Source organism: Nocardioides sp. NPDC000445 (genome assembly GCF_040300245.1).
Lineage (GTDB): Bacteria > Actinomycetota > Actinomycetes > Propionibacteriales > Nocardioidaceae > Nocardioides.
This window is the reverse complement of the sequence record NZ_JBEPDH010000009.1, coordinates 1-111,513: the sequence shown is the minus strand read 5'-3', so window position 1 is coordinate 111,513 and position 111,513 is coordinate 1. Positions and strand designations below refer to the sequence as shown.

General features: G+C 70.0%; 109 protein-coding genes (1 of these 109 only partly in view). 46 read left to right on the top strand and 63 right to left on the bottom strand.

All coding sequences use genetic code 11. The features are described from left to right. Positions 1-247, bottom strand: partial view of a TIGR03857 family LLM class F420-dependent oxidoreductase gene (locus ABT304_RS14140; RefSeq protein WP_246321488.1) — the 5' end (the start) only. The gene continues 836 nt to the left of window position 1, outside the view; 247 of the gene's 1,083 nt are visible here — the first part of the coding sequence; its start codon is at positions 245-247; its stop codon lies beyond the left edge, outside the window. Positions 248-334: 87 nt separating this feature from the next. Between ABT304_RS14140 and ABT304_RS14135 the strand changes: the two genes are divergently transcribed. From ABT304_RS14135 to ABT304_RS14115, 5 genes are all read left to right on the top strand, one after another. Then, positions 335-1,459, top strand: a complete 1,125-nt coding sequence (locus ABT304_RS14135) for a phosphotransferase family protein (protein ID WP_350716025.1) — start codon at positions 335-337, stop codon at positions 1,457-1,459. Continuing rightward, positions 1,459-1,908, top strand: a complete 450-nt coding sequence (locus ABT304_RS14130; protein WP_179658635.1) for an FAS1-like dehydratase domain-containing protein — start codon at positions 1,459-1,461, stop codon at positions 1,906-1,908. Before ABT304_RS14135 ends, ABT304_RS14130 begins: the two co-directional genes overlap by 1 nt. Then, entirely contained in the window at positions 1,905-2,339 is a 435-nt protein-coding gene (locus ABT304_RS14125; protein ID WP_350716024.1) for a MaoC/PaaZ C-terminal domain-containing protein, read from the top strand. Before ABT304_RS14130 ends, ABT304_RS14125 begins: the two co-directional genes overlap by 4 nt. A 99-nt stretch (positions 2,340-2,438) precedes the next feature. Then, positions 2,439-3,767: a TetR/AcrR family transcriptional regulator gene (locus ABT304_RS14120; protein WP_350716022.1), complete on the top strand. Its 1,329-nt coding sequence runs from the start codon at positions 2,439-2,441 to the stop codon at positions 3,765-3,767. 145 nt (positions 3,768-3,912) lie between these two features. Further along, positions 3,913-4,683, top strand: a complete 771-nt coding sequence (locus ABT304_RS14115) for an SDR family NAD(P)-dependent oxidoreductase (RefSeq protein ID WP_179658638.1) — start codon at positions 3,913-3,915, stop codon at positions 4,681-4,683. A 75-nt stretch (positions 4,684-4,758) separates the two neighbouring features. Here the strand turns inward: ABT304_RS14115 and ABT304_RS14110 are convergent, their stop codons facing one another. The 3 genes from ABT304_RS14110 to ABT304_RS14100 form a co-directional block, all read right to left on the bottom strand. After that, positions 4,759-5,952 carry a CaiB/BaiF CoA transferase family protein gene (locus ABT304_RS14110; RefSeq protein ID WP_350716021.1) on the bottom strand — a complete coding sequence of 398 codons (1,194 nt, stop codon included), beginning with the start codon at positions 5,950-5,952 and terminating at the stop codon, positions 4,759-4,761. Continuing rightward, positions 5,949-8,099 (bottom strand): acyl-CoA dehydrogenase family protein, encoded by a 2,151-nt coding sequence (locus ABT304_RS14105; RefSeq protein WP_350716019.1) that lies wholly within the window; start codon positions 8,097-8,099, stop codon positions 5,949-5,951. The genes ABT304_RS14110 and ABT304_RS14105 overlap by 4 nt, the downstream gene beginning before the upstream one ends. 64 nt (positions 8,100-8,163) lie before the next feature. Beyond that, entirely contained in the window at positions 8,164-9,027 is an 864-nt protein-coding gene (locus ABT304_RS14100; RefSeq protein WP_179658640.1) for an aldolase/citrate lyase family protein, read from the bottom strand. Positions 9,028-9,257: 230 nt separating this feature from the next. On the opposite strand from ABT304_RS14100, the gene ABT304_RS14095 reads away from it, so the two are divergent. Beyond that, positions 9,258-9,563, top strand: coding sequence for a hypothetical protein (locus ABT304_RS14095; protein WP_179658641.1), 306 nt, complete (start codon positions 9,258-9,260; stop codon positions 9,561-9,563). A 17-nt stretch (positions 9,564-9,580) separates the two neighbouring features. Then, positions 9,581-10,393: a crotonase/enoyl-CoA hydratase family protein gene (locus ABT304_RS14090; RefSeq protein ID WP_179658642.1), complete on the top strand. Its 813-nt coding sequence runs from the start codon at positions 9,581-9,583 to the stop codon at positions 10,391-10,393. Between the two features lie 60 nt (positions 10,394-10,453). Here ABT304_RS14090 and ABT304_RS14085 read toward each other — a convergent pair whose 3' ends face one another. Then, the gene (locus ABT304_RS14085; RefSeq protein ID WP_350716017.1) at positions 10,454-11,605 is read right to left on the bottom strand and encodes an acyl-CoA dehydrogenase family protein; all 1,152 of its coding nucleotides are present in this window, start codon (positions 11,603-11,605) and stop codon (positions 10,454-10,456) included. A gap of 135 nt (positions 11,606-11,740) precedes the next feature. On the opposite strand from ABT304_RS14085, the gene ABT304_RS14080 reads away from it, so the two are divergent. From ABT304_RS14080 to ABT304_RS14065, 4 genes are all read left to right on the top strand, one after another. Further along, complete coding sequence (locus tag ABT304_RS14080) at positions 11,741-12,736, top strand: MaoC family dehydratase (RefSeq protein WP_350716015.1); 996 nt, start codon at positions 11,741-11,743, stop codon at positions 12,734-12,736. Between the two features lie 251 nt (positions 12,737-12,987). Further along, positions 12,988-14,253 (top strand): ABC transporter substrate-binding protein, encoded by a 1,266-nt coding sequence (locus ABT304_RS14075; RefSeq protein WP_179658645.1) that lies wholly within the window; start codon positions 12,988-12,990, stop codon positions 14,251-14,253. Between the two features lie 176 nt (positions 14,254-14,429). Beyond that, on the top strand, positions 14,430-15,350 hold the full coding sequence (locus ABT304_RS14070; protein WP_218860875.1) for a 3-carboxyethylcatechol 2,3-dioxygenase: 921 nt from the start codon (positions 14,430-14,432) through the stop codon (positions 15,348-15,350). Continuing rightward, positions 15,347-16,882, top strand: a complete 1,536-nt coding sequence (locus ABT304_RS14065) for an FAD-dependent oxidoreductase (protein ID WP_179658646.1) — start codon at positions 15,347-15,349, stop codon at positions 16,880-16,882. The genes ABT304_RS14070 and ABT304_RS14065 overlap by 4 nt, the downstream gene beginning before the upstream one ends. A gap of 63 nt (positions 16,883-16,945) precedes the next feature. On the opposite strand, the gene ABT304_RS14060 is transcribed toward ABT304_RS14065, so the two are convergent. The 17 genes from ABT304_RS14060 to ABT304_RS13980 form a co-directional block, all read right to left on the bottom strand. Beyond that, the gene (locus ABT304_RS14060; RefSeq protein ID WP_350716012.1) at positions 16,946-17,701 is read right to left on the bottom strand and encodes an SDR family NAD(P)-dependent oxidoreductase; all 756 of its coding nucleotides are present in this window, start codon (positions 17,699-17,701) and stop codon (positions 16,946-16,948) included. A gap of 46 nt (positions 17,702-17,747) precedes the next feature. After that, positions 17,748-18,494: an ABC transporter ATP-binding protein gene (locus ABT304_RS14055; RefSeq protein ID WP_179658648.1), complete on the bottom strand. Its 747-nt coding sequence runs from the start codon at positions 18,492-18,494 to the stop codon at positions 17,748-17,750. Further along, on the bottom strand, positions 18,491-21,253 hold the full coding sequence (locus tag ABT304_RS14050) for a branched-chain amino acid ABC transporter permease/ATP-binding protein (protein WP_179658649.1): 2,763 nt from the start codon (positions 21,251-21,253) through the stop codon (positions 18,491-18,493). Before ABT304_RS14050 ends, ABT304_RS14055 begins: the two co-directional genes overlap by 4 nt. 215 nt (positions 21,254-21,468) lie before the next feature. After that, on the bottom strand, positions 21,469-22,383 hold the full coding sequence (locus tag ABT304_RS14045; protein ID WP_350716010.1) for an LLM class F420-dependent oxidoreductase: 915 nt from the start codon (positions 22,381-22,383) through the stop codon (positions 21,469-21,471). A 25-nt stretch (positions 22,384-22,408) separates the two neighbouring features. Beyond that, complete coding sequence (locus tag ABT304_RS14040) at positions 22,409-23,584, bottom strand: acyl-CoA dehydrogenase family protein (protein WP_350716008.1); 1,176 nt, start codon at positions 23,582-23,584, stop codon at positions 22,409-22,411. Continuing rightward, a complete protein-coding gene (locus ABT304_RS14035; protein WP_179658652.1) occupies positions 23,584-24,168 on the bottom strand; it encodes a flavin reductase family protein in 585 nt (194 codons plus the stop codon). The genes ABT304_RS14040 and ABT304_RS14035 overlap by 1 nt, the downstream gene beginning before the upstream one ends. 4 nt (positions 24,169-24,172) lie before the next feature. Continuing rightward, positions 24,173-25,090 (bottom strand): alpha/beta fold hydrolase, encoded by a 918-nt coding sequence (locus ABT304_RS14030; protein WP_350716006.1) that lies wholly within the window; start codon positions 25,088-25,090, stop codon positions 24,173-24,175. A 5-nt stretch (positions 25,091-25,095) separates the two neighbouring features. Continuing rightward, positions 25,096-26,301 carry a thiolase family protein gene (locus ABT304_RS14025; protein ID WP_350716005.1) on the bottom strand — a complete coding sequence of 402 codons (1,206 nt, stop codon included), beginning with the start codon at positions 26,299-26,301 and terminating at the stop codon, positions 25,096-25,098. Between the two features lie 25 nt (positions 26,302-26,326). Further along, entirely contained in the window at positions 26,327-27,814 is a 1,488-nt protein-coding gene (locus tag ABT304_RS14020) for an aldehyde dehydrogenase (protein ID WP_350716003.1), read from the bottom strand. Positions 27,815-27,842: 28 nt separating this feature from the next. Beyond that, positions 27,843-28,625, bottom strand: a complete 783-nt coding sequence (locus ABT304_RS14015; protein WP_350716001.1) for an enoyl-CoA hydratase/isomerase family protein — start codon at positions 28,623-28,625, stop codon at positions 27,843-27,845. Next, positions 28,622-30,235 (bottom strand): class I adenylate-forming enzyme family protein, encoded by a 1,614-nt coding sequence (locus ABT304_RS14010; protein ID WP_350715999.1) that lies wholly within the window; start codon positions 30,233-30,235, stop codon positions 28,622-28,624. Before ABT304_RS14010 ends, ABT304_RS14015 begins: the two co-directional genes overlap by 4 nt. Further along, complete coding sequence (locus tag ABT304_RS14005) at positions 30,232-31,785, bottom strand: class I adenylate-forming enzyme family protein (RefSeq protein ID WP_350715997.1); 1,554 nt, start codon at positions 31,783-31,785, stop codon at positions 30,232-30,234. The genes ABT304_RS14010 and ABT304_RS14005 overlap by 4 nt, the downstream gene beginning before the upstream one ends. Before the next feature lie 30 nt (positions 31,786-31,815). Beyond that, entirely contained in the window at positions 31,816-32,349 is a 534-nt protein-coding gene (locus tag ABT304_RS14000) for an aromatic-ring-hydroxylating dioxygenase subunit beta (protein ID WP_179658658.1), read from the bottom strand. Further along, on the bottom strand, positions 32,346-33,647 hold the full coding sequence (locus ABT304_RS13995) for an aromatic ring-hydroxylating oxygenase subunit alpha (RefSeq protein WP_350715995.1): 1,302 nt from the start codon (positions 33,645-33,647) through the stop codon (positions 32,346-32,348). The genes ABT304_RS14000 and ABT304_RS13995 overlap by 4 nt, the downstream gene beginning before the upstream one ends. Further along, a complete protein-coding gene (locus ABT304_RS13990; protein WP_350715993.1) occupies positions 33,644-34,087 on the bottom strand; it encodes a Zn-ribbon domain-containing OB-fold protein in 444 nt (147 codons plus the stop codon). Before ABT304_RS13990 ends, ABT304_RS13995 begins: the two co-directional genes overlap by 4 nt. Then, on the bottom strand, positions 34,084-35,241 hold the full coding sequence (locus ABT304_RS13985) for a thiolase family protein (RefSeq protein ID WP_350715991.1): 1,158 nt from the start codon (positions 35,239-35,241) through the stop codon (positions 34,084-34,086). The genes ABT304_RS13990 and ABT304_RS13985 overlap by 4 nt, the downstream gene beginning before the upstream one ends. Next, positions 35,238-35,522, bottom strand: a complete 285-nt coding sequence (locus tag ABT304_RS13980; protein ID WP_350715989.1) for a hypothetical protein — start codon at positions 35,520-35,522, stop codon at positions 35,238-35,240. The genes ABT304_RS13985 and ABT304_RS13980 overlap by 4 nt, the downstream gene beginning before the upstream one ends. Positions 35,523-35,772: 250 nt before the next feature. On the opposite strand from ABT304_RS13980, the gene ABT304_RS13975 reads away from it, so the two are divergent. From ABT304_RS13975 to ABT304_RS13935, 9 genes are all read left to right on the top strand, one after another. Next, positions 35,773-36,687 carry an alpha/beta fold hydrolase gene (locus ABT304_RS13975; protein ID WP_350715987.1) on the top strand — a complete coding sequence of 305 codons (915 nt, stop codon included), beginning with the start codon at positions 35,773-35,775 and terminating at the stop codon, positions 36,685-36,687. Next, a complete protein-coding gene (gene hpaH, locus ABT304_RS13970; RefSeq protein ID WP_343051618.1) occupies positions 36,684-37,511 on the top strand; it encodes a 2-oxo-hept-4-ene-1,7-dioate hydratase in 828 nt (275 codons plus the stop codon). Before ABT304_RS13975 ends, hpaH begins: the two co-directional genes overlap by 4 nt. Beyond that, positions 37,508-38,263 carry an aldolase/citrate lyase family protein gene (locus tag ABT304_RS13965; RefSeq protein WP_350715985.1) on the top strand — a complete coding sequence of 252 codons (756 nt, stop codon included), beginning with the start codon at positions 37,508-37,510 and terminating at the stop codon, positions 38,261-38,263. The genes hpaH and ABT304_RS13965 overlap by 4 nt, the downstream gene beginning before the upstream one ends. A gap of 88 nt (positions 38,264-38,351) precedes the next feature. Next, positions 38,352-39,524, top strand: coding sequence for an acyl-CoA dehydrogenase family protein (locus tag ABT304_RS13960; protein ID WP_350715984.1), 1,173 nt, complete (start codon positions 38,352-38,354; stop codon positions 39,522-39,524). 24 nt (positions 39,525-39,548) lie between these two features. After that, positions 39,549-40,577 carry an acyl-CoA dehydrogenase family protein gene (locus ABT304_RS13955; RefSeq protein ID WP_350715983.1) on the top strand — a complete coding sequence of 343 codons (1,029 nt, stop codon included), beginning with the start codon at positions 39,549-39,551 and terminating at the stop codon, positions 40,575-40,577. Beyond that, positions 40,574-41,725, top strand: a complete 1,152-nt coding sequence (locus ABT304_RS13950) for an acetyl-CoA acetyltransferase (RefSeq protein WP_350715981.1) — start codon at positions 40,574-40,576, stop codon at positions 41,723-41,725. Before ABT304_RS13955 ends, ABT304_RS13950 begins: the two co-directional genes overlap by 4 nt. After that, positions 41,722-43,278, top strand: a complete 1,557-nt coding sequence (locus ABT304_RS13945; RefSeq protein WP_350715980.1) for a class I adenylate-forming enzyme family protein — start codon at positions 41,722-41,724, stop codon at positions 43,276-43,278. Before ABT304_RS13950 ends, ABT304_RS13945 begins: the two co-directional genes overlap by 4 nt. A 5-nt stretch (positions 43,279-43,283) precedes the next feature. Continuing rightward, entirely contained in the window at positions 43,284-43,478 is a 195-nt protein-coding gene (locus ABT304_RS13940) for a ferredoxin (protein ID WP_350715978.1), read from the top strand. Positions 43,479-43,490: 12 nt separating this feature from the next. Next, a complete protein-coding gene (locus ABT304_RS13935) occupies positions 43,491-44,393 on the top strand; it encodes an LLM class flavin-dependent oxidoreductase (RefSeq protein WP_350715976.1) in 903 nt (300 codons plus the stop codon). Here ABT304_RS13935 and ABT304_RS13930 read toward each other — a convergent pair. The 5 genes from ABT304_RS13930 to ABT304_RS13910 are packed head-to-tail and all read right to left on the bottom strand — an operon-like array spanning position 44,385 to position 49,544. Further along, positions 44,385-46,034, bottom strand: a complete 1,650-nt coding sequence (locus ABT304_RS13930; protein WP_350715975.1) for a bifunctional 3-(3-hydroxy-phenyl)propionate/3-hydroxycinnamic acid hydroxylase — start codon at positions 46,032-46,034, stop codon at positions 44,385-44,387. The two genes, ABT304_RS13935 and ABT304_RS13930, sit on opposite strands and share 9 nt — an antisense overlap. Before the next feature lie 31 nt (positions 46,035-46,065). After that, entirely contained in the window at positions 46,066-46,989 is a 924-nt protein-coding gene (locus ABT304_RS13925) for an SDR family NAD(P)-dependent oxidoreductase (protein ID WP_350715973.1), read from the bottom strand. A gap of 37 nt (positions 46,990-47,026) precedes the next feature. Next, a complete protein-coding gene (locus ABT304_RS13920) occupies positions 47,027-47,446 on the bottom strand; it encodes a Zn-ribbon domain-containing OB-fold protein (protein ID WP_179658671.1) in 420 nt (139 codons plus the stop codon). Between the two features lie 10 nt (positions 47,447-47,456). Continuing rightward, positions 47,457-48,287 (bottom strand): enoyl-CoA hydratase/isomerase family protein, encoded by an 831-nt coding sequence (locus ABT304_RS13915; protein WP_350715971.1) that lies wholly within the window; start codon positions 48,285-48,287, stop codon positions 47,457-47,459. A gap of 9 nt (positions 48,288-48,296) precedes the next feature. After that, a complete protein-coding gene (locus ABT304_RS13910) occupies positions 48,297-49,544 on the bottom strand; it encodes a cytochrome P450 (protein ID WP_350715969.1) in 1,248 nt (415 codons plus the stop codon). A gap of 209 nt (positions 49,545-49,753) precedes the next feature. Between ABT304_RS13910 and ABT304_RS13905 the strand changes: the two genes are divergently transcribed. The 3 genes from ABT304_RS13905 (at position 49,754) to ABT304_RS13895 (ending at position 52,973) form a co-directional block, all read left to right on the top strand. Further along, positions 49,754-50,368 (top strand): cysteine hydrolase family protein, encoded by a 615-nt coding sequence (locus ABT304_RS13905; RefSeq protein WP_350715967.1) that lies wholly within the window; start codon positions 49,754-49,756, stop codon positions 50,366-50,368. A 228-nt stretch (positions 50,369-50,596) separates the two neighbouring features. Continuing rightward, positions 50,597-52,081, top strand: a complete 1,485-nt coding sequence (locus ABT304_RS13900) for an aldehyde dehydrogenase family protein (protein WP_350715965.1) — start codon at positions 50,597-50,599, stop codon at positions 52,079-52,081. 28 nt (positions 52,082-52,109) lie between these two features. Further along, entirely contained in the window at positions 52,110-52,973 is an 864-nt protein-coding gene (locus tag ABT304_RS13895; RefSeq protein WP_350715964.1) for a mycofactocin-coupled SDR family oxidoreductase, read from the top strand. Between the two features lie 64 nt (positions 52,974-53,037). Here the strand turns inward: ABT304_RS13895 and ABT304_RS13890 are convergent, their stop codons facing one another. Continuing rightward, positions 53,038-55,131 (bottom strand): PKD domain-containing protein, encoded by a 2,094-nt coding sequence (locus ABT304_RS13890; protein WP_350715962.1) that lies wholly within the window; start codon positions 55,129-55,131, stop codon positions 53,038-53,040. A gap of 434 nt (positions 55,132-55,565) precedes the next feature. On the opposite strand from ABT304_RS13890, the gene ABT304_RS13885 reads away from it, so the two are divergent. Next, complete coding sequence (locus ABT304_RS13885) at positions 55,566-56,141, top strand: TetR/AcrR family transcriptional regulator (protein ID WP_350715960.1); 576 nt, start codon at positions 55,566-55,568, stop codon at positions 56,139-56,141. A gap of 22 nt (positions 56,142-56,163) precedes the next feature. Here ABT304_RS13885 and ABT304_RS13880 read toward each other — a convergent pair whose 3' ends face one another. The 5 genes from ABT304_RS13880 to ABT304_RS13860 all read right to left on the bottom strand — a co-directional run bounded on the left by ABT304_RS13880 (position 56,164) and on the right by ABT304_RS13860 (position 60,137). Next, complete coding sequence (locus tag ABT304_RS13880) at positions 56,164-56,955, bottom strand: SDR family oxidoreductase (protein WP_179658677.1); 792 nt, start codon at positions 56,953-56,955, stop codon at positions 56,164-56,166. A gap of 51 nt (positions 56,956-57,006) precedes the next feature. Further along, positions 57,007-57,246 carry a hypothetical protein gene (locus tag ABT304_RS13875; RefSeq protein ID WP_350715959.1) on the bottom strand — a complete coding sequence of 80 codons (240 nt, stop codon included), beginning with the start codon at positions 57,244-57,246 and terminating at the stop codon, positions 57,007-57,009. Positions 57,247-57,257: 11 nt separating this feature from the next. After that, entirely contained in the window at positions 57,258-58,481 is a 1,224-nt protein-coding gene (locus ABT304_RS13870; RefSeq protein ID WP_350715957.1) for an amidohydrolase family protein, read from the bottom strand. A gap of 223 nt (positions 58,482-58,704) precedes the next feature. Next, positions 58,705-59,484 carry an SDR family NAD(P)-dependent oxidoreductase gene (locus ABT304_RS13865; protein ID WP_350715956.1) on the bottom strand — a complete coding sequence of 260 codons (780 nt, stop codon included), beginning with the start codon at positions 59,482-59,484 and terminating at the stop codon, positions 58,705-58,707. Between the two features lie 29 nt (positions 59,485-59,513). Further along, complete coding sequence (locus tag ABT304_RS13860; RefSeq protein WP_350715954.1) at positions 59,514-60,137, bottom strand: TetR/AcrR family transcriptional regulator; 624 nt, start codon at positions 60,135-60,137, stop codon at positions 59,514-59,516. Between the two features lie 63 nt (positions 60,138-60,200). On the opposite strand from ABT304_RS13860, the gene ABT304_RS13855 reads away from it, so the two are divergent. Continuing rightward, on the top strand, positions 60,201-61,010 hold the full coding sequence (locus ABT304_RS13855; RefSeq protein ID WP_350715953.1) for an SDR family NAD(P)-dependent oxidoreductase: 810 nt from the start codon (positions 60,201-60,203) through the stop codon (positions 61,008-61,010). Positions 61,011-61,060: 50 nt separating this feature from the next. Here the strand turns inward: ABT304_RS13855 and ABT304_RS13850 are convergent, their stop codons facing one another. Next, positions 61,061-62,341 (bottom strand): acyl-CoA dehydrogenase family protein, encoded by a 1,281-nt coding sequence (locus ABT304_RS13850; protein ID WP_350715951.1) that lies wholly within the window; start codon positions 62,339-62,341, stop codon positions 61,061-61,063. Between the two features lie 15 nt (positions 62,342-62,356). Beyond that, positions 62,357-63,370 carry a phosphotransferase family protein gene (locus tag ABT304_RS13845; protein ID WP_350715949.1) on the bottom strand — a complete coding sequence of 338 codons (1,014 nt, stop codon included), beginning with the start codon at positions 63,368-63,370 and terminating at the stop codon, positions 62,357-62,359. A gap of 71 nt (positions 63,371-63,441) precedes the next feature. On the opposite strand from ABT304_RS13845, the gene ABT304_RS13840 reads away from it, so the two are divergent. Beyond that, entirely contained in the window at positions 63,442-64,461 is a 1,020-nt protein-coding gene (locus tag ABT304_RS13840) for an NADPH:quinone oxidoreductase family protein (protein WP_350715947.1), read from the top strand. A gap of 52 nt (positions 64,462-64,513) precedes the next feature. Here the strand turns inward: ABT304_RS13840 and ABT304_RS13835 are convergent, their stop codons facing one another. Together ABT304_RS13835 and ABT304_RS13830 are read right to left on the bottom strand one after the other, a co-directional pair. Beyond that, the gene (locus ABT304_RS13835) at positions 64,514-65,695 is read right to left on the bottom strand and encodes a thiolase family protein (protein ID WP_350715945.1); all 1,182 of its coding nucleotides are present in this window, start codon (positions 65,693-65,695) and stop codon (positions 64,514-64,516) included. Next, positions 65,692-66,105 carry a Zn-ribbon domain-containing OB-fold protein gene (locus ABT304_RS13830; protein WP_246321493.1) on the bottom strand — a complete coding sequence of 138 codons (414 nt, stop codon included), beginning with the start codon at positions 66,103-66,105 and terminating at the stop codon, positions 65,692-65,694. Before ABT304_RS13830 ends, ABT304_RS13835 begins: the two co-directional genes overlap by 4 nt. 203 nt (positions 66,106-66,308) lie before the next feature. Here ABT304_RS13830 and ABT304_RS13825 point away from each other — a divergent pair, with 203 nt between their 5' ends. After that, positions 66,309-67,511, top strand: coding sequence for a CaiB/BaiF CoA transferase family protein (locus ABT304_RS13825; RefSeq protein ID WP_350715943.1), 1,203 nt, complete (start codon positions 66,309-66,311; stop codon positions 67,509-67,511). A 44-nt stretch (positions 67,512-67,555) separates the two neighbouring features. On the opposite strand, the gene ABT304_RS13820 is transcribed toward ABT304_RS13825, so the two are convergent. After that, a complete protein-coding gene (locus ABT304_RS13820; protein WP_350715941.1) occupies positions 67,556-68,794 on the bottom strand; it encodes an amidohydrolase family protein in 1,239 nt (412 codons plus the stop codon). 258 nt (positions 68,795-69,052) lie between these two features. Between ABT304_RS13820 and ABT304_RS13815 the strand changes: the two genes are divergently transcribed. Then, a complete protein-coding gene (locus ABT304_RS13815) occupies positions 69,053-70,954 on the top strand; it encodes a CocE/NonD family hydrolase (protein WP_350715940.1) in 1,902 nt (633 codons plus the stop codon). A 27-nt stretch (positions 70,955-70,981) separates the two neighbouring features. Here the strand turns inward: ABT304_RS13815 and ABT304_RS13810 are convergent, their stop codons facing one another. The 4 genes from ABT304_RS13810 to ABT304_RS13795 form a co-directional block, all read right to left on the bottom strand. Continuing rightward, positions 70,982-72,130 (bottom strand): thiolase family protein, encoded by a 1,149-nt coding sequence (locus ABT304_RS13810; protein WP_179658686.1) that lies wholly within the window; start codon positions 72,128-72,130, stop codon positions 70,982-70,984. Beyond that, on the bottom strand, positions 72,123-72,575 hold the full coding sequence (locus ABT304_RS13805) for a Zn-ribbon domain-containing OB-fold protein (protein ID WP_350715938.1): 453 nt from the start codon (positions 72,573-72,575) through the stop codon (positions 72,123-72,125). Before ABT304_RS13805 ends, ABT304_RS13810 begins: the two co-directional genes overlap by 8 nt. A 101-nt stretch (positions 72,576-72,676) precedes the next feature. Further along, positions 72,677-73,588 (bottom strand): VOC family protein, encoded by a 912-nt coding sequence (locus tag ABT304_RS13800; protein ID WP_350715936.1) that lies wholly within the window; start codon positions 73,586-73,588, stop codon positions 72,677-72,679. 140 nt (positions 73,589-73,728) lie between these two features. Next, a complete protein-coding gene (locus tag ABT304_RS13795) occupies positions 73,729-74,904 on the bottom strand; it encodes an amidohydrolase family protein (protein ID WP_350715934.1) in 1,176 nt (391 codons plus the stop codon). A gap of 95 nt (positions 74,905-74,999) precedes the next feature. On the opposite strand from ABT304_RS13795, the gene ABT304_RS13790 reads away from it, so the two are divergent. Continuing rightward, positions 75,000-75,281: a hypothetical protein gene (locus tag ABT304_RS13790; protein WP_350715933.1), complete on the top strand. Its 282-nt coding sequence runs from the start codon at positions 75,000-75,002 to the stop codon at positions 75,279-75,281. A gap of 68 nt (positions 75,282-75,349) precedes the next feature. On the opposite strand, the gene ABT304_RS13785 is transcribed toward ABT304_RS13790, so the two are convergent. Then, on the bottom strand, positions 75,350-75,964 hold the full coding sequence (locus tag ABT304_RS13785) for a nuclear transport factor 2 family protein (protein WP_350715931.1): 615 nt from the start codon (positions 75,962-75,964) through the stop codon (positions 75,350-75,352). Between the two features lie 138 nt (positions 75,965-76,102). Between ABT304_RS13785 and ABT304_RS13780 the strand changes: the two genes are divergently transcribed. Continuing rightward, on the top strand, positions 76,103-76,945 hold the full coding sequence (locus ABT304_RS13780; RefSeq protein ID WP_350715930.1) for an acyl-CoA thioesterase: 843 nt from the start codon (positions 76,103-76,105) through the stop codon (positions 76,943-76,945). An 8-nt stretch (positions 76,946-76,953) separates the two neighbouring features. On the opposite strand, the gene ABT304_RS13775 is transcribed toward ABT304_RS13780, so the two are convergent. From ABT304_RS13775 to ABT304_RS13765, 3 genes are read right to left on the bottom strand one after another with little or no spacing between them, the layout of a single operon-like run. Then, positions 76,954-78,036 (bottom strand): Gfo/Idh/MocA family protein, encoded by a 1,083-nt coding sequence (locus ABT304_RS13775; protein WP_350715928.1) that lies wholly within the window; start codon positions 78,034-78,036, stop codon positions 76,954-76,956. 22 nt (positions 78,037-78,058) lie between these two features. Further along, positions 78,059-79,249 (bottom strand): thiolase family protein, encoded by a 1,191-nt coding sequence (locus ABT304_RS13770; RefSeq protein WP_350715926.1) that lies wholly within the window; start codon positions 79,247-79,249, stop codon positions 78,059-78,061. Further along, positions 79,246-79,737, bottom strand: a complete 492-nt coding sequence (locus tag ABT304_RS13765) for a Zn-ribbon domain-containing OB-fold protein (protein WP_350715924.1) — start codon at positions 79,735-79,737, stop codon at positions 79,246-79,248. Before ABT304_RS13765 ends, ABT304_RS13770 begins: the two co-directional genes overlap by 4 nt. 231 nt (positions 79,738-79,968) lie before the next feature. Here ABT304_RS13765 and ABT304_RS13760 point away from each other — a divergent pair, with 231 nt between their 5' ends. After that, positions 79,969-80,595 (top strand): TetR/AcrR family transcriptional regulator, encoded by a 627-nt coding sequence (locus ABT304_RS13760; protein ID WP_350715923.1) that lies wholly within the window; start codon positions 79,969-79,971, stop codon positions 80,593-80,595. Here the strand turns inward: ABT304_RS13760 and ABT304_RS13755 are convergent. Continuing rightward, complete coding sequence (locus ABT304_RS13755; RefSeq protein WP_350715921.1) at positions 80,585-82,150, bottom strand: class I adenylate-forming enzyme family protein; 1,566 nt, start codon at positions 82,148-82,150, stop codon at positions 80,585-80,587. The genes ABT304_RS13760 and ABT304_RS13755 overlap by 11 nt on opposite strands. Before the next feature lie 178 nt (positions 82,151-82,328). Between ABT304_RS13755 and ABT304_RS13750 the strand changes: the two genes are divergently transcribed. From ABT304_RS13750 to ABT304_RS13730, 5 genes are read left to right on the top strand one after another with little or no spacing between them, the layout of a single operon-like run. Next, the gene (locus tag ABT304_RS13750) at positions 82,329-83,126 is read left to right on the top strand and encodes an enoyl-CoA hydratase/isomerase family protein (RefSeq protein ID WP_350715920.1); all 798 of its coding nucleotides are present in this window, start codon (positions 82,329-82,331) and stop codon (positions 83,124-83,126) included. Beyond that, positions 83,123-84,307, top strand: coding sequence for an acyl-CoA dehydrogenase family protein (locus ABT304_RS13745; protein ID WP_350715918.1), 1,185 nt, complete (start codon positions 83,123-83,125; stop codon positions 84,305-84,307). Before ABT304_RS13750 ends, ABT304_RS13745 begins: the two co-directional genes overlap by 4 nt. After that, positions 84,304-85,215: an acyl-CoA dehydrogenase family protein gene (locus ABT304_RS13740; protein WP_350715916.1), complete on the top strand. Its 912-nt coding sequence runs from the start codon at positions 84,304-84,306 to the stop codon at positions 85,213-85,215. Before ABT304_RS13745 ends, ABT304_RS13740 begins: the two co-directional genes overlap by 4 nt. Before the next feature lie 28 nt (positions 85,216-85,243). Continuing rightward, positions 85,244-86,470 carry an acyl-CoA dehydrogenase family protein gene (locus tag ABT304_RS13735; protein WP_350715914.1) on the top strand — a complete coding sequence of 409 codons (1,227 nt, stop codon included), beginning with the start codon at positions 85,244-85,246 and terminating at the stop codon, positions 86,468-86,470. Then, entirely contained in the window at positions 86,467-87,597 is a 1,131-nt protein-coding gene (locus ABT304_RS13730) for an acyl-CoA dehydrogenase family protein (protein ID WP_350715913.1), read from the top strand. The genes ABT304_RS13735 and ABT304_RS13730 overlap by 4 nt, the downstream gene beginning before the upstream one ends. 11 nt (positions 87,598-87,608) lie before the next feature. Here the strand turns inward: ABT304_RS13730 and ABT304_RS13725 are convergent, their stop codons facing one another. From ABT304_RS13725 to ABT304_RS13700, 6 genes are read right to left on the bottom strand one after another with little or no spacing between them, the layout of a single operon-like run. Further along, positions 87,609-88,445 (bottom strand): enoyl-CoA hydratase-related protein, encoded by an 837-nt coding sequence (locus tag ABT304_RS13725; RefSeq protein ID WP_350715911.1) that lies wholly within the window; start codon positions 88,443-88,445, stop codon positions 87,609-87,611. Positions 88,446-88,467: 22 nt separating this feature from the next. Beyond that, positions 88,468-89,565 carry an acyl-CoA dehydrogenase family protein gene (locus tag ABT304_RS13720; RefSeq protein ID WP_350715909.1) on the bottom strand — a complete coding sequence of 366 codons (1,098 nt, stop codon included), beginning with the start codon at positions 89,563-89,565 and terminating at the stop codon, positions 88,468-88,470. 3 nt (positions 89,566-89,568) lie between these two features. Further along, the gene (locus ABT304_RS13715; protein ID WP_350715908.1) at positions 89,569-90,795 is read right to left on the bottom strand and encodes an acyl-CoA dehydrogenase family protein; all 1,227 of its coding nucleotides are present in this window, start codon (positions 90,793-90,795) and stop codon (positions 89,569-89,571) included. Next, a complete protein-coding gene (locus tag ABT304_RS13710) occupies positions 90,792-91,838 on the bottom strand; it encodes an acyl-CoA dehydrogenase family protein (RefSeq protein WP_350715907.1) in 1,047 nt (348 codons plus the stop codon). Before ABT304_RS13710 ends, ABT304_RS13715 begins: the two co-directional genes overlap by 4 nt. Then, positions 91,835-92,977 carry an acyl-CoA dehydrogenase family protein gene (locus ABT304_RS13705; protein WP_350715905.1) on the bottom strand — a complete coding sequence of 381 codons (1,143 nt, stop codon included), beginning with the start codon at positions 92,975-92,977 and terminating at the stop codon, positions 91,835-91,837. The genes ABT304_RS13710 and ABT304_RS13705 overlap by 4 nt, the downstream gene beginning before the upstream one ends. A gap of 31 nt (positions 92,978-93,008) precedes the next feature. Beyond that, positions 93,009-94,226, bottom strand: a complete 1,218-nt coding sequence (locus tag ABT304_RS13700; RefSeq protein WP_350715904.1) for a CaiB/BaiF CoA transferase family protein — start codon at positions 94,224-94,226, stop codon at positions 93,009-93,011. Between the two features lie 173 nt (positions 94,227-94,399). Here ABT304_RS13700 and ABT304_RS13695 point away from each other — a divergent pair, with 173 nt between their 5' ends. Genes ABT304_RS13695 through ABT304_RS13680 form a run of 4 tightly spaced genes read left to right on the top strand, consistent with a single transcriptional unit; the run spans position 94,400 to position 97,988 of the window. Next, positions 94,400-95,173 (top strand): enoyl-CoA hydratase-related protein, encoded by a 774-nt coding sequence (locus ABT304_RS13695; RefSeq protein ID WP_350715902.1) that lies wholly within the window; start codon positions 94,400-94,402, stop codon positions 95,171-95,173. Next, positions 95,174-96,391: a CaiB/BaiF CoA transferase family protein gene (locus ABT304_RS13690; protein ID WP_350715900.1), complete on the top strand. Its 1,218-nt coding sequence runs from the start codon at positions 95,174-95,176 to the stop codon at positions 96,389-96,391. Further along, complete coding sequence (locus ABT304_RS13685) at positions 96,388-97,563, top strand: thiolase domain-containing protein (protein WP_350715898.1); 1,176 nt, start codon at positions 96,388-96,390, stop codon at positions 97,561-97,563. Before ABT304_RS13690 ends, ABT304_RS13685 begins: the two co-directional genes overlap by 4 nt. After that, positions 97,560-97,988: a Zn-ribbon domain-containing OB-fold protein gene (locus ABT304_RS13680; RefSeq protein WP_350715896.1), complete on the top strand. Its 429-nt coding sequence runs from the start codon at positions 97,560-97,562 to the stop codon at positions 97,986-97,988. Before ABT304_RS13685 ends, ABT304_RS13680 begins: the two co-directional genes overlap by 4 nt. Positions 97,989-97,999: 11 nt before the next feature. On the opposite strand, the gene ABT304_RS13675 is transcribed toward ABT304_RS13680, so the two are convergent. Continuing rightward, positions 98,000-98,650 carry a TetR/AcrR family transcriptional regulator gene (locus tag ABT304_RS13675; RefSeq protein ID WP_350715894.1) on the bottom strand — a complete coding sequence of 217 codons (651 nt, stop codon included), beginning with the start codon at positions 98,648-98,650 and terminating at the stop codon, positions 98,000-98,002. Between the two features lie 114 nt (positions 98,651-98,764). Here ABT304_RS13675 and ABT304_RS13670 point away from each other — a divergent pair, with 114 nt between their 5' ends. The 4 genes from ABT304_RS13670 to ABT304_RS13655 are packed head-to-tail and all read left to right on the top strand — an operon-like array spanning position 98,765 to position 102,637. Next, positions 98,765-98,959 carry a ferredoxin gene (locus ABT304_RS13670; protein ID WP_179658712.1) on the top strand — a complete coding sequence of 65 codons (195 nt, stop codon included), beginning with the start codon at positions 98,765-98,767 and terminating at the stop codon, positions 98,957-98,959. Further along, on the top strand, positions 98,956-100,155 hold the full coding sequence (locus ABT304_RS13665; protein ID WP_350715892.1) for an NAD(P)/FAD-dependent oxidoreductase: 1,200 nt from the start codon (positions 98,956-98,958) through the stop codon (positions 100,153-100,155). Before ABT304_RS13670 ends, ABT304_RS13665 begins: the two co-directional genes overlap by 4 nt. Continuing rightward, positions 100,152-101,426, top strand: a complete 1,275-nt coding sequence (locus ABT304_RS13660; protein WP_350715890.1) for an NAD(P)-binding domain-containing protein — start codon at positions 100,152-100,154, stop codon at positions 101,424-101,426. The genes ABT304_RS13665 and ABT304_RS13660 overlap by 4 nt, the downstream gene beginning before the upstream one ends. Next, positions 101,423-102,637: a cytochrome P450 gene (locus tag ABT304_RS13655; protein WP_350715888.1), complete on the top strand. Its 1,215-nt coding sequence runs from the start codon at positions 101,423-101,425 to the stop codon at positions 102,635-102,637. Before ABT304_RS13660 ends, ABT304_RS13655 begins: the two co-directional genes overlap by 4 nt. A 67-nt stretch (positions 102,638-102,704) precedes the next feature. On the opposite strand, the gene ABT304_RS13650 is transcribed toward ABT304_RS13655, so the two are convergent. The 8 genes from ABT304_RS13650 to mftA are packed head-to-tail and all read right to left on the bottom strand — an operon-like array spanning position 102,705 to position 109,256. Then, positions 102,705-103,469: an SDR family NAD(P)-dependent oxidoreductase gene (locus ABT304_RS13650; RefSeq protein WP_350715886.1), complete on the bottom strand. Its 765-nt coding sequence runs from the start codon at positions 103,467-103,469 to the stop codon at positions 102,705-102,707. Next, positions 103,460-104,923, bottom strand: coding sequence for a mycofactocin biosynthesis glycosyltransferase MftF (mftF, locus tag ABT304_RS13645; RefSeq protein ID WP_350715884.1), 1,464 nt, complete (start codon positions 104,921-104,923; stop codon positions 103,460-103,462). Before mftF ends, ABT304_RS13650 begins: the two co-directional genes overlap by 10 nt. Next, positions 104,920-105,711 (bottom strand): mycofactocin-coupled SDR family oxidoreductase, encoded by a 792-nt coding sequence (locus tag ABT304_RS13640; protein ID WP_350715882.1) that lies wholly within the window; start codon positions 105,709-105,711, stop codon positions 104,920-104,922. Before ABT304_RS13640 ends, mftF begins: the two co-directional genes overlap by 4 nt. Further along, the gene (mftE, locus tag ABT304_RS13635) at positions 105,708-106,379 is read right to left on the bottom strand and encodes a mycofactocin biosynthesis peptidyl-dipeptidase MftE (protein WP_350715880.1); all 672 of its coding nucleotides are present in this window, start codon (positions 106,377-106,379) and stop codon (positions 105,708-105,710) included. The genes ABT304_RS13640 and mftE overlap by 4 nt, the downstream gene beginning before the upstream one ends. Then, complete coding sequence (gene mftD, locus ABT304_RS13630; protein WP_350715878.1) at positions 106,376-107,614, bottom strand: pre-mycofactocin synthase MftD; 1,239 nt, start codon at positions 107,612-107,614, stop codon at positions 106,376-106,378. Before mftD ends, mftE begins: the two co-directional genes overlap by 4 nt. 25 nt (positions 107,615-107,639) lie before the next feature. Then, positions 107,640-108,851 (bottom strand): mycofactocin radical SAM maturase, encoded by a 1,212-nt coding sequence (gene mftC, locus ABT304_RS13625; RefSeq protein WP_350715876.1) that lies wholly within the window; start codon positions 108,849-108,851, stop codon positions 107,640-107,642. A 10-nt stretch (positions 108,852-108,861) separates the two neighbouring features. Further along, a complete protein-coding gene (gene mftB / locus ABT304_RS13620) occupies positions 108,862-109,131 on the bottom strand; it encodes a mycofactocin biosynthesis chaperone MftB (RefSeq protein ID WP_350715874.1) in 270 nt (89 codons plus the stop codon). 26 nt (positions 109,132-109,157) lie between these two features. Further along, positions 109,158-109,256 (bottom strand): mycofactocin precursor MftA, encoded by a 99-nt coding sequence (gene mftA, locus ABT304_RS13615; RefSeq protein WP_179658722.1) that lies wholly within the window; start codon positions 109,254-109,256, stop codon positions 109,158-109,160. A gap of 153 nt (positions 109,257-109,409) precedes the next feature. Between mftA and mftR the strand changes: the two genes are divergently transcribed. Next, a complete protein-coding gene (mftR, locus tag ABT304_RS13610; RefSeq protein ID WP_179658723.1) occupies positions 109,410-110,021 on the top strand; it encodes a mycofactocin system transcriptional regulator MftR in 612 nt (203 codons plus the stop codon). Between the two features lie 308 nt (positions 110,022-110,329). Here the strand turns inward: mftR and ABT304_RS13605 are convergent, their stop codons facing one another. Next, positions 110,330-111,001, bottom strand: a complete 672-nt coding sequence (locus ABT304_RS13605; protein ID WP_160022120.1) for a TetR/AcrR family transcriptional regulator — start codon at positions 110,999-111,001, stop codon at positions 110,330-110,332. Positions 111,002-111,088: 87 nt separating this feature from the next. On the opposite strand from ABT304_RS13605, the gene ABT304_RS13600 reads away from it, so the two are divergent. Beyond that, a partial coding sequence (locus ABT304_RS13600) for a carboxyl transferase domain-containing protein (protein WP_350715871.1) occupies positions 111,089-111,513 on the top strand: 425 nt, incomplete at its 3' end.

Below are 111,513 nucleotides of genomic sequence, written 5' to 3'. Positions count from 1 at the left end.
CGATGCGGATGCGGTCGGTGGCCTGACTGAATGCGCCGGCCAGCACGCCGAAGTCCTTGGTGCCCCAGCGCTCGCTGAGCCACAGCGTCTCCAACCCGAGGCGCTCGGCCGCCTGTGCCTGTTCGATGCCGAGGGTCGGGTCGGAGACGCGGCCCGGTAGGGCGTACGCACCCAGAGGCACCGTGGCCGGAGCGCTGCCGACGTCGCGTGCATGGGCCCTCGACGCCCTGTTCATTTGCTCTGTCATGACGCTATTCTGACAGTGATGGTCAATTATGACCACTGAGGTCGGTCCAGATCGAGACCGGCGCAGCGCCTGCGAGGAGGAGTCGAGATGGCCGGTCCGAGCGACCGAGAGACACGGGAGAGCGACCTTCACGAGCGCCTGCTCGCCTGGCTGCCCGAGCGCCTGGCGCCGGCTGGGCACGAGGACTTCATGCTCTCCTCCCTCACCGCGCCCGATGCCGGATACTCGGGCATGACGGCGTTCTTCACCGCGTCCTGGACCGCCGACGGGCACGAGGCCCGGCACGATCTGGTGCTGCGGATGCAGAGCCAGGTCCACCAGGTCTTCGTGGCGCCCGACGCGATCAGGCAGGCCGAGGTGATGCGCCGGCTCGGCCGCCATCCGGGTGTGACGACCCCCGAGGTGGTACTCACCGAGCCGGACCCGGCCGTACTGGGGGCGCCGTTCTACCTGATGCGCCGCGTCGACGGCCGGGTCCCTTCCGACGTACCCAGCTGGCACAAGCGTGGCTGGACGACCGAGCTCACCGAGGCCGAGCGGGCGCTGTTCTACGACAACGCCCTGAGGTCGCTGGTCGCGGTGCACGCCGTCAACGCGGCCGAGGACCTCTCATTCCTGCGGGGACCCGAGGCCCCCGCCGACAGGACGGCCCTCCAGCGCTACCTCGACGACCTGCTCGCCTGGCACGCCTGGTGCGCCGACGACCTCGCCGTCGGGGCCGACCTGATCCAACGCGCCCTCGACGTCCTGGTGACGACCTGCCCGACCACGAGCGCCGAGGGCGTCGTCTGGGGTGATGCCCGCGTCGGCAACATCTGCTTCGCCGAGGATCTCTCCGTCGCCGCGCTCTTCGACTGGGAGGGTGCCACCACCGGACCGCCGGACATCGACGTCGGCTGGTGGCTGATGTTCGAGCGCTACCTGTGCGAGTCCCTCGGCTTCGCCCGCCAGCCCGGCACGCCCGATGACGCCGAGATCCTGCGACGCTACAAGGAGCTCGGCGGGAAGCTCACCGGCGACATCGGCTACTACCGCCTCCTCGCCGCGGTGGTGATGAGTCTGATCACCAATCGGCTCGCCACCCTGCTCATCGCAGACGGCCTCGACGAGGCCACCGCGCGCAGCTACCCCGCAACCGCCCTGGCGCTCGTCGAGGACTACCTCACCGAGCGCACCAGCACCGAGCACACCACCACAAGGAGCACCACCTGATGACGACAGCCACCCCCGAGGCCTCGCCGGTCGGCGCAGTCGGAACCCCGTTCGAGGTGCATGTCGAGCGCGGCAAGATCCGCGAGTTCGCCGCCGCGATGCAGTCCGACAGCGCCGCCTACCAGGGACCGGACGCGATCGTGCCGCCCACGTTCCTCACCACCGCGACCACCTGGGCGCCGCCGGGAAGCCGGGTCGTGGTCGGGTTCGACCGTCGCCGCCTGCTCCACGGCGAGCAGGAGTACCTCTACCACGGACCGCTCCCCCGCGCCGGCGACACCCTGGTCGCCCAGGAGCGGGTCGCCGACCGCTACACCAAGCCCGGAAAGCGGGGTGGGGAGATGAGCTTCGCCGTGGTGGTCACCGAGTTCCGTACGCCGGCCGGCGACCTGGTCGCCGAGGCACGCGCCACCTTCATCCAGACCGCCCCCAAGGGAGACCCCTCGTGACCGAGCAGACCATCGCCCTCGTCCCCGGCACCACCGCGACACCGCGCGAGTTCGGGCCGCTGACCCGTCAGATGTTCGTCCGCTACTCCGGCGCTTCGGGCGACCTCAACCCGATGCACTACGACGACACCATGGCCCGCGCGGCCGGCAACCCGTCGGTCTTCTCCCAGGGCATGCATCAATCAGCCCTGCTCGCGACCTTCGCCACCGACTGGCTGGGCCCCGCGAACGTACACCGCTTCCAGGTGCGCTTCCGGGAGCAGGTGTGGCCCGACGACGTGCTGACCTGCTCCGGCCGGATCGACCAGGTCAGCGAGCAGGAGGACGGGAGCCGGCTGGTCACCGTGTCGCTCAACTGTACCCGTCAGACCGGTGCGGTGGCGATCAGCGGGTCCGCCGACTTCCTGGTTCCCGCGCCGCAGGCATCCTGACCGCCCGACGACTGCGAACGGAGGCGGACACACGTCATGACACAGCCGAAGCACGGCGTGCCACCACACGGAAGCGCCCAGGCCCTACACTGGTCACCTATGTCAGATAACACGATCGTCCGCCGGTCCAGCTATGGCCCGTCCAGCCCCGAGGTGGGCCGACGCGGTGCTGACACACGCCGAAAGATCGTCGATGTCTCGTTGCGCCTCTTCGCGGAACAGGGGTTCTTCAACACCTCGGTCGACGCGATCGCCAAGGGTGCCGGAGTCTCGCGTGCGACGCTCTACCAGTACTTCCCGGGCAAGGACGAGATCTTCGTCGAGCTCCTCAACGAGTGCGGCGCCGCGTTGATCCGCGTCGCCCGCCGGATCGGCCAGCTCGGCCCGACCGAGATCGGTCTCGACAACCTGCACTGGTGGCTCGGCGAGTGGAGCTGGGTCTTCGAGAAGTACCGGACGATGTTCGTGCAGTGGGCGGTGGTGGCCTCCGTCGACACCGAGGTCGGTCCCGAAGTCATGGGCTTCATCACCAAGTACAACAAGCGACTCGCAGAGCGACTCGAGGACGCCGAGGTCGACGGCATCGATCCGGTGACCGCCGCAACTGTCGTGAGCGCCCTGGTCCACCGACTCAACCTCTACATCCACACCGATCGGGTCTACGACGCCGATCCCGATCTCCTGATCTCGAACCTGTCGCTGTTCCTCCAGCTGCTGGTCTTCCCACAGTCGTCTGACACGGTCCTCGGGAGTCTGGCCCATCGCACCGTCGGGTCGGAGCCCATCGAGTCCCCTCCCGCGCCCAAGACCGCTGGGATCTCCGTCGAGGAGCGCACCGAAGCACTGAGCAAGCGCGCAGCGGCGACGGTACGCAGCCTTGTCGACGCAGGTGCGGCGCAGTTCACGAGCAAGGGGTACTTCCGCACGAGCGTGGACGACATCGTCGCCGACGCCGGCTTCGCCCGCGGCACGTTCTACAAGTACTTCAGCGAGAAGCAGGACCTGTTGCTCGCCGTGACCGTCGAATCCGCCGGCCGAGCGCTCGAGCTGGCGGACCGCATGCGCGGCCTCGACCTCGGTGCAGACGATGACACCGAGCTTCGCACGTGGTTGAGCGACTTCATGGCCTACCTGGGCAAGTACAGCGGCTCCATCGACGTCTGGACCGAGCAGACCACCGACGACGAGCTGATCGCGGCTATCGGCGCACACGCCCAGGCTTCGATGGATCTCGCCCTCGAAGCCGCGCTGACCTCGGCACAGCGGACCTATCCGTTCGATCCGGTGGCCGGCGCGCTGATCCTGCGCGCCCTGATCACCCGGCTGCCTGAGGCACTCCGGGAGATGGCGCCCGACGCCACCGACGACCAGATCATCGAACTGCTGGTCGCGTGCATCAGACGCGGCTTCTTCAGCCACACGATCTGACACCTCGATCCGCCCCGCCGCCCACGGAAAAGCGCCGTCTTCCGTTGGAATTCTCGCTACCTCTTGATTCGATCTGACGTTTGTGTCATCTTTGCGAGGTCGGTGGTTCCCTGACCGACGCAGGCTCTCGAGAGGAAGTTGGACAATGGACATCAGTCAGGCATCGGCCATCGTCACGGGAGGCGCAGGTGGTCTGGGAGAGGCCACGGTGCGCAAGCTCGCCAGCCTCGGGACGGCGGTCGTGATCGCCGATCTCAACGATGAGGCCGGCAAGTCGCTCGCCGCCGAGGTCGGCGGCAACGTGACGTACGTCCGCACCGACGTGCTCGACGAGGCGAGCGTCAACGAGGCCCTGGCCGCGGCGGCCGATCTCGCCCCCTTGCGCGTCGTCGTCAACGCCCACGGCGGCGGAGCCGGCGCCTCACGCGTCGTCGGACGCGACGGCTCGCCCGCGCCGATGGACCAGTTCCAGTGGTACATCAACCTGTTCCTCAACGGCACCTTCAACGTGCTGCGCCTGGGCGCGGCCGCGATGGCCAAGAACGAGCCCGACGAGGGCGGCTGCCGCGGGGTCGTGGTGAACACCGCCAGCATCGCCGCCTTCGAGGGGCAGATCGGCCAGACCGCCTACTCCGCCGCCAAGGGCGGCGTCGTCGGCCTCACCGTCCCCGCGGCACGCGACCTGTCCAAGCTCGGCATCCGGGTGATGGCGATCGCGCCGGGCACGTTCTTCACGCCCGCCTTCAAGATGGAGCGCGACGAGGCCGAGAAGTTCTGGGGCTCCGCCGTGCCGTTCCCGAACCGGATGGGCAGCCCCTCGGAGTACGCCGCCCTGGTCGCGCACATCGCCGAGAACGACTACCTCAACGGCGAAGTCATCCGCATCGACGGAGCGCTGCGCTTCCAGCCCAAGTAGGCCGGGGTACAACCCCGTACGACAACGAGCGGGCGCCCGGCCGACCGGCCGGGCGCCCGCTCTTTTCGACGCCGCTCAGATGATCGCAGCGGCCCGGAGCGCCTCGACCTCGGCCGGCGTACGACCCAGGGCGGCCAAGATGGCCTCGCTGTGCTCCCCGACCGCAGGCACCGGGTCCATCCGCGGCTCGATCCCGGCCAGGGACGCGGGCGGCACCAGCGCCTCGGCGGGTCCCCCCGGAGTGGCCACCTCGCGCCAGCGCTTCCGCTCGGCGAGCACAGGGTGCGCCCAGAGCTCGGCCATGGTGTTCATCCGAGCGTTGGCGATGCCGGCGGCTTCCAGCCGGGCTGCGAGCTCGGCGCTGGTGAACCCGGTGACCCCTTCGGCGATGATCGGCTCCAGCTCGTCGCGGTGCGCGACCCGGTCGGGGTTGCGAGCGAAGCGCGGGTCGGCGACCAGGTCGGGCCGTTCGAGCACCTCCTCGCACAGCCGTACCCACTCGCGGTGGTTCTGCACGGCGAGCAGGACGGCCTCACCGTCACCGGCGACGAACGGGCCGTACGGCGCGATCGTGGCGTGCCGGGCGCCGGTCCGCAGCGGACTCGTACCGCCGTAGCGGGTGTAGTAGGCCGGTGAGCCCATCCACTCGGCAAGCGCCTCGAACAGCGAGACCGAGACCGGGCGGACCCGGCCGGTGGTCGCCCGGGTGAAGAGCGCGGCCAGGATTCCGGAGTACGCGAACGAGCCGGCGGCGATGTCGGCCACCGAGATCCCCGCCTTGGCGACCTCGTCCTCCGAGCCGGTGACCGACAGCAGCCCGGCCTCGGCCTGCACGAGGAGGTCGTACGCCTTCCGGTTCTGCCACGGGCCGTCGGCGCCGTAGCCGGAGATGTCGCACACGATCAGGCGCGGGTGGGACTCGGCGAGCGCGGCCGCGCCGAGGCCCATCCGGGCGCTGGCGCCGGGACCGAGGTTCTGTACCAGGACGTCGGCCTCGGTCAGCAGCTCCCACAGGATCTGCATCCCCTGGGGGGTCTTCAGGTCGAGCGTGAGCGACTCCTTGGAGCGGTTCAACCAGACGAAGTAGCTGGACTCACCGTGCACCGTGTCGTCGTAGCCGCGCGCGAAGTCGCCGGTGCCGGGCCGCTCGATCTTGATCACCCGGGCGCCCAGGTCGGCGAGCTGCCGGGTGGCGTACGGCGCCGCCACCGCCTGCTCCAGGCTGACCACGGTGATGCCGTCGAGGGGAAGGTCCGACACGGTGCTCACCGCGCCAGCGGATCGCGCGGCAGCCCGAGCAGCCGCTCCGCGATCGTGTTGCGCATGATCTCCGACGTGCCGCCGGCGATGGTCAGACAGCGCGCGAACAGGTAAGGGTCGCTCACCTCCGGCCGGTGCCCGGTGACCGCCGCGGTGCCGGCGAGCACCATGCCGAGGTTGGTGATCCGCTGAGAGTGCTCGGCCTTGAGCAGCTTGGTGATGTTGGCCTCCGGCCCCGGACGGCCGCCGGCCAGAGCCCGGCTAGCGAGGCGCATATTGAGCAGCTTCAGCGTGTACGCCTCCAGCAGCACCGCACCGACCTCGTGCTCGGCGTACGCCGGCTGGCCGGGACCCTCGTCGAGCAGCTCGAGCAGCTGGGTGGGCCCGAAGGAGATCGATCCGCTGCCGCCGCCGATGGAGACGCGCTCGTTGCCCAGGGTGGCCCGGGCCACCTTCCAGCCCTGCCCCTCCCCGCCGACGACGTCGGCGTCGGGCACGAAGACGTCATCGAAGAAGACCTCGTTGAAGAGCGCGTCGCCGGTCAGCTCGCGCAGCGGTCGGATCTCCACACCGGGGTGGCCCATGTCGATCGCCATCATCGTGACGCCGGCATGCTTGCCGGCGCTGGAGTCGGTACGCACCGTGGCCAGGCCCCACTGGCACGATGCCGCGGTGCTGGTCCAGACCTTCTGCCCGGTGACCAGCCAGCCACCCTCGACCCGCTTGCCGACGGTGCGCACCGCGGCCGCGTCCGAGCCGGCGTCGGGCTCGCTGAAGAGCTGGCACCAGTCCGAGCGTCCCCGAAGCACGTCGTCGATCCAGCGCGACTGCTGGTCCTCGGTGCCCTCCTGGGAGATGGTCAGGCTGATCCAGCCCGAGATTCCGGTGTCGGGGAGCTCGACGCCGGTGAACTCCTCCTCGATGACGAGCTGCTCGACCACGCCAGCGCCGCGTCCCCACGGCGCGCGCCAGTGCGGCACCAGGTAACCGCTGTCGACGAGGAAGTCACGACGCTCGGACTCCGGCAGGCTCTGTAGCCGGGCGACCGCCTCCCGGGCCTCGGCGCGGTAGGTCTCGGACTCCTCGGGAAGCTCGAACGAGGCGCCATGGGCGGTGCCCCCGCGGTAGCCCTCGACGACGTCGCGCAGCGGGTCGCGGCCGTCGCGCAGCAGCGCGGCGACGGTCTCGGCGCGACGCAGGTAGAGGTGGGAGTCGTGCTCCCAGGTGAACCCGATGCCGCCGTGAAGCTGGATGTTCAGCCGCGCGGTCTGCACCTGGGCACGGGCGGCGTGCGCCGCGGCGACCGCGGCTGCGAACCAGGCGTCGTCCAGGTCGGTGGAGCGGGCCGCGTCCCAGGCCGCTGCGACGGCCTGCTCGGCGTCGACCAGCATGTTGGCGAGGTGGTGCTTGACCGCCTGGAAGGTGCCGATCGGGCGGCCGAACTGCTCGCGCACCTTGGCATAGGCGGTGGCCTCCTCGACACAGGCGTTGATGCTGCCGACGGCCTCGGCGGAGGCGAGGATCCGGAATGCGGTCACCGCACGGCGGGCTGCGCCGATCAGAACCCGTTCGCGCGGCACCGCGACCGACCCGGCGGTCACCGTGCCGATGCCGCGCGTGCTGTCCAAGGCGTCGTCGGGACTGACCTCCAGGCCCGGCGCGGACACGTCGAGCACGACGACGTCGTCACCGACGACGAGCGCCACCAGGTCCGCAGTGGGTGCGCCGAGTACGGCGCGACTCTCGCCCGTCAGGGTGCCGTCGGCGCTCAGGCTGAGCCCGGTGGCGAGACCGACGGCCCCGACCTGGCTACCGTCGGCGAGGCCGGGCAGGAGGTCGGTGCGTACGTCCTCCTCGGCCGAGGCCGCGATGATCGCCGAGCACACGACGGTCGGCAGGAACGGACCGGGTGCCAGCTCGTGACCGAAGCACTCCAGGACGACGGCCAGCTCGGCCAGGCCATAGCCGGACCCGCCATGGGCCTCGTCGAGATGCAGGCCGAGCCACCCCAGGTCCGCGACCGCCTTCCAAGACTCGGGCAGAGCTGCCGGCGACTCGAGCGTGGCCCGCGCGGCGGCGCGTGCCTCGGAGCGCTGCAGGTAGGAGCTCGCCACCTCGGCGAGCGCTTCGTGATCCTCAGTGATCGCCAAAGCCATGGCACTCACCTTTCATCGATGGGGCGACGGGAGGCCGCCGCAGTGGTTGGGGTCGGGCAACGGTTCAGGTGGTCGACGGGCGGCGGGCGAGGACGCGGCGCGCCTGGCGGGCGACGGCCTCGTCGATCATGCGGCCCTCGGCGTCGAGTGCGACCCCGGAACCGGCGTCCTCGAGTCGGCGCAGGATGTCGGCCGCCTCGCGGGCCTGCTCGGCGCTGGGGCTGAAGACCTGCTCGACGAGCGGAATCTGGTCGGGGTGGATACAGGCTCGGCCGAAGAACCCGAGGCGGCGCAGGGCGCGCGTCGAGGCGGTGAACCCGGCGAGGTCCCGGAAGTTGGCCGATACCGGCGCCACCGGGCTGGTGATCCCGGCAGCGCTGCAGGCGACGACGACCTGGCTGCGTGCGAAGAGCAGTTCGGTCTCGTCCGGACCGGGCTCGAGGCCGAGATCCGCGGCGAGGTCGATCTCGCCCAGATGCAGGGTCGTCACACGCGGCCCGTGAGCGATGTCGACGGCGTTGGCCAGCCCGAGCCCGGACTCGATCAGCGGCGCGACGGCGGTGCGGCCGCGGGCCAGGCCACGCTCGGCCTCCGCGGCCGTCAGCAGCTCGTCGAGCCGGTCCAGCTCCTCGCGGGAGCAGGTCTTGGCCGGGATCACGCCGCTGAGGCCGGCACCGACAACGGCCTCGAGGTCGGCTTCGAGACGCTCGTCGGCATTGAGGCGTACCCAGGCCAGCGGCGCGGCCGGTCCCGACGGTCGCGGGCGTGAGAGATGCTCTGCGACGTACTGTCGGGCGGCGGCCTTGTCACGCGGCGCCACCGCGTCCTCGAGATCGAAGATCACCGCACCGGAGCCCACCGCCTGCTCGGCCTTGTGGAACCGCTCGGGCTTGCTCCCCGGCACGTAGAGATGGCTGGTCGCACTCACGGCTCCCCCTCGAGGTCGGTTGGCACAGGCTCGGCTCCTCAGCTAGGCGCTACGGTTGTGACGCCGATAACAGCGTATATGACCATCGCTGTCAGATTCTACTCCTAAGCTGGGGTGGATCTTCGCGCGATTCCACCACTGCAGACATAGACAGAGCGTCAGACGTGCGATTACAGTCGAGCCAGTTCAATGCCACACGCGTAAGCAATAGCAGCCATGGAGGACGTCCGATGCTGAAGACCGGTGCACGCCTGCGAAGCCAGGTCTGCGATACCCAGATGATCGTCGTACGGGCCGACGCCACCGACGGCACGCTCACCTGCGGGGGATCCCCGGTGATCGAGCTCACCTCGACACCCGATCCCGGCCTGACGCTGGCGGCCGACGCCGCCGACGGCACCGCGATCGGCAAGAGGTACGTCGACGGGGCCGGCACGATCGAGGTGCTGGTGACCAAGCCCGGCACGGGCTCGCTCGCCCTCGACGGCGAGGCCCTGACGATCAAGAGCGCCAAGCCGCTCCCCTCCAGCGACTGATCCGGAGGGACTCGACGATGACGACGACCACACCCGAGACCACGTCGCCCGCGGCCCTGACCGAGGTGCGCGACGGCATCATGATCATCACTCTCAACCGGCCGGAGGCACGCAACGCCGTCAACGAGGAGATGTGCCTCGTGGTCGGCGACGCCCTGACGCAGGCCGAGCACGACCCGGCCGTCCGGGTCGTTGTGCTCACCGGAGCGGGCGACAAGGCGTTCTGCGCCGGGGCCGACCTCAAGGCGCTCAGCCGCGGCGAGCGGATCATCCCCGAGGGCCGCGAGGCCTGGGGTCTGGCCGGCTATGTCGGCCACGCGATCAGCAAGCCGACGATCGCAGCCGTCAACGGTCCCGCCCTCGGCGGCGGCACCGAGCTGGTGCTGGCCAGCGACCTCACCGTCTCGGCCGAGACCGCCTCCTTCGGCCTGCCGGAGGTCAAGCGCGGCCTGATCGCCGGCGCCGGCGGCGCCTTCCGGCTCATCGAGAAGCTGCCGCAGGCCGTCGCGATGGAGCTGCTGCTGACCGGCGACCCGATCAGCGCCCAGCAGGCCCTCGATCTCCATCTGATCAACCGGGTCGTCCCCGCCGACCAGGTCCTCGCCGCCGCGCTGGAGCTGGCCACGACCATCGCCGGCAACGCTCCGCTGGCAGTGCAGGCGCATAAGCAGATCGCCCTGCGGCAGACGCCTGAGGGCGAGCGGCCCGGCGAACAGGCGGGCTGGGAGGCCACCAGCCGGCTGCTGCCGATGATCGCCTTCTCCGAGGACGCCAAAGAGGGCCCACGCGCCTTCGCCGAGAAGCGCCCGCCGGTGTGGCAGGGCCGCTGAGATCCCCCACTGCGGGGTGAGCCTGACCGGATGGTCGGCTCACCCCGCGTGTCTTTCCCGTCAGAGCCCGCCGCGTGCCACAAGCTGGCTGGCGATCACGTTGCGCTGGATCTCGTTGGTGCCCTCCCCCACGATCATGAGCGGCGCGTCGCGGAAGTAGCGCTCGACGTCGTACTCGGTCGAGTAGCCGTAGCCGCCGTGGATCCTGACCGCGGTGAGGGCGATCTCCATCGCCACCTCCGAGGCGAACAGCTTCGCCATTCCGGCCTCCATGTCGCAGCGCTCCCCCGCGTCCGCGCGCTCCGCGGCGTATCGGGTGAGCTGGCGGGCGGCGGTCAGCTTGGTCGCCATGTCGGCGAGGTAGTTGCCGATCGACTGGTGCTGGTGGATCGGCTTGCCGAAAGTCTGGCGCTGCTGGGCGTAGGCCAAGGAGTCCTCGAGGGCCGCCGCAGCGACGCCGAGTGCACGGGAGGCGACCTGGATACGACCGGTCTCCAGGCCCTTCATCATCTGGCCGAAGCCCTTGCCCTCGGTCCCGCCGAGCACGGCGGTGGCCGGGATCCGGTAGCCGTCGAAGGAGAGCTCGCACGACTCCACGCCCTTGTAGCCGAGCTTGGGGAGATCGCGCGAGACGACCAACCCGGGCCCGTGCTCGACCAGGACGATCGAGATGCCCCGGTGACGCGGTGTCGCCTGCGGGTCGGTCTTGCACAGCAGCGCGATCAGCCCGGAACGGCGCGCGTTGCTGATCCAGGTCTTGGCGCCGCTGATCACCAGGTCGTCACCGTCGCGACGGGCGGTCGTCGTCATCGCCTGGAGGTCGGATCCCCCGCCCGGCTCGGTCAGCGCCATCGTGGCGCGCATCTCGCCGGTCGCCATCGGCGGGAGGTAGCGCTGCTTCTGCTCCTCGGTGCCGAACAGGCCGATCAGCTTGGCGACGACAGTGTGCCCGCCCATCGCGCCGGCCAGGCTCATCCAGCCCCGGGCGAGCTCCTCGGTGACCTGGACGTAGCACGGTGTCGACACCGGACCGCCGCCGTACTCCTCGCCGATCGCCAGCCCGAAGATCCCGATCTGCTTCATCTGATCGATCCACTTCTCTGGATACTCGTTGGCATGCTCGACCTCGCGAACCGTCGGCTTCACCTCACGGTTGACGAAGTCGCGCACTGTCTGCACCAGATAGGACTCTTCCGGACTGAGATTGCTCATGGCTCGATCGTGAATGATCTGACACTTGTGGTCAAGCCTTTCTGGCGCAACGATGGGTATATCCAAGAGAGATGTGACATTCATGTCACCAGAAACCGGGCCTGGCGACGACGCCGGCCGCGTGAAAGGCACCTGATGTCGAGATCCGTGGGCGGACCCTACTTCGACGAGCTCACCGTGGGCATGACCTTCGAGACCGCGCCGGCGGTGACACTGACCGACGGGCTCGCCGCCGGCCACCGGGCGATCCTCGGTGACAGGCTGCGCCTTCCCCTGGACCACGAGCTCTCCCGTGCGGTCACCGGATCCACCAGCCCGGTCGCCAGCCCGAGCCTGGTCTGGGACCTCGCGATCGGGCAGTCGACACTGGCCACGCACCACGTCAAGGCGAACCTCTTCTACCGCGGTCTGCGGTTCCACCGCTTCCCCCACCTCGGCGACACCCTGGCAACCCGGACCGAGGTGGTCGGCCTGCGCGAGAACACGCCGAAGCCAGACCGGGCGCCGACCGGGCTCGCCGCGCTGCGCATGACGACGACCGATCAGCGCGGCGCGACAGTGCTCGACTTCCACCGCTGCGCCATGCTGCCCCTGAGCCCCGCCCCCGCCGCGGGCAGGCGCATCCACGACCAGGACCTCGCCGATATCGGGGTCGCCGACGGGACCGATGCATGGCTCGCCCCCGACGGCTGGGACCTGGCGGAGTTCCGCGCACGCGTCCCCAGCCCCCGCACCGCCGGCGAGCTCGTCGGAGAGTCGTTCACCACATCGGGCGACGTCGTCTCCTCGGCACCCGAGCTGGCCCGGCTGACCCTGAACATCGCCGCCGTCCACCACGACGAGCGGGTCGGCGGGTCACGGCTTGTGTACGGCGGGCACACCATCGGACTCGCCCTCGCGCAGCTCACCCGGGCGCTGCCAAACCTGGTCACAGTGCTCGGCTGGAAGTCCTGCGACCACACCGGCCCGGTCCACGAGGGCGACACCGTGACCAGCCGGATCGAGGTGCTCTCCTCGACGGCACTCACGCAGGGCACAGCCGTTGGACTGCGCTCGGTCGTCACGGCACACGCGCCCGGCGGCGATGCCCGCGAGGTGCTCGACTGGCGCTACACGGCCCTCGTCGCCTGACCACGCAGGGGCACGCCCGCTCGCGCTTACCTGACAGGCGCGTCTACCTCACGTCCATCGCCTCCACGAGCTACGCACCTCGGTCGCGGCAGGAGCGCACGGGCGTCGACCTGCCAGAAATGGAAAAGTTCGGGGCCGTGGCCCAGCACCTCTTGCGATGTGACATACGTCATGCCAAGATCACTCCAGACCCTGATCTGACATGTATGTTCAGTTTCATTCGTGGGTCGAGTCCTCCCTAGGAGATTCCAATGCACGTTTCCAGATCCGGCCTCCGCCGATCCTTGGCCCTCACGCTCCCGGTCGCCCTCGCACTGACGATCACCGCGTGCGGGTCGAGCGACAGCACCGGCGAAGCGAGCTCGGCAGCCTTCGACACAGCAGCCCTCGGGACCCCCAACAAGGCGACCGGCTCCCCCGTCACCATCGGCGTCATCAGCGAAGGCAAGGGCCAGGCCGTCGACCAGAGCGACGAGTTCCGCGGCGCCCAGGCAGCCGCGGCGTACGCCAATGAGTATCTCGGCGGGATCGGCGGTCACAAGGTCGAGGTCAAGGTGTGCGAGGTGCGTCAGGACCCCGCGATGGCCACCGACTGCGCCAACCAGATGGTGACCGCGGGCGTCTCCGCCGTCGTCGAGGGCACCTTGGCGGAGGTCGACCAGACGATCGAGGTCCTCACCCCTGCCGGGATCCCGATCATCGCCGCGAGCGGAAGCACCAAGGCAGCGCTGACCACGCCGGGCTACTTCTCGTTGTTCAACAGCCTCTCCTACTTCGGCGTCCCGGCCGCCGACGGCAAGGAGCAAGGCGTCTCCAAGGCCGTCATGGTCGTCGTCGGCGTCCCCGGCGCCGAGGGTCCGGCCCGCGACGTCGGCACGCTTCTCTACAAGAACGCCGGCATCGACCTCGAGGTCTCCGCGATCCCGCCCGGCACCGCGGACATGACGCCGCAGATCACCGCGGCCAGCGCCGACGAGCCGGGCCTCTACCACGTCTTCGGCAACGAGAGCTTCTGCACGCCGGCGATTCAGGCCATCAAGGCCGTCGACCCCGACGCCGCCATCACGGCGATCGCCCAGTGCCTCTCGGCCGCGGGCGCCAAGTCCATCCCCGGCGGCTACGAGGGCGTCCACGTGGTGACCACCTCGGACCTCGACCCGGAAGCCGAGGACACCAAGCTCTTCCAGGCAGTCGTCGGCAAGTACGGCGACGGCGCGAAGGAGTCGGTCATCACCGGCTCGGGCTACTCGCCGATGCTGGGAATGATCAATGCGCTCAACGCCGCCAAGATCACCGACGTGAGCGCCAAGGGCGTCACCGCCGCCATGAAGTCGGCGCCCGCGACGAACTACCCGCTGGGTGCCGGCGCGACCTTCACCTGCGACGGCAAGCAGATGCCGATCTCGCCGAACGTGTGCAGCTCCGACGGCATCATCGCCTCAGCGACGGCTGACGGGAAGCTCGAGGACTACCAGCTGGTCCCCTCCGACCCGGAGCTCTACAGCCCCGCGAGCTGACCCCGCCGACCGCCCGTCGCCCGTCGCCCGCACTCCACCGGGCGGCGGGCGGTCCGCATTCCACCCGGGAGTAGATCTATAGTGACTCTACTGTCAGATTTCCTGTAGAGTAGGTCACATCTACCCCGTCCAACGCACTGTATGACTTGGCGCGAACGTCAGAAGGAGTACGACCAATGCCTAGAAGACCGGCCAGCGACACGATGGTCGTCTGCGCTTCCCACAGCCCGGGGATGCTCCGTGACGCCACCGAGGAGCACGGTGCGCACTTCCGGGCCGGCATCGACGAGGCCCGGCGCCGGGTGACGGCCTTCGAGCCCGATCTCGTTGTCTTCTTCGGCAGCGACCACCGGCGCGCGTTCGTGGACAGCGTCCCGGCGGTCGCATTGATGCTGGCCGCCGACGGCCTCGGCGACCTCGGCTCGCCGACGGGCTCCTACGACGTGCCGGCCGAGATCGCCGAGCCGCTCGCCGCCTCGCTGCTCGCCCAGGGCTTCGACGTCACCGTCGTGCGCAAGGTCGCCCTCGACCACGGGTTCGGGCAGACGTACGGCCATCTGATCGGCGACCTGCCGACGGTGCCGGTCATCCCCATCTACCTCAACTGCGCCACTCCCCCGCTGGCCTCGCCCGGTCGCGCCTACGCGCTGGGCCGGCAGGTGGGCGAAGAGCTCTCCGGTCTCGGCAAGCGCGTGCTGTACGTCGGCTCCGGGGGTCTCTCGCACTCACCGCCCAGCCTGGAGGCGGCCGCGGCCGGACTCTCCGACGAGGAGCGCCTCGCGGTCAACGAGGCCGGTCGCGCCGCGGCCCGGGAGAAGATCGTGCCCGACTGGGACCAGGCGTTCCTCGCCCGCATCGCGGAGGACCCCGAGAGCCTGGCGACATTCACCGACGCCGACATCATCCCCGCCGGCGTCGGCGCGCATGAGGTACGTACCTGGATCGCCGCCGTCGCCGCCGGGGCGACACCCATGGAGACCGTCGCCTACGAGCCGGTCCCCGAGTGGATCACCGGGATGGGGGTCGCCACGACCCCGACCGGCGCCACCTCCGCTCCCCTTCCCTCCCCGTCCCAGATCGAACAGGTTCAGCCATGACGCACGTGATCACCGGAAGCTGCTGCAACGACGCGGCCTGCGTACCCGTCTGCCCCGTCAACTGCATCCACCCGGCCCCGGGCGAGCCCGACTTCGGCACCGCCGAGATGCTCTACATCGACGACGCCAGCTGCATCGACTGCGGTGCCTGCGTCGACGTCTGTCCGGTCAGCGCGATCACCGCCGACTACGACCTGGACCCGATCGACGAGCCCTTCCTCGCCCTGAACTCCGCCTGGTTCGCGGCTCCCGAGCGGTCCTCGTACGCCCCTCCCCCGCGCGAGCCCGTCCTCACCGCCACGCGTCCCGGGCCGCTCAAGGTGGCCGTTGTCGGCACGGGTCCGACCGGCGGCTACGTCACCGAGTCTCTCCTGGGCGTCCGCGGGGTCAAGGCCGAGGTGACCGTCATCGACAGGCTTCTCACCCCGGGTGGCCTGGTGAGGTACGGCGTCGCCCCTGACCATCTGGCCACCAAGGACGCCGGGACCTCGATCGAGAAGGTGCTCAAAGCACCCGGGGTGTCAGTGCGGCTCGGCGTCGACGTCGGCGTCGACGTGACCCTGGAGGAGCTTGCCGCGAGCCACCACGCCGTCGTGGTCGCGACCGGTGCCTCCGAGGGCCGCAAGCTCGCCATTCCCGGCGAGGACCTGCCGGGTTCCCACTCCGCGGTCGACTTCGTCGGCTGGTACAACGGCCATCCGGCCCAGGCCGGGTTGGAGTTCGACCTCACCTCCGAGCGAGCCGTCGTCATCGGCAACGGCAACGTCGCCCTCGACGTCGCCCGGATCCTGCTCGCCACCCCGGACGTGTTGCGCAGGAGCGACATCGCCGCCCACGCGCTCGAGGCTCTGGCTGAGAGCAAGATCCGCGAGGTCGTCCTGGTCGGTCGGCGCGGCCCCGAGCACGCCGCATTCACCGCGGGCGAGCTGATCGGCCTGACCCAGGTGGCCGGCCTCGGCCTGTCCGTACGTCCCGAGGACCTCGACGTCGCCAGCGAGGACCCGATCGTCGCGCACAAGCTCGACCTCCTGCGTGGCCTCACCGGAGACGACGCCGAGCACCGGCTCGAGTTCCGTTTCGGTCTACGCCCCACCGACCTGCTCGGCGAGACCTCCGTACGTGCGGTCCGCTTCGACGACGGCGACGAGCTGGAGGCCGGCCTGGTGCTCAGCGCCATCGGCTACCGCGGCCGACCGGTGCCCGGTCTACCGTTCGACGAGGCGCTCGGCCGCGTACCCAACGAGGACGGGCGCGTCGCTCCCGGTCTGTACGTCTCCGGCTGGATCAAGCGCGGTCCGTCCGGCGGGATCGGCGCCAACAAGTGGTGCGCGAAGGAGACCGTCGGTGCCCTGGTGGCCGACTTCGAGGCCGGTCTCCTGCCCGACCCGACCGGCGAGATCCCCTCCGTCGGCGTCGGCATGGACGCCTGGGCCAAGATCGACGGCCGTGAGAAGCAGCTCGGCCGCGAGTCCGGACGGCCACGGATCAAGCTCGTCGACCCCGATGAGCAGCGCACCCTGCTGAGCAGCTGACAAACCGCCGAGTCGGCTCGTCCTGTCCGTCAGGACGAGCCGACTCGGCGGTGGTGTGGGAGATCAGTGGTTGACCAGGCCGCCGTCGACGCGGAAGTCGGCGCCGGTGGCGAACGAGGCGTCGTCCGAGGCGAGGTAGGCAGCGAGCTTGGCGATGTCGTCAGGCTGACCCAGTCGCGGCACCAGCGACTTCGCCAGCAGCCCGTCGAGCACCCCGGGCTGGGAGAGCTGCTCGGCAGAACCGGGCGTCTCGACGACGCCGGGGCTGATGCTGACCGCCCGGATGCCGCGCGGGGCGCCCTCGGCGGCCATGACGTGGGTCATGCCGCGTACGCCCCACTTGGCCGCGGAGTGAGCGATCCCGGCGACACTGCCGCCATGCCCGGCGACCGAGGCGGTGTTGATGATCAGTCCGCCGCCCGCGCCCAGCTGCGACCAGGCCGCCTTCGTGGCAAGGAAGACCAGGGTGAGCTCGTTGCGGATCGAGCGGTCCCACTCCTGCGCCGTCATCGACTCGATGGTGCCGAAGGCGCCCGTGGAGGCGTTGTTCCACAGCACATCCACCTGGCCGAACCCGGTCACCGCCCGGTCCACCCACCGCCGGCACTCCTCGAGATCGCCGAGGTCGAGCGGCGAGACATCGATCATCGTGCCGCCCGCCTCGGTGACCAGCGCCTGCGTCTGTGCCGCACTCTCGGCGTCGACGTCGCAGCCGACCACCCGGGCGCCGGCCTCGGCGAAGCGCAACGCTCCGGCGCGACCGATGCCGCCACCCGTCCCGCTGATGAGGGCCACCTTGCCCTCGAGGGATCGTGTCATGGCGCTACCTTCCTTCCCTGTGCCCGAGCGGTTCTCGGGCCCGGCTTCAGACCGCGGCGGCCTCGCCCAGGTAGGCCGCCTCGAGCCGCTCGGGGTGAACAGCCAGCTCCGCGGCGCTTCCCTGCAGGCGTACGTCGCCGTGCACCAGCACCAGCGCCTCGTCGGCGACCTCGAGGGCGAGGTGGACATGCTGCTCCACGAGCACGACCACGGCTCCGGTCTCGTCGGCGATGCGGCGTACGACGGGAAGCAGCTCCTCGACGATGACGGGGGCCAGACCCATGCTCATCTCGTCGATGAGCAGCACCTTGGGCTGCTGCACGAGTGCCCTCGCGACGGCGAGCATCTGCTGCTCGCCTCCGGAGATGGAGCCGGCGGAGACCTTGAGCCGCTTCTTCAGCGCCGGGAACATCTCCATGGTGGCCTCGAGGCTCGGGCCTCCGCTCTTCTGGGCGATCTGGAGGTTCTCTCTGACCGAGAGGCTGGTGAACAGCGCGCGGTCGTCGGCGACGAGAACGAGCCCCGCCTTGTTGGCAGCGCCGGGACGGGCGCTGGGCAACGGCGTGCCGTTGACCACCACCTCGCCCTCGATCCGGGGCAGGAGGCCGGCCAGCGTCGTCATCACCGTCGTCTTCCCGGCGCCATTGGGGCCGAGGACTGCGAGCACCTGACCGGCGGAGAGCCTCACGTCCAGATCTCGCACGACCGTCACCGCACCGTACCCGGCAGCCAGTCCCCGGCACTCGAGCACCGGTGTGGGGCGCTCGCCCGACTCTTCGATCTTCGACGTCATGCCGTGGCCACCTTGTCTGCTTGGGAGCCGAGGTACGCCTCGGCGACGCGGGGGTCGACGCGGATCTCGGCCGGCGTACCGGACGCGATCACCTCGCCGAAGTTGAGGACCGTGATCTGGTCGCACAGGCTCAGCATCAGGCCCATGTCGTGGTCGACCACGATGATCGTGACGCCGCTGTCGCGGATCCGCCGCAGGCGTTCGGCGAGCCAGGTGCTCTCGGCGGTGTCGAGACCGCCGGCCGGCTCATCGAGCAGGAGCACTCGGGGGTGGCCGGCCAGGGCACGCGCGATGGAGACCAGCTGGCGCTGGCCCTGGGAGAGCTCACCCGCCGGGCGCTCGCGGACCGCGTCGAGACCGAGGAGCCGGAAGACCGCCTCGATCCGCTCGGTGTCGCCGCTCCTCGGCGCTCCCGGGGCCTCCGGCCGATGACCGGAGGCGGTGAGGCCGACCTTGACGTTCTCCAGCACGCTCAGGTCCTCGTAGAGCTCGATCGCCTGGAATGTACGGCCCAAGCCGGCACGGATCCGCTGATGGGGCAGGAGATCCTGGAGCGGCTCGCCGGCCAGGACGATCTCGCCGGTGTGCGGGGCGAAGCCACTGATCGCGTCGATCAGGGTCGTCTTGCCCGCACCGTTGGGGCCGATCAGCCCGACGATGGAGCCTCGCGGCGCGGTCATCGAGACATCCTTGACCGCGACGACGCCGCCGTAGTGGACCGCGACGCCGCGCAGCTCCAGCTCGATGGAGGCCTCGGCGTCCATGCCGACGTGCTCGGTCTTCTCGGAATCGTCGAAGGAGGCGCCCGAGCCGACGACGGCGTCTCGCCCGACCGTCTGCCGACGCTTTGCGATCAGGGCGTGGGCGGGGCCGACGATGCCCTCGGGGTTGAGGATGACGGTGAACACCAGGAGCACGCTGGCGACGACGGGGTACCAGCCGCCCGCCGAGAAGACCTCGTCGATCATGATGAAGAAGATGCCGTTGGCCGCGGTGACGCCTGCCAGGAGACCGCCCGAGACCGAGGTGATCCCGGCGAGGTAGACCGTGGCGAACAGGAACAGCCCGGCCATCGCCGAGAAGGACGTCTCACTGATCGTCTGCTGCTGATAGGCCATGAGCGACCCGCCGAGCCCCGCGACGAAAGCGGCGATCGCGAACGCCAGGATCTTGATCCGGACCACGTTGACACCGGCCGCGGCCGCGGAGCGCTCGTTGGCGCGTACGGCGAGCATCTGCGCACCGAGCTGGCTGCGTCGCAGCCGCGCGACGCCGACGGCGACTGCGACCAGGACGAGCAGGCACAGCAGCCCGAAGCGGATGCGTGGATAGTCGGCGCCGGCGCCGATGCCGAGGTCCCAGCCAAACAGTGTCGGTGGGTCGACGCGTACGCCCGAGGTGCCGACGAAGTCGAGGTTCCGGAACCAGAACGCCTCGACGGCGAAGGCGAGCGCCAAGGTCACCACCGCGACGGTGAGCCCGCGGATGCGCAGCGCCGGCAGCCCGATCACCACCCCGAGGACCATCGCCGCCAACGCCCCGACGATCGGGGCCAGGGGGAACGGGATGTGCAGCTGCTCGCCGATCGGCGCCATCAGGAAGCCGCTCGCGCCGGCAATGGTCAGCTGGGCGAGGGAGACCTGGCCGGCGTACCCGGTCACGATCACGATCGAGAGCGCGATGATCGCCATGATGAAGGTGGTGATCAGGCCGTTGCGCCAGCGGTCCTGGAGCAGGACGAGCGCCAGCACGGACACCGCCGTCATGATCAGGGTGGTCGTGAGCACGTGACGCGGGCGCGGTGCACGTCCGAGCGTCTGCAGGATGATCGCGCCGCGGGCCGGCAGCGACCGGGCACGCACCACGAGCACGAGCAGGATGATGACCAGCGGGATCAGCTCGGGCAGGCCGGAGGAGGGCAGCGACGGGTAGGCGGTCTGCAGGTATTGCGCCTCGGACTGGAGCGCACCGATCGCGATGCCCGCCACGACCGCCCAGATGACGAACTGGAAGCGCGCGACGATCGCTGCTGCCAGGGCCGGGACGATGAAGAGGGTGTACGCGACGGGGACCAGCGGGACGATGGGGGCGATCAGGATCCCGGCCAGGCCGGCGACCGCCGAGCTGAGCATCCAGTTGTAGGCCGCGATCCGATCCGGCGAGATGCCGCTGAGGTAGGCGCCGCGCTCGGTCTCGGCCGCGGCTCGGGTGGCGAGGCCGAACTTCGTGAACCGGAACGCGAGTGCGAGAAGGACCGCGAGCCCGAGCATGGTGAGCGCGAAGTAGACGCGGTCGGAGGAGACGAAGAGGTCACCGCTGCGCCACTGCTCGACGGGGAAGATCGGCGCGACGGCGACCGCGTCGGTGCCGATCTTCTCGGCGAGCAGGCCGGTGACCAGCAGCGAGAGGCCGAGGGCGGCGACCGCCTTGGCCACCGGGGGCGCGGTCCGGAGCGGCCGGAAGACGGCGACGTAGAGCAGCAGGCCGAGCAGCGCCCCGAAGGCGAGCGAGATGACCAGCGCCGGCCAGAGTCCGAGCGGCTGGCCGAAGTCGACAGTGTTGGGCAGCCCGGGGATCGGCAGGAGGATCTGCCCCTGGCGCAGGAAGGCGTAGACGTAGGCGACATAGAGGGCGATCGCGCCGCTGCCGAAGTTGAGCACTCCGGAGCTTCGGTAGGTCAGCACGATGGCGAGGGCCAGCGCCCCGAAGACGGCTCCGTTGCCGAGGCCGAGCAAGAGGAACACGAGATGCTGCGTCATCGGCGGCAGTCCCTTCGAATGGAAGTGTGATCAGTGACACAGACGTTAGATCATGAAGGATGCCTACCGCTACGGATCGAAGGGAAAAATGTGTCGCCGATCACGTCGCGGACAAAACTGAGCCACCTACTCGCCCAAAAAGACAGTACGACCACATGGCCCGAGGCGTGGTCGACGCATCGGGCTATGTGGTCACGGGTGTCAGTTTTTGGCCGTCAACAGCGGAGCAGGTGTTCGCTCATGACCGCGACGTCGCGCCTGAAATCGGCGTAGGACCGGCTGTCCGGCTCTATCGTCAGCCAGGTGACCCCGGCCTCGGCATACTCCTCGAGCCGGGGGGCGACGGCGGCGGCGAACTCCGCGGCGCCGGTACGCAGCAGGCCCTTCTCGAACGGCACGAAGCTCACCTCCATCGGCCCTCGGCCGAGGTCGGCGCGACGCTTGTTCTGCTCGTCGATCAGCGCCCGCAGGGTGGTGAGGTCCTCCAGCGGCGGGGTTCGGGTGATCGCCGCCGTCTGCGCCGACTGCGCCATCGGCAGCCAGCCGTCGGCCAGTTCCACGACGCGGCGGCGGGCGGCCTTGCTGTTGCCCCCGATCCAGATCGGCGGGCCACCCGGCTGGGCGGGCAACGGCAGGGACTCGTGCCCGGCGATGCCGAACTCGGGCCCGTCGTGCTCCTTCCCCGACCAAGTGGCGCGCATCGCGGCGATACCCTCGTCGAGAAGCTTTCCGCGCCGCTTGAAGTCGGCGCCCAGGGCCGCGAACTCGGTCTCCAGGTAGCCCGCCGCCAGACCGAGGGTGAGTCTGCCGCCGGAGAGCAGGTCGAGGCTGGCGGCCGACTTCGCCGCGAGATAGGGGCTGCGGTAGCCGGCGACCATGACGTACGTGATCAGCTCGAGCCGCCGAGTCGCCTCGGCGGCGATGGAGAGCGCGACGAACGGGTCGAAGGCGTGATGCCCGCCGTTGGCCAGCCACGCCTTGTCGGGGTAGGGGTGCTCGCTGACGGAGAAGCCGTCGAAGCCGGCGTCCTCCACGAAACGGGCCAGCTCACCGAGGCTGCCCTCGCCGATCCACTCCGGGAAGCGCTTCACCGCCCGCATCGGGAACATCAGGTTCGTCTTCACAGCCATCTCCGCTCGTGTCGTGTTGCCAGGGTCAGCGCAGCAGGTCGCGGGCGATGACGACGCGCTGGACCTCGGTGGCCCCCTCGCCGAGCCGCTTGACCCGCAGGTCGCGGAACCACCGCTCCAGCGGCAGCTCCTCGGCGAGGCCGAGCGCGCCGTGGATCTGGATGCAGCGGTCGAGGATCCGGTAGGCCGCCTCGGTGCCGTACATCTTGGCGACCGAGGCGTCGACGCGTACGTCCTTGCCGAGGTCGGCGTTCCAGGCCGCCTGGTAGGTGAGCAGCCGCGCGGCGCGCAGCTCGACCTCGCAGTCGACGAGCATCCACTGGATGCCCTGCTTGTCGGCGAGCTTGCCGCCGAACACGTCGCGGTCCTTGGCCCAGGCGCAGGCCAGGTCGAGGGCCTCCTGGGCGATGCCGATCGGGCCGGCGGCGTACAGGATCCGGCCGTTGACCAGCGTCGAGCTGGCCTGGGCGAAGCCCTTGCCCTCCTCGCCGATCAGGTTCTCCACCGGGATCCGGACGTCGTCGAAGTGGAGCTCGTACGGTGCGAATGAGGCCATCACCTCGATCCGTCGGATGCTCAGGCCGGGGGTGTCCTTCTCGACGATGAAGCAGGAGATGCCGCCGCGGCCCTCGCCGGTGCGCGCGTAGACGACGCCCCAGTCGGCGCCGTCGGCATGGCTGGTCCACATCTTCGACCCGTTGAGGACGTACGCGTCACCGTCCCGCACCGCCTTGAGCTGGATCGCCCGGGCCGGGTCGGAGCCGCCGCCGGGCTCGCTGATCGCGGTGTACGCCTTGGTGGCGGTGCCGTCGAGGATCGGCTGCGCGAAGCGCGCGAACTGCTCCTTCGTGGCCCCGTACATGACGATCGGCGGGTTGCCGCCGAAGGCGCCCAGGGCCGGGAAGAACGCGCCCATCCGGCACTTGGCGGCCTCCTCGGCGACGACCACCTGGCCCAGCAGGCTCAGCCCCGCTCCGCCGTGCTCCTCGGGGGTCTGCAGAGACCAGAGACCGATCTTGCGAGCCTTCGCCTGCAGGTCGACCAACAGGTCGCGGGGCAGGCCGGCTGTGTCGTGCGGGAGGGTCGACTCCAGCGGCTGCACCTCGGCCTTCATGAATCGACGGACAGTGTCGCGCAGAGCAACCAGCTCCTCGGGCAGCTCCCAGGCGCCGGTGTGGCCCAGCTCGGTCACCGTCGACATCAGCCGTCCTCGGCGAAACGGCGCGTGCGGGCGTTGTCGAGCTGTGGGCCGTGGTTGGTCTCGTACTGCTCGATCCACTCCTTCGGCAGCTTCCCCCACGCCTCGCCGATCTGGAGCCGGTGGCCGGGGTTGAGGATCTCCGCGGCGACCACGTCACCGACGAAGATCGAGCTCTCCTGCACGTCGAGGGTGCCGACCACCTTCGCCTCGACGTAGCTGTGCGCACCGAGCAGCACCGGAGCGCCGGTCACCCCGGTCTTGGTACGCAGCTTGCCCAGCTTGTCGCCGTCGCGGCCCGAGCTGCCGCCGAGCGTCATCAGGATCTCGAGCGACTCCTCGATCTGGTCGTCCTCGGCGCTGAGCAGGTGCATCACGAAGATGCCGGAGTTCACCACCAGGTCGTGGGTCAGGTTGTACTTGGTCAGGCTGATCGTCGCCCGGGGTGCCTCGGGGACGATGCTGGCGGCACCCGCCGAGAGTGACATCAGCCCGTTGGCGAAGCCGCCGTCGATGGTCGTGACCGCGACCGGGAACGGCCGCAGCCCGCCCAGCACCTTGTTGGCGGCGTCGGTGTCGATGCTCATGTGCTCATTCCTTCGCGGATGGTTGGAGGGCCTCATCGAGGTAGGTGAGGAGGTTGGCGGTGAAGATGTCGTTGTCGTCGCCGGCGACCATGTGCCCGGCCTCGCGTACGTCGACGACGCTGATGTGCCCGATCAGCTCGCGCATCTCGGCCACGCCGGCGTCCGAGATCACGTCGGACTGGACGCCGCGCACCAGGAGCACGGGCTGCCGGATCTGCCGGGATGCGGCCCGCGAGCGGGCGTAGATCGCCTCGCTCATCGCGGAGTCGACGTCCTCGTCGGCGGGCCGGTCCAGGCGCATCATCGCCGGGTCCCAGTGCCAGTGCCAGCGGCCGTCGCGCAGCCGGAGGTTCTTCCGCAGCCCGTCGAGGCTTCCGGTGCGACTCCGGTGCGGGTTGTAGGCGGAGACTGCCGCAGCCGCCTCCTCGAGCGAGCCGAACCCCTCGGGCGCGCCCTGCATGAAGGCCTTGACCCGGCCCGCGCCCTTCCGCTCGACCCGGACGGCGATGTCGACCAGCACCAGCGCCTCGGCGAGCGCGGGATCCTCACCGACCGCGATCAGGGAGACCTTGCCGCCGAGGGACGCGCCCACCAGCGTCAACGGAACCTGCGGCTCGACTCTCCGGATGTGGGCGACGAGCTCGCGCAGGTCGGCGATCATGACCTCCATGCCGTAGTCGCCGTCCGCGGACCAGTCGCTGTCCCCGTGGCCGCGCAGGTCGACCGAGTACGCCACCCAGCCGTCGACGGCCAGCCGCTCCCCCGTACGACGCCACGAATGCCGGGTCTGCCCGCCGCCGTGCAGCAGCACGACGACGCCCTTGGGGTCCGGCCCCGCCTCACGGGTGGCCCAGCGATCCGCCGCGAGCCGGAGCCCGGCCCCCGGAAGGCTGACTCGCTCTGCCTCGACCGTCGCGTCCACGGCGCTCACCTGCCTTCGGCGGGCGCGGGCACCTCGATGACGACCGCTCCTGCCTGACCGCCGCCCGCGCACATGGCGGCCACGGCCAGACCGCCGCCGCGGCGGCGGAGCTCGTTGATCAGGGTGATGACCATGCGGGTGCCCGAGGCCGCGACCGGGTGACCGAGGCTGCAGCCGCTGCCGGCGGTGTTGACACGCTCCTCGTCGATGCCGAGCTTCTTGCAGGCCGCGACCGGTACGGACGCGAACGCCTCGTTGATCTCCCACAGGTCGATGTCGGCGATGGCCAGACCCGCCCGGTCCAGGACCTTCGGGATGACGTCGAGCGGCGCGAGGCCCATTCGGGCCGGTTCGGTCGCGGTGGCGGCCCAGGCCCGGACGACGGCGAGCGCCTCCAGATCCCTCTCGGCGGCGAGCTCGCTGGAGACCACCATGACCGCAGCGGCTGCGTCGTTCATGCCGCTGGCGTTGCCGGCGGTGATGGAGAAGTCCTCGATCTCGGGGTGGAGCGGGTTGAGCGAGGCCAGCTTCTCCAGAGTGGTGCCGCGGCGCGGGTGCTCGTCGGTGTCGAAGGTGACGGTGGTGCCATCGGCCTGGCGGGCCTGGACCGGCACGATCTCGTCCTTGAACGCACCTGCGTCGATGGCCGCGACGGCACGCTGGTGGGAGCGGAACGCCCAGGCGTCCATCTCCTCTCGGGTCAGGCCGACCTCCTTGGCGGTGTTCCAGCCGACCGAGATCGACATGTCCATGTTGGGGGCCTCGGGCGTGTCCGGGTGCGTGGGCGGCATCCACCGTTCGGTGAACTGGTCGAGCGTGCCGGGCGTACGGAACTGCTGCAACGGCGAGGTGGAGGTCGACTGGGTGCCACCGGCGATGATCGCGCGCTCGGCTCCGGAGCGGATCTGGGCCGCGGCGTTGCCGATCGCGGTCAGGCCGCCCGCGCAGTGCCGGTTGATCGCCTGCCCAGGCACCTGGGTCATGCCGGTGACGACCGCGGCGTGCCGGGCGATGTCACCGCCGCCGTAGTTCGACTCGGCGAGGATGATGTCGTCGACGTCGGCGACGTCGAGGCCCGAGCGCTCCTGCACCTCGCGGAGGACGACCTCGGCCAATTCCATGGCGGTGGTGTCGCGCAGGGTGCCCTTGAAGGCGGTGCCGATCGCTGTGCGAGCACCAGCGACGATGACGGCTTCGATCTTCTCTGACATGGTGATGGTCCTTCGTGGTGGTGGGTCAGCCGAGGGTGAACGGGTCGCGGGTCTCCCCGCTGAGCTCGATCCAGACGGCTTTGGTCTCGGTGAAGTCCTTGACGGCCTCCAGGCCGTTCTCGCGCCCGACGCCGCTGGCTCCCATGCCGCCGAAGGGGACGCTGGGTGCCACCGCGCGGTAGGCGTTGACCCAGACCGTGCCGGCGCGCAGCCGGGCGGCGACCCGGTGGGCGCGGTGGACGTCGTTGGTCCACACCGAGCCGGCCAGGCCGAAGTCGGTGCCGTTGGCAGCGGCGATCGCCTCGTCCTCGTCATGGAAGGTGGAGACGGCCAGGACCGGCCCGAAGATCTCCTCGGCGACCGCACGCATGTGCGGGGTGACGTCGGTGAGAACGGTCGGGCGTACGAAGTAGCCCCCGAGCTCGCCCGCCGGCTCGGCACCGTACGCGATGGTCGCACCCTCCTCACGCGCGGCGGCGAAGTGGGAGAGCACCTTCTCGTACTGAGGTGCGTTGGAGACCGGGCCCATCTCGGTGGCCGGGTCGCGCGGGTCGCCCAGCACGATCCTCGAGGCGCGGGCGACGACCTTGGCCACCAGCTCCTCGGCGACGTCCTCGTGCACGAGCAGGCGCGAGCCGGCCAGGCAGGTCTGGCCGGTGGCCGCGAAGATGCCGGAGATGACACCGTTGGCGGCCGCGTCCAGGTCGGCGTCGGGGAAGACGACTTGTGCCGACTTGCCGCCGAGCTCGAGAGTGAAGCGGGTCATGTTGCTGATCGCGGCCTGACCGACCTTGATGCCGGTGCCAGTGGATCCGGTGAAGGCGATCTTGTCGACGCCGGGGTGCGCAGCCAGTGCCGCCCCCGTCTCCGGTCCCCATCCGGTGACGACGTTGATGACGCCCGGCGGGAACCCTGCTTCCTCGAAGAGCCGGGCGAAGGCCAGGGTCGAGACAGGGGTGTGGTCGCTGGGCTTGACCACGAACGTACAGCCTGCGGCCAGCCCGGCGGCGAGCTTCCAGGTGAGCAGCAGGAGCGGCGAGTTCCACGGCGTGATCGCGCCGACCACGCCGACCGGCTCGTGGGTGGTGTAGACGAGGTAGTTGGACTTACCGGTCGGGATCACCGTCCCCTCCAGCTTGTCGGCCATCCCGGCGAAGTAGCGGTAGTAGTCGGGCAGGCCACGCATCTGGCCCGACATCTCACGCAGCAGCTTGCCGCCGTCGCGTACCTCGTAGTCGGCGAGCTGGTCGGCCTCACGTTCGATCACGTCGGCCAGGCGGTGGAGCAGGCGGCCACGCTCGGTGGCGCTGAGCCGGCCCCACGGCCCGTTGAGCGCGTCGCGCGCCGCAGCGACCGCCCGGTCGACGTCCGTCGTGTCACCGTCGGGCACGACCGCCCACGGCTGACCGGTGTACGGGTCGATGCTCTCGTACGTCCGCCCCTTGCTCGCAGGCGTCTCGGTCCCGCCGATCAGCAGGCTGAACGCCGGCACGGTCTCGGTCTCGGTGGTCATCAGAGGTCTCCTCGTCGAGCTCGGGTGGTCAGCGGAAGCGCGGCGGGCGCTTGTTGGTACGGGAGTCGCTGCGCCCGCTACCGGCGTTGCCGATCTGCGTGTAGGACAGGCCGTTGCGGAGCGCGGTGGCCGGCACCATCTCCAGCGACTCCCAGATCGCGCGTACGGTGCCCTGGATCCCTTCGGGGCGGCGGCCGGCGATCTCGCCGGCGAGCTGCTGGGCGCGTTCGCGCAGCTCGTCAGACGGGACGACCTCGCTGACGATCCCGGCCCGCAGCGCGGTCGCCGCGGTCATCCGCTCGTCGCTGCCCAGCAGCGCCCACCGCAACACCTCACCGAGGTTCACGCCGCGGGCGAGCATGCCGATCGGCTCGAGCGAGGAGACGATGCCGGCGTTCGCGTGCGGGTCGAAGAAGGTCGCGTCCTCGGAGCAGATCACGATGTCGGACTGGTTGAGGAAGTACATCGCGCCGCCCGCCGCCATGCCGTGCACGGCAGAGATGACCGGTTTCCACACCCGGTGGTGGCGAGGGCCCAGCGACATCCCCGGGTCCTCCTGGTTCCACGGGCTCAGGTGGGCCCACCACGCGCCCTCCTCCACGTCGATGCCGGTGCAGAAGGCCCGCTCGCCGTTCGCCTGCAGCACGGCGACGCGGATGTCGTCGTCGTCGCGGACCTCGGCCCACACCTGCGCGATCTCCTCGGTCATCGTCTGGTTGAAGCTGTTGAGCCGCTCGGGACGGTCGAGGGTGATCGTGGCGACGTGGTCGGTCACGTCGTACTCGATGGTCTTGAAGCGAGGATCCGTCATGACTTCTCCGATGTCTTCGGGTCGAGCCCCTCGGCAGCGAGGAAGCGCTGTCGCAGGTCCGACTTGACGATCTTGCCGAGCGAGTTGCGGGCCAGCGTGTCGACCAGCTCGATCTGCTCGGGGAACTTGCGTACGTTGAGGGTCGTCGTGCGCAGGTGGGCCCGCACCGACTCCAGCGTCGGGGGCGCGGCCGGGTCTTGCGGCACCACGACCGCGCACACCCGCTCCCCCGAGACCTCGTCCGGGAGCCCGATCACGACGACGTCGGCGATGGCCGGGTCGCCGACCAGCACGGCCTCGACCTCCTGGGCCGAGATGTTCTCCATCTTGCGGATGATGACGTCCTTGAGCCGCCCGGTGACGCCGAGGCGGCCGTCGGCGTCGAGGTGGCCGAGGTCGCCGGTGCGGAAGAACCCGTCCTCGTCCAGCGCGCCGTCGTCGAGAGCAGGATCGACATAGCCGCGGAAGAGCTGCGGGCCGCGTACCCGGATCTCGCCGGTCTCACCGACCCCGAGCACCTCGCCGTCGGGCCCGACGATGCGCACCTCGCCGCCACCGGACGGGATGCCCTCGTAGACCGCGTGCTGCTCGGCGGTGTCGTGCGGGGTGCCCCAGGTGATGTAGGGGCACTCGGTCATGCCGTAGCCGGAGATGATGCCGACGCCGCCGAGGCGCTCGGCCGTCGCCGCGCTCAGCCCCGGCGGGCGACCGGAGCCGCCGCCGAGGGTCGCCCGAGAGCGCGGGAAGAGCGGCGCGACCCCGCGCTCGGCCGACAGCTGCAGGTAGGCGTTGGTGAAGGGCAGCCCCGAACCGATCAGGGTGGCCTCGTGCTCGATCAGCAGGTCGGCGCAGGCCACCGGGTCGAAGACCGCGCTCATGATCAGCGCGTGGCCCACCAGCAGCGCATCGAGCATGTGCGCGATGCCGCCGACGTGGGCGACGGGGACGAACTCCGCGAGCCGGTCGGCCGCGGTGAGCTCCAGGTTGACCACGAACGTACGCGCCGCGGCGATCAGCCCGGCGTCGCTGTGCTTGACGCCCTTCGGGGCGGCGGTCGACCCGGAGGTGTAGAAGATCCAGCCGACCGCGTCGGGGTCGGTACGCGGCTCGGGGATGCTCCCGGGGTCGCCGACCGGCCACTCGCCGTCGTCGACGACGAGCACGTCGAGGCCGTCGACACGCGCCTGCACCTGCTTCGCCATGGCGGCGTGGTCGAAGCCGCGGTAGCTGCTCGGCACGATCAGCAGCCGGGCGTCCACCTGGCGGGTGATGAACTCGACCTCGGTCGCTCGCAGCATCGGGATGATCGGGTTCTGCACCGCCCCGATCCGAGTGAGCGCGACCGAGAGCGCCATCGACTCCACGCTGGTCGGGAGCTGCCAGGAGACGACGTCGCCGCGGCGTATGCCCCGCTCGATCATGCCCGCCGCGAGCTCCGCGGCCAGGTCTCGGAACGCCGCGAAGGTCACGTGTCGGCCATGCTCGTCGACGGCGAACTCGGCGTCGGGGGTGAGCTCGGCCCGGTCCTGGGTGAGCTGCCAGATGGTCGTGCTGGAGAGGCCCGCCGGGCTCTCGGACAGCGCCTGGGTGAGGTTGTCGGGCATGGTCATCGTCCCACCGCGCTGAGCTCGGCGGCGATCTCGCGCTTGAGGATCTTGCCTGCCGGGCCGAGCGGGAGCTCGGTGCGGAACTCGAAGCGCCGCGGCTGCTTGTAGCCGGCCAGCTTCTCGCGGCACAGCGTCTGGATCTCGGTGCCGAGCTCCTCGGTGTCGATCTCGCCGCGCGGCACCATGACCGCGACCGGGGTCTCGCCCCACTCCGGGTCCTGGACGCCGACGACCGCGACCAGGTCGATGGCCGGGTGCTGGCCGATGACTCGCTCGATCTCGCCCGGGTAGACGTTGAAGCCGCCGGAGATGATCATGTCGGTCTTGCGTCCGGTGACGTGCAGGTAGCGCTCCTCGTCGAGGAAGCCGAGGTCGCCCGACCACAGCCCCTCGGGCCGGAACGTCTTCGCGCTGGCCTCGGGCAGGTTCCAGTAGCCGACCGCGGAGGCGTCGCTGACGATCACGATCTCGCCGATCTCGCCGGTGGGCAGTTCGTTGCCGTCCTGGTCGACGATCCGGATCGAGCACATCGGCGTCTCCTGGCCGCAGGCGGTCAGGATCGAGTTCTTGCCGGCGACCATGTCGCGATGGTCCTGCGGGGTGAGGATCGTCGCCTGGCCCCCGCACTCGGTCAGTCCGTAGCGCTGCTGCAGGTCACAGCCGAGCAGCCGCATCGCCTTCTCGGCCAGCCCCGGTGGCACCGGCGCCGAGCCGTAGCTGATCCGGCGCAGGCTGGACATGTCGCGGGCCGGGCCCTCCTCCAGGATGCGCAGGGTGCGCTGCAGCATCGTCGGGATGAAGGTCGTGAAGGTGATCCCGCTGCGCTCGATCTCGTCGATGACGGCCTGCGGGTCGAAGCGTTGGTGGATCACCATCGTCTGACCCAGATAGGTCCACGAGAGCGTGCGCACCATCCCGCCGGCGGTGAAGAACGGCGTCGTGGCGAGGTAGACGTCCGCGCGGTTCGCCTCGGTCACGATCGAGGTGTCGACGACCTGGGCGAGCATCCCGCGGTGGGTGTTGACCACGCCCTTGGGCCGGCCGGTCGTGCCGCTGGTGTAGAGGATGAACTGCGGGTCGTCCGGCACCAGATCGGCCGGCGTCGGGTCGGTCGCCGTCGAGGCGGCCAGGGCCGACTCGTAGTCGGTGCCGACGCCGGCGCCGCCGATCTCGAGCACGACGTCGAGATTCTTCAGCTCCTCACCGAACCGCTCCACCTGGTCGGTGTGGATGACCGCACCCCGCGCGCCGGAGTCGTCGCGGGCGTAGGCCAGCTCGTCGGCCGCCAGCCGGATGTTGACCGGAACCGCGATGAACCCGGCCTTCGCGAGCGCGAAGACGATCTCGGGCCACTCGACGGTGTTGCGGGCGATCACCAGGACCCGGTCGCCCTTGCCGAGGCCGGCCCCGGCCAGGTGGTTGGCCAAGCGCCGGGCGCGCTCGTCGACATCGGCCCACGAGAGCGTGCGACCGTCCACGACGATCGCATCCTTGTCCGGGACGCGGCGGGCATTGTTGGTCGAGATCTGACCGATCAGCACGGGCTGCCTCACATTCTGGTTCGTACGGGGTTGACCGGCTGGTCAGATCAGGAAGGCCAGGGTGTTGACGGGACCACCGGCGCTGACCAGGTGGACCGTCTTGTTGACCAGGCGCAGGCCCTCCGGCGTACGCCTGACCTTGTGGACGACCCGACCGGCCCAGACCCGCTGCTCGTAGCGGTATTCGAAGAGGGCGAAGTTGGAGGCGACGGTGACGGTGGACTCGTCGGCGTCGAGGACCTCCATGTTGCTGAGCAGCCGCCGCATCACCGAGGGCGGCGTCTGGGAGTGCCGGTTGCCGGTGTTGAGCTGGGCGACGCGGCTCTTGATCCGATTGCGGTTGTCATAGATGTAGGAGAGCTTCATCTTCGGGTCGTCGTCGGGGTGCATCGGCACCCAGTAGAGGGCGTCGTCCTCCCAGAGTTCCTCCCACTCGGAGTAGCGGCCCTCGTCGGCGAGCCGGGCCTCATAGAAGAGGTATGCGGCGACGTCGGCATCGGGTGCCGGCAGCGGCCCGGGGGCGGCCACCTGATTCCGCGGGTACGCGGGCTGGTCCTGAGCTGCGATCATCGTCATGACGCGGGGATCTCCTGTCCTACGACGCTGGCCCACTGGCGGTAGAAGCCGCGTTGCGGGGTCTCGGCGCTCTTGTCGCTGTTGACGATCCCGGTCTCGTCCGTGACGTCGGTCTCGAGCCCCCGGGAGAGCTCGAGCCACTCCGGGTTGCGGGCGGCCAGGCCCGCCTGGTTGCGCATGCCGATCTCGCCGTCGTCGGCGATGAGGAAGCCGGCCGGGCCCATCGCGCCCTCCGATCGGCGCATGGTGCGCTGGTTGAGCTTCTCCTGGCCCGGGATGACGACGGCGGCGGTGTAGGCGATCGTCTCGTCGGTGGCGATCGGCTCGACGTACATGACGTTCATCTCGGCGAGGAACAGGTTGGGCCAGATCAGGGTGTGCGCGGGGCCGACGACGAGAGCGTCGTGAGCCTTCTCCGGACCGTGGGCCGCCTCCAGCGCCTCGACGTACTCGGGGAGCTTGGCGCGCGGGATCCGGCCGTACCAGACGAACTCCTCGTCGAGCTTGCGGTACTCCGCGGAGTAGTCGATCTCGGAGTGGCCGCCGCCGAGGTCACGGACGACCGTCTTGACCTTCGCCGGGACGTGGGAGACCTTCGCGGGGCGGATCGCGTCGTAGACCGAGGCGTGGGTGAACAGCGCGTGGTAGCCGTCGACGTTGTTCTCCACGACCATCTTCCAGTTGGCGTGGTGGTGGTGCTTCATCCAGCCCCGGCTGAGGTCGATCTTGCCGGTGGGCGAGAGGTCGAGAACCCGGTCGATCGCGCCCATCGCGGCGCCCAGGTGCTCCTTGAGCGAGATGCCCTCGGAAGCCAGCGAGGCGAAGACGAAGCCGCCGTAGCTGTCGACCCGGGGGGCCTCGGCCATGCCGAGCTGCTCGCGCACCTTGGCGAACTCCTCGCCGTAGCCGCCGCGCATCGGCACCGCCATCAGGGAGCCGTCGTTGCTGAAGGTCCAGCCGTGGTAGGGGCAGCGGAAGGAGGTCGCGTTGCCCGACTCGGCGTTGCACAGCCGGTTGGCCCGGTGGCTGCAGCGGTTGAGCAGGACCCGGATCACGCCGTCCTTGCCGTGCGAGACGACCACCGGGTCGCGGCCGATCCGGCGAGTCAGGTAGTCGCCCTCCTCCGCCACCTCGCTCTCGTGGGCGACGTAGACCCACCCGGTGCGGAAGATCGTCTCCATCTCCCGGTGAAAGATCTCCGGGGAGGTGTAGACCGACCCGTGCACACGATGGTTCTTGACGATCGTCGAGACGTCGAACGCCCCGCTGGTCGGGACCTCTGGGTCCGTTGTGGTCATGGGGTGACCTCCGATGTGGATGGGGTGGTGAGTGCTGCTGGGATGGAGACCCCACCCAGCTCGCGGAAGACGACGGCGACCGGGTCGCCGATACGTGGGAGACCCGGCGGTGCGGTGCGGGTCGTCATGATCAGCCGGTGTCCGCTGGAGAGCTCGACGTCGAGCACCGGGTAGGGCTCCTCGGCGACCACCAGCCCCGGCTCGCGGCGGTGGACGCGGGTCGCGGAGTGGACCGTCCCGGCCGGCTCGACCGGCCGCCAGGCGATCTCGTCGGCACCGCAGCCGTCACAGACCTGCTGGTCGAGGTCGAGCGGTGTGCTGCACTCGCCGCAGAACGGCAGGGCGAGTACGCCGTGCGCGGCCGCCTCGTAGAGCGGGGCGAGCAGGTCGCCCTCGACCTGCGGGGCGAGGGTCTCGCTCAGGAGCCAGTCGGTCGTCATGCCGCACGTTCCAGGATGAGGGCCGCGTGATGGTCGATGCGACCGCCGATGCCGCCGACCAGGGCGGTGGCGGCGCCGTCGACCTGGCGCTCTCCGCCCTCGCCGCGGAGCTGGACCAGCGCCTCGGCCAGCGGAGTCATGCCCTGGAGGTAGAAGCCGGAGAGCTGGCCGCCGCCGGTGTTGGTGGGCAGCGCTCCCCCGCGACTGGTCTCGCCGGACGCGACGAACTTGCCGGCGGGCACGCCTCCGGTGAGCGCGTACTCCTCCAGCAGCATCAGGGTGACCACGGAGAACGGGTCGTAGAGCTCAGCGACGTCGAGGTCGCCGCGAGTCATCCGGGCGGCGTCGAGCGCATCGTCGACCGCCCGGCGACCGCCGCCGAACCAGGACTCTCGGCCCGCTCGGCGGTGGCGTACGGGGTGCGCGCGGCCGGTGCCGCGTACGTTCACCCGGATCGGGTTGCCGAGACCGGGGTCGCCGGTGACCACGACCGCGACCGCGCCGTTGACCGGGCGGGCGCAGTCGAGCCGGCGCAGCGGGTCGGCGATCATCGGCGCGGCGAGGTAGCCCTCGGCGTCGAGCGGCTTGCGCACCACGGCAGCGGGATTGCCGAGCGCCCAGGCGCGGGTGGTCACCGCGACGGCGCACAGGTCCTCAGGGGTGCCGCCGCTGACGTGCATCCAGCGCTGGGCGAGCAGGGCGTACGTCGGCACCGAGCCGAGCACGCCGGAGGCACGTTCCAGGCCGCGTACGCCGGACTGGCCGCCGCTGTGGGCGTAGGTCGAGCCGGCGCCCTTGCCCGCCACCAGCGGCGCGTCGGCGAAGACGCAGACGACGGTGCTCGCCGCCCCGGTCGCGATGGCCAGGGCGGCGCGCTGGATCATCGCGATGGTCGTGGCGCCCTTGATCTCGACGTGCTCGAGCAGGCGCAGGTCGCCGAAGCCGCCCTGGGCGGCGAAGGTGACGCCGAGCCGGTCGGGGCGCACGCCCTGGGAGGTGCCGACCAGCAGCCCGTCGACGTCGGCGCGGGTCAGCCCGGCGTCGGCGAGCGCCAGGCCGACGGCCTCGCGGGCGAGCCCCTGCGGCGTACGCCCGGGGGTCAGCGACATCTCGGTCATGCCGAGCCCGACCAGGGCCACATCGGCGGAGGTCACTGCACGCCTTCGGGTTCGCCGGTGGGTTCAGGACGCGGGGGGCGCTCGTCACGGTAGGCGCCGACGCGCATCCACTCCACCCGGTCGTCCGGGGTGGCCTGGGTCAGGCAGGCGAGCTCGAGCGGGGAGAGGAAGATCTGCTCGCCCGTCTCGACGTCCTCGACGAGCAGACGCGGGCCATTGCCCGTGGTGTCCAGCGAGACGCGGACGACGGCGAACTCGTTGGCCAGCGTCGCCAGCTCCTGCCGGATGACCGGGCGGATGCGCTCTTCCTGCGTCATTGCGTCTGCTGACCTACTCACTGGAACTCATTGGATCGATGGCTCTCATGTTTTATCGCATACGACTGTCAGAAACAAGCCCCTGTGAAGCATTGGAGACAGACCGAGACGAGGCCCCAATGCCCGCCAAAGACTGGCCAAACAGGCGGAGCGACGGCAGACTACGACTCAGACGTACTATTAAGACGGAGTCGTCAGATTGAGACTCGCGCCACAGGCCGTGACGCACCCGATACCGGAAGGTTCACCGATGAGCGAGACCACGTTGAGCACCGCTACGACCACGCAGACCGCCACCGATCAGCCCGCGGACCACCGCAGCATCTGGGGATTCCTGCGTGAGCTCGACTTCCGGCAGGGCTTCGTCGAGATCGGCGGCGTCCGCACCCGGTACGCCGAGGCGGGCTCCCCCGACCTGCCGGCGGTGATCATGCTGCACGGCACCGGCGGCCACTGGGAGACGTTCGCGCCCAACCTGTCCGCGCTCTCCGAGCACTTCCACTGCATCGCCGTCGACATGGTCGGCAACGGCTTCTCCGAGAAGCCCGACTACGACTACGAGATCCCGGTCTACGTCCGCCAGGCCCTCGGCGTGCTCGACCACTTCGGCATCGAGAAGGCACACTTCATCGGAATGTCGCTGGGCGCATGGGTCTGCGCGGCCACCGCCGTATCCCACCCGGAGCGAGTGGACCGGATGATCCTGATGTCGCCGGCCGGGCTGATCGCCACGGCCTCCAACATGGCCCGGATCCGGGCCGAGCGCACCGCCGCGGTGCAGAACCCGACCTGGGACTCGATCCACAAGGTCTTCGCCCATCTGATCGCCGAGGAGGCCAACCGCCTCCCCGACCTGATCGCGCTGCGCCAGGCGATCTACCGCCGCGACGACACCCGCGAGACCATCGACCGGCTGCTGATCCTGCAGGACGCCGAGGCTCGCGATCGCAACCTCATCCCCGAGGAGGCGTGGAAGACGATCCAGGCCCCGACGCTCGTCGTCGCGGCGGGCAAGGACCACAGCGAATACATGAGCACGGCGCGCACCGTCTCTCGGCTCATCCCCGATTCCGACGTGCTCGAGATGCCCGGCGTGGCCCACTGGCCGCACTTCGAGGACCCGGCCACGTTCAACCCGGCCGCGATCGCCTTCCTGTCCAAGTGAGCGCCCCGATGCTTCCCGAGACCATCGCCGAGTGCGCGCAGCGGCTCTACGAGGCCGAACAGGCTCGCAAGCCGATCCGCCAGCTCTCGCTGGACTTCCCCGAGATGACGATCGAGGACGCGTACGCCGTGCAGCGCGCGCTCGTCGACCTGAAGGTCGCCGACGGCCGGGCCGTTCGGGGCCGCAAGATCGGGCTGACCTCGAAGGTCATGCAGCGGGCGGTCTCCATCGACGAGCCCGACTACGGGGCCATCTTCGACGACATGTTCTTCGACGACGGCGGCACGGTCCCGGCCGGCCGGTTCATCCAGCCGCGGGTCGAGGTCGAGCTGGCCTTCGTGCTCGGTGCGGACCTGACCGGTCCCGGCGTCACGCTCTACGACGTGCTGCGCGCCAGCGAGTACGTCACCCCGGCACTGGAGATCCTCGACGCCCGGGTGCAGATGAGCGATCCGGAGACGGGCCACCTGCGTACCATCGTCGACACCATCGCCGACAACGCAGCCGATGCGGGCATCGTGCTCGGTGGCCGGGTCGTACGCCCGCACGACGTCGACCTGCGCTGGGTCTCCGCCCTGCTGCTGCGCAACGCCTCCATCGAGGAGTCGGGCGTCGCCGCCGCGGTGCTCAACCACCCCGCCAACGGCGTCGCCTGGCTGGCCAATCGGCTCGCGCCCCACGGGGTGTCGCTGCAGGCGGGCGAGGTGATCCTCGCCGGCTCGTTCACCAAGCCGGTCTTCGCCCTGCCGGGCGACACGTTCGTTGCCGACTACGGCCCGCTCGGCACCGTCTCGTGCGCCTTCGCCCGTGAGGAGCTGTCATGAACCGCTGGCTCGAACGACTCGGCGAGCGACCCCAGGCCGGGATGTGGATCGCGTCGGGAAGCGCCTACACCGCGGAGATCTGCGCCGGGTCGGGCCTGGACTGGCTGATGCTCGACCAGGAGCACGTTCCCAACGACCTACGCTCGACGCTGGCCCAGCTCCAGGCGGTGGCCGCCTACCCGGTCGAGGTGCTGGTGCGCCCGGCCGTCTTCGACCCGGTCGCCATCAAGCAGCTCCTCGACCTCGGGGTGACCAACCTGATCGTGCCGATGATCGAGTCGGCCGACGAGGCCAGGGCCGTGGTCGCGGCCACGCGCTATCCACCCGAGGGTATCCGCGGGGTCGGCAGCGCGCTCGCACGAGCCTCGCAGTGGAACCGGATCTCCGACTATCTGACGACCGCGTCCACCACATTGAGCGTCACCGTCCAGGTGGAGTCGGCCGCCGGTCTCGACGCCCTGCCCCAGATCCTCGACGTCGAAGGGATCGACGGGGTCTTCATCGGACCCGCCGACCTGGCCGCGTCCCTCGGCCGCCTCGGCCAGCCCGAGCATCCCGATGTCGTCGCCACGATCGAGCGCACGATCGCGACGATTGCCGCCTCAGGCAAGGCTGCTGGGGTCAACGCGTTCAACGAGACGATCGCCCGTCGCTACCTGGCCGCCGGCGCCCGCTTCGTCCTCGTCGGAGCTGACGTCACCCTGCTGGCCCGCGGCGCCGAAGGACTGGCGAAGCAGTATGGATCTCTTTGACCCCAGGACTGTTATCTGACGCTAATGTCACCTAGAGTGTTCCTATGTCTCCCGGACCGAGAGGGTCCGTTGCCTGGAAGGTCTGCCGATGGATTTGGACTTCACGAAAGAACAGGTGGAGTTCCGTGAACGGGTGCGCACCTGGCTCACCGAGAACAAGCCCCGCGAGCCCCGACCTCGCGACGACGCCGGAATACGCGAGTACGACCTCGCCTGGCAGCGTACGCAGTGGGAAGGCGGCTGGGCGGGCATCGCCTGGCCCACCGAGTACGGCGGTGGCGGGCTCACCCTGCTCCAGCAGCTGATCTGGTACGAGGAGTACGCCGCCCAGGGCTTCCCCGGCATCGACGCCTGCTTCGTCGGGCTCAGCCACGCCGGACCGACCCTGATGCTGCGCGGCAACGAGGAGCAGAAGTCCTTCCACCTCCCCCGCATCCTCAAGGGCGAGGTGATCTGGTGCCAGGGCTTCTCCGAGCCCGAGGCCGGCTCCGACCTGGCCGCGCTGCGAACGAAGGCGGTCGTCGACAACGACCACCTGGTCGTCAACGGACAGAAGATCTGGACCAGCTCGGCGGCCTGCGCGGACTACCAGGAGCTGCTCGTACGCACCGACAGCACCGGGTCGAAGCACCAGGGCATCACCTGGGTCATCTGCGACATGCACACCCCCGGGATCGAGGTCCGCCCGATCAGGACGATGGAGGGCGGCGCGGAGTTCTGCGAGGTCTTCTACGACGACGTACGCATCCCGCTGACCAACGTCGTCGGCGACGTCGACGACGGGTGGAGCGTGGCCATGTCGACGCTCTCCTTCGAGCGCGGCACCGCGTTCACCGCCAACCAGGTCAGGCTCGCGAAGGTGGTCGAGGACCTCATCGACTTCTCCCGCGACCACACCGGACCGGACGGGCGCCGGCCGGCGATCGCCGACGACGAGATCGCCCGCCGACTGGCCCGGGCACGCGCCTCGGTCGCGTCGCTGCGCGCGATGACGTACGTCGGCATCTGCCACACCATGAAGGCCGACACCCCAGGTCCGCGCGGCTCGATGCTGAAGCTCTACTACGCCGACCTGTGCAAGGAGATCGCCGCGCTGGCGATGGACATCGTCGGGGCCGACGCGCTGCGCGGCACGTCGCGGTGGGACCAGCACGGCTGGGTGGGCAACTACTTCTACTCCTTCTCGCAGTCCATCGGCGGAGGCACCTCCGAGATCCAGCGCAACATCATCGGGGAGCGCGTCCTCGGTCTGCCGCGATGAGCGGCATTAGGAAAGAGAGCTGACATGGACCTCCTCCCCTCACAAGACCAGCGCGAGCTCATCGCCGCGGCCACCGACTTCCTGGAGTCGCGGATGCCGATCGAGGCCATCCGGACACGCGACGGGCAGCCGTCCGCAGTCGACGCCGCGGCCTGGCGCGAGGGCGCCGAGATGGGCCTGCTCACCCTCGGCCTCGCCGAGGAGCACCGCGGCTCCGGCCTCGGCCTCGATGACGAGGCGCTCCTCTTCGCCGCCCTCGCGGAGCATCTGGCGCCCGGACCGTTCCTGGCCTCCACGCTCGCCGCCCGGGTCGCGGCCGGGTGCGGCGACACGGAGCTCGCCACGCGGATCGCCGACGGCTCTGCGATGGTCGGGCTCGCCGAGCTCCGCGGAGACGGCGAGATCGGACCCGAGGGCATCAAGGGCACCTTCGACCTCATCGACTGCGTCGGCGTCGGCCAGGTCCTGCTCGTCACCGAACAGGGCGCCGCGATCGTCGAGACCGGCGAACTCGGCGAGATCGAGGAGCTGATCCCCTCCGATCCGGGCATCCGGCTGGCCACCGCGAACGCGGCCGCGGCACCCGTGCGCCACTGGCTGCCGAGCGAGGACGACCCGATCTGGCTGCGGGCGGTCGTGCTGACCGCTGCCGGGCTGTCGGGGCTCGCCTCCGCGGTCACCACGATGGCCACCGAGCACGCGAAGCTGCGCGTGCAGTTCGGCCGCCCGATCGGTGTGCACCAGGCGATCAAGCACGCCTGTGCGGACATGGCGGTGGCGTCCGACGCGGCCATGTCGCAGACCCTCTTCGCCGCCGTCTGCGTCCAGACCGGACGCCCCGACGCGCTCTTCCAGGCCCTGGCCGCCAAGACGGTCGCCGCCAGGGCGGCCATCGAGAACGCCGCTGCGGCGATCCAGGTGCATGGCGGCATGGGCTACACCTACGAGCACGATGCGCATCTGTTCCTCAAGCGTGCCCACGTCATCAGCCATCTGTTCGGCGAGCCGACGCACGTCCTCGCCGACCTTCTCGAGCAGGGAGCACCCCAGTGAACCGCAGAGTCGCCATCGCCGGTGTCGCGCTGTCCGACGTCGGCCGAGTGGATGACAAGAACCCCTACGAGCTGATGGGGCAGGCCAGCCGCCGGGCCCTGGCCGAGGCCGGGCTGCGCCCCGACCAGGTCGACGGGCTCGGCTCGACCAGCCAGGGCACGCTGCCCCCGACCGACGTCGCGGAGTACCTCGGCATCCGGCCACGCTGGATCGACTCGACCTCGGTCGGCGGCGCCTCCTGGGAGGTCATGCTCGCCCACGCGGCCGACGCGATCGCGGCCGGTCACGCCGACGTGGTGCTGCTGACGTACGGCTCCACGGCGCGCGCCGACCTGCGCAAGGGGCTGCGCACCGCCAACATCAACTGGGGCTCGCGCGGACCGCTGCAGTGGGAGGCGCCGTACGGGCACACCCTGATCTCCAAGTACGCGATGGCGGCCCGTCGCCACATGCACGAGTACGGCACCACGATCGAGCAGCTCGCCGAGGTCGCCGTCTCGGCCCGGTTCAACGCCCAGGACAACCCCGAGGCGATGTACCGCGACCCGATCACGGTCGAGGACGTGCTCTCCGGTCCGATGATCGCCGACCCGTTCACCAAGCTGCACTGCTGCATCCGCTCCGACGGCGGCGCCGCGGCCGTGCTCGTCGCCGAGGACCGGGTCGCCGACCTGCGCTCGAACCCGGTCTGGTTCCTGGGGGCGGGCGAGGCGACGTCGCACATGCTGACCTCCCAGTGGGAGGACATGACCGTCGGACCCGCCTCGGTCACCGGGCCCCTCGCCTTCCAGCGGGCCGGCCTGACCCCGGCCGACGTCGACGTCGCCGAGATCTACGACGCGTTCACCTACATGCTCCTGCTGACCATGGAGGACCTCGGTTTCTGCGAGAAGGGCGAGGGCGGCGCGTTCGTGGAGAAGGGCAACCTCCGCCTCGGCGGCAGCCTGCCGACCAACACCGACGGCGGCGGCCTCTCCGCCTGCCACCCCGGTCAGCGCGGGCTCTTCCTGATCGTCGAGGCCGTCCGCCAGCTGCGCGGCCAGTCCGGGCCACGGCAGGTCCCCGACGCCAAGATCGCGTGCGTCAGCGGCACAGGCGGCTGGTTCTGCTCCAGCGGCACCGTGCTGCTCGGCTCCGAGCGGCCATGACCACGGCCCCGACCCGGAGCACGGCGCCGCTGGAGGTCGCGGAGTTCGCCAGCACCCGGTCGCTGCTGGAGGCCGCTGCGAAGGCTTACGGCGAGCAGGACGCGTACGTCGAGCCCGACGGCTCGCGGATGAGCTTCGCGTCCTGGGCGGCTCGGGCACGCGCCGTCGCCGCCGCATTCGATGCCCGCGGCGTCGGCAAGGGCGATGTGGTCGCCCTGATGCTCCCCGCCGGGATCGACTACGCCGTCTGCTACGCCGCGGCGGCCATGATCGGCGCGATCACCACCGGCCTCAACCCCCGGCTCGGGCCGCGCGAGGTCACCGCCATCCTGACCAGGGCCACGCCCGCGCTCGTGGTCCGCGACGAGGCGGCCCGGCTGCCGCCGGTGCCGGACGGCATCGAGGTCCTGGCCCGATCGGCGCTGCCGGGGGCGGATGCTGCGGCGTACGTCCCTGACGTCAAGGTCACCCGCCAGGACCCGGTCGCGATCATCTTCACCAGCGGCACCACGGGGCTGCCGAAGGGCGCCTGGTTCGACGGCGACAACATGGCCGCCTTCGCCCGCGCGGCGGGGGTGATGAGCGCACCGTACGACCGGCGGCTGACCGCGACCCCGTTCGCGCACGCCGGCTACATGGCCAAGCTCTGGGACCAGCTCGTCTGGGGCATCACCCTGGTCGCCTCCCCTGTTCCCTGGTCCGCCGCGCGGATGTTTGACGTGCTCCGCGCCGAGCGGATCACGGTCGGTGGCGGCGTACCCACGCAGTGGGCCAAGCTCCTCGACCAGCCCGGCGTGAGCCGGGAGACCCTCCCCCACCTGCGCGTCGGCATCGTCGCGACCGCGCCGGCGCCGCCCGAGCTGGTCGAGCGCACCGCGGCCCGGATCGGCGTACCGCTGGTGGTGCGCTACGCGATGACGGAGTCGCCGACGATCTGCGGCACCGAGCCCGGCGACCCACCCGGGGTGCTGTTCCGCACCGTCGGCCGGCCCCAGGCCGGGGTCGCGGTCCGGGTCACCGACGAGGCCGGACACAGCGTGCCCGTCGGGGAGGTCGGCCGGGTCCGTGTGCTCAGCGACTGCGTCATGCGCGGCTACTGGCGAGAGCCGGAGCTGACCGCCGCCACCTTCGACGAGGACGGCTATCTGATCAGCGGCGACCTCGGCCGGTTCACCCCCGAGGGCAACCTGCAGCTGGTCGGGCGCACCGGCGACCTCTACATCCGCGGCGGGTTCAACGTCTACCCGCTCGAGGTCGAGAACGTCCTTGCCGACCACCCCCGGGTACGCCAGGTGGCGGTCGTCGGCGAGCCGACCCCCGTGATCGGCGAGACCGGGGTCGCCTTCGTCGTCCCTGCCGACCCCGCCACCCCGCCGACGCTCGACGACCTGCGGGTGTGGAGCAAGGCGCGACTGGCCGACTACAAGGCACCGGACCGGCTCGTGCTCCTCGACGAGCTCCCCACGACCGCGATGCAGAAGACCGACCGCGTCCGGCTGCGCGCCCATCTCCAGGCCCACCCCGCGGGCCCCCGTCCCACCAAGAAGGAGTGAGAGCCTTGCGCATCCACATCGACATCGACCAGTGCGACGGTCAGGGGCAGTGCAACCTCCAGGCTGCCGACCTGTATCTGATCGACGACGACGGCTTCGCCGCTCGCGCGGACTTCGAGGTGCCCGCCGGCGCCGAGGAGGCTGCGGAGCGCGGCGCCGCCAGCTGCCCGATGGCCGCCATCGACGTCCTGACGGACTGACGGACTGACGTCGTGACGGGTCTCGGCTTCGGCCTCTTCCAGCCTCAGCTCAAGACCGACGTCGCCACCATGATCTCCGCGGCGCAGGCCGCGGAGGCGTACGGTTTCGACTCGTTCTGGGTGATGGACCACCTGCTCGCCCCCGGCGCCCCACCCTGCGACACCCTGGAGAGCTGGACCCTGCTCACCGCCCTGGCCACCTCCACCTCCACCCTGCGGCTCGGCCACCTGGTCGGCTGCGCGCCGTTCCGGCACCCTTCGCTGCTGGCGAAGATGGCGGCCACGTTCGACCGGGTCAGCGGCGGCCGGCTCGAGCTCGGCCTGGGCTGGGGCTCGGTCGAGTCCGAGCTGACCGCCTTCGGCTTCGAGCCCGGCTCACGCCGAGAGCGCTCCGAGGCACTGGCCGAGACCTTGCAGATCCTCGACCTGATGTTCGCAGGGGATCCCTTCGACTTCGCAGGCAAGCACTTCACGCTCGCCGGCGCGTACGGCCTCCCCCGCCCGGTCCAGCCCCGCATCCCCGTCCACATCGGCGGTGGTGGAAAGCAGCTCACGATGCCGCTGGTCCGGGCGTACGCCGACTGGTGGAACTGCGTGGGCAGCGCCCGCGACCGCCTCGACGAGCTCGCGCCGCTGCGCGGAACGGCCCGGATCTCAGCCCAGTACGCGGTCGGCCTGGTCCACGACGAGGCCGACCGTGACGCTGTCGCCGCACGGATCGCCCGCCGGATGCCGGTCGCCGCGTGGGGCCAGCCGCTCGTCGGCACCCCCGCCGAGCTCATCTCCCTCTTCGAGACCGAGCGGGCCCGTGGCGTCGAGCTCGCCGTCGTACGCTTCGACGACTTCGGCTCGCCAGACACCCTGCGCCGCTTCGGAACCGAGGTCATCTCCACGCTCCGTGAGCGGTCATCCTGACCCGAGCAGGCCGAGCAACCGGCCGAGGACGTCGTCGAGCTCGCCGAGCGAGCAGGCGGCGGCGACGTAGCGGTCGGGCCGTACGACGTAGACCTCGTCATCCGGCCGCGCGAGATGGAGGTCGCGGAGCCCGCCGTCGAAGTCGTACACGTCGATCACGTCCGTCCCACCGGGCGCCGAGCCGCTCCTTGTCTCCGGGTCGAGCTGCCCCGCCCGCCGATAGGCCGGCGGCACGTGTCCCTGCACGACCGCGCCACCGTGGGCGCGTAACCGGGCGGCGAGCCGAGGCTCGAGCGCCTCGGCGACACCCGGCACCAGACCGACCAGCGCGAGCCGGCTCCCCAGGACGTCGTCGAGCCGCACCCGAGCGCCATCCAGCCGCTGCACCATGGGCTGCGGCAACGCGCGACCCACGAGCGAGCCCTTGTCGCTGCGGGGCGCCGTGACCACGAACCCGTCGCGGTAGCGTGGCACCGGCTTGTGCTTCATCTGCAGGATGTAGTCCCTGGCCCCGGGCAGTCGCTGAGCGCCGCGGAAGAAGGCGTTGCGCACCGCCTCCGTCACCCGGCTGCGCGGGTGGTAGAGGCGTCCGATGCCGGTCGCGAAGTCCACCATCTCCCGCGCCGCCTCACGACGCTCGGCGTCGTACGACGCGAGCAGCCCGGCGCCCGCCCTGCCCGTGAGCACGAAGCCGAGCTTCCAGGCCAGGTTCGTGACGTCACGGATGCCGGAGTTCATGCCCTGGCCGAAGAACGGCGGCTGGAGGTGGGCCGCGTCCCCGACAAGGAAGACCCGGCCGGCCTGAAACGTCTCGGCCGTACGCGAGTGGTGCCAGTAGACCCGTCGCCGCAGGATCCGGGGCACGGGCGAGTCCGGGTAGAACGGCTTCATCAGCCGCTCCACGGCCTCCTCCTCCGCCATCGACTCCGGGTCCTCGCCGTCGAGGATCTCGAACTCGAAACGGCGGTGGCCGAAGGGCAGCGGGATCGTCATGGAGGGCCGCTCGGGGGATGTGTAGACGGCGGAGTACGGAGCGTCCCAGGTGTCCTCCTCGACGTCGACCACCAGCCACTTCATCGGCGCGGTCTCGCCGCGCAGGGCCACCGAGGTGGCCTGCCGGACGAAGCTCTTCCCGCCGTCGGCGCCGACGACGTACCGGGCACGTGCCGCGAACCGCTCACCGCCCTCGGCGGCGACGACCGTGACGCCGTCGGCGTCCTGCCGCAGCTCGAGGGCGGTACAGCCAGTCCGCAGCTCCACGTTGTCGTACGCCTCGAGGCCGCGCCGCAGCAGGGTCTCGAGCGTCGGCTGGAAGAACAGGTTGCGGCGCGGCCACCCGTAGGGCCGGGCGCTGGGAGCGACGTGAGCCACGATCCGCTTGCGCGAGTCGAAGTAGCGGATCGGCGCGTTGCGTACCGCGGTGTCGAGCACGGCCTCGGCCATCCCGAACGACTGCAGGGTCCGGATCGCCTCGTCATCGATCCCGACCGCCCGCGGCTCGTCGCTCACATCCGGCTCGCGGTCGATCACCAGCACCGAGAGGCCATGGCCGGCTAGCAGGTTGGCGAGGGTCGCGCCGGACGGCCCGGCGCCGACGATCACGACGTCCCGCTCGATCGTCTGCACCGCGCTTGCTTCCATGTGCCGCTCCGCCTACGGTCGGGCGCCGCGACTAGCTGCCGAGTCGCAGGCCGGCCGCGCGGGAGCCGAAGATGTCGGTGCCCAGGACGATCCCGAGCTTGTCGGCGTCCCAGCGCTTGCCGCCGTTGGAGACCGTGGCGACCGGGGACCATGCCTTGAGCAGGGAGATGTTCTCGCCCACCGCGCGGATGACCTGGCCGCTGACGTGGCCGGCCTCGGGGCTGGCCAGCCAGGCGACCACCGGGGAGCCGAGGGAGGGGTCCTTCGGGTCGAACTCGTCCTCGGCGAGCTCGCCGGGCTCGATCGCGGGCGCGGAGCCGGGCATCGATGCCGACATCCGGGTGCGGCCGCCGGGGCTGATCGCGTTGACGGTGACGCCGATCGAGGCGAGCTCGAGGCTGAGGGTCTGGGTCAGACCGACGATCGCGGCCTTGGCTGCGCTGTAGTTGGTCTGCCCGAAGTGACCGAGCAGGCCGGCGCCGGAGGTGGTGTTGATGATCCGGCCGTAGACGGGACCGCCGGAGACCTTCGACTCCGCGCGCCAGCGCTTCGCGACCGCGCGGCTGGTCAGCCAGGTGCCGCGTACGTGGACGCGCATGACGAGGTCGAAGTCGTCGACGCTCATGTTCCAGATCGCCTTGTCGCGCACGATGCCGGCGTTGTTGACCACGATGTCGAGGCGACCGAGCTGCTCGTACGCCCGCGCGACCGTCTCCTCGACAGCCGCCTCGTCGCCGACGTCGCTGAAGTCCGGGACGGCGCTGCCGCCGCGGTCCTTGATGATCTGCACGACCTCGTCGGCGACCTTGCCGGTGCCTTCGCCGTCCAGCGAGGTGCCGAGGTCGTTGACGATGACCGTGGCGCCCTGCTTGGCCAGCTCCAGCGCGTGGCCCCGGCCGATGCCGTGACCGGCGCCGGTGACCAGCGCGACCTTTCCTTCGAGCAGTCCGCTCATGTGTGCATGTCTCCTTGTGTCGAAACGGTTCGGTGGATCAGCTGGCAGGGCGGAAGACGATCGCGTCGAGCTCGTCGCTCAGCGCCCGGAAGTCGACCTCGACGGCCATCCCGACACTGAGAGCCTCCGGGTCGCAGCCCTCGATGTTCGTCATCAGCCGAGGGCCCTCCTCGAGCTCGACCATCGCCGCGACGTACGGCAGCCTCTCCTTGAACGGCGGCAGATCGTTCACGTAGACGGTCGAGTAGGTGTAGAGCGTGCCGCGCCCGGAGGCCTCGATCGCCTCGACGTCCTCGCTCCAGCACGACGGGCAGAACGGCCGCGGATAGTGGTGCACCTTCTCGCAAGCACGACACCGCGCGATCAGGAGGCGACCGGCCTTGGCGGCCTCCCAGTAGGGCCGGGTCGCCGACTCGACGGTGGGCAGGTCGGCGCGCGGTTTGGCACTCTGACTCATTGCGAACTCCTCACCAGCCGACGAAGTCGGCGGGCCGCTTCTCGACGAAGGCGCGTACGCCCTCCTTGGCATCCTCCGAGTAGGACTGGACCTCCTGGGCCATCGCCTCGGCGACGAACGATCCGGTCCGGTCGGTGTCCGGGGCGTCGTTGATCAGCCGCTTGGTCAGGCCGATCGCGGTGGTCGGCCCGCCGGCCAGGCGAGCGATGAGCTCGTCGGCCGTCGCATCGAGCTCGCCGGCCGGGACCACCCGGTTGACCAGGCCCAGACTCAGCGCTTCCGCAGCGGGCAGCTTCTCCCCGAAGAACGCCATCTCCTTGGCCTTGGCCGGCCCGATCCGCCGGGCCAGCAGATACGCACCGCCGCCGTCCATGACCAGACCGCGCTTCACGAACGCCTCGGCGAAGTAGGCCGTCTCGGCGGCCACGACCAGGTCAGCGGCGTACGCCAGGTGGGCGCCGATCCCCGCCGCCCCGCCCTGCACGACGGCGAGGACCGGCTTGCTGCAGTCGAGGACGGAGGCGACCAGCGTCTGCGCCCCGCCCATGATGGTGCGCATCGGGTCGGTCGCCCGCTTGACGTTCTTGGCATGGCCGTCGGCGAGGCGTACGACGTCCGCGCCGGAGCAGAAGTGGCGGCCGTTGGCGCGCAGCACGACGACGCGTACGTCGTGGTCGGTATGCGCCTCGGTGAACAGCCGGATCAGCGTGTTGCGGTCCTCGGGGCGCAGCGCGTTCGCCCGGTCGGGACGGTTGATCGTGATGGTGAGCACGCCGGCCTCGGTGCTGTGCAGCACCGCGGCCTCTTGCTCGACAGCGGTGTCGATCACAGGGTCGGTCATCGGCGCTCCTCAGCGGGGCGTGTAGGTCGCCTGCAGGTGCTTGACCCCGTGCAGGAAGTTGGATCGCAGCAGGTCGGGCTCACCGGCGGCCGCCAGGTCGGGCAGTTCCTCGAAGAGGATCTTGAACAGCACCTGGAGCTCGAGCCGGGCCAGGTGCGCGCCGAGGCAGAAGTGCGGCCCGGCCGCCCCGAAGGCGACGTGCGGGTTGGGGTTGCGGGTGACGTCGAAGGTGTAGGGGTCCTCGAAGACGGACTCGTCGCGGTTGCCGGAGTTGTAGAAGAGCACCACCTTCTCCCCCTTCGTGAGCTCCTGTTCACCGAGCATGACCCCGTCGCGCGCCACCGTGCGCCGGAAGTGGATCACCGGCGTCGCCCACCGGAAGATCTCCTCGACCGCGGAGACGGCGTACGTGTCGTAGTCGGCGCGCCACAGCTCACGCTGGTCGGGGTGGTCGGTGAGCGCGATCAGACCGTGGGTGATCGCGTTGCGGGTGGTCTCGTTGCCGGCGCCGACCAGCAGGATGAAGAACTTCGCCATCTCGGCCGGGGTGAGGTTCTCGTCATCGGCCGCGACCAGCTGGCTGATCACGTCACCGGTGGGGTTCGCGATCCGGTCCTTGGCGAGATCCTCGAGCAGCTCGATCAGGCCGACGCTGGCCGCGGTGACCGCCTTGTTGATCCCGGCGCCGGTCTGGTCGGGGATGTACTCGGCGTCGCTGGCACCGAGGATCACGTTGGTGGCCTCGAAGATGAACTGCTCGTGCTCGCGCGGGATGCCGAGCATGTTGCTGATGATCCGCAGGGGGAGGGGGGCGGCCAAGTCGGTGACGAAGTCACAGCGCCCGTCGGCGGGCAGCTCGGAGATGATCTCGCGGACCGTGTCCTCGATGTCGGAGCGCAGTGCCTGCAGCGACCGCACCGTGAAGCCGCGGGAGACGATCTTGCGCAGCCGAGCGTGCTCGGGGTTGTCCATGTCGATGATCGAGCCGCGGTACTCCCGCAGCTCGGCCGGCTGGTCGAAGATCTGGGTGCCGCCGTCCCCCGAGGTGAAGTCCTCGGGACGACGGCTGACCTCGAGGATGTCCTCGTGGCGCGTCAGGGCCCAGAAGCCCGACTCGCTCTGAGCGCTGACCCGGACGAACGGCCGGGGGTCCTCGCGACGGTGGCGGGCGAACGTACGCTCGCGCTCATCCGCGTCGGCGTGCCACCAGCTGAGATCGTTGAGTGGACTCGACGCGAGCGACTCTGCTCCGGACATGTGGCAACGCTCCTGCAGGGTTGAGGTTGGACGGACGGCCGATCAGCGGCCGCCACTTCCGATTCTGGCAGTTGTGTCACTTTTTGACAAGGCCCAGGCTCGGCTTGATGTGCCCCTTTGCCGACGATCGACGGGCCACCAAACTGGCGCTAATGTCACCTTCAGAGGAGGTCGCCGACGATCTCCGACCCAGAGAGGCCGATACCCCGATGAGCGACCAGAATCCCGATCCCTACGACTCCCCCGCCCTGGTGATCAGCGAGTGCCAGGTAGGCATCCTGGAGCCGGGCCGATCCGTGACCGGCGGCCTGGCCGAGCAGGCAGAGATCCGTGGCATCGTCGACCGCATCGGCACGCTCGCGAACCTGTTCCGCGAACGCGGCCTCCCGGTCGTGCACTGCCTCATCGAGCACCGCGCCGACCAGATCGGCATGCTGCCCAACTCCTACCTCGGCGCGATGGCGCTTCGGTCGAGGACGATGACCGCCGGCACGCGCGACGTGGCCGTGCCTGCCGCGCTCGGGCCGAAGCCCTCCGACATCGTCAGCAGCCGTGCCACCGGCCTGACCGCCTTCTACGGCACCGACCTGGACGCCATGCTGCGCCACTGCCGGGTCCGCACCCTGGTCCTGACCGGCGTCTCGACCAACGTGGCACTGCCCGGACTCGCGATGGAGGCCGTCAACCGCGGCTACGACGTCGCCCTCGCCGAGGACTGCACCGCCGGCTCCTCGGCCGAGGCCCACGAGTTCTTCGTACGCAACCAGCTCGCCCTTCTCGCCCGCATCACCACCGCCGCCGACGTCGCCGCCCGCCTTCCATAGACTCCCGACGATATCGTCAGAATCCATGCCCATCAAGGCACTTTTCCTCCCGCTTTTGGCTTGTGTCAACCGTGCCAAACGCAGTTGACAAAAGCGCCAGCCACCTTTCCATTTCGATGTGACTCCCACTACATTGCGGGTACCAGCGCAGATCATGAGCGCGTGATTCAGCACCGCAGCGACCCTCTCGCGACAAGTGAGTCGAGCCGGTGCGCGAAGGAGCAGATGATGTCGGTGACCCAGGATGTGACGCTCGGCGAGACTCGGATGCTGATCGACGGAGAGCTTGTCGAGGCGACATCTGGCAGAACGTTCGCCAACGTCAACCCAGCAACCGAAGAGACCATCGGCCAGGTGGCCGACGGGGCGGCGGTCGAGATGGACAGGGCGATCACGGCTGCCCGGCGAGCCTTCGACGAGACCGACTGGTCGACCAACCATGCCTTCCGCAAGCGCGGCCTCGAGCAACTGCAGGAGGCGCTGGAGTCGGAGCGCGAGCAGTTCCGGGCCGAGCTGGTCGCCGAGGCCGGTACGCCGGTGGTGGTGACCTACATGGCCCAGCTCGACTGGCCGCTGGCCGACGGCCTGCTGTGGCCCGCCAAGGAGATCGAGCAGTTCGGCTGGGAGCGCGAGCTACCGCAGAGCAGCCTGGCCGGGATGAACAGCCGGCGGCTGGTCTGGAAGGAGGCCATCGGCGTCGTCGGCGCGATCGTGCCGTGGAACTACCCGTTCGAAGTCCTCATCGGCAAGCTCGGCCCGATCCTGGCCACGGGCAACACGGTCGTGGTCAAGCCCGCCCCCGACACTCCGTGGAACGCGACCAGGGTGGGGCGGCTCATTGCGGAGAAGACCGACATCCCGCCGGGGGTGGTCAACATCGTGACCTCCTCCGACCACCTGGTCGGCGAGCTCCTCACCCTCGACCCGCGGGTCGACCTGATCTCCTTCACCGGCTCCACCGTCACCGGGAAGCGGATCATGGAGAAGGGCGCCGCCACGCTCAAGCGAGTGTTCCTGGAGCTGGGCGGGAAGTCGGCGGCGATCATCCTCGACGACGCGGACTTCGCCTCCACCGTGCCGGCCGGGATGAGCGTGTGCATGCACGCGGGCCAAGGATGCGCGATGCAGACCCGGATGCTGCTCCCCCGCTCACGCTATGACGAGGGTGTGGAGCTGATCACCGCTGCGATGCGACAGGTTCCGTGGGGCGACCCCACCGACCCGAGCATGTTCATGGGCCCCTTGATCAGCGCTCGCCAGCATGAGCGGGTCACCGGCCTAATCCGCACCGGGATCGAGGAAGGGGCGAAGCTCGTCGTGGGCGGCCCGGACCGCCCCGCCGGCCAGGACAAGGGGTTCTTCGTCGAGCCGACCCTCTTCGTGGACGTCGACAACGCGATGACGATCGCCCAGGAGGAGATCTTCGGACCCGTGCTCGCGGTGATCCCCTACGACGATGACGACGACGCGGTCCGGATCGCCAACGACAGCAGGTACGGCCTCTCCGGAGCGGTCCATGGCTCCCCCGAGCGAGCGATGTCGGTCGCCCGTCGGGTCCGCACGGGTTCGCTCGCGGTCAACAACAGCCTCTGGTACGGCGCCGACTCGCCCTACGGCGGCTACAAGACCAGCGGGCTCGGGCGACAGAACGGGATCGAGGGGTTCGAGCAGTACCTCGAGACCAAGGCCGTCTCGTTCCCCGTCCAGCCCTGATCACCACCTCCAGAGAAGGAGTCATCCCATGACCAGTCGCCTTGAAGGCAAGGTCGCATTCATCACCGGCGCCGCGCGGGGGCAGGGCCGCAGCCATGCGGTGCGGCTCGCGGAGGAGGGCGCCGACATCATCGCCGTCGACCTGTGCGAGCAGATCGAGTCCAACCCCTACCCGCTGGCCACCCCGGAGGACCTGGAGGAGACCGTCCGCCTGGTCAAGGATCTCGGCCGCAACATCGTCGCCAGCAAGGCAGACGTACGCGAGCGCGACCAGCTCCGCGACGCGCTCGACGCCGGCGTCTCCGAGCTCGGCCGCCTCGACATCGTCGTGGCCAACGCCGGCATCCTGCCGATGGCGATGGGCGACCCCGACCCGCTCGACTTCGTCGACGTCACCGACGTCGACCTGGTCGGCGTGATGAACACCGTCGCCGTCGCGATCCCGCACCTGCAGGCGTACGCCTCGATCGTGGTCACCGGATCGACGGCCGCGATGCTGCCGAACACGACGGACAACCCCGCGATGGGCCCGGGCAGCGCCGGTTACGGCTGGTCGAAGAAGACGCTCATCGGTTACACCGAGCAGATGGCGCTGCACCTGGCATCGCAGTTCATCCGGGTCAACTGCGTCCACCCCACCAACGTCAACACCCACCTGCTCCACAACGACGGCATCTACCAGCAGTTCCGCCCCGACCTCGAGCACCCGACCCGCGAGGATGCCGAGCCGGCCTTCAACATGTTCCAGGCGATGCCGATCCCCTACGTCGAGCCGGTCGACATCTCCAACCTGGTGCTCTTCCTGGCCTCGGACGAGGCCCGCTACATCACCGGCCAGCAGATCCGCGTCGACGCCGGCTCGCTGCTCAAGTTCCCGAGCGGCCCGGCCTGATCGACCGTACGAAGCCCGATGCCGAGTCGGCGCGTCATGACGCGCCGACTCGGCAGATTGTTGCTCAGGAGACGACGACTCGAGCGGAGGCGACGTTGGTGATCAGCCGGTTGACCTGGGTGATGTCGCCGTCGCGCTGGGAGCGTACGCGGGCGGTGACGAAGTAGGTGCCGGGCTGGTCGTAGGTGTGGGCGGTCTTGAAGGTGAGCGCTCTGTCCTTGCCGCTGACCTCGTGGGCATACGGGAAGGAGCCCCAGCCGTCCCAGTCCCACTCGACCGACACGATCGTGCCGGCACCCGGAGGCGCCTCGGTCTCGACGACGAGGTCGACGGCCTCGCCGGCGGCGACCTCCGCACGGGCGCCGCCGTTCGCGGTGACCGCGATGACCGGCTGGATCCCGCCGCGCTCGGCGGCCGAGGCGGGCAGCTTGATCTGCCCGTCGACCCAGTCGAAGGCGGTGTTCGGCGGGGCCTCGCCACCCTCGGTCCAGGCGATCAGGTCGGCGAGGCCCTGCTCGATGATCGGGAAGTAGTCGATCAGCCAGGTCGCGGTGGCCCGGCTCGAGGAGTTCGGCAGGTAGGACGGCGGGATGTGCTCCGCGTTCTGGGTCCACTGCAGCCGGTAGTGGTCCGCGGCGAACTCCTCACCCCCGGTGGCCAGGACGGCGTCGCGGTAGATGAGCCCCTGACCCGGCCACAACGAGGAGTCATGGGTGTGGTGCATCCACAGCAGCTTGCCCGAGTAGTGGCCGGTGTAGGAGACGCCCATCAGCGGTGACATCAGCGGCACCGGGTGCTGGGCGTAGAGCGGCGCACCGTCGTGGCGCAGCGAGTCGAACTGCGGGTCGTCCATCAGGTGGTGGCGGTGGAAGTAGCAGAAGGCGAGGAACTTCCGGTTGTCGACGTGCACGCCGTCGCCGGCCTCCACGCCCTCGAACCGCAGCAGGTTGGCCTCACCGTGGCCGTCGCAGGCGAACAGGTCACCGACGGTGCTGATCGCGTACAGCTGGCGCCCGGCGGCCTTCCCGCTGGTGAGCTTGATGCCGGCGCCCAGCCGGAAGCCGTCCGGCAGCCCCTTGATCTCCAGGGCGTACGCCATGTCCATGCCGGCCTCGCCGGCCATCAGCCCGGCCATGGTCTTCGTCATCGCGTACTCGGGCCCCTCGAAGGCGGGGTCGGCGAGCAGGTCGCGGACAGTCACGACCCGGGTGACCGTGGTCTCCACGTCGATGATGTCGGGCTCGACCGCGGAGGGCAGGTCGTGGCCGATGTATCCGGGCTCGGTCCAGAAGCTCTCGAAGTACGTCGGATCCTGCTCGACCAGGAGGTCGGCGATCGACGACCACAGCCAGATCTGGCCCATCGGGGTGAAGATCATGAACTCGTTGCCGTGCGGGAAGCCCTGCCGGTAGAGGCTGGCCAGCTCCTCGGCGCGGTGGGAGTCGAGCCCCGCGAACGGGTTTCCGCTGCCACCGGGCTGCATCGCATCGATCAGCCGGGCCGAAGTCGCCGAGTCGCGCAGCAGCCGCTGGACGTTGAACATGCAGGCGAAGCTCATCACCTGCGCGCCCTTGATCCGCTCGGTCGCCGGGAAGGGACGCACGTCGCCACCACCCATGAACGGCATCGCGCCGTCGAAGACGTCGGGGGCGTTCTCGAGCACCAGCGGCGAGCGCCGCCCGCCGCCGCTGCCGCCCCACACATAGGAGTGGTGCGGCTCGTCGCCGTAGACCTGCTTGGCGACGTACTTGGAGAAGCGGGCGCCCTCTACGGCTGCCCGCCAGCCGTAGAGGGTGGGGTCCTCGCCTCCGACGGGATCGATGTCGTCGCCGATGTGGCCCATGTTGGTCTCGACCATGTAGCCGCCGACGCGGGTGGTGAGCGGCAGGCCGCCCATCGCCTCACCGAGCGCGCCGCCGAAGAAGTCCTCGTGGCCGGCGTGGGCGCCCTCCATCGGCATGACCAGGCGGCCCTGCCACTGCTCCTCGGGCGGGAAGTAGAAGGTGAATCGGGTGTCACAGTCGGCGAAGCCGCCGTGGATGTGACGGTGCGGGACCGGGAGGTCGCGCTCTTCGTCGAGGTCGATGTACGGAGCACCGAAGTGCCCGTCGGTGACCTGGTAGCTCGCGGTGTCCAGCGAAGAGGGGTTGGTGGTCATTGGTGGTCCTTCCCTGCGAGGGCAGAGTCGGCCGGCGATGCGCCAATTGGTGCACGAGTCGGCTCTGAAGCACGTGCTTGCCCGACCGACTCTGACGCTTTCGTCATGTGTTGTCAACGGCCCTTCGCCAGCTATCTGGCAAACGTGTGAACACTGTTGACTGCGGGCCAGTATGTGACTACGCTCACGCGAAATCCGCCCACTTCTTGCGGCGCCTGCGGGGATAACTCGCCACTGCGATCAACTCGAGTGAAGAGGCGCCACCTCGGCGCGACCAACTCTCCACCAAGCCCCTCCGGACCCGAGAACGCGCCACTCAGGACCCGATCTGACACTTTCGATAACTTCCGTGGCGGCGGAGCCGCGTCGGTCGATCGCTCCCCGGATGCGCAGGACCCCGCGCGGTGGTCCATCATGCTGCGATGGGAGATCCCGTGACCGCAGCCCCGGCCCCGCGCCCCGGTCTGAGCACCGAGCTCATCGTCGACACCGCGCTTCGGCTCATCGCACGCGACGGCGCCGACACCCTCTCGATGCGACAGCTCTCCGCCGAGCTCGGCGTCTCGCTCGGCGCGACCTACCGCCACGTCGCCAGCAAGGACGAGTTGCTCGTGCTCTGCGGACGCAGGCTCTACACCCGCAGCTACCTCGAACGCGTTCCAGGATCCGATCCGCTGGCCTGGGTACGCGACCAGGTGATGCACTTCTACGACCTGCTCCGGGCGCACCCGGGCATGGCCGACCACACGCTCTTCGCCGGCAACCTCGACCCGGATCTCTCCGCGGCCGTCCGGGCGTCGCTGGTGGAGGCGGGCCACAGCGAGGCGAACGTCGAGAAGGTCGGCCTGATCCTCACGCTCTACACCGCAGGTGCGCTGATGGCAGCCAACCGACCGACGTCGCCCCATCCAGCGAGCAACACGAGGGAGCTGATCGTGTCCGGGATCGACTTCATCCTGCGCAGCTACGCCTCCGACGAGCCGGGCAGCGCCCGCCCGTCGGAGGCGTAGAAAGGTCGTAGCGAGAAGCCGCTCAGGCGAGCGCCGCCTCCTGCTCAGCCCCCGAGGCGGCGTCCCCGTTGATCGAGAAACCGCCGTCGACGGTGACCATACTGCCCGTCGCGAAGGCTGCCTCGTCCGAGGCGAGCCAGGTGGCGGTATAGGCGATGTCCATCGGGTTGCCGATCCTGGTCAGCCGCCCACCGCCCTTGTGTCCGCCGATGTCACCCTTGAGTGCGACGACCCGGCCGACCAGGATGCAGTTGGCCCGGATGCCGTCCTCGCTGCCCTCGGCGGCGAGCGAGCGGGTCAGGCTGTTGACGCCACCCTTGGCTGCCGCGTACGCACTGAAGCCTTTGAAGCCGGCCACCGACTGGCCCGAGGAGATGTTGACGATCGAGGCGCCGTCCGCCTGCGCCAGGTGGGGCCAGGCGTACTTGCAGGCCCAGAAGAGGTTGCCCGTCAGTGTGCCGGACAGGATCGCCTCCCATTCCTCGGTGGAGTACTCGTGCAGCGGCTTCACGCTCGTGGCGACGGCGCCGGTGGGCGCGGCGTTGTTGACCAGGGTGCTGAGCCCGCCGAACCTGGCCACGGTCGCCTCGACGACCTCCCGCACGCTGGCCTCGGAGGTCACGTCGAGCTCGAAGAACTCCGCGTCGCCGCCCGCCTCCAGGATCCGGTCGACCACCTTCTTGCCCCTGTCGAGGGTGCGTCCGGTGACCGCGACCTTCGCCCCCTCGGAGGCGAAGTGTTCCGCGATCGAGCGCCCGATCCCCCGCGTCGAGCCGGTGACCAGCGCGACCCTGCCATTCAATCTGTTACCCACTGCAGATCCTCTCGTACATCGCCAGTGCGCTGTGATGTCAGGCGCCCGATCTCAGGGCGCCGCGGTCTCGAGCTCCTCGCGCAGGGAGGCGCGCAGCTCCTCCATGGCAACCAGCCGGCGCCGGACCATCGCGATCGCCGACTCGGGATCGGGCCCCGCCGACCCGGCCTCCAGCCGCGCGAGCCGCTCCCGGACGAGGACGATCTCCTCGTCGAGCCGCTCGGCGGCTTCGTCCTTGGTCAGCAGGTCCTGGTCGACCCAGTCGGGAGCGTCGATGTCCTTCTCAGGCATCGTGGTCCGCCTCAGGCCCGCGGGAAGTTGTACAGCTTGCGGGCATTGAGCTCGACGATCTGGTGCGCCTCGTCGTCGGGCACGTCCTGCAGGAGCTTCGCGGCGTACTCCCGGCTGTTGGGCCAGTTGGAGTCCGAGTGCGGGTAGTCGCACTCCCACAGGATGTTGTCGATGCCGATCTGGTGGCGGCGCGCGATGCCCTCGAAGTCGTCGATGTAGCAGCCGTACATGTGCTCGCGGAAGAGGTCAGAGGGGCGGACCTCCTTGTTGACGTTCTGGTACCAGCGGTGCCGTTCCCAGGTCAGGTCGATGCGCTCGAGGAGGTAGGGCATCCAGCCGATGCCACCCTCGGAGAGCGCGACCTTCAGGCTGGGGAACTTGTAGAACACCGGCGAGAAGAGCAGGTCGGCGGTCGCGTCCATCGAGTTCGTGCCGAAGAGCGCGATCATGACCGCCATCGGCGCCTCAGGCGAGGTGATCGGCGGCTTGCCCGAAGAGCCGAAGTGCATGCACAGGGGCAGGTTGCACTCCTCGGCCGCACGGAAGACGGGGTCCCAGTGGTCGGTGTAGAACGAGGGCAGACCCAGGCTCACGGTGTTCTCGGGGAAGGTGATCGCCTTGACGCCCTTCGCGGCGCAACGGTAGATCTCCTTGGCGGCCAGCTGCGGGTCCCACAGCGGCAGGATCATCATCGGGATGATCCGGTCGGGCGCGCTCGCGGCCCACTCGTCGAGGTGGAAGTCGTTCCAGGCCTGCACCGAGAGCAGGGCGAGCTCGCTGTCGTCGTGCTCGAGGAAGACGGTGCCGGCGAAGCGCGGAAACGACGGGAAGCACATCGCGGCCTGGACGCCGTCGATGTCCATGTCGGCCACGCGCGCCTTGATGTCGTAGCAGCCCGGCAGCATGTCGGAGTAGCGGGTCGGTTCCATGCCGTAGTCCTGCGGCTTCTTACCGGCGACCGCGTTCAGACCGATGTTGGGGTAGATGCGACCCTCGTAGTTCCACACCTCGGCCAGGCGCGGCGCCTTCACGGCCTCCCCCTCCTTGCCGTTGCGGGAGGCGTCGATCAGGGCGGCCGAGAGACCCTCGTCACCGTGGGCCTTGCTCATGTCCATCTCGACGATGCGAGGGCCCTGATCGAGGAACTTCTTGGGGAGGCGGTCGCTCCACAGGTTCTTGGGCTCGATCAGGTGATCGTCCACGGAGATGAGTTGCATGTGGTCCTGGAGCGGCATGGAGCCTCCTCGATAGGGTCGGGGCAGCCCCAGGCGCAGCTGTCGCACGCGTCAGATCACGGGGCTTCTGACACCTCGTACATTAGTGAGCGCAATCACATCGGTCAATGGCGACCGCTTGATTCACCGAAAATCGACGTGCCTTCCGCGAACGCTCCGCCGTCGTGATCCCGCCACTCTGACGGCTTGTGCAACTTTCTCAACCTCCTCGGCGGCCACCTCGTCAGCTGCGCACGAAAGCGTCCTCGATGCGGCGGTGCCGTTCCTTGACCGAGTCGAGGGTCTCCGGATGCGTGATCACATAGAGGTCACGACGGGCGATTCCGGCCAGGGTGATCTCCGCGACGGCCTCCGCACCCAGGAGGCCGGGACGGTCGGGCATCTCGTTCGTCGACGCGGCCGCTCGCGCCTCCGCGCCGGGCCGGTTGCGCTCGCTGTCGGCGATGCCGGTCCGCACCATCGCTGGGAGGAGAACCCCCACCCCAAGGCTCGAGTCCCGTGCCCGCAGCTCCTGGTCCAGCGTCTCCGTGAGGGCCACGACCGCGAATTTCGATGCGGAGTACGCCGCCAGGCCAGGCCCGTTGCGCAGGCCGGCGATCGAGGCGGTGTTGAGCAGGAAGCCGTCCGCCGACGTGCTCTCGAGGAGTGGGACGAAGGTGCGCATGCCATGGATGACGCCCCACAGGTTGACGTCCAGCACCCAGGCGAAGTCGTCCTCGCTCAGCTCATGGAAGGGCGCGATCCGCGCGACGCCGGCATTGTTGATCACGAGATCCACCCGCCCGTGCCGACCGATCACCTCCCCGGCGAGCCGCTCCACGTCGGCGGCTCGACTGACGTCGGTGAGTATGCCCACGGCTCCGAGCTCGGCCGCGGCGCGATCGAGCGCGGGCTGCTCGACATCGGCGATCACCACCGCAGCGCCCTCGCGACTCATCGCCCGCGCGAGCGCATACCCGATGCCTGATGCGCCGCCGGTGACCACGGCGACCCTGCCGTCCATGGATCCCGGCTCCCTCCCCTCGGCCCCGCTCATCTCGCCCCGTCCGCGCCGAGGCCGCGCAGCACGAACGCCGCCACCTCGTCGATCTCCTCGCGCGTCGGCACCGTCTTCGTCCACAGCTGGCGGCGCATGGCACCCAGCACCAGGTCCGAGACACAGTCGGCGCTCACCTGATCACCGCCGAGCGAGATGACCGGGTCGAGAACGAGGGCACTGATCGGAGCGAGCAGCTCGGCCTGGTTCGCGCCCTCGACAGCGCCCGCCTGGTGGAGGTAGCCGAGGACCGAGCGGCTGGTCTCGGCAGCATCGACGGCGCTGACCTGGCGCAGGACCATGCGCACCCAGACCCGGATCTGGTCACGCGGGTCATCGATCTCGCCCATCCGGGCACGCGCGGTCTCGGCGACCCGGAGCACCCCCCGTTCGAGCACGGCCAGAACCAGCTCGTCCTTGCTCCCGAAGGTCTTGTAGAGGGTCTGGTTGGAGATTCCTGCCGCTGCCACGATGTCCGAGACCGACGGCATCACCGGTGCGGACCGCTCGATCAGCCCGAGCGTGATCTCCAGGATCCGGTCGACCTCCTCAGCCGCCGAGCGTCGCTGGCTCTCGAGGCGGCGCTCGGTGGCCCGGGCAGCACGCTCGCCCGACCCCATGACACTCGTTGGTGGTATATCTTTCTTCACTGAGAGTAATCCGATTCTGTTCTGAGGAGACCAATGACTTCCGGAAGCCATGAGACCACAGAGCCGAGGCACGAGGCCACCATGGGCTCGCCCTTCGACCTCTTCAGCCTCGAGGGGAAGGTCGCACTGGTCACCGGCGGCAGCCGGGGCCTCGGCCGCCAGATGAGTCTGGCCTTCGCCCGGGCCGGAGCCGACGTGATCGTCACCAGCCGTAAGCTCGAGGCCTGCGAGGAGGTCGTCGCCGAGATCACCTCGACCACCGGCCGCCGCGGTCTCGCCTACGGCTGCCACCTGGGCCGCTGGGACGAGATCGAAGGGCTGGTCGACACGGCGTACGACCGCTTCGGCCGGGTCGATGTCCTGGTCAACAACGCCGGCATGTCACCGGTCTACGACAAGGTCACCGACGTGACCGAGAGGATGTACGACAGCGTCCTCAACCTCAACCTCAAGGGACCCTTCCGGCTGACCCAGCTGGTCGGGACGCGGATGAAGGAGCAGGGCTCGGGCAGCATCATCAACGTGAGCAGCACCGGGTCGCTGCGCCCGATGGGCTCGATCATCCCGTACGCCGCGGCGAAGAACGGCCTCAACGCGATGACCGAGGGTTTCGCCGACCTCCTCGGGCCCGAGGTCCGGGTCAACACGCTGATGCCGGGGCAGTACCTCACCGACGTCGCCGGCGCCTGGGACATGGAGCACACCAACAAGATGGCCGCTCGGTTGCACCTGGAGCGGGTCGGCAACCCGCCGGAGATCATCGGGGCCGCGCTGTTCCTGGCCAGTGCCGCCTCCAGCTACACCTCAGGAACGATCGTCCGCTCGGACGGCGGCATCCCGTAGGCCCTAGCCGAGTCGGCGCGTCATGACGCGCCGACTCGGCGTTCTGGTCCTCAGCTGTCCAGGCCCAGCTTCTCGCGGGCGGCGGCCAGCTTCGAGGGGATGTGGTCGGTCGGCCACAGACCGTCGGCAGCGGCGTACTCCTTGAGGACGGCACGGGCGACCTGGCGCAGGTGCACCTCGGTCGGGCCGTCGACCAGGCCCATCACCGGGGCGGTGACCCACATCTTGGCCAGCGGCGTGTCCTGGGTGACCCCCAGGGCTCCGTGCACCTGGATGGCGCGCTGGACGATGTCGTGGAGCACCTTCGGGGTGAGGAACTTGATCGCACTGATGTCCTTGCGGCACTGCGCGTAGTCCTGCGTCTTGTCGATCAGCCAGGCCGTCCGCAGGACGAAGAGCCGGAACTGGGTGAGCTGGGCGTACGACTCGGCGATGTAGGTCTGGACGGTCTCGCGCTCGGCGAGCCGGCGGCCGCGGGTCACCCGGCTCAGGGCGCGCTCGCACATCATGTCGAGGGCACGCTGGGCCAGCCCGACGGTACGCATCGCGTGATGCACCCGCCCGCCGCCCAATCGCACCTGGGCGACCTGGAAGGCCTTGCCCTCCGCGCCCAGGAGCGCGGTGGCCGGCACCCGGACGTTGTCATAGTGGATATAGCCCTCCGAGCCCTCGGCGGCCGGCTCGTGGATGAGGGCGAGGCTGCGCTCGATGGTGACGCCAGAGGTGTCGGCCGGGACCAGGAACATCGACATCCCCTCGTGTGGGCCGGCATCCTTGTCGGTGTAGGCCATCACGATGAAGAAGGTCGCGTAGCGCGCGTTGGAGGAGAAGAACTTCCAGCCGTTGATCACCCACTCGTCCCCGTCGCGGACGGCGGTGGTCTCGAATCCTGAGACGTCGGCGCCGCCCTGAGGCTCGGTCATCGAGTAGCAGGAGAAGATCTCGCCGTCCAGCAGCGGCTGCAGGTACGTCGCCTTCTGCTCGGGCGTGCCGAAGTGGGCGATGATCTCGGCGTTGCCGGTGTCCGGGGCCTGAGTGCCGAAGACGACCGGAGCCCAGGTCGAGCGGCCGAGGATCTCGTTGAGCAGCGCGAGCCTGAGCTGGCCGTAGCCCTGCCCGCCGAGCTCGGGCTCGAGGTGGCAGGCCCACAGGCCCTGGTCGCGGACCTGCTGTTTGAGCGGGTCGACGACGCGGCGGTGCTCGTCGTCGAGCGGCTTGTAGTTGTCGTGCGGCCAGACCAGGTCGAGCGGCTCGACCTCCTCGCGCACGAACTCGGCGACCCAGTCCAGCTTCTTCTGGAAGTCGGGATCGGTCTCGAAGTCCCAGGTCATGACGTACTCCTGCTTTCAGCGAAGGGTGGTGGTGCGGGAAAGGGAGGCGGCGAACTCCATGAGCTCCAGGACGATGTCGCCGAAGCGGGCGACCCGCTCGTCGGCCTCGCCGTTGACGTGGCGCGCGACGCTCGCCTCCAGGACGATCGCGAGCTTGAAGCGGGCCAGGATGACGTAGTAGTCGATCTGCGAGACGTCGCGTCCGCTGACCCGCGCGTAGTGCTCGAGCATGTCGTCGCGAGACGGCATGCCGCTGTAGTCGAGGTAGCGGGCGTACTTCATCGCGTCGCCCTCGGGCGGCCAGCCGACCAGGACCCAGCCCAGGTCGAGCAGCGGGTCGCCGATCGTCGCCATCTCCCAGTCGATGATCGCCGCCAGCTCGGCCGGGGCACCGTGGCGGTACATCACGTTGGCGAACTGGTAGTCACCGTGCATGATGCCCGGTTCGAAGGTCCTCGGGGTGTGGTCGCGCAGCCAGGCGGCGGCCTCGTCCAGTCCGGGCAGATCGCGGAACTTGTACGCCGACAGGTGTGAGAGCCAGCGGTCGACCTGCCGCTCCAGGAAGCCGTCGGGCTTGCCGAAGCCCTCCAGCCCCTGGGCCTTCCAGTCGACCCTGGCCATCTTGGCGGCGCCGTCGGCGAGCTGGATCGCAAGCTCGCCTCGTGCCGCCAGGTCGGTGTCGAAGGGTGCGGCCCAGCCGCCGCCCATCGGGCTCCACCCGTCGACCAGGTCCATCAGGTAGAACGGCGCGCCGATGACGTCCAGGTCGGAGCTGACGCCGCGGAAGGTGGCGTGCGGGACGTCGGTGCCGCTGAGCGCCTGGAGCAGGCGGGCCTCACGTAGGAGGACCTTCGTCCCGGTCTCGACCTTGTGGCCCGACGGGCGACGCAGCGCCATCTTCGCGCCGCCTCGGGTGACTGCGTACAGCTCGTTCTGGGAGCCGCCCGAGAGGGGCGAGACCTCCGCCAGCTCGCCGGCGCCGGGCAGGCCCTCGGCATCCATCCACCTGCTGAGTGATTCGATGTCCATGCCTGGAAAGATAGTTACCCTCCTGGCAGAATACAATTACTCAGACCGCGAGACGAGACGAAGGAGCCTCCGTGCCACCCAGCCCGGCCAGTCCCCCGACGGCGGCGACCATGCTCGCCGCTCGCATCCACCGGCTCGGTTCGCCCGACGCGGTGCAGCTGGACACCGTCCCTCGACCCGCGGCGGGTCCCGGCGAACTGCTGGTCGCGGTGCATGCGGCGGCGGTGAACTTCCCCGACACGCTCATGATCGAGGGCCGCTACCAGACCGAGACGCCGCTCCCCTTCACCCCGGGTCACGAGTGCGCCGGCGTCGTCGCCGAGGTCGGCGCCGGGGTGACGGGATGGGAGGTCGGCGACCGGGTGGCGTTCCTAGCCCCCGGCACCTTCGCCGAGTACGTCGTCGCCCCTGCGGCCGCGGCGGTGCGGGTGCCGACCTCGGTCGGTTTCGCGGAGGCGGCCGCGACCTGGGTCTGCCACCTGACGGCGTACCACGCGCTGCGGTCGGTGGCGCAGGTCGCTGCCGGGGAGACGGCGCTCGTGCTCGGCGCGGGCGGCGGACTGGGGCTCGCCGCGGTCGAGCTGGCCTCGGTCCTGGGCGCCACCGTGGTTGCCGCCGCCTCCTCGCCGGAGAAGCTCGCGGCCGCGCGCTCCCGCGGGGCCGAGCATCTCGTCGACTACACCGCGGACGGGCTGCGGCAGGGGCTGCACGGCGCGATCGGCAAGGGAAGGATCGACGTGGTGCTCGACCCCGTCGGCGGCAGCCTCGCCGAGGAGGCGCTGCGCGAGATGCGATGGGGCGGCCGGTTCGTCACGCTCGGCTTCGCGAGCGGGGACATCCCACGGATCCCGCTCAACCTGGTGCTGCTCAAGGGTGTGAGCATCAGGGGCTTGGAGGTGCGTACGTTCCCCCAGCACGCCCCCGAGGCATCGGCCCGCGACCGGGCCGAGCTGACCGACCTGTGGGCCGCCGGACGGTTCCACGCCCTGGTCGGCGCGACCTTCCCTCTCGACCGGACGGGCGAGGCCCTGGCGTACGTCGCCGGCCGCCGGGCCGTCGGCAAGACCGTCATCACCGTGCGCCCCGGATGAGCACGTCGGGGTCGGCCCGCGCACAGGACCGACCCGACGCTGCCCGCTCCTCTCAGGCCAGCTGGAGCAGCATGCAGCCGGCCTCGGGACCACCCCCGACCCCGACGGCGGCGAGCGAGACGTCCTTGGCGATCTGCCGCTCCCCCGCCTGTCGCCAGAGCTGGGCACAGGCCTCGTGGACGAACCCATAGCCGTGGAGCCGCCCCGCGGAGAGCTGCCCACCGTGCGGGTTGATCGGTAGCCGGCCGTCGAGGCGGTAGTTCTCCTCGTCGTCCAGGAACGGCCCGACCTTGCCGTGCTCGGTGAAGCCGAACGCCTCGATCCACTGGGTGCACAGGTAGCTGAAGCCGTCATACAGGGTCGCGAAGTCGACGTCAGCAGGGGTGAGCCCGGTGGTCTCCCACATCGAAGCGGCGGCGTCGTGGGCGGCCATCGTGGTCAGGTCCGCACGCTGGTCCCAGCTGTGCCGCTCGTAGAGCGCCGCACCGGCCGCCGCGATGGAGATGGCCGGGTTGGCGAGCCCCGCGGACGCCTCGCGCCGCGACACGATGACCGCTGTCGCGCCGTCAGCCGGGATGTCGCAGTCGTAGAGCCCGAAGGGCCACGACACCATCCGGGCGCCCAGATAGTCCTCCATCGTCATCGGCGTGCGGTAGATGGCGTCGGGGTTGAGCCCGGCGTTGGCACGCGAGTTGATGACGAGCTTGCCGATCTGCTCGCGGGTGAGGCCGAACTCGTGCATGTAGCGCTGGGCGTACATCCCGATCCAGTTCGCCGGTGATGCCGCGCCGAACGGAACCCGGAACTCCGAGTGGCCCCCGGCGCGCACCGACTTGGTGGTCAGTGCCGCGGCCCGGCCGCCGGCCTGCGCGGTCGCCTCCCAGACCGAGCGGAAGCAGAGCACGTGGGTGGCCCGCCCCGAGGCGACCGCCGCGGCCGCATCGAGCAGGGTGCCGATCTGCCCGGAGGTCTCCACTCCGCTGACGTGCCACCGTGTGCGGAGCCCGAAGGCGTCGCGTACGTCATGGGTGATCGCGCCGACGAAGCCGCCCTCGGCGGCGACCGGGCCTGGGTAGCTGGCCACACCGTCGATGTCGTCGAAGGTGAGTCCGGCGTGGGCGACGGCTCGCTCGGCCGCCTCCAGGGCGAGGTCGATGCCGGTACGACCGATCCGGCGGCCGATCTGAGACTGTCCGACGCCGGTGATGACCGCGCGGTTCTCCACGAAACTCATGCCGTCACCGGCCGGAACATCGGGAGGGCGACGTCACCCTGCTGGTCGAACACGACCTCGACCGGCATGCCGACCTCGACCGCATCGACGTCGACGTCGACCAGGCAGGTGGTCAGCCGCAGGCCCTCCTGCTCCTCGAGCTCGACCATCGCCACGGCGTAGGGCGGCGGGAAGGCCGGGAACCACGGGTGGTGGTTGATGGAGTACGCCGCCACCCGAGCGCGCCCGGAGGCGACCTCGGGGGACACATCGCGGCTGCGGCACTTCCAGCAGGCACCGACCGGTGGGTGGATCCACTGGCGGCACTCCTGGCAGCGGTTGATGCGAAGCTCGTTCTCGAGCCCTCCGGTCCAGAACTCTCGCGAGTCGGGCGTGACCTCGGGGAGCATCCGCCCCTGTGGTTCTGTCATGAGTCCTCCGCCTATCGTACTTGTACTGACTGTCAGATAATCCACGCAACAGCGCGGAACCACCACGATCTTCCGATACATTCAGTCGTAAAAGTTGTGATCACGGCCACACTATCCCAACATCTATATGTACACTCAGTCAGAAATCGAGGTGCGGTACGCGCCTTCCAAGACGTTGAGAGGTAAGCATCGTGGTCGGTGTAATGAACGGAATCCGGGTTGTCGAGGTCGCGGCATGGACGTATGTGCCGGTGGCCGGAGCCCTGATGACCGAGTGGGGTGCGGACGTACTGAAGATCGAGCACCCGGAGGTCGGCGACCCCCAGCGCGGCCTGGTGACCTCGGGCCTGGTCCCGGCCGGCGGCGTCTCGCACATGTTCGAGCTGCCCAACCGCGGCAAGCGCAGCGTGGCGCTGGACCTGAAGACCGAGGAGGGCCACGAGCTGCTCATGAAGCTCGTCGCCACCGCCGATGTCTTCCTCACCAATTTCCGCCCCTCGGGGCGCAAGAAGCTGCGCATCGACGTCGACGACGTGCGCGCGGTCAACCCCAACATCATCTACGCCCGCGGCTCGGCGGCAGGCCAGCAGGGCCCCGAGGCGGAGCGCGGCGGCTACGACCTGACCTCCTTCTGGGCGCGCACCGGCATCGCCTCCAACGTCAGCCCCGACAGCCTCGGCTTCCCTGTGACCATGCCCGGCCCGGCGTTCGGCGACGTGCTCGGCGGCCTCGCGCTCGCCGGCGCCGTCAGCACCGCGCTCTTCCACCGCGAGCGCACCGGGGAGGCCATCGAGGTCGACGGCTCGCTGCTCGCGACCGGCGCCTGGGCGATGGGCGGCACGATCGCCGGGGCACACGCCTTCAACCAGAAGGTCTACCCCAAGCACACCCCCGACCGCGCCCCCAACCCCCTGGTCAACTCCTACCGCACCGCCGACGACCGCTACGTCACCCTGGTGATGCTGGAGTCCGACCGGTTCTGGCCCGAGCTGACCACCGCCCTCGGGGTGCCTGAGCTGATCACCGACGAGCGGTTCGACACCCATGCCAAGCGCGGGAAGAACCACGTGGAGGCAATCGCCGAGCTCTCGGCGGCGTTCGGGAAGAAGACGTACGCCGAATGGGAGCCGATCCTGGAGAAGCTCAACGGCGCCTGGGCCAAGGTCCAGCACCCGATCGAGGTGGTCGAGGACCCGCAGATCGTCGCGAACGGCTACATCGCCGACCTGGAGGACCACAACGGCACGCCGTTCAAGCTGGTCTCATCGCCGGTGCAGTTCGACAACGCGCCGGGCGAGACCCGCCGCTCCCCCGAGCACGGCGAGCACACCGACGAGGTGCTCGGCGAGATCGGCCTGTCGATGGAGGAGATCATCGAGATGAAGGTCAGCGGCGCGATCCTCTGAGCCGGGTCAAAGGCGGGAGGAGACTGGCCTCCTCCCGCCTTTGCTCACACCGCGTCGGGGTTGCGGACTTCCAGCCCGAGGAAGCGGCGGGCGTTGTCACCCATGAAGTCGTAGGTGCGCTTGACGTCCATGCCCTCGGCGTACTTCCAGAAGCCCTTCGGCTCGGTCAGGCCCTCGGGGTGCGGGAAGTCGGAGCCGAACATCACGCGGTCCCAGCCGACCGTCTCGACGACGTCGGCGACCGAGCCCTCCCAGAACGGGCTGATCCAGATGTTGCGGCGGAAGACGTCGACGGGATGCTCGGGGAACGCCTGCGGCATCTTCTTGTAGAAGTCCTCGTAGTCATGGAAGAGCGGGTGCAGCCAGGCGCTGCCGTTCTCCACGCTGGCGATGCGCAGCTTCGGGAACCGGGTCAGGGTGCCGTGGCAGATCAGGCTGGTGATCATGTCGGTGATCTCGCGGTGGCCCAGGGCGATCCACCTGAACGAGCTCATCTCGGTGAAGACCTTGCTCTCCGGCGGCTCCCACATGTTGATGTAGGAGTCCAGCGGCGGCTGGCTGGCGTGCAGTACGACCGGCAGCCCGGCGGCCTCGACGGCGCGCCAGAACGGGTCGAACTCCGGGAGCGCGGGCGAGCGCCAGCCCTTCCAGTCCCGCACCGGCGCCGGCTTGATCAAGATGACCTTGGCGCCGTTGGCCAGGACGTACTCAAGCTCCTTCATCGCCTCGGAGAGGATGCCGAGGTTGATCACCGGCGTCATGAACAGCCGGTCCTCCTGGGTGAATCCCCACGTCTGCAGCATCCACTGGTTGAGGGCGTGGATCATCGCCGCGCACAGCTCGGGGTCATCGGCCGCGGAGTGCTCGACGAGGTTGGCCAGGGTCGGGTAGACCATCGCCTGGTCGACCCCCTGCCGGTCGAGCGCGTCGATTCGCGGGGCAGGCGCCCGGAAGGAGGGCGCGGACTCGATGATCTGCTCGCGGGCCATCTGCGTGAGCGTCTTGCCCTCGCGGTTCTCCGCGGCGAAGAACTTCTCCCACGCACCAGGTGCCGCGACCCGGTCGAAGGTCGGGTTGGGGATGTAGTCGCGAATCTGACCGAGGATCGAGATCCGGGTCTGCCGGCCGACCTGCACGAACTGGACGGCCGAGGCGTATTTCTCGGGCAGATACCTGGTCAGCGCGTCGGGCGTCTCGTACATGTGCGAGTCGGCGTCGAAGATCGGCGCGTCCTTGAACTGGTCGGCGTCCTGGCCGGGCGCGACGGGAACGGGTTGCGACATGGCGATCCTTTCGAGGTCAACACCGGTACGACTGAGGCTAGGTGCAGTTGACACAAGTGTCAACTGGCTTCAGACCCCGTTCCCCGAGCGACATCTGGACATGCCGGGCGACATTGTTGACTTTTTCGTCAACTACGGAGTTCAATGACAAGGCCGACCGCCACCGCCGGTCCGAGCTCCGCCGGCCTCCGTGCTGCCGTTGAACTCCACCGGTGAGGTCCGCGGCGTTCCCATCCGGACCGGACCTGGAGAACCAACATGAACAGTCGACGCCTCTTCGCCGTCGCAGTGGCCGTGACCAGTCTTGCGCTGTCGGCCCTGGCGACGCCCCCGACGAGTGCTGCATCGCCCACACCCACCGACGGTGGTTACACCTCCTCGATCACGAGGACCGAACACGTCACGACCCGCTACGGCAACAGGGTCACCATCGAGCTCGAGCTGCCCGCGATCGACGGCAGAGCCGCACCCGGGAGGTTCCCGGTGGTGGCATGCCTCTGCTACATCACCGACGTGGACACCGAGGGACTCTCGCTTCCCAACGGTCAGATGTCCGACTTCGTGAGAGCCGGCTATGTCGCCGCCACCGTGCGTGTCTCAGGCAGTGGCACGAGCGAGGGAGGCCCGTGGAACCTGGCCGACCCGAAGTGGCAGCGGGAGAACTACGACGCGATCGAGTGGCTCGGCACGCAGCCGTGGTCGACCGGAAAGGTCGGCACCGTCGGCGAGTCGGGCAACGGGATGAGCCAGATCTTCACGTCCCAGCTGAGGCCACCACACCTGACGACGATGATCGTGACGGCATCCGGAGCGGACAGCTATGACACCTTGATGCCCGGTGGCATGGTGAGCCTCCAGATCGCAGCGTTCGCCTGCGGCATCCCGGGTGCGGCGACGAACCTGCTCAACGGGCTCCCGGTGCCCGTGCTCAACAACTCGCGTCCAGCGGTCTCCGTCGACGAGGTCAAGTACCTGCTCGAGGCGAATGCGAAGAAGGTCCGCAAAGGAAACAACCTCAAGCCCTTCTGCCCGCTGACGCAGGGCTGGTACCAGCACCGGACCAGGGACTCCTTCTGGCGGGGCGGTCCCCTGGCGAAGGTCGACAAGGTCACCATCCCCGTGTGGGCCTGGAGCGGCTGGGACGACATCTTCAACCGTGCGATTCCCAACCTGTACGGCACCGTCGGCTCCCAGCAGAAGATGCTGGCGATGGGGCTGAACTCCCACGAGGCGCCCGGAGGCTCCTTCTTGGTCCCCGACCCGGCGGGCGGCGACGGCTTCGACCAGCACAAGCAGGCCATCGAGTGGTTCGACCATTTCCTCAAGGGCAAGCAGAACGGCATCGTCGAGCGCGTCAGGAGCGGACGCTTCGAGTACTACCTCAACGGGGCCTGGACCTGGCAGAGCGCACCGACCTATCCGATCCCAGGCACCGACTACACGAACTACTACCTCGACGGCGACGCAGGGATCTCGCGCCGGAGCGGCGCCGTGAGTGTCGGCAAGGCACCGACCGAAGACGGTTCGGACACCTACCTCTACACGCTCGCCGACGGCCTCAAGCAGTTCGCCACCGGACCGACCGAGCTCACCGACAACCTGGTGAACCCGGTCGACCCCAACAACGCGACGAACGACAACGCGGTCTTCAACAATCTCACCAACGGCGATCAGCGACTCGGACTCGGCAGCGACACGGTGAGCTACCTGACACCACCGCTGACGCGCGACGTCGAGGTCACGGGGCCGATCTCGGCGAGCCTCTTCGCCAAGACCAGCTCGCCCGACACCGACTTCGTGTTCCGGATCGCAGATGTCTTCCCGAGCAGCCCTGCGAAAGAGGCCCAGCCGGGCTTCTGGAAGTTCGTCACCTCGGGAAACCTCCGTGGCCAGTTCCGCAGCTCCTTCACCGGCTACCAGAAGCTGACGCCGATCCCGAAGGGAGCGGTGGTCAGGTACGACATCGAGGGCTACCCGACGTCGTACCTGTTCAAGAAGGGGCACCGGATCGCCTTCACCATCCGCTCCTCGAACGCGCCCCGGCTCATGCCGAACACGCATCCGGCGAAGGTGACCATCATGCACGGACCGTCCTACCCGAGCTCGGTCAAGCTGCCGGTCATCCCGGCCGGCCTGACCACGCCGATCGAGGTCGACTAGAGGCTGGTACGGCCGGCGGCGCGATCCTCAGGTCGACAGGATCGTGACCGCGGCCGTGCCGGGGGCGCCGTACAGCTGGGCGTAGCCGACCTTGGCGCCCGCGACCTGGCGGCCCCCAGCACGGCCACGCAGCTGGTTGGCCAGCTCGTAGATCTGCCGCAGCCCGGAGGCACCGACCGGCTCGCCGTTGGCGAGCAGGCCGCCGTCGGTATTGACCGGGAGTCGGCCGCCGATCTCGGTGGCACCTTCAGCGATGAGCTGCTCCTGCTCACCGTCGGCACAGAAGCCGTTCTCGGCCAGGTGGATGATCTCCGAGCCCGCGTCGGTGTCCTGCAGCTGGATCACGTCGACGTCCTCGGGGCCGATGCCCGCCTGCTCATAGGCCGCGTTCGAGGCGTACACCGTCGGGCTCGGGACCGACTCCAGCGGCAGCGACGGGCTGAGCAGCTCGAAGGCGCCCTCCCGGCGGGAGAACAGGGTGCTGGCGCGCAGGTAGATCGGAGTGTCGGTGTACTTGTGGGCGATGTCGGCGCGGCAGAGCACCACGGCCGCCGCGCCCTCGTCGGGGCCGCAGTACATGTATTGCCGCAGCGGCCAGTTGAGCACCGGCGAGGCGAGGATCTCCTCCTCCGCGATCGGTTTACGCCGCCAGGCGTGCGCGGTGCGCTCGCCGTTGCGGAAGGCCTTCGCCGCCACCTTGGCCAGGGTCTCGTGGCTGATCTGGTGGTCGTGCATGTAGCGGTTGATCTTCAGACCGAAGAAGTGCGTGGTCAGGAAGAGCCCGGCCTCGCCGTACCAGTTGGGCAGGCCGGAGACCGAGGGGTGATCTGAGAAGGCGCCGCGCGGGTGCTTGTCGAGGCCGACGGCCACGGTGAGCTCGTGGTCGCCGAGCCGGATCGCGTTCGCCGCCTGGGCCAGCACGGTCGCGCCCGAGGCGCAGCCGGTGAACGTCGCCCGAGCGGGGATGCCGGTCATCCCGAGCAGGCCGGTGATCGCCTCCGGGTTCTTGACCTCCATGCTCGAGGCCCACAGTGCCTGTACGTCGCTCCAGCCGACGCCGGCGTCGGCGAGAGCGTCGATCACGGCGTCCTCGCCCATCTCCAGGGCGGACTTGCCGTCGTAGCGGCCGAAGGGGTGCAGCCCCACGCCGATGATGGCGACCTCGGGCTCAGTCATCGGTTGCTCCCGTTCCCGCGTCGGCCACCGGCGCGAACGCGTAGATCATCGTCTGGTTGCCCGCGGCGTCGGTGCCGAAGGGCACGATCCGAAGCTCCATCGGCTGCCCGATCGACAGCATCGAAGGGTCGGGCTCGGTGAGCCGGGCCTCGATGCGCAGCGCACCGGGCAGCTCGACGTATCCGACCGAGAACGGCTCGAAGCTCTGGGGGTCGTCATCACCTGCATACGGCGGGGCCGGCGGCCGGAACCGCTGGGTGGTGAAGGCCCACAGCGTGCCGCTACGAGGCAGCTCGACCTTCTCCAGCTCCTCGCGCACGCCCCCGACCAGGCGGTGGCTGCGGTAGGGGAAGACGAGCTTCCCGTCGGAGGAGCGGCCGGCGATCAGAGCGGGCTGGTCGGTCGGCCAGGTGAACAGGTCCTCTGCGATGGGCACCTGACTCATGGGGCATTTCCTTCCCGGGCGCGGACCCGTGACGGTGACGGAATCGGGATCGTCCTGACAACCAAGTAGAGCAGCAGTTGACACTTTCGTCAACAAGGTTGTCAAGCCGGATCGGCGGGACGGCGCACCTCAGACCTGGGGCGGGTCACCAGCTCGGCGACCACGCCGTCGGGGTCAGTCAGCACGACCACCGTGAAGCCGCCGGTCGGGGTGTCGACCATGGGGATGAACTCCGGTTCGGCGACGCTCCACCCGAGCCCGCGCAAGCGCTCGACCGCGCCGGACACGTCCTCGACGGCCAGGGCGATTCGATACAGACCCTCGGAGTTCGCACGCATGCCGTGCGGAACCGCGTCGGCGTCGAGATCGAACTCGAGGGAGAACGTCGGATCCTCGGCCACGCCGAGCGAGACCCCGTCAGGACGTACGTCACCGACCACCCGCCAGCCGAGCTCCGCGAACCAGGCGATCGTCCGGTCCAGGTCGGTGCTGACGAGGCGAGCATGAGAGAGCCTGCCGCCATCCCGTCCCTCGCGCGGCTCCGCACCCGGGTCGATCTCGACGATCTCGACCGGAACCCCGTCAGGACCTTGGGTCAGTACGCCCTTGCGCGACCGTCCGCGGACATAGACCTCGATCGGGTCGGCGTCCACCCCGGCCGGAAGGTCAGCCACGTCTGCGACCCGGATGCCGAGGCCGGCGAAGCCCGCCGCATGGCCGTCGGACAGCGCGGGACGCGGTGCGGTCGCGGGCTCCTGCCATTCGACGAGCTCCACGGCCGGCGCCGCGCGCGGGCCGCGGGCGTCGTACTCGAACCAGGTGTCGGAGACGGTCCGTCCCGGGATGCCGAGCGCGCTCCCGTCGGTGTCGTCGCTGGTCGAGCGCATCCGCAGCGTGAACCCGAAGCGCTCGTAGAAGGCCGCGGACCCGGCAGCGTCACGGGTGTTGACGTTGCAATGCAGGACTGCGTGCACGCCGGTCGTTGTGGGCGGTGGCTGCGATCGATCGCTCATGGCTCCTCGATTCGGACGGAAGTAGTTGACACTTTCGTCAAGATACTACTCCGAGCGCCGCCCTTTGCGCGCGAATCGACCATGGAAAGACGCACGGAGGGCGCCGCCGATGTCGGCGACGCCCTCCGTGCGCATGCAGTTCAGCTGGTCCGCGGGAACCGGAACAGCTCCCGAGCGTTGGTCTCGGTGATCTTGGTGACCTCGGCGTCGGGCACGTCGGCCAGCACCTCGGCGGCCCGCTTGCGACTGTTGGGCCAGTTGGAGTCGGAGTGCGGGAAGTCGATCTCCAGCATCATCTTGTCCACGCCGATGACGTTGCGGTTCTTGACCCCGAAGTCGTCGTCGATGAAGCAGCCCCAGATGTGCTTCTGGAACAGGTCCGAGGGGCGGGCGTCGAAGTCGATCGGCTGGTAGTAGCGGTGCCGCTCCCAGACGAAGTCGCAGCGCTCCAGGATGTAGGGGATCCAGCCGATGCCGCCCTCGGCGAGGGAGAACTTCAGGTTCGGGTGACGCTGCAGCGCCCCGGAGAAGAGCAGATCGGTGGTGCTCCACATCAGGTTGGACGAGAACAGCGTGATCGCGACGGCGAACGGGGCGTCAGGCATCCGCTGCAGGCCGTCGGCGGTCGCTTGCATTCCCGAGAACGAGAAGCCCGGGACGTACGCGCTGGAGCCGAAGTGCATCGAGAGGACCATGTCGGTCTCCTCACACAGCGAGAAGAACTCGTCCCATTCGCGGCTGTGGAAGCTCGGCAGGCCGAGCGGCACGGGGCTGTCCGGGAACGAGACCGTTCGCGCCCCCTTCGCCGCAACCCTGGCGACCTCGGCCTTCATCAGCTCGATGTCCCACAGCGGCAGGATCGCCAGCGGGATGTAACGGTCCGGCGCGGTCGCGCACCACTCGTCGATGTGGAAGTCGTTCCACGCCTGGACGCACAGGAGCGCCAGCTCCTTGTCGGGGGCACGGAAGAACGTGCCACCACCGAAGCCGGGGAACGACGGGAAGCAGAGCGCGGACTGGACGCCGTCGGTGTCCATGTCCTTGACCCGGGCAGCCGGGTCGTAGCAGCCAGGGATCATGTCCTCATAGCGCACCGGGTCCATCCCCCACTCCTCGGGAGGCTTGCCCGCGACGGCGTTGAGGCCGATGGTCGGCGAGACGATCCCGTCGTAGTGCCACAGGTGCTTGCCGTCGGTCTCGATGATCCGCGGCCCCTTCTCCCTGAACTTCTCCGGGAGCCGGTCCTGCCACACCCGTGGGTGCTCGATCAGGTGGTCGTCGACCGAGACGATCTGGTGGTGGTCCTGCAGTGGCATCTTTGCTACTTCCTCTCGCTCCCCGTCGTGCAGATGCGATCGAGCGTATACCCTATTTGACAGTTGCGTCACCACTAGATACAGAGGCGATCGAGATGACCCTGCCCGACCCGGACGAGCTGCTGACCCGAGAAGACGAGGACGACCATGACCTGCTCACCTACGGGGAGGCCGGCGTACGTCTTCAAGAGGCCGTGAGGGCCCAGCGAGACCTGGTGAAAGGCCTTGCTGACGAGGGATCGAGCGAATTGGCGGTTGCCCGGGCCCGCCTCGGCGAGCTGGAGGAAGCGGCCGCCCGCAACGCCCGTCAGCCGATCAACGACGAGAACTTCGAGCGCTTCTTCGGCTACCGAGGGAAGGCCGTACGCAACACCTGAGCCGCGTACCCGCGGGCGTCGATAGCCAGAGAATCTGGCGTAATCGTCAGTTTCGCGGCCGCCGGCCGTCAACCGCGCGGAGCCCGATCCGGCCTCTCGTGACGGACGCCGAAGTCCATGTCCGCCATGCTTCCGATCGGCCGCACGTCCCGTCCGAGCCACGACGGCCTCGCCACGTGGCCCTCGGCCGGCCTGGCCCAGTCGACCCAGTCTCCCCAGTCGGCGCGAGACAGCGGGTCAGCCACCTGGCCTCCCGCTTCTGCCAGGGCGGCGCGGTGGCGCTGGTTGAACAGCTTCATCTCCTGCACCGTCCACCAGTCCGACTCGGCGGCCCAGCGGCCACCACCGGCGTACTCGATGATCTGCAGGGAGGGGAAGTCGATCGGCGCGCCGCCGGCCGGGTTGTCGGCGCGGTTGACCACCTGGTAGACGACCCGGGTTCCGTCGATGGCGTACCACATCAGCGGGGAGTAGACGTGCGCCGCGAACGACATGGTCCCCTCGAGGAACCGCTGGATCTCCGCGGGTCCCCGGAACGTGCCCCAGAAGTGGTCGTTGTACGTCGCGTCGTCGGTGAACAGCCGCGACCAGGCAGCCCAGTCCTCATGCACCGGGCCGGTGACGAAGTAGTTCCGGAAGGCCTCCTCTATCTCGGGGCGCGGTGCCGTGTTTGCATTGTCCATCGTTTGCTCCTCGCTCTTCTTGACAACCCTGTCTGACATGAATGGTCAGGTTGTGGGACGGTGACTGGCGTCGATTCGGGCCTGAATCACATAGTGGCCAATGACACACACCGCGCAAATCTGACATACCGTATCCTCATGACCGTGCCCCGTGGACTTCAAGAATCCTCGACGTTCCCTGACGCTGACCTGGCCACGCTGCTGGAGCTGGAGCAGATCGAGCCGGACATCTTCCGGGCCAACCTGGTCTTCGAGGATCAGTGGCATCTCTACGGGGGGCAGGTCGCCGCGCAGGCGCTGATGGCGGCCGGTCGCACCGTGACCGAGGAACGCCGGCCGCACTCGCTGCACGGCTACTTCCTGCGGCCCGGCGATGCCTCGATCCCGACGATCTTCGTCGTCGACCGTGACCGTGACGGCCGGTCCTTCTCCGCCCGCCGGGTCGTGGCTCGGCAGAACGGGAAGGTGATCTTCTCGATGGCGGCCTCGTTCACCGGCGGCGGCCCCGACCTCAACCGGCAGGCGCACGAGATGCCGCAGGTGCCAGCACCGGAGGAGTGCCCGGTCTGGGAGATCCCCCGGATGTTCTCCCTGGTCGGCGCCATCCCGCCCGCTCCACCCGGGCGGCGCAACAGCGCCTGGCCGAGCACGTTCTGGGCTCGCAGCCGCGACGGGCTCGGCGACTCGCCCCTGCTCAACGCGTGCGCCCTCACCTATCTGTCCGACGTCAGCGGGGCCGTCGACCACTTCGAGACGCCGGGCTGGGACGGCGCCGCCAGTCTCGACCATGCCGTCTGGTTCCACCACCCGACACGAGTGGACGAGTGGCTGCTGTCCCACTACACGCCGCAGACCGTCGCCGACGGCCGCGGCCTCTACACCGGCTCGATCTTCGACCAGAGCGGCGCAGTCGTGGCGTCCATCGCGCAGGAGGGCCTCTACCAGAGGGTCGGCTACCAACCGGCGACCCGCGGCCAGTAGCGCTCTGTTCACGCTTCCACCCGGACCCAGCCGCCATCATCGGAGGAGCGGCGAGCGGCGTCCACGATCGCCAGGCTGAGCAGGCCGTCCTCGAAGCTCGGCGCCCTGGTCGCTCCACCGTGGAAGGCCGGGAGCCAGTCTTCCAGCATCAACGCCATCGCCCGGCTCGCGTGACCGGCGAGCCCCTCGGGGAGCTGCTCGGGATGGGCCGGCTCACGCTCCGCCGGCACGAGTGGCGCGAGGGCCTCGTCGCTCGGGCGGCCCGCCGCGTACGCCGTCGAGCGGAGCGTGCCGTCGCCGATGATGGTGCCTTCGGCACCGAGGAGCTCGAGGCGGTAGTGGTCGGCGTGCGCGCCCATGACCGACACGCTCAGCACGCCGAGCGCCCCGGACTCGAACCGCAGCAGGACGGCGGCGGTGTCGTCCGCGGTGACCGCGAGGATGCTGCCGTCGGGCAGCCGTCGCTCGGGCTCGCTCGTGCGTACGTCGGCGCAGACCTCGACCGGACGTCCCAAGAGGTGAGGGACGAAGTCGAGGTCGTGCACGAGCATGCCCGCCAGGTAGCCGCCACCCTGCTCGCGGTCGTACATCCAGGCCGCCTGCGGAGGCCTGCTCGGATGCCAGTACGACGCGGCGCGGCTGACCCGGGCCAGGTACGGCTTCCCGAGGAAGCCGCCGCCGACCTGCTCGGCGACCGCGAGCCAGTCCGGGTTCCAGCGGTTCTCGAAGCAGCAGGCGGTCGGCCGGCCCGCCTCGGTCGCGGCCTTCACGAGCGTCCGGGCCTGGTCGAGGTCGTCGGTGAGCGGCTTCTCGCACAGCACCGCCTTGCCCGCTTCGAGAGCCGCGAGGGTGATCTCGGCGTGCAGCGCCGTCGGGGCGGCCACCGAGATCACATCGAGGTCGTCACGGCGTACGAACTCGCGCCAGCTCGTCGAGGTGTCCTCGATGCCCACCCGCGCCGAGACCTTGGCGAGCCGTTCGGGCGTACGGGCACAGAGCGCGACCGGGTCGAACCCGTCCGCGGCCCGGAAACCGGGCACCTGGACGTGCGCGCCCCAGCCGATCCCGACGATTCCCACTCGCAGGTCCATCCGACTGCTCGTCCCTTCTGGATCAGCGGGTGCTGAGCAGCATCGACCCGGCGACCGGACCGCCGCCGACACCGACGACCGCGACGTCGGGGTCGTTGCCGACCTGGCGCTCGCCGCCCTCGCCCCAGAGCTGGACGCAGGCCTCGTGCAGGAAGCCCATGCCGTGCAGCCGGCCGCCGGAGAGCTGGCCGCCGCTGGTGTTCAACGGCAACTCGCCCTCGAGCGCGATCCGCTCCCCGCCCTCGATGAGCTTGCCGACCTGGCCGTGCTCGGCGAAGCCGAGAGCCTCCAACCACATCACCGTCAGGAAGCTGAACCCGTCGTAGAGCTGGGCGACGTCGACATCGGCCGGCGTCAGCGAGGTGTTCTTCCACAGCTCGGCGCCGGAGTCGTGGGCGGCCATCGTGGTCAGATCCGTGCGCTGGTCCCAGGTCGCCCGCTCGTACATCGCCGGGCCCACCGACTCGACGGTGAGCGGGTGGCGCGGCAGACCGGCGGCCGCGTCCCGGCGGGAGATCACCACCGCGGTGGCGCCGTCGCAAGGTACGTCGCAGTCGTAGAGGCACAGGGGCTCGGAGATCATCCGGGCGTCGAGGTAGTCGGCCAGCGTCATCGGGTCTCGGTAGATCCCGTCGGGGTTCAGCCCCGCGTTGCGGCGGGCGTTGACCGCGATGGCACCGAGCTGCTCGCGGGTCAGGCCGAACTCGTGCATGTAGCGCTGGGTCGGCATCGAGAGCCAGTTGGCTGCCGAGAGGGCCCCGAACGGGGCGCTCCACTCCAGGTGAGGAGGCAGGTCGCCGCCGCTGAAGAGCACCGAGCCCCGCCCGCCGGCCTGCGCCTGTGCCGTCGACTCCCACACCGAGCGGAAGACCACGACGTGATCGGCCAGGCCGAGGGTGACGGCCATGCAGGCCTCGATCGCCGGGCCGATCTGACCGGCGGTCTCCAGCGAGGAGACGTACCAGCGGCTGCGCAGGCCGAGCGCGTTGCGTACCTCCTGGATGCCCGCGCCCGAGAAGCCGGGGTCAGGGACGCCAGGGCCGGGATAGCTGGCGATGCCGTCGACGTCGTCGATGTCGAGTCCGGCGTCGGCGATCGCCCGGGTGACCGCCTCCAGGGTCAGGTCCAGGCCGGTGCGGCCGAGCCGGCGGCCGACCTGGGACTTGCCGGCGCCGGTGATGACGGCCTTTCCATCGAAGGGTCCGCGGTTCATGCCTCGCCAACCTCTCCTGCGTTGCTCACCGGTCGGAACAGCGGGATCCAGACCCGCTTGTCCACGTGGTCGGTCTGTTCCCCCCACTGCTCGAAGAACACCTCGACCTCGAGCCCGATCGCGACCTCGTCGAGCGCGACGTCGACGAGGTTGGTCATCAGGCGTACGTCACGGTCCTCGACCAGCTCGACCATCGCGACGACGTACGGCGGCTCCAGGCCGGGGATCCACGGCTGCCGGTTGATCGTGTACGCCGCGACGACCCCACGTCCGGAGACCGGCTCGGGGGCGACGTCGAAGCTGCGGCACCGCCAGCACGTCGGGGCGGGCGGGTGGAAGAAGTGGCCACAGGCGCGGCAGTGTGAGATCAGCAGCTCGCCGCGCTCGCCGCCGGTCCAGAACTGCCGTGACTCGGGGGTGGGGCTCGGGGCCAGTCTCAGGCTCGGGCGCGTATATGGCTGCGGCGCTGCAGGTGCGGGAGCGGTCACTGACTCTCCTCGGAGAAGTGGGACAATCTGACAGTTTTGTCATCTGATCCTAGCCGTGAACCTTCTGCGACGGTAGGCCCAATCCGTCGCGTGCGGATGGAACTCCGTCACCAGCTCCGCGATCACTGGTGATCAACAGCACAGCGTGTCACGGGGCCTACCGGACAACAGTGTCAAGTTTTGCGTTTAGAATGACGGGATGGAACTCGCCGAACGCCGAGGGGCCGCACGATGACGCTGGAAGCCAGTCCGACCCACGTCGCCGGAACCGAGGACGCCTCCGAGCTCGGGCCCCGCGCGCTGCGCACCCGAGAGGCCATCCTCGACGCGGCCCGCAAGCTCTTCCTCGACCGCGGGTACGCCGGCACCCGGATCAACAACATCACCGACGAGGCCGGGGTCTCGCGAGCAGGTTTCTACACCTACTTCAAGGACAAGCACGAGGTCGTCGACATCCTCGGGGTGGAGCCCTACAAGGACTGCATGAGAGTCGTCGGCATGTGGGACGAGATGCCGAAGCGGCCCACGGTCGACGAGATCCGCGACTGGGTGCAGGCCTACTTCGACTTCATGGACGTGCACGGCGCCTTCATCTACGCCCTGGCCCAGTCGGGCCCGACCGACGAGGAGTTCCGTGCGACTGCCCGGCGCCTCCAGGTGCGCGCCGCCTTCCTGCTCGGGGTGGGCCTGAGGAGCCGGCAGACCTCCCCCACCAGCGCACCCGAGGCGCTCGGGCTGAGCATCCTGGCGATGCTCGACCACTCCTGGTCGCAGATCCGCGTACGCAAGCTGCCGATCGACCAGCGCGAGGTCGTCGACGCGATCGCCGAGACGATCCTGCACACGCTCAAGGGCTGACCAGGGTGGCGTAGCGGCGACACAGCTCCGCCTTGGCCACCTTGGCCAGACCGGTACGCGGCAGCTCGGTCACCACCTCGAGCCGCTCAGGCAGCTTCTGACGCATGAGTCCAGCATCGAGGAGGAAGTCGCACAGGTCGGCGAGGGCGGGTGGCTCGGTGCCTGGCGCGGGCACGACCACGGCGCAGACCAGCTCGCCACGGTCCTCGTCCGGGAGCCCGACCACGGCCGCCTCGGCGATCGCGGGGTGGGTGACGAGAGCCGACTCGATCTCGAGCGGCGCGATGTTCTCCCCCTTGCGGATGATCAGCTCCTTGAGCCTGCCGGTGACCTCGATGTGCCCGGTCGGATGGAGCAGCCCGAGGTCACCGGTGCGGAACCAGCCGTCCGCGGTGAACGCCTTGGTGGTCTCCTCCGGGTCGGTGTAGCCCCGACACACGCCGGCACCGGAGACCTGGATCTCCCCCGGAACCTTCGGTGGGCAAGGCACCCCGTCGAGGCCCATGATCCGCACCTCGTTGCCCGGCACCGGCCGGCCGTCGGTCGCCGCCAGGATCTCGTCGGGGTCGCGCGGGTCGGCAACGCCGAGCATCGGCACCTCGGTCATCCCGTAGTCGTGCGCGACCGGGATCCCGAGCGTCTCGCGCACGGCCGCGAAGAGCTCCGGCGAGCACGGAGCGCCGCCACCCTTGAGCGTACGCAGGGTCGGCAGCAGCGGCTCGGGAGCCATGCTGCGGGCGACCGCGACCAGCGCCTGGTAGAACGGCGGCGCGCCGCCCGTGGTCGTGACTCCGTACTCCCGGAAGGCCTTGATCGCCCGGTCCGGGACGAAGGCCTCAAGCAGGAGCATCGGGTAGCCGCCGGCGAGCGCGGCGATGAGATATTCGATCCCGCCGACGTGGGCGATCGGGAAGCCCATCGCGGCGACCTCGCCGGACTTCTCCCCCAGCCGGCCCTGTCCGCCGAAGGCCCTGCCGGTGGTCAGCAGGCTGGTGTCGGTGTGCCGGGCGCCCTTCGGCGCCCCGCTGGATCCGGAGGTGAAGTAGACCCAGGCCACCTCGTCGGAGTCGGCGTCCGAGGGTTCCCGGTGATCGTGCCCCGCCGCCTCGGCCGGGATCTCGTGGCCGACCTCGATCACCCGCGGCGCCTCGGCGAGGTCGAGCCCACCGGCCATCTCGGCGTAGTCGAACCCGTTCCACAAGCCGGGCACGAGCAGGACGTCGGCCACGAACGTACGCAGCGCCGCGGTGACCTCCTTGTCGCGATAGAGATGGATGATCGGTGCCTGGACGGCACCCAGGCGGCGCAGGGCCAGCATGGTGACGGCGGTCGAGATGCGGGTCGGGAGCTGCCAGGCCACCCGGGTGCCCGGCTCGATCCCCTGCGCGCTCAGCCAACCGACAGCACCATCGACCGCTCGCTCCAGCTCCGACCAGGTCAGCGTCGTGCCGACCTCGTCGATGAGTCCGGGCTGCGTCGGCGTCGTTCGCGCCCGTTCGGCCAACAGACCGTCCACCGTGCGGGCATCCAAGGCCCATGGCCATGGTGAGGTCATCTCTGCTCCTCGACGTAGGTGCGGGCGACCCGGTCGACCGACGCGCCCTGTGCACGTCCTCGCCCGCACGACCTGTGACATGAGCCACATCGACGACATTAGAGCCACTTGACATTAACGTCAACTAACGCTCGAATGGGATCCCCGCACCCAACCGTGACGGCTACGAGGAGAGATGATGGACAACCCCTTCGCCCCCGAGCTCCTCATCGAGTCACGAGGTGCCGTTCGCGTCGTGACCTTGAACCGACCCGAGGCGATGAACGCCACCAATGAGGCCCTCCACGACGCCCTGGTCTCGGTCTGGCAGCACCTCGCTCAGGACCGCGACGCCCGCGCCGTGGTCCTGACCGGCGCCGGCCGGGCGTTCAGCGCCGGCGGCGACTTCGAGCACTTCGTCGAGCTGTGGGACGACAGGTCCGCACGGCGCCAGGAGATCGACGGCGCCGGACGCCTGGTCCGCGAGCTGCTGGAGTTCCCGCTGCCGGTCGTGGCCGCCGTCAACGGCCCGGCGGTCGGCCTCGGCGCCAGCCTCGCCGCCTGCAGCGACATCGTGCTGATCGCGGAGTCGGCCTATCTGTGCGACCCGCATGTCGGCGTCGGGCTCACCGCCGCCGACGGCGGTGCACCCACCTGGCCGCTGATGATGAGCATGCTCCGCGCCAAGGAGTATCTGCTGACCAGCGCCCGGATCCCCGCGGCGCTCGCCGTCGAGATCGGGCTGGCCAACCGTGTCGTGCCCGATGCCGACGTGCTCGGTGAGGCGCTCGTGCTGGCCGAGCGGCTCGCCGCCCAGCCGCCGCACGCCGTGCAGACCACCAAGCGCGCGCTCAACATCCACCTCAAGCGGGCGGTCACCGGTGTGCTGGAGTACGCCCTCACCGAGGAGTACGCCGCCTTCGACACCCCCGAGCACCGCGCCCTGATCACCGCGTTCCTGGAGAAGAGCCGCGCCAAGGCGGCCGCGTCGTCGTGATCCCCGAGACTGCCGCCGATCTGGTCGCGGACCACCGGGTGTACGCCGCCGCGCTGCGTGCCCACCTGGCGCCACCCCGTCAGGGGGCGGATCGGTTCGCGGGTTGGCGCGGCGTACTGCATCGGACGACCGAGGGGCAGTGCGCCGCCGACGCCGGGCTGATGGGCGAGCTCCATGCCGGCGGATGGAACCGGGTCGGGTGGCCCGCCGAGGCGGGCGGCCTGGGCGGCGACGTACGCCACCGGGCGGTGCTCTACGACGAGCTGGTCGCCGCCGGCCTGGCCATCCCGCTGCCGTCGCTCGTGCTGGAGGTGCTCGGGCCGACCCTGGCGCGCTTCGCGCCGGCGCTCGCAGCCGAGCTGCTCCCCCGGGCCCTGGCCGGCCTCGAGTGGTGGGGGCAGGGGTTCTCCGAGCCCGAGGCGGGGAGCGACCTGGCCGGGCTGCGCTGCCGGGCGAGGCGTGACGGCGACGCGTACGTCGTCTCGGGTCAGAAGCTGTGGACCAGCCTGGGCGCGACCGCGTCGCGCTTCGTCTGCCTGGTTCGTACGGGCACGGTCGAGTCGCGGCACCGGGGCCTCTCGATGATCGTGATCGACCGGGACTCCCCCGGTGTCAGCGTGCGACCGATCGCGATCGCGAGCGGCCGCAACGAGCTCGCCGAGATCTTCTTCGACGACGTCCGGGTCAGCGCCGACCGGCTGGTCGGGCCTGAGGACGGCGGCTGGGGCGTGGCGATGTATCTGATGCAGTTCGAGCGCTCGATGTATCCCTGGCAGTTGGCCGCCGCCGGTCTCGGCCGACTCCGCGACCTGGTCGGCACCGTGCGGGGCTCGGAGGTGCCTGACGGGCTGACCACCCGGATCGGGGAGGTCTACGCCGACCTGGTCACCCTCCGCGCTCGCAGCGCGCAGACCATCCGGCGGCTGGCCGCCGGCGAGCCGGTCGGCCCGGAGGCGGCGGTCGACAAGATCGCCACAGCCCGGGCCGAGACCGGGCTCCACGACCTGGCCCGCGACCTGCTCGGGACAGACTTCGTGCTGGGCGGCTCGGTCAGGCACGAGGAGTGGCGCGAGGAGTGGTGGTACAGCCGCTCCGCGACCATCCTCGGCGGCTCGGCGGAGGTGCAGCGGACCGTCCTCGCCGACCACGTGCTACGGCTGCCGAAGGAGGTGGCCTCATGACCGCACTCGATGCCCAGACGCTCGCCTCAGTGCGTGTCTCGCTCGACGAGGTGCTGGCCGGCACCCCTGGCGACCTCTCTTCCGCGCTGGCCGAGCTGGGCTGGGCGGACGTCGTCGAGGCCGACAGGGAGACCGCAGCGGTCCTGCTCTTCGGCGCCCAGGGCCGGGCGCTGGCCTCCACACGGCTCCTGGACGACGTGGTCACGCACGCACTGGGCTCGCCGGAGGGCACCGTCGTGGCGTACGCCGGGATCCTGCTGGGTCGACCCGAGGAAGGCACCGAGCAGGTGGTGGTCCTCGACGAGAATGCCGCGGCCGTGCTGCCGATCACGGAGGTGTCCGGGCGGCTCCAGCCGGTGCGGGGATTCGACCGGGCCACGACCTGGCACCGCCTCGACACCACCGCGAGCGGAGAGCCGCTCGACGTCAGCGCCGAGACCTTGGCCCTCGCCGTCGCTGCCGCGCGCAGGGCCCTCACCGCCGAGATCGTCGGCGTCTGCGAGACGGCGCTGGCGATGGCGGTCTCGCACACCACCGTCCGGCACCAGTACGGCCGCCCGCTCGCCTCGTTCCAGGCCGTGCGGCACGCCTTGGCCGAGGCGCACGCCGCCATCGAGAACACCCGCGCGACCCTCGAGGCAGCGGGCGTCGCCGACGCCCCGGTGGCGACCGTCGCGCGTGCCGCCCGGGTGGCCAAGCACCGTGCCGGCACCACCCAGGCCCTGGTGATGCGACACGTCGTACAGGTGCACGGCGCGATGGGGCTGACCCTGGAGAGCGACGTGCATCGGGCCGTGACCCGGGCGGCCGCGCTCGACGTACTGCTCGGCTCCTCTCGCGAGCTGAGCACACGGCTGGGCCTCGACCTGCTGTCCGGCGCGCCCGCCGAGCCGATCGCCGCCATCTAGCTTCAACATGATCTAGGAGACCTGTGTGATGACCACGACCGAGGCGGACCCGCTCGCCGCGTTCGCCGACGAGGCCCGCGCCTTCCTGGACGCCCACGCCGAGCGCCGCAGCACCGACGCCGTCATCTGGGGCAAGGGCGAGGACCACACCGGATACTTCAGCGAGGATCCGCCCGAGGTGGAGCAGGCGTTGGTCGACCAGGCCCGGGCCTGGCAGCGGACCCGCTACGAGAACGGTTTCGGCTGGATCACCGGCCCGGAGGCGTACGGCGGCCGTGAGCTCAGCGGGGTGCACGATCTGGTCTATGACCAGATCGAGGCGGAGTACGACGTGCCTGACACCGGGGTGCTCTCGCTGATCGGTCTCGGGATGATCGGACCGACGATCCTGTCCCACGGCCGCGACGAGATCAAGGAGCTCTACCTGCCGGCGATGTTCCGCGGTGAGGTGATCGCATGCCAGCTCTTCAGCGAGCCCGGCGCCGGTTCCGACCTCGCCGGGGTGCAGACCCGCGCCTCGCGCACCGAGGACGGCTGGGTGCTGCGCGGCCAGAAGGTCTGGACCTCGGTCGCCCAGCACGCCCAGATCGGGATGGCGCTGTGCCGCACCGACCCCGACGCGCCCAAGCACAAGGGGATCACCGCGTTCCTGGTGGACCTGTCACTGCCCGGCGTCGAGGTGCGGCCGCTGCGACAGATGAGCGGCGGCGCGGAGTTCAACGAGGTCTTCCTGACCGACGTCCACGTGCCCGACGACCATCGGCTCGGCGAGGTGAACGGCGGCTGGCGGGTCGCGCTCACGACGCTGATGAACGAGCGGGCAAGCGTGGGCAACGAGGCCTCCACCGGGGTCGCCCGGGTGCTGTCCGACGGGTTCCTGGCCGCACTGCTGCACGAGTCCGGGCACGGCGAGGACGCGGCCGCGCGCCGTCGGCTGGCCGAGATCACCGCGGACCTCACCGCGGCCGAATACCTCAACCGAGCCACGATCCGGCGGCTGCGCAGCGGCGCCCAGCCAGGCCCGGAGGCTTCGGTCTCCAAGCTGCTGTGGGCGCAGAACCTCACCCGGATCGCCCACCTGGCCGCCGAGCTGGTCGGCCCGCGGCTGACGGCGGACACCGGCGAGTGGGGCACGTTCTCGTGGAACGAGCTGCTGCTCTCCGCCCCGGCCTTCCGCATCCTCGGCGGCACCGAGGAGATCATGAAGAACATCCTGGGCGAGCGTGTCCTCGGCCTCCCGAAGGAGCCGTCATGACCAAGACCACGACCATCACCGAGGGCGAGCTGGAGGACCTGCGCGGCACGGTCCGCGCCTTCCTCGCCGAGTACAGCGGCGAGCAGGCCGTACGCCGGGCTGTGGCCGCCGACCCCGGCTACGACGTCGACCTGTGGCAGCGGCTCGCCACCGAGCTCGGGTTGCCGGCGATGGCGATCCCGGAGGCGTACGGCGGGGACGGGTTCGGCCTGGTCGCGCTCGGCATCGTGCTCGGCGAGATGGGGCGCGCGATGACGCCCGGGCCGTTCTTCTCCTCGGTCATCCTCGCTGCCGGGGCACTGCTCGCGTCGGGTGACGAGACCGCCTGCTCTACCCGTCTCCCGGGGATCGCGGACGGGTCGGTGGTCGGCACGCTCGCAGTGGTAGAGGCGGATGGGGCGTGGCGTACCGACGGGTTCGCCACCACCGCCCGGGAGGACGGCGGCAGCTGGGTGCTCACCGGCGAGAAGACGCTCGTCCCCGAAGGCAGCAGCGCCGACCTTCTCCTGGTCGCAGCCTCGACCCCGGCGGGGCCCGCGCTCTTCGCCGTCGACGCCGGCGCCGCCGGGCTGAGCGCCGGCGCGCTGCGTACGCTCGACATCACCCGGCCGATCTCCCGCGTCGCCCTCTCCGAGACGCCCGCGGTCCTGGTGGGCGACCTCGGCGCCGCACCGCAGATCCTCGCCGACGTACTGGTCCGCGCCAGCGTCGCCCTGGCCGCCGAACAGGTCGGCGCCGCCCGCGCCTGCTTGGAGATGGCCGTGGCGTACGCCAAGGAACGCGAACAGTTCGGCCGCGCGATCGGCTCCTTCCAGGCGGTCAAGCACAAGCTCGCCGACATGCTCGCCCGGGTCACCCTCGCCGACGCCGCCGCCACCGAGGCACTCCGCGCCGCTGACGGCTTCGACGACGCCCCACCGGCGGCCGTGGCCGCTGCCGTCGCCCACTCGGTGTGCTCAGAGGCGTTCATGTACGTCGCCGCCGAGAACATCCAGGTCCACGGCGGGATCGGGTTCACCTGGGAGCACCCGGCCCACCTCTACTACCGGCGCGCCAAGGCCGACCAGCTCATGTTCGGCGGCCCCGCGGTCTATCACGAGCGCCTGCTCGCCACCCTCGGCGTCTGATCAGCGTCTGATCAGCTGAGAAGGTCACCGGCCTGGGCGACGCGGCGGCCGGTGATCTCCTCGGGCGCGAGGTGGGGGTCGAGCGGGGCGAACTCCGGGTCCCGGCGCTCGAGGAAGCTGGCCACGCCCTCGCCGAAGTCACGGCCACCAGCCGCGTACGCCATGGCTCGGTAGGTGCCGGCGAGCGCCTCGTCGAAGCCGGTGTCCAGTCCGCTCCAGACCTGGTTCTTGATCAGGGCCATCGAGGCCGGGGAGCAGTGCCGGGCGAGGTCGGCGGCGTACGTCTGGGCAGCGTCGAGCAGGTCGTCGGGCTCGACGACGCGGCTGACGAGGCCGAGCTCGCGGGCCTCGTCGGCCTCGATCACCCGGCCCGAGAGCAGCAGGTCGAGCGCGTTCTCGATGCCGACCAGCCGCGGCAGGACCCAGGTGATGCCGTACTCCCCCGCGAGCCCGCGGCGGGAGAAGGCGGTGGTGAACCGGGCACCGCGGGCGGCGAAGCGTACGTCGCACATCAGCGCCTGCACCAGGCCCATGCCTGCGCAGGCACCGTTGATCGCGGCCACGATCGGCTTGCGGTAGCCGGCCGCCGTGGTCGGGGAGACGCGGCCGGACAGGTTCATGCCAGTGCCGACGGCCGACTCCAGGCGCTGGGCGTCGACCCCGGGACAGAAGGTGCTCCCCGCACCGGTCACCACGATCGCGCGGACCTCGTCGTCGCGGTCGAGCCGGTCCAGCTCGGCGAAGTACTCCCGCTCCATGACCGGGTCCCAGGCATTCCTGCGCTCGGGCTTGTCGAAGGTCACCGTGGCGACGCCGTCGGCCACCTCGACGCTGATGTGCTGTGGCATCGGTGCCGTCCTTTCGGGCTGGTCAGGGTCGGCCGAGGATCGGCGCGAGCGGGTCTGTGGCCCCGTCGAGGATCGCGGCGGCGAGCCAGTCGGTGGTCGCGTCGACCCCGCCGGCGAGCAGCTGAGCAGCCTTGGCGCGCTTGAGATAGAGCTGCGGCATCGCCTCGGCGGTGAACGCGATGCCGCCGTGGATCTGCATGGTGGAGGCGGCCACGTCGAACCCGGCCCGCAGCGCGTAGGCGATCGTCGCCGGGGCGACGAGGTCACGATGCCCGGGCTCGTCGAACCAGGAGGCGTACGCCGCCGCGACCGCCGCGGAGGTCGCCTGAGCGGCGACGAACATGTCCGCGCAGGCGTGCTTGACCGCCTGGAACCCGCCGATCGGCCGACCGAACTGGTGTCGAGTCTTGGCGTAGTCGACCGAGAGGTCGCAGCAGGCCGCCACCTGGCCGGCAGTCTCGCTGGCGATGGCCAGCCGGAGCAGCGTACGAGTCTCGGCGATGACCGTGGCGGCATCCGCCAGGCCGAGCGGGACCACGGGTGCGGTCTCGAGGTGCAGCCGAGCCACCGGGCGGGTCCGGTCCAGGTTGTCCAGGTGCTCGATGTGTACGCCGGGCCCGGCCAGGTCCAGGACCACGATCGCGTCCCCGACGACGACCAGCGCATGGGTCGCCACGTCGGCATCGATCACCGCCACCTTGGTGCCGGTCGCCGACCCGTCAGCCAGCGTCACCGGCCGCTCCGGATCGTCGAGGTCGGCGATCGTCACGACGGCCTCACCGCCGGCCAGCGCCGCCAGCAGGTCAGGCCCGGTCCCGGCGAGGTCCTGGCGAAGCACGAACGGTACGACCGCCACCGAGGTCAGGTGAGCCGCGGGCAGCAGCACCCGCCCGGCCTCCTCCAGGAAGATCGCCAGCGCCTCGGGCCCGGCGTCGGCGCCGCCGTGCTCGGCACCGACCGCGAGCCCCAGCACCCCCATCTCGCCCAGCCCCGCACGCAGGTCGGTCCGTCGCCCCTCCTCGACCAGCACCCGGGACCGATCCAGCGGGGCCAGCCGGGCCAGCCCTTCCCGGATCCAGTCGCGGTAGTCGGCCTGCTCCTCGTAGTCGAGCCGTTCCATCGCTCATCCCTCCTTCGTCACGCGCGGCTCGCGAGGCAGGCCGAGGGCCCGCTCGGCGATGATGTTGCGCTGGATCTGCGAGGTGCCGGCGTAGACGGTGCCGGCCAGCGAGTTCTGCAGGTGAACGGCGAGCCAGGAGGCCGAGGTGTTCGGCGCGCCGGGGTCGTCCGCGCGGAACCAGCGCATCGGCAGGTCGCCCTCCCAGACGAGCGCGTCGGAGCCGAGCACGTCGACCGCGATCGCGGAGAGCCGCTGGTGGTACTCGCTCCAGTAGAGCTTCGCGACCGACGCCTCCGGACCCAGCGTCCCACCACGGACGTACGAGGCCAGGATCCGGTCACCCATCGCCTTCATCACCAACAGCTCGGAGTACGCCGCGGCGACCCGTGCCCGGACGGCCGGGTTCCGCTCGGCGCCGCGCTCGCGCACCAGGTCCAGCAGCCGGGCGAGCTCGAGCCCGAACAGCACCGGGTTGACCGCCGCCTCCTCGCCGCGCTCGTGGCTGAGCAGCGAGTTCGCCACCGTCCAGCCGTCGTCGACGGCGCCGATCACGTTCTCGGCCGGCGTACGCGCGTCGGTGAAGAAGACCTCGCAGAAGTCGCGGCCACCGCTGAGCATCTCGATTGGGCGCACCTCGACTCCGGGCTGGTCCATCGGCAGGATGAGCATCGTGATGCCCTGGGTCCGGGGAGCGTCGGGGTTGGTGCGGGTCAGCGCGAACATCCAGTTGGCGCCCGCCGCGTTGGAGGTCCAGATCTTCTGCCCGTCGATGTGCCACTCGCCCTCGCGCAGCACCGCCTTCGTACGCAGGCTGGAGAGGTCCGAGCCGGACTCCGGCTCGGAGTAGCCCTGGCACCAGACGTCCTCGCCGGAGATGATCCTCGGCAGGATCCGCGCCTTCTGCTCCGGCGTGCCCCACTTGTTCACCGTGTTGCCCAGCATCTTGATCGAGACGGTGTCGCCCGGGGTGCCGACCGGCACCCTCGCTCGGGAGAACTCCTCCACGACCACCAGATGGTCGACCTTGGTCAGCCCCCGGCCGCCGTACGCCTCGGGCCAGGCCACCGCGAGATAGCCGCGCGATCCGGCGATCTTGCGCCAGCGCGCCACGAACTCCGCCCGCTCGGGGGCCGGCAGCGCGCCCACACCCTGCCAGTCGGCGGGCAGCTCGGCGCGCAGGAACGCCCGCACCTCCTCGCGGAAGCCCGGGGTCTCACCAGTGCTGGTCAACGCGTCTCTCCTTCATGCTCGATGCGTCCGATGAGTGCGGACCACGGGTCGGTGCCGGCCGAGGCCACGATCTCGGCGACGCGCCGGTCCCAGTGACGTACGGAGCCGTAGTCGCTGCGCCAGGCGAGCACCGGCCGGGTCAGCTCCTGCAGCGGATGCTCCAGGGTCGTCCCGATCGCGCCGTGCACCTGGTGGGCGTTCCGCACCACCACGTCTGCGGACACGCCGAGCACCGAGCGGGCCACCGCGACCGCCCGCTCCAGCTCGGCGAGGGTCGCCTGGGAGGAGTCGTACGCCGCGGCCACCGCGACCGCTGCGTCGGTCGCCGCGGTGAGCAGCGTCGCCTCCGCGGCGGCGTCGGCGACCAGGTGCTGCACCGCCTGGAAGCGGGCCAGCGGGCGGCCGAACTGGTGACGCTCGGTGACGTGCCGCACGCACAGGTCGACGATGCGCTCGATCGCCCCGCTCGCCTGCACCGCCCGTACGAGCGCGCCGCGCAGGCCGAGCGCGGTCGCGACCTCCGCCGATACCGACACCGAACGCCTCAGTGCGACCGGGTCGATGCTGACCCGGTCGCGAGGCGCGCCGGCGAGGTCGCGGCCGGCGACGATGGTGACCTCGCTCGCGGCGAGGTCGGCCACGAACCAGGACCCGTCCGCGGGCAAGAGCCCGACGATCCGGTCGGCCTGCGAGGCCCACGGCACGGCCGGGTCGAGGCCGGCGGAGTCGAGTCGGGCCAGCGTACGGACCTGGTCGTCGGCCTCGATCCCGGCGGTGCCGAGAGCCCATCCGGCGAGCGCGTCGTGCTCGGCCAGCGGCACCGGGGCGGCGTGCCGGGCGGCGGCGCGCAGCAGCTCGGCGAAGGTGGGCCAGTCGGCCTCGCGGGCCAGCCGGGTCAGGCCGAGCTCGGTCAGCTGCCCCCACAGCGTCCGGTCCAGGTCGAGAGTCGCGCCCGCGGACGGCCGGGCGGCGCGCCAGTCGGCGAGCACCTTGTCGAAGAGCGCGGCCAGCTCCGGGTCGACGGCAGTGTCGGATCCGGTCATCCGCGCAGCCCCCAGCCGCGCGCGATCACGCCGCGCAGGATCTCGTTCGTGCCGCCTCGGATGGTGAACCCGGGGCGCTGGACCAGGGCCGTGGCCGCCAGCCGAGCCAGCCGCTCGTCGGTCGCCGTCTCGCCGACCATCGTGCCGCCGAGCTCGGCGACGTCGCCCTCATGGGTGGTGCCCAGCACCTTGGTGATCGCGGCGGCCACGTCGACCGACTCGCCTCGGGAGAGCCCACCGGCGACCGCGGAGGAGAGCTGGTGGAGCGCCGCGGTGCGCGCCAGCGCGCGACCCACCTCGGCGCCGGGGCTCTCGGCGGACAGCAGCGCGGCGAGCAGCGGGAAGGTGCTCAGGAACCGCTCCGGTCCGCTGCGCTCGTAGCCGAGCTCGGAGGTCACCTGCTCCCAGCCCGCGCCGATCGTGCCGAAGACCCACTCCTCGGCCACGCGCACCTCGTCGAGGAAGACCTCGTTGAAGTGGTGCCGCCCGTCCATCGAGACGATCGGCCGCACCTCGACCCCGGGCACGCGCAGGTCGACTACGAACTGGCTCAGGCCGGCGTGCCTGTCGCGCTCGTCGACCGGCGCCGTACGGGCCAGCACGATGAACCGGTGCGCCCGGTGAGCCCCGGAGGTCCAGACCTTGGTGCCGCTGATCCGCCAGCCGTCGCCGTCGCGGGTCGCCCGGGTGCGCACCGAGGCGAGGTCCGAGCCGGAGTCGGGTTCGGACATGCCGATGGCAAAGTACGTCTCCCCCGCCGCGATCGCCGGCAGCAGCGCGCGCTTCTGGTGCTCGGTGCCGTACTTCAGCACCGACGGCGCGATCTGCCGGTCGGCGATCCAGTGCGCGGCCAGTGGCGCACCGGCGGCGAGCAGCTCCTCGGTGACCACGAACCTCTCCAGGAACGTACGTCCCCGCCCGCCGTACGCTGTCGGGATCGTCATTCCCAGCCAGCCGCGCGCGGCCAGCCGGCGGGTGAACTCCTCGTCCCAGCCGGTCAGCCACGAGTCGACCTGCGGCGTGATCCGGCCGCTGCCGAACTCCTCATCGAGGAATGCCCGCACCTGTCGGCGCAGGTCGAGCAGGTCCTCGCTCTCGACAGCGACCTGTGGCAGGTGAGGGCGTCTGGTCGTGGTCACCCTTGCGGCAACCATCGGTTGGCGACCGCCGTCACAGGATCGCCCCACTCTCCTTGAGCGCGGGCAGGTCCTCCCAGTCGTACCCGGCCTCGATCAGCACCAGCTCGGTGTGCTCGCCGTGCTCGGGGGCTCGGCTGCGTGCATTGGGCTGCTCGTCGAACTGGACCGGGCTGTCGACGACGGCGAACTCGTTGTCGCGGCCGTCCTTGAGCCGGGGCAGGTAGCCGTTGGCGATCACGACCGGGTCGGAGTGGAGGTCGACGGCGTTCTGCACCACGTCCCAGACGCCCTCGAAGCCGTCGAAGGCCTTCTTCCAGTGCTCCAGCGGCTGCGCGCCGAAGGCGGCCCGCAGCTCGGTGACGCACTCCGCGCTGTTCCGGAAGCGGACCCCGGCGTTGGCGAAGCGCTCGTCCTCGATCAGGTCCGGGCGGCCGAGCCGCTCGCAGAACTCCTTCCAGAACCGGTCTGCCTGCAGCAGTACGAACGCGAGGAACCGGCCGTCGGAGGTCTGGTAGAGGCTGGTGACCGGGTTGGGCATCTTGTCCAGGTCGTACTTCGGCATCGGGTTGCCGGTGACGCCCGCGGCGACGACGTCGGTGGCGATCTGCCACATCGCGGTCGAGACCAGCGAGACGTCGACCAGCGACGCCTCCCCCGTGCGGTCGCGCTTGAACAGCGCGCCGACGATGCCCGAGGCGAGCGCGAACCCGGCGAACAGGTCACCGAAGGCCGGGCGCTGGATCGGCGGGTAGCCACCGCCGATCGGAGCGTACGCATCCCCGATGCCGCCACGCGACCAGTAGGCCGCCAGGTCGTAGCCGCCGCGGTCCGCCTCGTCGCCCTTGGTGCCGTAGCCATGGCCGCGGGCGTAGATGATCCTGGGGTTGATCTTGCGCAGGTCCTCGGGCTCGATGCCCAGGCGCTTGCGGGAGTCGGGCAGCAGGTTGGTGACGAACACGTCGGCCGACTCGATGAGCTTGAAGAGCACCTCGCGGCCCTTCGGGTTGGCCACGTCGATCCCGACGCTGCGCTTGCCGCGGTTCGGCTGCTCGACGAAGTGGTTGATGTCCCCGGCGCCGGGGACCATTCCCGAGTTGATCAGTGCACGCTGCGGGTCGCCGGTCTCGGGATGCTCGATCTTGAGGACGTCGGCTCCCCAGTCTGCCAGAACGGCGCCCGCAGTGGGCACGAAGGTCCAGGCCGCGAGCTCGACCACGCGGATTCCGGAAAGCACCTGGTTGTCAGACATGCGTACCCCTCGGTGAGAACGTTGTGTGACCTAGGACACTAGATCGAGTTGACGATAGCGTCAACTGGTTCCGAACATCCTTTGCCTGCCAGGCGCTGTCGACCGCTTCTTTCTTTTGACGCTTTTGTCAAGTACGGTGTTGGCGAGCCCGTAGCCCATCCGGAGGAGTGCCCATGACCCGCGTCCTCGTCACCGATGACGGACCGGTCCGGACGATCACCCTGAACGCTCCTGACCGCCTCAACGCCCTCGATCTCGACCTCCTGGCCGACCTCCGAACCGCCATCGCCGACACCGCGGCGACCGACACCGTCGGAGCCGTCGTCGCGACCGGCGCCGGACGCGGTTTCTGCGCGGGCGCCGACCTGAACGGGATGTTCGGCGATCTCGACCGGCCGACCGAAGAGATCCGCGACCACCTCCGCGGGGTGTACGCCTCGTTCCTCGGCCTGCGCGACCTCGCCGTGCCAACCCTGGCTGCGGTGCAGGGCGCCGCGATCGGCGCCGGACTCAACATCGCGCTTGCCTGCGACCTGATCGTGGCCGGCCCGAGGGCCCGCTTCGGGCCCACCTTCACCCAGATCGGCCTGCACCCGGGCGGCGGCTGCACCTGGATGCTGGTCGAGCGCGTGGGCCGGTCACGCGCGCTGTCGCTGCTGCTGGACGGCGCGATCATCGACGCGTCCCGGGCCCGCGAGATCGGCCTGAGCGACCTCGACGCCGAGGACCCGCTCACGAGCGCGCATAGGCTGGCTGCGACGTACGCGTCCCGCGCTGGACTCAGCCGGGCCGTCAAACGCTCCGTCGACGGGGCCACGAGGGCGGATTTCGAGGAGTCGATCGCGACCGAGGCGTGGGCCCAGGCGGAGTCGACCCGGGACGAGGCCTTCCGCGCCTACCTGGCCGACTTCGCCGAGAAGCGCCCGGGCAAGGACGCGAGCAGGTAGATGTCGACACCGTCCACGGATCTGCTCGAAGGCCTCCGCGTCCTCGATCTGACCACCACGTTCATGGGCCCCTACTGCACGATGCAGCTGGCCCGGCTCGGCGCCGAGGTGATCAAGGTCGAGGAGCCGAACGGCGATCTCACCCGCGGGATCCTCGACCACGACGGTCTCGGGCTGGGTCCGATCTTCCTCAGCGCCAACCACGGCAAGCGCAGTCTCGCGGTCGACCTGAAGGACCCCCGCGGCCGCAACCTGCTCATGGAGCTGGTCGCCACCGCGGACGTGTTCGTCACCAACCTGCGCCCGCAGGCGGTCGCCCGACTCGGGCTCGCACCGGAGCGGATCCTCGAGGCCAATCCTCGCTGCGTGGTCGCGAGCCTGGTCGGATTCGGGCCGGGCGGCAGCTATGACGGACTGGCGGCGTACGACGACGTGATCCAGGCGGTCAGCGGGATGGCCGCCGTCCAGGGCGGCAGCGGCGAGCCGGCGTACGTGAGATCGGCGATCGCCGACAAGACCGTCGGACTGGTCGCGGCGAACTCGATCCTCGCGGCACTGCTCGCTCGCGAGCGGACCGGCGTCGGCCGGATCGTCACCGTGCCGATGTTCGAGGCGATGGTGGCCTTCAACCTCCTCGACCACCAGGGCGGGCACACCTACGACCCGCCCCGCGGAGAGACCGGCTACCCACGGCTGATGTCGCCGTTCCGGCACCCGTACGCCACCAGCGACGGCCACCTCGGCGTAGTCGTCTACACCGACCGGATGTGGCTGTCGTTCTTCGATCTGATCGGCCGCCCCGAGCTCGCCGAGGAGCCTCGGTTCCGCACCATCACCGGGCGCACGCAGCACATCGACGAGCTCTACCAGCTCGTCGAGGGAGAGCTCACCAAACACCCGTCCGCCTACTGGATCGAGGCGCTGCGCGCCGCGGACATCCCGGTGATCGAGGTGCGCACCCTCGGCGACCTGCTCGATGACCCGCACCTGCGCGAGGTCGGCTTCTTCGAGCCGGTCGACCATCCGGTGGCCGGCCCGCTGCGGCTCGCCCCCTACCCCGCGACGTTCTCCCCGACCCACCCGGTCGCGCTGCCGCCCGCCCCGCTCCTGGGCCAGCACACCAGGGAGGTCGCGCAGGAGACGTCCCTGTCCCCCACCGACGTCCAGACACTCCTCGACGAGGGCGTGCTGGTCGAGACGATCGGAGCCGTTCGATGAACTCCCTCAACGGAGCCGCCGTGATCGTGGGCGCCTACGAGCACCCAGGACGGAAGCTCCCCGACCACACCGTCGCCCAGGTGCACCGCGAGGTCATCCACGGCGCGCTCGCCGAAGCCGGCCTCACCATCGCTGACGTCGACGGCTTCTTCTGCGACGCGACGACACCGGGTCTGGGCCCGGTCGACCTGATGGAGTATCTCGGCATCCAGGCGAGGGTCACCGCCTCCGGCGAGCTCGGCGGGGCCACGTACGTCGCCTATGTCGGCCAGGCCACAGCGGCCATCGCCGCAGGTCACTGCCGGGTCGCGGTGATCACCCTGGCCGGGCTGCCGAGCCAGGCGAGCACCAAGAGCGCGGCCCTCGAGCTCGCTCCCGGGCCGGTGGCGAGCTTCGAGAGCAACGGCTTCCGCGGCGGCTACGGTCCGGTCGCCGACTACGCCCTGGTCGCCCGGCGGCACATGCACGAGTTCGGCACCACCCCCGAGCAGCTCGCCTGGGTGCGCGTCGCCGCCTCCGAGCATGCCAAGCACAACCCGAACGCGAGGTTCCAGAAGCCGATCACGGTCGAGGAGGTGCTGGAGTCGCCGATGATCGCCGACCCGCTGCACCGGCTGGACTGCTGCGTGATGACCGACGGCGGCGGCGCCTTGGTCGTCGTACACCCCGACATCGCCCGTGACCTCGGCCGCCGCGGCGCCCTGCTCCGCGGCTACGGCGAGGCGCACAAGGACTCCTCCTTCGGCCAGGTCGACCTGACCTACTCCGCGAACCGGCGGGCAGGCGAGCAGGCGTACGCCGAGGCGGGCGTCGGCCCCGCCGACATCGACTACCTCGGCCTCTACGACTCCTTCACCATCACCGTCCTGCTCGCCCTGGAGGATCTCGGCTTCGCCGAGCGCGGCCGAGGCGGGGCGTACGTCGAGGATCTCGGTCTCACCGCCGCCGGCGGTCGGGTGCCGGTGAACACCGACGGCGGCGGACTGATGAACAACCACCCCGGCAACCGTGGCGGGATGACCAAGGTCATCGAAGCCGTACGCCAGCTTCGCGGCGAGGCGACCCCCGCCGTCCAGGTGCCCGACTGCGAGCTCGCCCTCGTCGCGGGCACCGGTTTCCGGCTCTCCCAGCGCCACTACAGCGCCGCACTCGTCCTGGAGCAGTTCTCATGAGCACCTACTTCTCGCCCGGCCTGCCCACCGACCCGCCGGTCCTCGACCCCGAGACCCGCCCCTACTGGGCCGCGGCCGAGCAGGGCACCCTGGTGGTGCCGTTCTGTACCGCCTGCGAGCAGCACTTCTGGTATCCCCGCGGCTTCTGCCCCCGGTGCGCGGGCGACGCCGTCGAATGGCCGCAGGTGAGTGGCCACGGGGAGATCTACAGCTACTCGGTCGTACGCCGCGGGTTCGGCGCCTGGGCCGAGCACACCCCGTTCGTGATCGCCTGGGTCACCCTCGACATCGGCGTCACCGTGCTCACCAACGTCGTCGGCTGCACCGAGGACCAGCTCGCGGTCGGCCTCCCCGTGACGGCGCTGTTCGAGGCCGGAGAGGGCAACCCGCCGGCGCTCCGGTTCACCCCGCGCACCGGCTCCTGACGACGCGGGAGTCAACCCTCCAGGTCCGGCAGCGCACAGGCAGCCAGATGCAGTGCGTCCCGGATGGCCTGGTCGATGCTCAGCTCCTCCTGATCCGCCCACGCCCAGTGCTCGACGGCCGCGGTGAGAGCGGCATTGAGCACCATGCCCTGGACCAGCACGGGCAGGCTGTCGGGACTCTGGCCGCTCCTGTCGGCCAGCATGTGAGTGATCTCCCGGACCGCTTCGTCATGGCCCTGGAGCCAGACGGCTCGCAGCCCGGGCTCGGTCCTGGTCAGACGCACGAGGCCGCGCAGCGAGTCCAGCTCGCCGGCCGTGGCGAACGCGACCAGGGCACCCTCGCGCAGCAGGTCGGAAGGTGACCCGTCCGACAGACACTCGCGCAGGCGACCGACCAGGCCGTCGATGCCCGCGGTGAGCAGGGGCTGCACGCACTGCTCCTTGCTCGAGAAGTAGCGCCACAGCGTCCGGGTCGACATCCCAGCTGCGTTGGCGATCTCCTCGGCCGAAGTGCTCGCCACCCCTTTCGCCATGAAGAGGCGTACGGCCTCGTGGGCGATCTCCAGCTGGGTGGTGCGCCGGCGGCGATCGCTGATCCGGGGGCGGCCGAGACGGGGACCGGACTGTCCTGCGGGGGCCACCGGGTCACTGGCTGTGCTCATGTCGCAATTCTCACTTTTTGTCTCGCCGTGTCATTTTTGGCGCGTCGCGCCAAAAAGAGTACGTTCTCGTCTGTTCCATCCGAACGACCCAATCACATCCATCGGAGGTTGTTGATGCAGATTTCCATCGAGACCGAGAAGTGCTGCGGCGCGGGACAGTGCGTCCTGGCCGCTCCCGAGGTGTTCGACCAGCGCGAGGACGACGGGATCGTCATCCTGTTGGAGGAGAACCCGCCGGAGTCGGAGCATGAGAACGTACGCCAGGCCGCGGCCCTGTGCCCGGCAGCATGCATCGCGGTGCACGAGTGAGCCGCCCGTCACGCATCGTCGTGGTCGGCGCCTCGGCCGCCGGCCTCAGCGTGGTCGAGGGGCTGCGGCGCGGCGGCTACGAGGGGTCGCTGACCCTCATCGGCGACGAGTCGCATCTCCCCTACGACCGGCCGCCGCTGTCCAAGCAGCTGCTCTCCGGCGAGTGGTCGCCCGAGCGGCTGGCGCTGCGCTCGACCGAGGCGATCGACGCGCTCGACCTGGACCTACGGCTCGGCAGCGCCGCCGTCGCGCTCGACGCCGAGGCCCGCGAGGTCACGCTCGTCGACGGCGACCGGATCGGCTACGACGCCCTCGTGGTCGCCACCGGGACTCGCGCCCGACGGCTGCCCGGGACCGACGGCGTGGCCGGAGTGCACGTGCTGCGTACGTTGGAGGACGCGCTCGCTCTGCGTGAAGAACTGGCTCCCAAGCCACGTCTGGTCGTGGTCGGTGGCGGGTTCGTCGGCGCCGAGGCGGCGGCGGTCGCCCGTGACCTCGGCTGCGAGGTCACGCTCGTCACCAACGTCGCCCAGCCGATGGGCGATGTGCTCGGGGACGATCTCGGCGCGATGCTCCGTGTCGTCCACGCCGAGCGCGGCGTCTCGATCGAGACCGACGCCATGGTCGAAGGTGTGCTCACCTCCGACGGTCGGGTCGCCGGCGTACATCTGGCCGGTGGCCGGATGATCGCCGCCGACGCGGTCCTGATCGGCATCGGCGCGGTTCCCAACGTGGAGTGGCTCGCTTCGAGCGGTCTCCCGGTGGGCAACGGCGTGGAGTGCGACGCCACCCTCCACGCCGGCTCAGGGGTGTGGGCGGCAGGCGACATCGCCTCGTGGCTCGACCCACGCACCGGCGAGCGCCTGCGGATCGAGCACCGGACCAACGCCGCCGAGCAGGGCCTGGCCGTGGCGCGCAACATCCTGGCCGGCCCGGATGACGCGGCCCCGTTCGAGTCCGTGCCGTACGTCTGGTCGGACCAGTACGACCTGAAGATCCAGATCTACGGGCGCACCCGCGGCGCCGACGAGGTGCGGATCGTCGAGGGCAGCCTCGAGGACCGCAGGCTCGTCGCCCTGTTCGGAAAGGACGGCCGCGTCAGCGGCGTGGTCGGGGTGAACCTGGCCCGCGCGACCCGCGGCTACCGCAAGCTGGTCGCCGAGGCGGCCCCTATCGAGGAATCGAGCGCAGCATGACCACCCAGAACACTCCCAGCGACACGCTCACGGCCGGCGTCATCGGCCTGGGCATGATCGGCGGCGGCGTCGCCGTCAGCCTCGCCCGCCGCGGCCGCGTACCCGCGGTCTACGACATCCGTCCCGACGCCTCCGCCAACCTTGCCGGCGTCCCCGACCCGCTCTCCTCCCCCGCGCGGGTGGCCGAGGAGAGCGACGTGGTGATGGTCGCCGTCGTCGACGCCGACCAGGCCCGCGCGGTGATCGGCGGCCCCGACGGGCTGCTGTCCGCAGCCCACCCCGGCCTGACCATCGTCCTCCAGGCGACGGTCGCGCTCCCGGTCGTCCGCGAGCTCGCAGACCTGTGCGTCGAGCACGGTGTCGGCTTCCTGGACTGCGGCGTGACGCCAGGTGACAAGGCCGCCGAGAACGGCATGGTCGCCATCATCGGCGGCGACAAGGCCGTCGTCGACGCCGCGCGTCCCGTCCTCGACGACTGGGCCAAGAAGGTCGTTCACTGCGGCCCGACCGGCGCCGGGATGGCCACCAAGATCGCCCGCAACGTGATCACCTACGGCAGCTGGCGCACGGTCGCGGAGGCCGCGGCCCTCGCCCGGGCCGCCGGGGTAGACACTGCCCGGCTCGCCGAGGTCGTCGACACCGCCGACCCCGAGGGACGTACGCTCCTGCAGCTGCTCCGCATGGAGGGTCCCGACGGCACGCTGCCGGCCGGGATCGGGAGCAAGATCGAGCCGCTGATGACCAAGGACCTGGCCGCTGCCCGCGACCTGGCCACCACGCTGGGTGTCGACGTCCCGCTGGTCGAGGTCGCCCAGGCCAAGGCCCGGGAGACCACGCAGCTGCCCGAGGTCACCGAGACACCGGCCGAGCCTGCCGACGTGCACCAGTTCGGCCTGGAGATGATGGACCAGGTCTACGGACCGGGCTTCAGCGCCGCCATGCCGGAGGAAGCGGACCCGTTCACGGCCGAGACGGTCGACTACCTCTTCGCCAAGGTCTGGTCCCGGCCCGGGCTCTCGGTCAGGGACCGCCGTCTGCTCACCCTCGGCGTCGCCGCGACCGTCGGTAGGCCCGAGCTGATCCAGATCATCGCGAACGGCGGCCTCGTCAACGGCGAGCTGACCGCCGACCAGCTCGGCGAGGCCGCGCTCCACCTGGCGACCTACACCGGCTGGTGCAAGGCCACCGCCACCCACGCGGGCATCACCGCCGCCATCGCGGCCAACACCGAGCCCGACAGCACCCCCGACGACACCAAGGAGTCCAAGTGACCGAGACCCTCATCGACCAGCCCGCCCTCCGCGAGCCGAACAGGCCGTTCGACCCGCCCACCGCGTACACCGACCTGCGTGAGGACGAGCCTGTCACCAAGGTCCGCTTCCCCAACGGCAGCACCGGCTGGCTCGTCACGCGCTTCGAGGAGGGCGGCCAGGTCTTCACCGACCCCCGCTTCAGCGCGAAGCGCCACCGCCACGACACCCCGGAGGGCGAGGTGGCCACGGCAGACGACGAGACGCCGTTCGACGTCGGCTTCGTGTTCATGGACGAGCCCGACCACAGCGTCTTCCGTCGCCTGCTCACCGGCCGGTTCACCCCGAAGGCGGTCCAGACCAAGCTCCAGCCCTACATCGACAAGATCGTCGACGAGCACCTCGACGCGATCGAGGCCGGTCCGGAGACCTTCGACTTCGTCCAGGCGATGTCGCTGCCCATCCCATGCCTGGTCATCTGCGAGCTCCTCGGCGTCCCGTACGAGGACCGCGACGGCTTCCACGACGCCACCGTCGACCTGATGGACATGGGCAAGCCCCGCGAGGTGCGGGACAAGGGCGCCCACTGGCTGATCAGCTACATCACCGAGCTCGTCGCCGACAAGCGGCGTACCGGCGCGACCGACGGCATCCTGGCCGAGCTGATCAACAAGACCGACGGCGACCAGACCCCCATGACCGAGGAGCAGCTGATCGGCCTCGGTGTACTCCTCCTGTTCGCCGGGCACGACACCACCGCCGCGATGATGGGCCTCTCGACCCTGACCCTGCTCACCCACGACGAGCAGCGCCAGGACCTGATGGCGCACCCGGAGAAGATCGGCAGCACCGTCGAGGAGCTGATGCGCTATCTGACGATCGTGCAGTTCGGCCTCGGCCGCGTGGCCAAGGAGGACCTGGAACTCGGCGGCGCCCAGATCGAGAAGGGCGACCTCGTCGTCGTGGCGATGAACGCCGCCAACCGCGACCCCCGCGCCTTCGACGACCCCGACACCCTCGACATCGACCGCAAGGCGTTCCGCCACATGGGCTTCGGCTACGGCATCCACGCCTGCCTGGGCCAGAACGTCGCGCGCGCCGAGCTGCGTACCGTCCTGCCCAAGCTCTTCGAACGCTTCCCCGACCTTCGCCTGGCGACCCCGCTGGAGGAGGTGCCGATGGACTTCACCGGCACCAACTACGGAGTCCTCAAGCTCATGGTCACCCGCTGAGCCGTCTCGAACGACGCGGGGGTGTCGAGCACGAGCCCGGCACCCCCCGCGCCTCAGCGCATCCGCGTCAGCGGACCATCAAGGTGCCGCCGTCGACCGAGACGATCTGTCCAGTGATGAAGCGCGCCCCCTCTGAGGCATAGAAGGCGAGCACCGGGATGAAGTCCTTCTCCACGTCACCGAGCTTGCCGCCGAGCGGGACGTTCTGCCCCATGAACGCGTCGTGGGCGGCGAGAGCCTCGGGGCCCATCTCCGAGCGGGTCTTGTCGTACATCGGGGTCCAGATCGCGGGGGCGATCATGTTGAGCGACACGTTGTGCTTGCCCCACTCCTTGGCCGCGGTCCGGGTCCAGGCGATCACGCCACCCTTGCTCATCGCGTAGACCGACTTGTTCGGCAAGCCGATGACCCCGGCGGCGGAGGCGAAGTTGATGATCTGGCCACCCTCCCCCTTCAGATGCGCGAAGGCGGCCTGGTTGGTCAGCATGGTGCCCAGGGTGTTGACCGAGAGCACCTTGGTCCACAGGTCCACCGAGCTCTCCTCGGCGGGCGAGGACGGCGCGATGCCGGCGGCGTGGACCAGGACGTCGAGGCCACCCAGCTTCTCCACCGCGGCGGCGAAGGTGCTGTCGACCGACTCCTTGTCGGCGACGTCGACAGGGAGGAACTCCGCACCGGACTCCTCGGCGATCCGGGCGCCGGCATCCTCGGTGAGGTCGACCGAGACGACCTTGGCGCCCAGGGCCGGGAAGGACCGTACGAGGCCCTCCCCCATGCCACTCGCTCCGCCGGTGATGATGATGCGTCGTCCATCCAGACGAGTCACTGCCATGGCTGCACTTCCTTCTCGAGCTTCTTTTCGGGTGTGAGTCTGTGGTGACGTACGAGGCGCGGGGTGAGGCACTGCACGGACCGCGATCTTGCAGCGCCGAGCCAGAGGCCGGTGCCGTAGGCGAGGTCGTCGAGGCGGCGGCCGAGGAAGGTTGTGGGCCGGATGTCGGTCTCGTTGAGGGCGACGGCGGTGTCGACGACGAGCGCGGCGAGCACCATCCGGCGTGCGGTGCGGCTGAGCAGGCAGGCGACCAGCGTGAGTGGCCACCAGTGGCGCAGCAGGAGCGCTGACTCCTGGCGCAGCGACCAGCCGAGTCCTCGTACGGCGAGGCGCGAGGCGAGACCACGGCGGCCGGGTAGGTCGGGGAGAGCCTCCGAGACGACGCGGCTGCCCCAGATCAGCGAGGCGAGTGCTGCGGGTGCCGACCACCAGCGGCCGGCGAGGAGGGCGGCTCCGGCGGTGGCCATGGCCGGGGAGAGTATGGCCGGGGCGATCGCGTCCCCGTGGCGGCGGCCGAGCTCGGCGCCGCCGGTGCCGTAGACGAGCTTGCGGCCGAGCCAGCCGCGGATCGTTCCGCGGACCTCGTGCAGAGCCTCGAGGTCGGGCGCGTAGCGGACCACGTGTCCGGCCTCGACCAGTCTCCAGACCAGGTCGACGTCCTCGCCCACGCGCAGGTCGCCGGCGAAGCCGCCGACCTCTCGCAGGGTCGAGGTGCGGGCGACGAGGCAGGCGGACGGCAGCCAGCCGACGGCCGCGCCGGGACGCACCGAGCACGCTCTGGTGCCCAGGGAGAGCGAGGAGGCGGCCATGTCGTGGCGTTCGAACCACGCCGGCCGAGCCTTGTCGCTGTGCCCCCGCACCAGCGGCCCCACCAGCGCCACCCGAGGGTCCACGAGATGGCCGGCCAACTGCGCGAGCATCTTCGGGGCGGCGGCGACATCGGAGTCGACGAAGGCGACGTAGGTGGTGGTGACCTGGGTGAGTCCGGCGTTGCGGGCGCCGGCGGGTCCCAGGTTGTCGGTGAGCGCGAGGAGGGTGGCGCCGTGGCGGCGTACGACCTCCGCGACGGCGCCCGAGTCGCGGGAGGCGTCGTCGACGACGATGACGCCGAGCCCGCTCAGCCCGCTCAGGGCGGCCAGACAGCGGTCGAGGAGCTCGGGCCGGTCGTGGGCCGGGACGATCACCGTGAGCTCGGCCGGGTCGACGGGCGCCACGTCCGCGGGATCGGCGAGGTTGCCGTCGAGCAGGCGGCGAGCGATGACGTCGGTGGTGGCATCGTGGACCCGAACCTGCCTGCCGATCACACGGTCGGCGGCCGTGGGTGCCAGGCGCATGGACCGCAACGGGGAGCCGCCGACCAGCGACAAGCCACCGTCCGCCGTGGGCAGGAGACGTACGTCATCACGCACCCGCACCGTGAACCCATCCGGCAGCCTCACCCGCTGAAGCGTCATCCGCCGAAGCCTCCGTCGGCGGCGACGACCGAGCCGTTGAGCACCGCCCCGGCACGCGAGCAGGCGTGGACGACGGTGGCGGCGACCTCGTCGGGTGTGAGCGGGCGGCGCAGGAGCTGGTGTGCGGCGAGGTCGTCCGGGCCGACCGCGTAGAGGTCGGCGGTCGCGGCGAGCATCGCGGTATCTGTGGAGCCCGGCGAGACGGCGCAGGCGGTCACGCCCGTACCGGCCAGGTCGGCGGCCAGGCCTCTCACCAGGCCGATCACGGCATGCTTCGCGGCGTTGTAGGCGGCGAGGTGGAACAGCCCGCGCGAGCCCGCGGCGGAGGCGAGCGCGACGAACCGGCAGCCGCTGGGGTCGGGCCCGGCGAGCATCGCGGGGACGGCGGCGGCCGCGGTGTTCCAGACCCCGGCGACGTCGATCTGCCACTGCAGGTCGAGCGAGGTGTCCTCCCACAGCGGGCGACCGCCGGCGATAACCGCCGCACCTGCGACGGCGATGTCGAGCCGCCCCCACCTGTCCTTCGCAGCATCGACCGCGGCGGTCAGCGCCGCCGGGTCCCGTACGTCACCGACGACCGGTTCGATCCAGCCGGCCGGGAGCGAGGCGACCAGGGTGTCCAGGTCGCCCTGCGTGGCCTGGGGATAGCCGGCCGGAGAGTGCTCCCCCGCGCACCAGTCGAGCGCGACGACGCGTACGCGCTCGGCCACCAGGCCGCGCACTGTCGCCGCGCCGATCCCGCGCGCGGCACCGGTCACCAGCGCGACCCGTGTCGTCTCGACACTCATCGTGCCGCCACTCCCATCCGGAGCCGGTCATAGGCAGCGACGACCATCGCCTCGAGGATGCGCTTGCCCTGCTCGGCGCTCGCTCCGGTCGGGTCGCCGAGGACACCGTTGGCCGAGACGGCTTCGACGCCGCCTGCCCGCATCGCCGGCAGCAGCTCGATGATCGGGCGGGTGTTGCCGGGGACGGCCTGCCGCAGGCGTACCCTTTCGGGGGCCAGATGCAGCATGAGCGAGGTCTCGGTGCGGCCGGCGTGCGAGTCCGCGTCAGGGGTCTGACAGGGCACCCAGGACACCTCTCTCCCCTCGGTGCGAAGGACCGTGACGGCGGCCGTGACCGCGTCCAGGTTGCCGCCGTGACCGTTGACCAGGACGACCCGGGAGGCCCACGTGGTCAGCGAGCGGCCGAGTTCGACGAGGACCGAGGTGAGCACCGCGGTCCCGATCGAGATCGTCCCGGGAAACGACTGGTGCTCCCCGCTGGCACCGATCGGCACAGCCGGAGCGACGGAGGCGCCGATGAGCGGCGCGAGCTCGTCGGCCACCGCGGTCGCGATCACCGTGTCGACGTCGAGCGGCAGGTGGGGGCCGTGCTGCTCGGTGGACCCCACCGGCACCAGGACCGCGCCGCCCGGCACGATCTCCGGCCAGGGGCGGTCGACCAGGCTCACGGCCGGCCCGATGGTTGCCCGAGCGCGAGCTCGAAGCCGTCGGGGATCACCAGGTCCTCCGGCGTGAGGTCGTGGATGGAGGCCTTGCCCATGCCCAGGACCGCGGAGTCGAGGCCGTTGCGGAGGATGTCGAGGACGTTCTCGACACCGGCCTGGCCGTTGGCGCCCAGGCCCCACAGGTAGGCACGCCCGACCATCACCGCACGTGCGCCCAGGGCGAGCGCCTTGGCGACGTCGGAGCCGCGGCGTACGCCACCGTCGAGGAGCACCTCGATCTGGTCGCCCACCGCGGCGGCGATCGGGGGCAGCACCCGGATCGTGGCCGGAGTGCCGTCGAGGTTGTTGCCGCCGTGGTTGGAGACCGAGATCGCGTCCACGCCCGCGTCGACCGCGCGCAGCGCGTCGTCGACCCGGCACACGCCCTTGAGCATGAACGGCTTGCCGCCACTCAGCTCCTTCCAGGTGCTCACCATCCAGGCGACGTCGTCCCAAGACGGTGGCGGCGTGGTCATCCACTCGTAGTAGGCACCGAAGAACGTGGGCGGCTCCCCCAGGCTGCCGTCGTCGGCGATCGGTGCCAGGTTGGGTGCGGTCAGGTCCGGGATGCCACCGCTGCGGGCGTACGCCGCCAGCCATCTCCCCCGGCTCATCACCTGGGGAGCGAACCTGAGCATCGCGGAGAGGTCGACCTTCTCCGGGATCTCCGGGCTGCCCCAGTCGCGGCCCATGGAGAAGGACCAGTCGAGGGTGGCGATCAGCGCCTTCGCCCCGGCCGCGTGGGCCCGGCGCATCCGGCGGATCATCACGTCGCGGTCACCGGTCCAGTACATCTGGAAGAACGTCGCCGCGTTGGCCTCCACCACCTCCTCGACCGACTTCGAGGCGAAGTTGGACAGCCCCATCACCGTGCCCCGGGCCGCCGCCGCCCGCGCGACCGCAACCTCACCGTCGGGATGGACAGCCTGTACGCCGGTGGGCGAGATGATCACCGGAAACCCGATCTCCTGGCCCAGCACCGTGGTCGCCAGCTCGCGCTTGTCGTGATGGCCGGCCACGTGCGGCGCGAGCCCGAGGTCGGCGAACGCCTGCTGGTTGTCCGCGATCGTCTGGCCGCGCTCCGAGCCGGCCAGCAAGGCTGCGTACACGGGCTTCGGCAGCCGCTTGCGGGCACGCTCCTGCGCCACCGCGACGGACTCGAACCACGGGTTCTGCTTCCAGGGGTTCTTCCAGGGCATCTCAGTTCTCGCTTCTTCAAGAGGTTCAGTTGGGGGCGAAGCCGGCCAGCGGCGACTCGGCACACGCACTCACCGGCGGAGCCAGATCCGAGTCCGGACGCCGACGGGAGAGCGTCAGCAGCACCGGCGCGTTGCGGCTGGGGGCGCTGCGGGAGTGGTCCTGGCCGACTGCGGGGATGGTCCGGGCACCGGCCAGGGCGGTCTCGCCGTACCCCTGGACGCACTCGGGGTCCGGCCCGTCCAGCGGCAGGCCGGTGAAGAACTTCGCGGCCATGCAGCCGCCGCGGCAGGAGTCGTAGTGGGCGCACCCCGAGCAGGCGCCACCGGTCTGCGGCTCACGCAGCTCCTGGAAGAGCGCCGAGGTCTTCCACACATTGTCGAAGCCGCCGTCGGTGAGCAGGTTGCCGGCCAGGAACTGGTCGTGGATCGCGAACGGACAGGCATAGACATCGCCTACCGGGTCGATCAGGCACACCACGCGGCCGGCGCCGCACAGGTTGAGCCCCGGCAGTGCGCCACTCCCGTCCTCGGGCCCGAAGGCGGCCAGGTGGAAGAAGGAGTCCCCGGTGAGCACATGGTCGCCGTTGGCGACAAGCCACTCATAGAGCTCCCGCTGCTGCTCGGGCAGCGGATGGAGCTCGTCCCACACATCCGCCCCGCGGCCCGAGGGACGCAGCCGGGTCAGCCGCAGCGTTGCCCCGAACCGGTCCGCGATCGCCTTGAACTCGTCGAGCTGCCCGATGTTCTCCCGGGTGCAGACCACGCTGAGCTTGGCGTCGCGGAACCCCGCCTCGTGCAGGTTGCGCAGCGCGGTGATCGCGGTGTCGTAGGACCCCGTCCCCCGCACCCGGTCGTTGACCTCGGCCGTGGCACCGTCCAGCGAGATCTGGACATCCACGTAGTCGCTCGCGGCCAGCCACCGGGCCCGTTCCGGGGTGAGCCGGACGCCGTTGGTCGAGAACTTCACCCCGACGTCGTGGGCGACTGCATATTCGACCAGGTGCCAGAAGTCGGGACGTACGGTCGGCTCGCCACCGCCGATGTTCACGTAGAAGACCTGCATCCGCTGCAGCTCGTCGATCACCGCCTCGCACTGCTCGGTGGTCAGCTCGCGCGGGTCGCGCCGGCCGCTGCTCGACAGGCAGTGCGCGCACTCCAGGTTGCACGCGTAGGTCAGCTCCCAGGTCAGGCAGATCGGCGCATCCAGGCCGAGCTCGAAGTGCTCCACCAGCTTCATCACAGGCTCCTCACGTCACGGGACGGATCATGTCGGTCCGGGCCAGACCGGAGAGCGCAGCGACGTACGCAGCGTGCTGGCCCTCCGGCACTCCCGATGCCACGAGCGCACCGCGCACGTCCGGGTGCGACCCGAGGGCGCGCACGACCGCCACCAGCTCGGGGCGCTTGAGGAAGGTCAGCTTCCGGTTCCCGAAGTGGTAGGCCAGCGCCCCGAAGGGCTCGGGCCGCAGCTCGACCGACGGCGACAGCGCCCACGCGCTGTCCAGGCTCACGGCCATGCTCGGATCACTCAGCATGACGATGCTCAGTAGACGCCGCACATGCCGTCGATCGAGACCTCTTCGATCAACGACTCCTCGGTCAGGGCCTCGTCCACGACCTGGGTGTTCTCTTCAGGGTTCATGACAGCTCTCCTTCATCTTTCGGCGTCCGAGGACGCGGTCTTCGGTGACGCACACCACATTAATGACACTCGGGGTCAAAAAGATAGGGGTTCGCCCGAATCGGCGACTCTTTTGCCTTCGGCGCGCCTAACGCGGCTGATAGATTCCGACGAATGCCGACCAGCCCCGCCCCCGCGACGCGGCGCAGCTCGCTCCGCGGACGCCCCGCCGCCACCACGCACGCGGAGATCGAGCAGGCCGCCTTCCAGCTCTTCATGACCAAGGGCTTCGAGGCCACCACCCTCGACGACATCGGCGAGGCGATCGGGGTCGGCCGACGCACCATCACCCGCTACTACCCCTCCAAGAACGACATCCCCTGGGGCCAGTTCGACCGCACCCTCGACGCCTTCCGCGAGATCCTGCGCTCCATGCCCACCGAGCTCCCGCTCCACATTGCGGTCCACCGCGGCGTACTCGCCTTCAACGACTTCCCCACCGACGCCAGCCCCAGCCACCGCGACCGGATGCGCCTGATCCTCACCACCCCGGCCCTCCAGGCCCACTCGGTACTCCGCTACGCCAGCTGGCGCGAGGTCATCGCCGACTACGTCGCCGAGCGCACCGGCCTCCGCTCCGACGACCTCCTCCCCCAGACCGTCGGCCAGGTCTCCCTCGCCCTCGCCCTGACCTCCTACCAGGCATGGCTCGACGACGAGGACGCCTCGCTCCCCGACCTGCTCGACGCCACGATGGGCCACCTGCGCACGTACGTCTCGAGCTGACGCCTGCGGCTACAGGGCCGCGGCGACGGAGGTGCCCTGGGCGATCGCGCGCTTCGCGTCGAGCTCGGCGGCGGCTTCCACTGGGGACGGCGCACGAATGCGTCAGACCAGGGCTGGACCGCCTGCGTCCGGCTACTGTCCGGCTACTGTCCGGTCGAGAGTCACTCCAGACCATTGACAACCGTCACTAATAATCATGTTTCCGCAGGTCAACCGCCGGTTTCCGTCGGCCCCAATCACCAACCCTTCACACGGGACCGCTCCCCGGCTTACAGGCCAGCCCGTCCGCTCATCGGCCTGATCCGGTGTCACTGATCGAGGTTGCGGACGGCGATGCCCTCCAACGCCCTCTTCACGGCCTTCTCCACCGCAGAGGCGGGTACGCCGGCCGGAACGACGAGCATCCCGATCGATGCCTCGCTCTCGTCGGCGAAGGTGCGATGGACGGCGGCCAGGGCCTGCTCGATCTCCCGCTGGGGGTCCGTGCACTCGCGCCTGAGCCATCGGCGAAGCACGCGGTTGTGTGCCGCGACGACTGCCGCGGCCGTCATCTCGGCACGGAGCTCCGCCTCTGGCGAGGCGTCGGCCCAGTGGCTCAGGTAGCGACGGAAGAGGCGCTGGTAGCGGGCACCACTCACCAGCTCACGCTCACGGAGAGCCGGCACGGTGGAGGTCAGCCCATAGCGCTCCCGCGCACGCTCGCCCTCCGCGACGTAGTGGAACAGCACGATCTTGACCGCGTCCGTGACGGCGGCGAGGCCGGCGTCTGCGGGCGAGGAACGGAGTCGCTCTTCGACGCGGCCGAGAATCTCATCGTGGTCAGGGAAGATCACCGCTTCCTTGGACCCGAAGGAGCGGAAGAAGGTGCTGCGGCTGACGCCGGCCTCGGACGCGATGTCGTCGACAGAGGTGGCGGCGTACCCCTGGATCCCGAACAGGCGGAACGCCGCATCCGAGATCTCGTCACGCGCTGCTGCCATCACTCTCCCTTTTGGAACGATCCCTGGACATCATGCCGCATGACACTTAGTCTCACTCATTGACACTGAAGTTCACAAGGAGTCCCGTTGAGCGCCGAGCCCACCACCGCACCCGATTCCTCGGGCGCCGAGATCGATCTGCACACGACTGCCGGGAAGCTGGCCGAGCTGGAGCGTCGTCTTGACGAGGCTGTCCATGCTGGTTCCGCCAAGGCGGTGGAGAAGCAGCATGCGAAGGGGCGTCAGACCGCGCGGGAGCGGATCGCGATGTTGTTGGATGAGGGCTCCTTCCAGGAGGTCGATGAGCTGGCCCGGCACCGGTCGACCGCGTTCGGGCTGGAGAAGAACCGGCCCTTCGGGGACGGGGTGGTGACCGGGTACGGCACCATCGACGGCCGCCAGGTGTGTGTGTTCTCCCAGGACTTCACCGTCTTCGGTGGGTCGCTGGGTGAGGTCTATGGCGAGAAGATCACCAAGATCATGGACCTGGCCATCAAGACCGGGTCCCCGCT

What these genes read in the sequence shown, in the direction of transcription:
- ABT304_RS14135 (WP_350716025.1), top strand. Translation starts at nt 335, where the DNA reads ATGGCCGGTCCGAGCGACCGAGAGACACGGGAGAGCGACCTTCACGAG.
- ABT304_RS14130 (WP_179658635.1), top strand. Translation starts at nt 1,459, where the DNA reads ATGACGACAGCCACCCCCGAGGCCTCGCCGGTCGGCGCAGTCGGAACC.
- ABT304_RS14120 (WP_350716022.1), top strand. Translation starts at nt 2,439, where the DNA reads ATGTCAGATAACACGATCGTCCGCCGGTCCAGCTATGGCCCGTCCAGC.
- ABT304_RS14115 (WP_179658638.1), top strand. Translation starts at nt 3,913, where the DNA reads ATGGACATCAGTCAGGCATCGGCCATCGTCACGGGAGGCGCAGGTGGT.
- ABT304_RS14105 (WP_350716019.1), bottom strand. Translation starts at nt 8,099, where the DNA reads ATGGCTTTGGCGATCACTGAGGATCACGAAGCGCTCGCCGAGGTGGCG.
- ABT304_RS14095 (WP_179658641.1), top strand. Translation starts at nt 9,258, where the DNA reads ATGCTGAAGACCGGTGCACGCCTGCGAAGCCAGGTCTGCGATACCCAG.
- ABT304_RS14090 (WP_179658642.1), top strand. Translation starts at nt 9,581, where the DNA reads ATGACGACGACCACACCCGAGACCACGTCGCCCGCGGCCCTGACCGAG.
- ABT304_RS14085 (WP_350716017.1), bottom strand. Translation starts at nt 11,605, where the DNA reads ATGAGCAATCTCAGTCCGGAAGAGTCCTATCTGGTGCAGACAGTGCGC.
- ABT304_RS14080 (WP_350716015.1), top strand. Translation starts at nt 11,741, where the DNA reads ATGTCGAGATCCGTGGGCGGACCCTACTTCGACGAGCTCACCGTGGGC.
- ABT304_RS14075 (WP_179658645.1), top strand. Translation starts at nt 12,988, where the DNA reads ATGCACGTTTCCAGATCCGGCCTCCGCCGATCCTTGGCCCTCACGCTC.
- ABT304_RS14070 (WP_218860875.1), top strand. Translation starts at nt 14,430, where the DNA reads ATGCCTAGAAGACCGGCCAGCGACACGATGGTCGTCTGCGCTTCCCAC.
- ABT304_RS14065 (WP_179658646.1), top strand. Translation starts at nt 15,347, where the DNA reads ATGACGCACGTGATCACCGGAAGCTGCTGCAACGACGCGGCCTGCGTA.
- ABT304_RS14060 (WP_350716012.1), bottom strand. Translation starts at nt 17,701, where the DNA reads ATGACACGATCCCTCGAGGGCAAGGTGGCCCTCATCAGCGGGACGGGT.
- ABT304_RS14055 (WP_179658648.1), bottom strand. Translation starts at nt 18,494, where the DNA reads ATGACGTCGAAGATCGAAGAGTCGGGCGAGCGCCCCACACCGGTGCTC.
- ABT304_RS14050 (WP_179658649.1), bottom strand. Translation starts at nt 21,253, where the DNA reads ATGACGCAGCATCTCGTGTTCCTCTTGCTCGGCCTCGGCAACGGAGCC.
- ABT304_RS14045 (WP_350716010.1), bottom strand. Translation starts at nt 22,383, where the DNA reads ATGGCTGTGAAGACGAACCTGATGTTCCCGATGCGGGCGGTGAAGCGC.
- ABT304_RS14040 (WP_350716008.1), bottom strand. Translation starts at nt 23,584, where the DNA reads ATGTCGACGGTGACCGAGCTGGGCCACACCGGCGCCTGGGAGCTGCCC.
- ABT304_RS14035 (WP_179658652.1), bottom strand. Translation starts at nt 24,168, where the DNA reads ATGAGCATCGACACCGACGCCGCCAACAAGGTGCTGGGCGGGCTGCGG.
- ABT304_RS14025 (WP_350716005.1), bottom strand. Translation starts at nt 26,301, where the DNA reads ATGTCAGAGAAGATCGAAGCCGTCATCGTCGCTGGTGCTCGCACAGCG.
- ABT304_RS14020 (WP_350716003.1), bottom strand. Translation starts at nt 27,814, where the DNA reads ATGACCACCGAGACCGAGACCGTGCCGGCGTTCAGCCTGCTGATCGGC.
- ABT304_RS14015 (WP_350716001.1), bottom strand. Translation starts at nt 28,625, where the DNA reads ATGACGGATCCTCGCTTCAAGACCATCGAGTACGACGTGACCGACCAC.
- ABT304_RS14010 (WP_350715999.1), bottom strand. Translation starts at nt 30,235, where the DNA reads ATGACCATGCCCGACAACCTCACCCAGGCGCTGTCCGAGAGCCCGGCG.
- ABT304_RS14000 (WP_179658658.1), bottom strand. Translation starts at nt 32,349, where the DNA reads ATGACGATGATCGCAGCTCAGGACCAGCCCGCGTACCCGCGGAATCAG.
- ABT304_RS13995 (WP_350715995.1), bottom strand. Translation starts at nt 33,647, where the DNA reads ATGACCACAACGGACCCAGAGGTCCCGACCAGCGGGGCGTTCGACGTC.
- ABT304_RS13990 (WP_350715993.1), bottom strand. Translation starts at nt 34,087, where the DNA reads ATGACGACCGACTGGCTCCTGAGCGAGACCCTCGCCCCGCAGGTCGAG.
- ABT304_RS13980 (WP_350715989.1), bottom strand. Translation starts at nt 35,522, where the DNA reads ATGACGCAGGAAGAGCGCATCCGCCCGGTCATCCGGCAGGAGCTGGCG.
- ABT304_RS13975 (WP_350715987.1), top strand. Translation starts at nt 35,773, where the DNA reads ATGAGCGAGACCACGTTGAGCACCGCTACGACCACGCAGACCGCCACC.
- ABT304_RS13965 (WP_350715985.1), top strand. Translation starts at nt 37,508, where the DNA reads ATGAACCGCTGGCTCGAACGACTCGGCGAGCGACCCCAGGCCGGGATG.
- ABT304_RS13960 (WP_350715984.1), top strand. Translation starts at nt 38,352, where the DNA reads ATGGATTTGGACTTCACGAAAGAACAGGTGGAGTTCCGTGAACGGGTG.
- ABT304_RS13955 (WP_350715983.1), top strand. Translation starts at nt 39,549, where the DNA reads ATGGACCTCCTCCCCTCACAAGACCAGCGCGAGCTCATCGCCGCGGCC.
- ABT304_RS13945 (WP_350715980.1), top strand. Translation starts at nt 41,722, where the DNA reads ATGACCACGGCCCCGACCCGGAGCACGGCGCCGCTGGAGGTCGCGGAG.
- ABT304_RS13930 (WP_350715975.1), bottom strand. Translation starts at nt 46,034, where the DNA reads ATGGAAGCAAGCGCGGTGCAGACGATCGAGCGGGACGTCGTGATCGTC.
- ABT304_RS13925 (WP_350715973.1), bottom strand. Translation starts at nt 46,989, where the DNA reads ATGAGCGGACTGCTCGAAGGAAAGGTCGCGCTGGTCACCGGCGCCGGT.
- ABT304_RS13920 (WP_179658671.1), bottom strand. Translation starts at nt 47,446, where the DNA reads ATGAGTCAGAGTGCCAAACCGCGCGCCGACCTGCCCACCGTCGAGTCG.
- ABT304_RS13915 (WP_350715971.1), bottom strand. Translation starts at nt 48,287, where the DNA reads ATGACCGACCCTGTGATCGACACCGCTGTCGAGCAAGAGGCCGCGGTG.
- ABT304_RS13910 (WP_350715969.1), bottom strand. Translation starts at nt 49,544, where the DNA reads ATGTCCGGAGCAGAGTCGCTCGCGTCGAGTCCACTCAACGATCTCAGC.
- ABT304_RS13905 (WP_350715967.1), top strand. Translation starts at nt 49,754, where the DNA reads ATGAGCGACCAGAATCCCGATCCCTACGACTCCCCCGCCCTGGTGATC.
- ABT304_RS13900 (WP_350715965.1), top strand. Translation starts at nt 50,597, where the DNA reads ATGTCGGTGACCCAGGATGTGACGCTCGGCGAGACTCGGATGCTGATC.
- ABT304_RS13895 (WP_350715964.1), top strand. Translation starts at nt 52,110, where the DNA reads ATGACCAGTCGCCTTGAAGGCAAGGTCGCATTCATCACCGGCGCCGCG.
- ABT304_RS13890 (WP_350715962.1), bottom strand. Translation starts at nt 55,131, where the DNA reads ATGACCACCAACCCCTCTTCGCTGGACACCGCGAGCTACCAGGTCACC.
- ABT304_RS13875 (WP_350715959.1), bottom strand. Translation starts at nt 57,246, where the DNA reads ATGCCTGAGAAGGACATCGACGCTCCCGACTGGGTCGACCAGGACCTG.
- ABT304_RS13870 (WP_350715957.1), bottom strand. Translation starts at nt 58,481, where the DNA reads ATGCCGCTCCAGGACCACATGCAACTCATCTCCGTGGACGATCACCTG.
- ABT304_RS13865 (WP_350715956.1), bottom strand. Translation starts at nt 59,484, where the DNA reads ATGGACGGCAGGGTCGCCGTGGTCACCGGCGGCGCATCAGGCATCGGG.
- ABT304_RS13860 (WP_350715954.1), bottom strand. Translation starts at nt 60,137, where the DNA reads ATGGGGTCGGGCGAGCGTGCTGCCCGGGCCACCGAGCGCCGCCTCGAG.
- ABT304_RS13855 (WP_350715953.1), top strand. Translation starts at nt 60,201, where the DNA reads ATGACTTCCGGAAGCCATGAGACCACAGAGCCGAGGCACGAGGCCACC.
- ABT304_RS13850 (WP_350715951.1), bottom strand. Translation starts at nt 62,341, where the DNA reads ATGACCTGGGACTTCGAGACCGATCCCGACTTCCAGAAGAAGCTGGAC.
- ABT304_RS13845 (WP_350715949.1), bottom strand. Translation starts at nt 63,370, where the DNA reads ATGGACATCGAATCACTCAGCAGGTGGATGGATGCCGAGGGCCTGCCC.
- ABT304_RS13835 (WP_350715945.1), bottom strand. Translation starts at nt 65,695, where the DNA reads ATGAGTTTCGTGGAGAACCGCGCGGTCATCACCGGCGTCGGACAGTCT.
- ABT304_RS13830 (WP_246321493.1), bottom strand. Translation starts at nt 66,105, where the DNA reads ATGACAGAACCACAGGGGCGGATGCTCCCCGAGGTCACGCCCGACTCG.
- ABT304_RS13825 (WP_350715943.1), top strand. Translation starts at nt 66,309, where the DNA reads ATGAACGGAATCCGGGTTGTCGAGGTCGCGGCATGGACGTATGTGCCG.
- ABT304_RS13820 (WP_350715941.1), bottom strand. Translation starts at nt 68,794, where the DNA reads ATGTCGCAACCCGTTCCCGTCGCGCCCGGCCAGGACGCCGACCAGTTC.
- ABT304_RS13815 (WP_350715940.1), top strand. Translation starts at nt 69,053, where the DNA reads ATGAACAGTCGACGCCTCTTCGCCGTCGCAGTGGCCGTGACCAGTCTT.
- ABT304_RS13810 (WP_179658686.1), bottom strand. Translation starts at nt 72,130, where the DNA reads ATGACTGAGCCCGAGGTCGCCATCATCGGCGTGGGGCTGCACCCCTTC.
- ABT304_RS13805 (WP_350715938.1), bottom strand. Translation starts at nt 72,575, where the DNA reads ATGAGTCAGGTGCCCATCGCAGAGGACCTGTTCACCTGGCCGACCGAC.
- ABT304_RS13800 (WP_350715936.1), bottom strand. Translation starts at nt 73,588, where the DNA reads ATGAGCGATCGATCGCAGCCACCGCCCACAACGACCGGCGTGCACGCA.
- ABT304_RS13795 (WP_350715934.1), bottom strand. Translation starts at nt 74,904, where the DNA reads ATGCCACTGCAGGACCACCACCAGATCGTCTCGGTCGACGACCACCTG.
- ABT304_RS13790 (WP_350715933.1), top strand. Translation starts at nt 75,000, where the DNA reads ATGACCCTGCCCGACCCGGACGAGCTGCTGACCCGAGAAGACGAGGAC.
- ABT304_RS13785 (WP_350715931.1), bottom strand. Translation starts at nt 75,964, where the DNA reads ATGGACAATGCAAACACGGCACCGCGCCCCGAGATAGAGGAGGCCTTC.
- ABT304_RS13780 (WP_350715930.1), top strand. Translation starts at nt 76,103, where the DNA reads ATGACCGTGCCCCGTGGACTTCAAGAATCCTCGACGTTCCCTGACGCT.
- ABT304_RS13775 (WP_350715928.1), bottom strand. Translation starts at nt 78,036, where the DNA reads ATGGACCTGCGAGTGGGAATCGTCGGGATCGGCTGGGGCGCGCACGTC.
- ABT304_RS13770 (WP_350715926.1), bottom strand. Translation starts at nt 79,249, where the DNA reads ATGAACCGCGGACCCTTCGATGGAAAGGCCGTCATCACCGGCGCCGGC.
- ABT304_RS13760 (WP_350715923.1), top strand. Translation starts at nt 79,969, where the DNA reads ATGACGCTGGAAGCCAGTCCGACCCACGTCGCCGGAACCGAGGACGCC.
- ABT304_RS13755 (WP_350715921.1), bottom strand. Translation starts at nt 82,150, where the DNA reads ATGACCTCACCATGGCCATGGGCCTTGGATGCCCGCACGGTGGACGGT.
- ABT304_RS13750 (WP_350715920.1), top strand. Translation starts at nt 82,329, where the DNA reads ATGGACAACCCCTTCGCCCCCGAGCTCCTCATCGAGTCACGAGGTGCC.
- ABT304_RS13740 (WP_350715916.1), top strand. Translation starts at nt 84,304, where the DNA reads ATGACCGCACTCGATGCCCAGACGCTCGCCTCAGTGCGTGTCTCGCTC.
- ABT304_RS13735 (WP_350715914.1), top strand. Translation starts at nt 85,244, where the DNA reads ATGACCACGACCGAGGCGGACCCGCTCGCCGCGTTCGCCGACGAGGCC.
- ABT304_RS13730 (WP_350715913.1), top strand. Translation starts at nt 86,467, where the DNA reads ATGACCAAGACCACGACCATCACCGAGGGCGAGCTGGAGGACCTGCGC.
- ABT304_RS13725 (WP_350715911.1), bottom strand. Translation starts at nt 88,445, where the DNA reads ATGCCACAGCACATCAGCGTCGAGGTGGCCGACGGCGTCGCCACGGTG.
- ABT304_RS13720 (WP_350715909.1), bottom strand. Translation starts at nt 89,565, where the DNA reads ATGGAACGGCTCGACTACGAGGAGCAGGCCGACTACCGCGACTGGATC.
- ABT304_RS13710 (WP_350715907.1), bottom strand. Translation starts at nt 91,838, where the DNA reads ATGACCGGATCCGACACTGCCGTCGACCCGGAGCTGGCCGCGCTCTTC.
- ABT304_RS13700 (WP_350715904.1), bottom strand. Translation starts at nt 94,226, where the DNA reads ATGTCTGACAACCAGGTGCTTTCCGGAATCCGCGTGGTCGAGCTCGCG.
- ABT304_RS13695 (WP_350715902.1), top strand. Translation starts at nt 94,400, where the DNA reads ATGACCCGCGTCCTCGTCACCGATGACGGACCGGTCCGGACGATCACC.
- ABT304_RS13690 (WP_350715900.1), top strand. Translation starts at nt 95,174, where the DNA reads ATGTCGACACCGTCCACGGATCTGCTCGAAGGCCTCCGCGTCCTCGAT.
- ABT304_RS13685 (WP_350715898.1), top strand. Translation starts at nt 96,388, where the DNA reads ATGAACTCCCTCAACGGAGCCGCCGTGATCGTGGGCGCCTACGAGCAC.
- ABT304_RS13680 (WP_350715896.1), top strand. Translation starts at nt 97,560, where the DNA reads ATGAGCACCTACTTCTCGCCCGGCCTGCCCACCGACCCGCCGGTCCTC.
- ABT304_RS13675 (WP_350715894.1), bottom strand. Translation starts at nt 98,650, where the DNA reads ATGAGCACAGCCAGTGACCCGGTGGCCCCCGCAGGACAGTCCGGTCCC.
- ABT304_RS13670 (WP_179658712.1), top strand. Translation starts at nt 98,765, where the DNA reads ATGCAGATTTCCATCGAGACCGAGAAGTGCTGCGGCGCGGGACAGTGC.
- ABT304_RS13660 (WP_350715890.1), top strand. Translation starts at nt 100,152, where the DNA reads ATGACCACCCAGAACACTCCCAGCGACACGCTCACGGCCGGCGTCATC.
- ABT304_RS13650 (WP_350715886.1), bottom strand. Translation starts at nt 103,469, where the DNA reads ATGGCAGTGACTCGTCTGGATGGACGACGCATCATCATCACCGGCGGA.
- mftF (WP_350715884.1), bottom strand. Translation starts at nt 104,923, where the DNA reads ATGACGCTTCAGCGGGTGAGGCTGCCGGATGGGTTCACGGTGCGGGTG.
- ABT304_RS13640 (WP_350715882.1), bottom strand. Translation starts at nt 105,711, where the DNA reads ATGAGTGTCGAGACGACACGGGTCGCGCTGGTGACCGGTGCCGCGCGC.
- mftD (WP_350715878.1), bottom strand. Translation starts at nt 107,614, where the DNA reads ATGCCCTGGAAGAACCCCTGGAAGCAGAACCCGTGGTTCGAGTCCGTC.
- mftC (WP_350715876.1), bottom strand. Translation starts at nt 108,851, where the DNA reads ATGAAGCTGGTGGAGCACTTCGAGCTCGGCCTGGATGCGCCGATCTGC.
- mftB (WP_350715874.1), bottom strand. Translation starts at nt 109,131, where the DNA reads ATGGCCGTGAGCCTGGACAGCGCGTGGGCGCTGTCGCCGTCGGTCGAG.
- mftA (WP_179658722.1), bottom strand. Translation starts at nt 109,256, where the DNA reads ATGAACCCTGAAGAGAACACCCAGGTCGTGGACGAGGCCCTGACCGAG.
- mftR (WP_179658723.1), top strand. Translation starts at nt 109,410, where the DNA reads ATGCCGACCAGCCCCGCCCCCGCGACGCGGCGCAGCTCGCTCCGCGGA.
- ABT304_RS13605 (WP_160022120.1), bottom strand. Translation starts at nt 111,001, where the DNA reads ATGGCAGCAGCGCGTGACGAGATCTCGGATGCGGCGTTCCGCCTGTTC.